The 115,343-nt window shown below is 67.1% G+C and carries 98 protein-coding genes and 2 tRNA genes (2 of these 100 only partly in view); 42 read left to right on the top strand and 58 right to left on the bottom strand.

What is annotated here, in order from left to right:
• Nucleotides 1–431 carry the 5' portion of a MobF family relaxase gene (gene mobF / locus QXK92_RS32355; protein WP_306248640.1) on the bottom strand. The gene continues 2,371 nt to the left of window position 1, outside the view, so the window shows 431 of its 2,802 coding nt (coding positions 1–431); the start codon lies at nt 429–431; its stop codon lies beyond the left edge, outside the window.
• 427 nt (nt 432–858) lie between these two features.
• On the opposite strand from mobF, the gene QXK92_RS32350 reads away from it, so the two are divergent.
• Together QXK92_RS32350 and xerC are read left to right on the top strand one after the other, a co-directional pair.
• Nucleotides 859–1,065 carry an AlpA family transcriptional regulator gene (locus tag QXK92_RS32350; RefSeq protein ID WP_273438125.1) on the top strand — a complete coding sequence of 69 codons (207 nt, stop codon included), beginning with the start codon at nt 859–861 and terminating at the stop codon, nt 1,063–1,065.
• Between the two features lie 177 nt (nt 1,066–1,242).
• Nucleotides 1,243–2,418 carry a tyrosine recombinase XerC gene (xerC, locus tag QXK92_RS32345; protein WP_306248638.1) on the top strand — a complete coding sequence of 392 codons (1,176 nt, stop codon included), beginning with the start codon at nt 1,243–1,245 and terminating at the stop codon, nt 2,416–2,418.
• 43 nt (nt 2,419–2,461) lie between these two features.
• Here xerC and QXK92_RS32340 read toward each other — a convergent pair.
• Nucleotides 2,462–2,535: transfer RNA gene (locus QXK92_RS32340), tRNA-Ile, on the bottom strand.
• A gap of 413 nt (nt 2,536–2,948) precedes the next feature.
• Between QXK92_RS32340 and QXK92_RS32335 the strand changes: the two genes are divergently transcribed.
• Nucleotides 2,949–4,190, top strand: a complete 1,242-nt coding sequence (locus QXK92_RS32335) for a fatty acid desaturase (protein ID WP_306248636.1) — start codon at nt 2,949–2,951, stop codon at nt 4,188–4,190.
• 7 nt (nt 4,191–4,197) lie between these two features.
• Here QXK92_RS32335 and QXK92_RS32330 read toward each other — a convergent pair whose 3' ends face one another.
• Together QXK92_RS32330 and QXK92_RS32325 are read right to left on the bottom strand one after the other, a co-directional pair.
• Nucleotides 4,198–4,704 carry a nitroreductase family deazaflavin-dependent oxidoreductase gene (locus tag QXK92_RS32330; protein ID WP_306248634.1) on the bottom strand — a complete coding sequence of 169 codons (507 nt, stop codon included), beginning with the start codon at nt 4,702–4,704 and terminating at the stop codon, nt 4,198–4,200.
• A 28-nt stretch (nt 4,705–4,732) separates the two neighbouring features.
• The gene (locus QXK92_RS32325; protein WP_306248632.1) at nt 4,733–5,506 is read right to left on the bottom strand and encodes a hypothetical protein; all 774 of its coding nucleotides are present in this window, start codon (nt 5,504–5,506) and stop codon (nt 4,733–4,735) included.
• 150 nt (nt 5,507–5,656) lie between these two features.
• Here QXK92_RS32325 and QXK92_RS32320 point away from each other — a divergent pair, with 150 nt between their 5' ends.
• Entirely contained in the window at nt 5,657–8,230 is a 2,574-nt protein-coding gene (locus QXK92_RS32320) for a cation-transporting P-type ATPase (protein ID WP_306248630.1), read from the top strand.
• Here QXK92_RS32320 and QXK92_RS32315 read toward each other — a convergent pair.
• The 3 genes from QXK92_RS32315 to QXK92_RS32305 are packed head-to-tail and all read right to left on the bottom strand — an operon-like array spanning nt 8,212 to nt 11,949.
• Nucleotides 8,212–9,051 carry a carboxymuconolactone decarboxylase family protein gene (locus QXK92_RS32315; RefSeq protein WP_306248628.1) on the bottom strand — a complete coding sequence of 280 codons (840 nt, stop codon included), beginning with the start codon at nt 9,049–9,051 and terminating at the stop codon, nt 8,212–8,214. The genes QXK92_RS32320 and QXK92_RS32315 overlap by 19 nt on opposite strands.
• Nucleotides 9,052–9,061: 10 nt before the next feature.
• Nucleotides 9,062–10,435 carry a TldD/PmbA family protein gene (locus QXK92_RS32310; protein ID WP_306248626.1) on the bottom strand — a complete coding sequence of 458 codons (1,374 nt, stop codon included), beginning with the start codon at nt 10,433–10,435 and terminating at the stop codon, nt 9,062–9,064.
• Nucleotides 10,432–11,949, bottom strand: a complete 1,518-nt coding sequence (locus QXK92_RS32305) for a TldD/PmbA family protein (protein WP_306248625.1) — start codon at nt 11,947–11,949, stop codon at nt 10,432–10,434. Before QXK92_RS32305 ends, QXK92_RS32310 begins: the two co-directional genes overlap by 4 nt.
• A 33-nt stretch (nt 11,950–11,982) precedes the next feature.
• Between QXK92_RS32305 and QXK92_RS32300 the strand changes: the two genes are divergently transcribed.
• From QXK92_RS32300 to QXK92_RS32275, 6 genes are all read left to right on the top strand, one after another.
• Complete coding sequence (locus QXK92_RS32300) at nt 11,983–12,855, top strand: carbohydrate ABC transporter permease (protein WP_306248623.1); 873 nt, start codon at nt 11,983–11,985, stop codon at nt 12,853–12,855.
• Nucleotides 12,842–13,663 (top strand): carbohydrate ABC transporter permease, encoded by an 822-nt coding sequence (locus QXK92_RS32295; RefSeq protein ID WP_306248621.1) that lies wholly within the window; start codon nt 12,842–12,844, stop codon nt 13,661–13,663. Before QXK92_RS32300 ends, QXK92_RS32295 begins: the two co-directional genes overlap by 14 nt.
• A 96-nt stretch (nt 13,664–13,759) precedes the next feature.
• The gene (locus QXK92_RS32290) at nt 13,760–15,076 is read left to right on the top strand and encodes a sugar ABC transporter substrate-binding protein (RefSeq protein ID WP_306248619.1); all 1,317 of its coding nucleotides are present in this window, start codon (nt 13,760–13,762) and stop codon (nt 15,074–15,076) included.
• A gap of 89 nt (nt 15,077–15,165) precedes the next feature.
• The gene (locus QXK92_RS32285) at nt 15,166–15,900 is read left to right on the top strand and encodes a Crp/Fnr family transcriptional regulator (protein ID WP_306248617.1); all 735 of its coding nucleotides are present in this window, start codon (nt 15,166–15,168) and stop codon (nt 15,898–15,900) included.
• A gap of 97 nt (nt 15,901–15,997) precedes the next feature.
• A complete protein-coding gene (gene hcp / locus QXK92_RS32280) occupies nt 15,998–17,680 on the top strand; it encodes a hydroxylamine reductase (RefSeq protein WP_306248616.1) in 1,683 nt (560 codons plus the stop codon).
• The gene (locus QXK92_RS32275; protein ID WP_306248614.1) at nt 17,680–18,750 is read left to right on the top strand and encodes a 2Fe-2S iron-sulfur cluster binding domain-containing protein; all 1,071 of its coding nucleotides are present in this window, start codon (nt 17,680–17,682) and stop codon (nt 18,748–18,750) included. Before hcp ends, QXK92_RS32275 begins: the two co-directional genes overlap by 1 nt.
• A gap of 40 nt (nt 18,751–18,790) precedes the next feature.
• On the opposite strand, the gene QXK92_RS32270 is transcribed toward QXK92_RS32275, so the two are convergent.
• The 3 genes from QXK92_RS32270 to QXK92_RS32260 are packed head-to-tail and all read right to left on the bottom strand — an operon-like array spanning nt 18,791 to nt 20,839.
• Nucleotides 18,791–19,408 (bottom strand): TetR family transcriptional regulator, encoded by a 618-nt coding sequence (locus QXK92_RS32270; protein WP_306248612.1) that lies wholly within the window; start codon nt 19,406–19,408, stop codon nt 18,791–18,793.
• Nucleotides 19,409–19,418: 10 nt separating this feature from the next.
• Entirely contained in the window at nt 19,419–19,619 is a 201-nt protein-coding gene (locus QXK92_RS32265; RefSeq protein ID WP_306248610.1) for a rubredoxin, read from the bottom strand.
• Nucleotides 19,619–20,839 carry an alkane 1-monooxygenase gene (locus QXK92_RS32260; protein WP_306248608.1) on the bottom strand — a complete coding sequence of 407 codons (1,221 nt, stop codon included), beginning with the start codon at nt 20,837–20,839 and terminating at the stop codon, nt 19,619–19,621. Before QXK92_RS32260 ends, QXK92_RS32265 begins: the two co-directional genes overlap by 1 nt.
• Nucleotides 20,840–20,994: 155 nt before the next feature.
• Between QXK92_RS32260 and QXK92_RS32255 the strand changes: the two genes are divergently transcribed.
• Nucleotides 20,995–22,332 (top strand): adenylate/guanylate cyclase domain-containing protein, encoded by a 1,338-nt coding sequence (locus QXK92_RS32255; RefSeq protein ID WP_306248606.1) that lies wholly within the window; start codon nt 20,995–20,997, stop codon nt 22,330–22,332.
• Between the two features lie 5 nt (nt 22,333–22,337).
• Here QXK92_RS32255 and QXK92_RS32250 read toward each other — a convergent pair whose 3' ends face one another.
• Genes QXK92_RS32250 through ddaH form a run of 4 tightly spaced genes read right to left on the bottom strand, consistent with a single transcriptional unit; the run spans nt 22,338 to nt 26,766 of the window.
• Nucleotides 22,338–23,216: a universal stress protein gene (locus tag QXK92_RS32250; RefSeq protein ID WP_306248605.1), complete on the bottom strand. Its 879-nt coding sequence runs from the start codon at nt 23,214–23,216 to the stop codon at nt 22,338–22,340.
• Nucleotides 23,213–24,658, bottom strand: coding sequence for an amino acid permease (locus QXK92_RS32245; protein WP_306248602.1), 1,446 nt, complete (start codon nt 24,656–24,658; stop codon nt 23,213–23,215). Before QXK92_RS32245 ends, QXK92_RS32250 begins: the two co-directional genes overlap by 4 nt.
• Before the next feature lie 24 nt (nt 24,659–24,682).
• A complete protein-coding gene (rocD, locus tag QXK92_RS32240; RefSeq protein WP_306248601.1) occupies nt 24,683–25,906 on the bottom strand; it encodes an ornithine--oxo-acid transaminase in 1,224 nt (407 codons plus the stop codon).
• Nucleotides 25,903–26,766 carry a dimethylargininase gene (ddaH, locus tag QXK92_RS32235; protein ID WP_306248599.1) on the bottom strand — a complete coding sequence of 288 codons (864 nt, stop codon included), beginning with the start codon at nt 26,764–26,766 and terminating at the stop codon, nt 25,903–25,905. The genes rocD and ddaH overlap by 4 nt, the downstream gene beginning before the upstream one ends.
• Before the next feature lie 127 nt (nt 26,767–26,893).
• Between ddaH and QXK92_RS32230 the strand changes: the two genes are divergently transcribed.
• The gene (locus tag QXK92_RS32230; RefSeq protein ID WP_306248597.1) at nt 26,894–27,340 is read left to right on the top strand and encodes an Lrp/AsnC family transcriptional regulator; all 447 of its coding nucleotides are present in this window, start codon (nt 26,894–26,896) and stop codon (nt 27,338–27,340) included.
• A gap of 4 nt (nt 27,341–27,344) precedes the next feature.
• Here QXK92_RS32230 and QXK92_RS32225 read toward each other — a convergent pair whose 3' ends face one another.
• Nucleotides 27,345–28,193 (bottom strand): energy-coupling factor transporter transmembrane protein EcfT, encoded by an 849-nt coding sequence (locus tag QXK92_RS32225; protein ID WP_306248595.1) that lies wholly within the window; start codon nt 28,191–28,193, stop codon nt 27,345–27,347.
• Complete coding sequence (locus QXK92_RS32220; protein ID WP_371934633.1) at nt 28,190–30,247, bottom strand: ATP-binding cassette domain-containing protein; 2,058 nt, start codon at nt 30,245–30,247, stop codon at nt 28,190–28,192. Before QXK92_RS32220 ends, QXK92_RS32225 begins: the two co-directional genes overlap by 4 nt.
• Nucleotides 30,248–30,365: 118 nt before the next feature.
• On the opposite strand from QXK92_RS32220, the gene QXK92_RS32215 reads away from it, so the two are divergent.
• From QXK92_RS32215 to QXK92_RS32200, 4 genes are all read left to right on the top strand, one after another.
• Complete coding sequence (locus QXK92_RS32215) at nt 30,366–30,842, top strand: MarR family winged helix-turn-helix transcriptional regulator (RefSeq protein ID WP_306248591.1); 477 nt, start codon at nt 30,366–30,368, stop codon at nt 30,840–30,842.
• Nucleotides 30,843–30,910: 68 nt separating this feature from the next.
• A complete protein-coding gene (locus tag QXK92_RS32210) occupies nt 30,911–33,451 on the top strand; it encodes an ABC transporter permease (protein WP_306248589.1) in 2,541 nt (846 codons plus the stop codon).
• A gap of 232 nt (nt 33,452–33,683) precedes the next feature.
• Nucleotides 33,684–34,013, top strand: a complete 330-nt coding sequence (locus QXK92_RS32205; protein ID WP_306248587.1) for a hypothetical protein — start codon at nt 33,684–33,686, stop codon at nt 34,011–34,013.
• Between the two features lie 259 nt (nt 34,014–34,272).
• Nucleotides 34,273–36,213 carry an acyl-CoA dehydrogenase gene (locus QXK92_RS32200; RefSeq protein ID WP_306248585.1) on the top strand — a complete coding sequence of 647 codons (1,941 nt, stop codon included), beginning with the start codon at nt 34,273–34,275 and terminating at the stop codon, nt 36,211–36,213.
• Here the strand turns inward: QXK92_RS32200 and QXK92_RS32195 are convergent.
• Together QXK92_RS32195 and QXK92_RS32190 are read right to left on the bottom strand one after the other, a co-directional pair.
• Nucleotides 36,210–37,664 (bottom strand): NarK/NasA family nitrate transporter, encoded by a 1,455-nt coding sequence (locus tag QXK92_RS32195; RefSeq protein WP_306248583.1) that lies wholly within the window; start codon nt 37,662–37,664, stop codon nt 36,210–36,212. The two genes, QXK92_RS32200 and QXK92_RS32195, sit on opposite strands and share 4 nt — an antisense overlap.
• A gap of 140 nt (nt 37,665–37,804) precedes the next feature.
• Complete coding sequence (locus tag QXK92_RS32190; protein ID WP_306248708.1) at nt 37,805–38,275, bottom strand: LppP/LprE family lipoprotein; 471 nt, start codon at nt 38,273–38,275, stop codon at nt 37,805–37,807.
• A gap of 363 nt (nt 38,276–38,638) precedes the next feature.
• Between QXK92_RS32190 and QXK92_RS32185 the strand changes: the two genes are divergently transcribed.
• The 3 genes from QXK92_RS32185 (at nt 38,639) to QXK92_RS32175 (ending at nt 44,896) form a co-directional block, all read left to right on the top strand.
• The gene (locus QXK92_RS32185; RefSeq protein ID WP_306248581.1) at nt 38,639–42,778 is read left to right on the top strand and encodes a bifunctional nitrate reductase/sulfite reductase flavoprotein subunit alpha; all 4,140 of its coding nucleotides are present in this window, start codon (nt 38,639–38,641) and stop codon (nt 42,776–42,778) included.
• Between the two features lie 150 nt (nt 42,779–42,928).
• Nucleotides 42,929–43,186, top strand: a complete 258-nt coding sequence (locus QXK92_RS32180) for a hypothetical protein (protein WP_306248579.1) — start codon at nt 42,929–42,931, stop codon at nt 43,184–43,186.
• Between the two features lie 63 nt (nt 43,187–43,249).
• Entirely contained in the window at nt 43,250–44,896 is a 1,647-nt protein-coding gene (locus QXK92_RS32175; protein ID WP_306248576.1) for an NAD-dependent malic enzyme, read from the top strand.
• Here the strand turns inward: QXK92_RS32175 and QXK92_RS32170 are convergent.
• From QXK92_RS32170 to QXK92_RS32110, 13 genes are all read right to left on the bottom strand, one after another.
• Nucleotides 44,893–45,381, bottom strand: a complete 489-nt coding sequence (locus tag QXK92_RS32170) for a CAP domain-containing protein (protein WP_306248574.1) — start codon at nt 45,379–45,381, stop codon at nt 44,893–44,895. The genes QXK92_RS32175 and QXK92_RS32170 overlap by 4 nt on opposite strands.
• Nucleotides 45,378–46,049, bottom strand: coding sequence for a hypothetical protein (locus QXK92_RS32165; RefSeq protein ID WP_306248572.1), 672 nt, complete (start codon nt 46,047–46,049; stop codon nt 45,378–45,380). Before QXK92_RS32165 ends, QXK92_RS32170 begins: the two co-directional genes overlap by 4 nt.
• Nucleotides 46,046–46,747: an Mce protein gene (locus QXK92_RS32160; RefSeq protein ID WP_306248570.1), complete on the bottom strand. Its 702-nt coding sequence runs from the start codon at nt 46,745–46,747 to the stop codon at nt 46,046–46,048. Before QXK92_RS32160 ends, QXK92_RS32165 begins: the two co-directional genes overlap by 4 nt.
• Before the next feature lie 12 nt (nt 46,748–46,759).
• Entirely contained in the window at nt 46,760–48,238 is a 1,479-nt protein-coding gene (locus tag QXK92_RS32155) for an MCE family protein (RefSeq protein ID WP_306248568.1), read from the bottom strand.
• Nucleotides 48,238–49,359, bottom strand: coding sequence for an MCE family protein (locus tag QXK92_RS32150; RefSeq protein ID WP_306248566.1), 1,122 nt, complete (start codon nt 49,357–49,359; stop codon nt 48,238–48,240). Before QXK92_RS32150 ends, QXK92_RS32155 begins: the two co-directional genes overlap by 1 nt.
• The gene (locus QXK92_RS32145; protein ID WP_306248564.1) at nt 49,356–50,648 is read right to left on the bottom strand and encodes an MCE family protein; all 1,293 of its coding nucleotides are present in this window, start codon (nt 50,646–50,648) and stop codon (nt 49,356–49,358) included. Before QXK92_RS32145 ends, QXK92_RS32150 begins: the two co-directional genes overlap by 4 nt.
• A complete protein-coding gene (locus QXK92_RS32140) occupies nt 50,645–51,808 on the bottom strand; it encodes a virulence factor Mce family protein (RefSeq protein ID WP_306248562.1) in 1,164 nt (387 codons plus the stop codon). Before QXK92_RS32140 ends, QXK92_RS32145 begins: the two co-directional genes overlap by 4 nt.
• A complete protein-coding gene (locus tag QXK92_RS32135) occupies nt 51,805–52,845 on the bottom strand; it encodes an MCE family protein (protein WP_306248560.1) in 1,041 nt (346 codons plus the stop codon). Before QXK92_RS32135 ends, QXK92_RS32140 begins: the two co-directional genes overlap by 4 nt.
• Nucleotides 52,842–54,110 carry an MCE family protein gene (locus QXK92_RS32130; RefSeq protein WP_306248558.1) on the bottom strand — a complete coding sequence of 423 codons (1,269 nt, stop codon included), beginning with the start codon at nt 54,108–54,110 and terminating at the stop codon, nt 52,842–52,844. Before QXK92_RS32130 ends, QXK92_RS32135 begins: the two co-directional genes overlap by 4 nt.
• Before the next feature lie 4 nt (nt 54,111–54,114).
• On the bottom strand, nt 54,115–55,065 hold the full coding sequence (locus QXK92_RS32125) for an ABC transporter permease (protein ID WP_306248556.1): 951 nt from the start codon (nt 55,063–55,065) through the stop codon (nt 54,115–54,117).
• Nucleotides 55,062–55,802: an ABC transporter permease gene (locus QXK92_RS32120; protein WP_306248706.1), complete on the bottom strand. Its 741-nt coding sequence runs from the start codon at nt 55,800–55,802 to the stop codon at nt 55,062–55,064. Before QXK92_RS32120 ends, QXK92_RS32125 begins: the two co-directional genes overlap by 4 nt.
• 279 nt (nt 55,803–56,081) lie before the next feature.
• The gene (locus tag QXK92_RS32115; protein WP_306248554.1) at nt 56,082–57,953 is read right to left on the bottom strand and encodes a family 2A encapsulin nanocompartment cargo protein cysteine desulfurase; all 1,872 of its coding nucleotides are present in this window, start codon (nt 57,951–57,953) and stop codon (nt 56,082–56,084) included.
• Entirely contained in the window at nt 57,940–58,875 is a 936-nt protein-coding gene (locus tag QXK92_RS32110) for a family 2A encapsulin nanocompartment shell protein (RefSeq protein ID WP_306248704.1), read from the bottom strand. The genes QXK92_RS32115 and QXK92_RS32110 overlap by 14 nt, the downstream gene beginning before the upstream one ends.
• Nucleotides 58,876–59,219: 344 nt before the next feature.
• On the opposite strand from QXK92_RS32110, the gene QXK92_RS32105 reads away from it, so the two are divergent.
• From QXK92_RS32105 to QXK92_RS32080, 6 genes are all read left to right on the top strand, one after another.
• A complete protein-coding gene (locus QXK92_RS32105; RefSeq protein ID WP_306248552.1) occupies nt 59,220–60,497 on the top strand; it encodes a thioester domain-containing protein in 1,278 nt (425 codons plus the stop codon).
• Entirely contained in the window at nt 60,494–61,426 is a 933-nt protein-coding gene (cysK, locus tag QXK92_RS32100; protein WP_306248551.1) for a cysteine synthase A, read from the top strand. Before QXK92_RS32105 ends, cysK begins: the two co-directional genes overlap by 4 nt.
• A gap of 2 nt (nt 61,427–61,428) precedes the next feature.
• Complete coding sequence (gene cysE, locus QXK92_RS32095; protein ID WP_306248549.1) at nt 61,429–62,136, top strand: serine O-acetyltransferase; 708 nt, start codon at nt 61,429–61,431, stop codon at nt 62,134–62,136.
• A gap of 43 nt (nt 62,137–62,179) precedes the next feature.
• Nucleotides 62,180–62,599, top strand: coding sequence for a thioredoxin family protein (locus QXK92_RS32090; RefSeq protein WP_306248547.1), 420 nt, complete (start codon nt 62,180–62,182; stop codon nt 62,597–62,599).
• 22 nt (nt 62,600–62,621) lie between these two features.
• On the top strand, nt 62,622–63,074 hold the full coding sequence (locus QXK92_RS32085) for a DUF4395 domain-containing protein (RefSeq protein WP_306248545.1): 453 nt from the start codon (nt 62,622–62,624) through the stop codon (nt 63,072–63,074).
• Between the two features lie 235 nt (nt 63,075–63,309).
• Nucleotides 63,310–63,615, top strand: a complete 306-nt coding sequence (locus tag QXK92_RS32080) for an ANTAR domain-containing protein (RefSeq protein ID WP_306248543.1) — start codon at nt 63,310–63,312, stop codon at nt 63,613–63,615.
• Between the two features lie 11 nt (nt 63,616–63,626).
• Here the strand turns inward: QXK92_RS32080 and QXK92_RS32075 are convergent.
• Nucleotides 63,627–63,699, bottom strand: a tRNA-Asn gene (locus tag QXK92_RS32075).
• Nucleotides 63,700–63,875: 176 nt separating this feature from the next.
• On the opposite strand from QXK92_RS32075, the gene QXK92_RS32070 reads away from it, so the two are divergent.
• Nucleotides 63,876–64,157 (top strand): hypothetical protein, encoded by a 282-nt coding sequence (locus tag QXK92_RS32070; RefSeq protein ID WP_306248541.1) that lies wholly within the window; start codon nt 63,876–63,878, stop codon nt 64,155–64,157.
• Between the two features lie 3 nt (nt 64,158–64,160).
• Here QXK92_RS32070 and dnaG read toward each other — a convergent pair whose 3' ends face one another.
• Nucleotides 64,161–66,137, bottom strand: a complete 1,977-nt coding sequence (dnaG, locus tag QXK92_RS32065) for a DNA primase (RefSeq protein ID WP_306248539.1) — start codon at nt 66,135–66,137, stop codon at nt 64,161–64,163.
• Nucleotides 66,138–66,146: 9 nt separating this feature from the next.
• The gene (locus tag QXK92_RS32060; RefSeq protein WP_306248537.1) at nt 66,147–67,421 is read right to left on the bottom strand and encodes a deoxyguanosinetriphosphate triphosphohydrolase; all 1,275 of its coding nucleotides are present in this window, start codon (nt 67,419–67,421) and stop codon (nt 66,147–66,149) included.
• A gap of 181 nt (nt 67,422–67,602) precedes the next feature.
• Between QXK92_RS32060 and QXK92_RS32055 the strand changes: the two genes are divergently transcribed.
• Nucleotides 67,603–68,532, top strand: coding sequence for an esterase family protein (locus tag QXK92_RS32055; protein ID WP_306248536.1), 930 nt, complete (start codon nt 67,603–67,605; stop codon nt 68,530–68,532).
• 55 nt (nt 68,533–68,587) lie between these two features.
• Nucleotides 68,588–70,591 carry a TPM domain-containing protein gene (locus QXK92_RS32050; RefSeq protein WP_306248534.1) on the top strand — a complete coding sequence of 668 codons (2,004 nt, stop codon included), beginning with the start codon at nt 68,588–68,590 and terminating at the stop codon, nt 70,589–70,591.
• 152 nt (nt 70,592–70,743) lie between these two features.
• Here the strand turns inward: QXK92_RS32050 and QXK92_RS32045 are convergent, their stop codons facing one another.
• The 7 genes from QXK92_RS32045 to QXK92_RS32015 all read right to left on the bottom strand — a co-directional run bounded on the left by QXK92_RS32045 (nt 70,744) and on the right by QXK92_RS32015 (nt 78,141).
• Nucleotides 70,744–71,028 carry a WXG100 family type VII secretion target gene (locus QXK92_RS32045; protein WP_055579135.1) on the bottom strand — a complete coding sequence of 95 codons (285 nt, stop codon included), beginning with the start codon at nt 71,026–71,028 and terminating at the stop codon, nt 70,744–70,746.
• 61 nt (nt 71,029–71,089) lie between these two features.
• Nucleotides 71,090–71,386, bottom strand: a complete 297-nt coding sequence (gene esxJ / locus QXK92_RS32040; protein ID WP_306248531.1) for a type VII secretion system ESX-5 protein EsxJ — start codon at nt 71,384–71,386, stop codon at nt 71,090–71,092.
• A 129-nt stretch (nt 71,387–71,515) separates the two neighbouring features.
• Nucleotides 71,516–71,845 carry a hypothetical protein gene (locus QXK92_RS32035; protein WP_371934244.1) on the bottom strand — a complete coding sequence of 110 codons (330 nt, stop codon included), beginning with the start codon at nt 71,843–71,845 and terminating at the stop codon, nt 71,516–71,518.
• A gap of 962 nt (nt 71,846–72,807) precedes the next feature.
• Nucleotides 72,808–74,004: a PPE family protein gene (locus tag QXK92_RS32030; RefSeq protein WP_306248528.1), complete on the bottom strand. Its 1,197-nt coding sequence runs from the start codon at nt 74,002–74,004 to the stop codon at nt 72,808–72,810.
• Nucleotides 74,005–74,237: 233 nt separating this feature from the next.
• On the bottom strand, nt 74,238–74,522 hold the full coding sequence (locus QXK92_RS32025) for a WXG100 family type VII secretion target (RefSeq protein WP_055579135.1): 285 nt from the start codon (nt 74,520–74,522) through the stop codon (nt 74,238–74,240).
• A gap of 79 nt (nt 74,523–74,601) precedes the next feature.
• On the bottom strand, nt 74,602–75,783 hold the full coding sequence (locus QXK92_RS32020; RefSeq protein ID WP_306248526.1) for a PPE family protein: 1,182 nt from the start codon (nt 75,781–75,783) through the stop codon (nt 74,602–74,604).
• Between the two features lie 942 nt (nt 75,784–76,725).
• Complete coding sequence (locus QXK92_RS32015) at nt 76,726–78,141, bottom strand: glycine--tRNA ligase (protein WP_306248524.1); 1,416 nt, start codon at nt 78,139–78,141, stop codon at nt 76,726–76,728.
• Nucleotides 78,142–78,317: 176 nt separating this feature from the next.
• Here QXK92_RS32015 and QXK92_RS32010 point away from each other — a divergent pair, with 176 nt between their 5' ends.
• Nucleotides 78,318–78,716, top strand: coding sequence for a metalloregulator ArsR/SmtB family transcription factor (locus tag QXK92_RS32010; protein WP_306248522.1), 399 nt, complete (start codon nt 78,318–78,320; stop codon nt 78,714–78,716).
• On the top strand, nt 78,713–79,111 hold the full coding sequence (locus QXK92_RS32005; protein WP_306248520.1) for a Fur family transcriptional regulator: 399 nt from the start codon (nt 78,713–78,715) through the stop codon (nt 79,109–79,111). The genes QXK92_RS32010 and QXK92_RS32005 overlap by 4 nt, the downstream gene beginning before the upstream one ends.
• A gap of 18 nt (nt 79,112–79,129) precedes the next feature.
• On the opposite strand, the gene QXK92_RS32000 is transcribed toward QXK92_RS32005, so the two are convergent.
• From QXK92_RS32000 to recO, 3 genes are read right to left on the bottom strand one after another with little or no spacing between them, the layout of a single operon-like run.
• Complete coding sequence (locus tag QXK92_RS32000) at nt 79,130–79,540, bottom strand: hypothetical protein (RefSeq protein ID WP_306248518.1); 411 nt, start codon at nt 79,538–79,540, stop codon at nt 79,130–79,132.
• Nucleotides 79,540–80,439 carry a decaprenyl diphosphate synthase gene (locus QXK92_RS31995; protein ID WP_371934243.1) on the bottom strand — a complete coding sequence of 300 codons (900 nt, stop codon included), beginning with the start codon at nt 80,437–80,439 and terminating at the stop codon, nt 79,540–79,542. The genes QXK92_RS32000 and QXK92_RS31995 overlap by 1 nt, the downstream gene beginning before the upstream one ends.
• Nucleotides 80,423–81,220 (bottom strand): DNA repair protein RecO, encoded by a 798-nt coding sequence (recO, locus tag QXK92_RS31990; protein ID WP_306248514.1) that lies wholly within the window; start codon nt 81,218–81,220, stop codon nt 80,423–80,425. Before recO ends, QXK92_RS31995 begins: the two co-directional genes overlap by 17 nt.
• Before the next feature lie 61 nt (nt 81,221–81,281).
• Between recO and QXK92_RS31985 the strand changes: the two genes are divergently transcribed.
• Nucleotides 81,282–82,781 carry an amidase gene (locus QXK92_RS31985; protein ID WP_306248512.1) on the top strand — a complete coding sequence of 500 codons (1,500 nt, stop codon included), beginning with the start codon at nt 81,282–81,284 and terminating at the stop codon, nt 82,779–82,781.
• A gap of 206 nt (nt 82,782–82,987) precedes the next feature.
• Entirely contained in the window at nt 82,988–84,964 is a 1,977-nt protein-coding gene (locus QXK92_RS31980) for a PE domain-containing protein (RefSeq protein WP_306248510.1), read from the top strand.
• 15 nt (nt 84,965–84,979) lie between these two features.
• On the opposite strand, the gene QXK92_RS31975 is transcribed toward QXK92_RS31980, so the two are convergent.
• Nucleotides 84,980–85,924: a GlxA family transcriptional regulator gene (locus QXK92_RS31975; protein WP_306248508.1), complete on the bottom strand. Its 945-nt coding sequence runs from the start codon at nt 85,922–85,924 to the stop codon at nt 84,980–84,982.
• A gap of 76 nt (nt 85,925–86,000) precedes the next feature.
• Here QXK92_RS31975 and QXK92_RS31970 point away from each other — a divergent pair, with 76 nt between their 5' ends.
• Nucleotides 86,001–86,657: a DJ-1/PfpI family protein gene (locus QXK92_RS31970; RefSeq protein ID WP_306248506.1), complete on the top strand. Its 657-nt coding sequence runs from the start codon at nt 86,001–86,003 to the stop codon at nt 86,655–86,657.
• A gap of 1 nt (nt 86,658) precedes the next feature.
• Complete coding sequence (locus QXK92_RS31965) at nt 86,659–86,976, top strand: hypothetical protein (RefSeq protein WP_306248504.1); 318 nt, start codon at nt 86,659–86,661, stop codon at nt 86,974–86,976.
• Here the strand turns inward: QXK92_RS31965 and era are convergent.
• The 5 genes from era to QXK92_RS31940 all read right to left on the bottom strand — a co-directional run bounded on the left by era (nt 86,965) and on the right by QXK92_RS31940 (nt 91,547).
• Nucleotides 86,965–87,864 (bottom strand): GTPase Era, encoded by a 900-nt coding sequence (gene era, locus QXK92_RS31960; protein ID WP_306248502.1) that lies wholly within the window; start codon nt 87,862–87,864, stop codon nt 86,965–86,967. The genes QXK92_RS31965 and era overlap by 12 nt on opposite strands.
• Before the next feature lie 73 nt (nt 87,865–87,937).
• A complete protein-coding gene (locus QXK92_RS31955; RefSeq protein ID WP_306248501.1) occupies nt 87,938–89,224 on the bottom strand; it encodes a hemolysin family protein in 1,287 nt (428 codons plus the stop codon).
• Complete coding sequence (gene ybeY, locus QXK92_RS31950; RefSeq protein ID WP_306248499.1) at nt 89,221–89,757, bottom strand: rRNA maturation RNase YbeY; 537 nt, start codon at nt 89,755–89,757, stop codon at nt 89,221–89,223. Before ybeY ends, QXK92_RS31955 begins: the two co-directional genes overlap by 4 nt.
• An 18-nt stretch (nt 89,758–89,775) precedes the next feature.
• Nucleotides 89,776–90,834: a PhoH family protein gene (locus QXK92_RS31945; protein ID WP_306248496.1), complete on the bottom strand. Its 1,059-nt coding sequence runs from the start codon at nt 90,832–90,834 to the stop codon at nt 89,776–89,778.
• Nucleotides 90,835–90,887: 53 nt separating this feature from the next.
• Nucleotides 90,888–91,547, bottom strand: a complete 660-nt coding sequence (locus QXK92_RS31940) for a TetR/AcrR family transcriptional regulator C-terminal domain-containing protein (protein WP_306248494.1) — start codon at nt 91,545–91,547, stop codon at nt 90,888–90,890.
• A 70-nt stretch (nt 91,548–91,617) separates the two neighbouring features.
• Between QXK92_RS31940 and QXK92_RS31935 the strand changes: the two genes are divergently transcribed.
• Nucleotides 91,618–92,502: an alpha/beta hydrolase gene (locus QXK92_RS31935; protein WP_306248492.1), complete on the top strand. Its 885-nt coding sequence runs from the start codon at nt 91,618–91,620 to the stop codon at nt 92,500–92,502.
• Entirely contained in the window at nt 92,492–93,130 is a 639-nt protein-coding gene (locus tag QXK92_RS31930; protein ID WP_306248490.1) for a maleylpyruvate isomerase family mycothiol-dependent enzyme, read from the top strand. Before QXK92_RS31935 ends, QXK92_RS31930 begins: the two co-directional genes overlap by 11 nt.
• On the opposite strand, the gene QXK92_RS31925 is transcribed toward QXK92_RS31930, so the two are convergent.
• The 4 genes from QXK92_RS31925 to hrcA form a co-directional block, all read right to left on the bottom strand.
• Nucleotides 93,119–93,643, bottom strand: coding sequence for an ester cyclase (locus QXK92_RS31925; RefSeq protein WP_306248488.1), 525 nt, complete (start codon nt 93,641–93,643; stop codon nt 93,119–93,121). The two genes, QXK92_RS31930 and QXK92_RS31925, sit on opposite strands and share 12 nt — an antisense overlap.
• Nucleotides 93,636–94,418, bottom strand: a complete 783-nt coding sequence (locus QXK92_RS31920; RefSeq protein WP_306248486.1) for a 16S rRNA (uracil(1498)-N(3))-methyltransferase — start codon at nt 94,416–94,418, stop codon at nt 93,636–93,638. Before QXK92_RS31920 ends, QXK92_RS31925 begins: the two co-directional genes overlap by 8 nt.
• Before the next feature lie 15 nt (nt 94,419–94,433).
• Nucleotides 94,434–95,585, bottom strand: a complete 1,152-nt coding sequence (dnaJ, locus tag QXK92_RS31915) for a molecular chaperone DnaJ (RefSeq protein WP_306248484.1) — start codon at nt 95,583–95,585, stop codon at nt 94,434–94,436.
• A 71-nt stretch (nt 95,586–95,656) separates the two neighbouring features.
• Nucleotides 95,657–96,688 carry a heat-inducible transcriptional repressor HrcA gene (gene hrcA / locus QXK92_RS31910; protein ID WP_306248483.1) on the bottom strand — a complete coding sequence of 344 codons (1,032 nt, stop codon included), beginning with the start codon at nt 96,686–96,688 and terminating at the stop codon, nt 95,657–95,659.
• Nucleotides 96,689–96,857: 169 nt separating this feature from the next.
• Here hrcA and QXK92_RS31905 point away from each other — a divergent pair, with 169 nt between their 5' ends.
• On the top strand, nt 96,858–97,166 hold the full coding sequence (locus tag QXK92_RS31905; protein ID WP_306248480.1) for a type II toxin-antitoxin system VapB family antitoxin: 309 nt from the start codon (nt 96,858–96,860) through the stop codon (nt 97,164–97,166).
• A 63-nt stretch (nt 97,167–97,229) separates the two neighbouring features.
• Here the strand turns inward: QXK92_RS31905 and QXK92_RS31900 are convergent, their stop codons facing one another.
• Nucleotides 97,230–97,730: a hypothetical protein gene (locus QXK92_RS31900; protein ID WP_306248478.1), complete on the bottom strand. Its 501-nt coding sequence runs from the start codon at nt 97,728–97,730 to the stop codon at nt 97,230–97,232.
• 189 nt (nt 97,731–97,919) lie between these two features.
• On the opposite strand from QXK92_RS31900, the gene QXK92_RS31895 reads away from it, so the two are divergent.
• Nucleotides 97,920–99,299, top strand: a complete 1,380-nt coding sequence (locus QXK92_RS31895) for a SagB family peptide dehydrogenase (protein WP_306248476.1) — start codon at nt 97,920–97,922, stop codon at nt 99,297–99,299.
• On the opposite strand, the gene QXK92_RS31890 is transcribed toward QXK92_RS31895, so the two are convergent.
• The 3 genes from QXK92_RS31890 to QXK92_RS31880 are packed head-to-tail and all read right to left on the bottom strand — an operon-like array spanning nt 99,296 to nt 112,356.
• Nucleotides 99,296–102,811: an amino acid adenylation domain-containing protein gene (locus tag QXK92_RS31890; protein ID WP_306248474.1), complete on the bottom strand. Its 3,516-nt coding sequence runs from the start codon at nt 102,809–102,811 to the stop codon at nt 99,296–99,298. The two genes, QXK92_RS31895 and QXK92_RS31890, sit on opposite strands and share 4 nt — an antisense overlap.
• A complete protein-coding gene (locus QXK92_RS31885; RefSeq protein WP_306248472.1) occupies nt 102,808–107,331 on the bottom strand; it encodes a non-ribosomal peptide synthetase in 4,524 nt (1,507 codons plus the stop codon). The genes QXK92_RS31890 and QXK92_RS31885 overlap by 4 nt, the downstream gene beginning before the upstream one ends.
• A gap of 9 nt (nt 107,332–107,340) precedes the next feature.
• Nucleotides 107,341–112,356: a non-ribosomal peptide synthetase gene (locus QXK92_RS31880; RefSeq protein ID WP_306248703.1), complete on the bottom strand. Its 5,016-nt coding sequence runs from the start codon at nt 112,354–112,356 to the stop codon at nt 107,341–107,343.
• Between the two features lie 236 nt (nt 112,357–112,592).
• On the opposite strand from QXK92_RS31880, the gene QXK92_RS31875 reads away from it, so the two are divergent.
• The 4 genes in view from QXK92_RS31875 to nbtC are tightly spaced (at most 45 nt apart) and all read left to right on the top strand, a layout consistent with a single transcriptional unit that may run on beyond the window.
• Nucleotides 112,593–113,231 carry a GNAT family N-acetyltransferase gene (locus QXK92_RS31875; RefSeq protein ID WP_306248470.1) on the top strand — a complete coding sequence of 213 codons (639 nt, stop codon included), beginning with the start codon at nt 112,593–112,595 and terminating at the stop codon, nt 113,229–113,231.
• A gap of 45 nt (nt 113,232–113,276) precedes the next feature.
• Complete coding sequence (locus tag QXK92_RS31870) at nt 113,277–114,035, top strand: thioesterase II family protein (RefSeq protein WP_306248468.1); 759 nt, start codon at nt 113,277–113,279, stop codon at nt 114,033–114,035.
• Entirely contained in the window at nt 114,032–115,324 is a 1,293-nt protein-coding gene (locus tag QXK92_RS31865; protein ID WP_371934242.1) for a polyketide synthase, read from the top strand. The genes QXK92_RS31870 and QXK92_RS31865 overlap by 4 nt, the downstream gene beginning before the upstream one ends.
• 11 nt (nt 115,325–115,335) lie before the next feature.
• Nucleotides 115,336–115,343: the beginning of a nocobactin polyketide synthase NbtC gene (gene nbtC, locus QXK92_RS31860; RefSeq protein ID WP_306248701.1), read on the top strand. The gene runs 3,016 nt beyond the window's last position; 8 of the gene's 3,024 nt are visible here — the first part of the coding sequence; it begins with the start codon at nt 115,336–115,338; the stop codon falls past the right edge of the window.

Here is a 115,343-nt window from a genome sequence, read left to right as displayed (position 1 = left end):
AGGGCCTCCGAGATCGCGGTTGTGTGCGCGTCAGAGATGGCTTTGTGGGCCACCTCGCCGGCCCGGATCGCCCGGGCCAACGACACACTTTTGGGGGCGCAGAACGTCAGATCGAAGCCGTGCACACCGCGGTTCCCCAACGCCCGTCCGGACGCCCCGTTGGGTGCGGTGCCGTCATCGAGCCAGCGCCCCGCCACGTCGGGATCAGCTGTCCCACCCGCCCGTTGAAGATCGGTGAGACCCACGAGTTTGGCCGCGGTGTGGGCGTCTCCGGCGCACAACCAGACCGGCGTACGGGTGTCGTGTTCGGCGTAGTACTCCCCCAGCCCGCCACCAGTACGACGCACCTCGGCGCCGGCCGCTGCCGCGGCGCGGGCGGTGTCGTTGTAGTAGCTGATCGACCACCGCGAAAGCTTGGCAATCGTCAACACCCGACACCACCCGAGACCTCAAACCGCCTGGCGCACAACCCCGGCGGGAGCACACGCGATGTGTGCTACCGCCAATCTCGCACACCAATGTGCAAATGTGCCATAGCGATTGACAGGTTTCTGAATTATTTTGCTGCGTAACGAAAGTCGACCGGTATCAGTGAGAGTCGACGAGAATCGTTGAGAAAAGCGTTGATTCGCAGTATGACTGACGCAACACCGGCGATCAACGAGCAAGAGCTGAGCCAGCCATGGCGTCGCAGCGCGCCCCCCTCGCAACCAGCGACCGACGCAGCCGCCCTCCCGCTCCAGCCCGCACAGTCGAAGTACAAGCTGATTCGCCGCGGGTGTAGCGGGGAGCGGTAACCGGAGCAGATGATATGTCCATGGGCCAGCCGTCCGGCAGCCGCTGACAGAAAGAGTCGCCATGGAGGACACCGCCGACGACAGGTGGATCACCCGACAGGAGCTGGCCGACCGCTACGGCGTGCCCGTCAAGACACCCGCCGAATGGGCATCGAAGGGAACAGGGCCACCGTATGCGAAATTCGGCCGGCACGTCCGGTATCGGATCAGCGATGTGGTCGCCTGGGAGACAACGCAACTGACTCGACCGAAGCGGAACTCGGCTTAGCAGCCCGTGTGTCGGTGGCGCACGATACAGTGCCCGGAAATGGGTCGTTCGCAACGTCGGGGCACGCACCGACCTGCCACGTCCGGGAGTGAGAAAGTTCTCCCATCCCGCCTTTGCGAACACCCCAGCTGAAGAATTCGTCGGCTCCGGATCGGCAGCCTCGCGGAAGTAGGAACCATGGCAGGACGGCCGCAATTGCGGATCGGTACACACGGGCAGATCAAACGCATCAACAAAGGCGGTGGCGTTTGGCTTGCGCGCTGCCGCTACCGCGACACTGACGGCGTGACCCGTATCGTCCAAAGGCTGGGTCCCGCTGATGAATACGACCAGCACGGCAAGCTGGCCGAGGATGCGTTGGTCGTGGCGCTCGCGGAACGCAAGCGCTCGGCCAACCACGGCGAGATTGGCCCAGCCACCAAAGTGGTTGACCTTGTGGAACAGCACCTTGTACGCCTGGCCGAGGACGGCCGTTCCCCGGTCACCATGTCGACGTACCGCTTCACCACGAAAGATCTCAAGAAGTTCATCGGCGGCCTGCGGGTAAGCGAGGCGACGCCGGCCCGCATGGACGCCACCCTCCGGTCCATGCGGAGCGCGCACGGCACGACGAAGGCCCGCCAATCGAAGTCGATCCTGCGGGGCGCACTGCAGCTCGCGGTGATGGCCAGTGTGCTGAGCGCCAACCCGGTGCGCGACGTGCAACCGCTGCGGTCCAAGACCCAGCCCAAAGGCGCGGTCGCACTCACCGCCGACCAACTCCGCCAACTGCTCACCAAACTCCATGCGTCCGCCTTCTGCGAGAAGCACGACCTGGTCGACCCGATCACCTTGCTCATCGCCACCGGCCTACGACGCTCGGAACTGCTCGGCCTGCGCTGGGTCGACTTTGACGAGAGAGCGAGCATGCTCGCCGTCACAGGAAAGGTCATCCGCGTGCCCGGCGAGGGTCTGCTGCGCGTCGACGAGACCAAGTCGGCCGCCGGTCGACGAAGCATCCCGCTGCCGAAGTTCGCCGTCGAGATGCTCCTGAAGCGCCGGCAGCGGCCCTACCTCGGCGAGCAAGCGGTCATCTTCCCTTCGACGGCCGGGACGCTTCGCGACCCAAACAACTTCGGCAAGGAGTGGCGCACGGCGCGGCAAGAGTTGGGCGTGGCCGAAGTGACCACCCACAGCTTCCGCAAGACCGTCGCGACCCTCATCGACGACGAAGGGCTCTCGGCCCGGATCGGCGCCGACCATCTCGGGCACACCCACGTCAGCATGACCCAGGACCGCTACATGACCCGAGGGCGGATCCACACGCAGGTAGCGGACCTACTTGACCGCACGGTCCGCATAAACGATGAATAAACGATGACTTGGCAGCAGCGAAACGCAAAAATAGCCTCTGACGTGGGGCGGGCGGGGCTCGAACCCGCGACCAACGGATTATGAGTCCGCGGCTCTAACCAACTGAGCTACCGCCCCCGAGACGCCGCAGCGTCGCCGAGCACGACCTAGACCTTAGCTCGCCCGCCGGCTGCCAGTGACAACGCGCTGGTCGGACGCCCTAATCGCGACCCGGCACGCGTGTCCTGGCGCCACATCCCGACGCCACCGCCTAACCTGAAACCTCAGTCCCAAGGGCCCGGTGAAGACGGCACCCGCACATACAAAGCCGCCACTTAAGTTGCACAAACACCCGCCTCATCTCGCGACAGTTAGGCTGGACAGACGAACAACATTGGCGCGCAGAGGCATTGGACGCAGCGCAGCGGTACGTCCTCGACGCGCGAAGAACCCGCACAACGATTAGCCTCATTAGTCGGCCGAGCAAGGGGGGCTCCGCCGACTCTGCCGATCAGCCGCGGGCACTGAACCGAAACCAACAGGGGAAATACATGGCGATCACGGGGGTTGCGGCCTTCGCCCACCTGACCGATGCCGACATCGAGAATCTGGGCACCGAACTCGACGCCATCCGGCGCGACATCGAGGAGTCCCTGGGCGCGCGCGATGCCCGCTACATCCGCCGCACCATCGCCGCCCAGCGCGCCCTGGAACTCACCGCGCGGGTCTTGCTCGCCGGCAGCGCAAAACGCCCGGCCAAATGGGCAGGAACCGCGGCCCTCGCGGTGGCCAAGATCATCGAGAACATGGAGATCGGCCACAACGTCATGCACGGCCAGTGGAACTGGATGAACGATCCGGAGATCCACTCCACCACATGGGAGTGGGACATGAACGCGGCGTCCAAGCACTGGCGCAACGCCCACAACTTCCAGCACCACAAGTACACCAACATCCTCGACATGGATGACGACGTGGGCTATTTCATTCTGCGAGTCACCCGCGACCAGCAGTGGCAGCCCTACAACATCGGAAACCTGCCGTACAACCTCATACTCGCGCTCGCGTTCGAGTGGGCGATCGGCCTGCAGACCGTCGACCTGGAAAAGTACTTCGAGGACGGCCCCGACGGCGACATCGCCCGGCAGCGGACGCGCGAGTTCGTCACCAAGGTCAGCCGGCAGATCGTCAAGGATTACGTCGCGTTCCCCGCCCTCACCGCGCTGTCACCGGCCGCCACCTACACCTCGACGCTGAAAGCCAACGCGGTCGCCAATGTGATCCGCAGCATCTGGGCGCACGCGGTCATCGTGTGCGGCCATTTCCCCGACGGCGCAGAGAAATTCACCAAGACCGACATGGCCGGTGAAACCAGGGGCGAATGGTATCTGCGCCAGATGTTGGGCAGTGCCAACTTCGACGCAGGGCCCGTGTTGCGGTTCTTGAGCGGCAACTTGTGCCACCAGATCGAACACCATCTTTTCCCCGATCTGCCGAGCAACAGGCTGCGCGAGGCCTCGGTACGGGTGCGGGCGCTCTGCGAAAAGTACGACTTGCCCTACACCACAGCGTCTTTCGCGGTTCAGTATGGCAGGACGTGGCGCACCGTCGCGAAGTTGTCGCTGCCGAACAGATTTCTGCGGGCCACCGCGGACAACGCGCCGGAAACCCGGAGCGAGCGAATGTTCGCACACCTCACGCCTGTTGAGGCTGACCTGATAGCCGGACGCCGGCGGGGTCTGAAGACCGCGCTCACCAGGGTGCGCCGCAGGGCCACAGCCAGAACGCTCTGAATCAGCCCTACACCGGCCGCAGCCGGAACACTCTGATCTCCCGCGGCGCGCACCGGGCGCGATAGTTCTCGTACCCGATGAAGAAGTCGACCGCCTTGGCCCACGCGTCGGCGCGCGCCTGCCCGGTCAGTAACTCGGCGCGATACTGCCGCGGCGGCCCCTGGTACTCGACGGTGCATTCGGGGTGCGCCAACAGGTTGGCACTCCACCCCGGGTGCGAGGGCCGCCCGTAGTTGGAGCCGATCGCCAGCAACCCGTCCGAATCCTCAATCAACGTCAGCGGATTCGTGCGCGGCCTGCCGGACTTCGCGCCGGTCGAGGTCACCAGCCCCGTCCGGTTCACGCCGGCGGTGCTCAGCCGCCCGTTGGTCCGCGGAATGAGCACCTTGTCGATCCGGGGAGCCAGATGCATCCCCAGCTGCGAGCCGAGACGGCTCATCGCGATCCGCTCCCCCAGGGCTTCGTGCGGCCTCAGCCGCCGACCGCGAATGGCACTCTCACGCAGAAAAGGCATGCACAGACGGTACCCGTCGACAGACAACTCAATACACGTACACAACGGCGCCGTTGCCGCCGTTGCACACCACCATCGAGCCGTTCGAGGCGCAGGTCATGGAGTAGTGCTGGCCGGTTACCGGACTGTCGGCTTCGACCTGGCGAGGTGTCACGCTGGCCGGACCGCCGGCGCCGTAGGCGAGCCGCACCTGCTCGGCGAACGGGCATGAAGTGTCGGCGGATCCGACCGCGGAGTGTGCGAAGCCGCCAGCCGGCCCGGACGTCGGCGGGCAGGCCTGAGCACCCGCCGGCAGGGCGACCGATGTGGTCGTCGTTGTGGTGGTCGTTGTGGCCGTCGTCGTCGTTGCGCCGTCCGTCACCAGCGTCCACGGAGCACAGCCCTGGGACCGGAACCCGGCGTCGGTCGGGGCGATCGTCACCGTCTGGGGCAGGATGCCCGCCCCGTTGGCGATGATGTCAGCGGTCTGCCCACCGAAGCCCCGCAGCCGCTCCCAGTAGCAGGAGTCGCCGCCTTGCGAACGGTAGGTGCCCGGCACCAGATCCACTCCGGTCCGGAACGTCCCGTCACCCGGGATGGTGCGCGAAACCGGAGCCGACGACGAGGTAGGGCTCGGAGATGACGCCTCAGGCGAGGTGGACGGTGGGAACGACACCGTGGTCCCCGGGTAGATCGGCGGTAGGCGCGATGGGTTGTCATGACCGGTCGGCGTTTGCCGCGCCGGTTTGCCACCGGATCCGGAGCAGCCGGTCAGCGCGAACGTTGCGACTAGCATGATGGCGAAAGCCGCTCTAACCGCCATGACTCCTCGCTGCTGTTGCGATCTTGATTTGTTTGCTCACGATACCGTGAACCGCGCTGAGGGCCACCAGTTTCCGGGCCGCGGTGCCTCGATACCAAAGATAAAGTCATTCGGTACGGCCCCTGCCCACCCGGCGAACGAGGGGAGAACATGGCCGCTGTGACCACAGCAGGGCTGACCACGTCGGAGGCGACCGAGCGCCGGGCGCGCGACGGGGCCAACACCTTGCCCGCGGCGAAGCGGCCGTCCGTATTCCGTCGCATGCTCGGCGAACTGACGCACTTCTTCGCCCTATTGCTGTGGACAGCCGCGGCGCTGGCCTTCTTCGCGAAGCTCCCCCAACTCAGCATCGCGATCATCGCCGTGATCGTCCTCAACGGCGTCTTCGCCCTGATTCAACAGGCCCGGGCCGACCGCGCCGCCGACCGGCTGCAGGAGATGCTGCCCACCCGGGTCACCGTGTGGCGGGACGGGCGCCGACAACTGATCGAAGCCGAGGACGTGGTGGTCGACGACGTGCTGCTGCTGGAAAGCGGCGACCGGGTGCCCGCCGACGCGGTGGTGCTTGCCGAGAATCGGTTGCTCGTCGACTCCTCGATGCTCACCGGCGAGAGCCAGGCCAACTCCGTCGCCGAGGGCGAAGCGCTCTTCGCCGGCACCTTCGTCGTCGAGGGCGACTCGCGCGCCCGGGTCACCGCGATCGGCGAACGGACGCGACTGGCCGGGATCGCCCGCCTGTCGACGTCGACCACGAAACCCGACACCCCGCTGACGCGCGGCCTGAACGGCGTCGTCCGGCTCACCGCAGCGATCTCGGTCAGCGTGGGAGTGCTGTTCCTGCTCGTCTGCCTGCTGATCGGCAACCCGGTGCAGCAGGCCTTCGTGTTCGCGATCGGTGTCACGGTGGCTCTGGTCCCGGAGGCGCTGTTGCCGACGGTGACGCTGTCGCTGGCCTGGGGTTCGGAGCAGATGGCCAAGCGGCAGATCCTGGTGCGCAACCTCGAGGCGGTCGAAACACTCGGCTCGACCACGTTCATCTGCACCGACAAAACCGGCACCCTCACCCGCAACCAGATGACCGTCGTCGAAACGTGGACGCCCGCCGGCACAGTCAGCGTCGACGGAGCAGGTTACGGACCGACGGCCACCCTGACGCCATCCTCACCCGAAGCCCAAATTGCCGCCCGCACGCTGGCGCTGGCCGCCGAACGCTGCTCCACCGGATACGCCGAAGAGGTCGACGGTCAGTGGCGGGCGCACGGCGATCCGATGGAAGCGGCCCTGGACACCCTCGCCCGCCGACTGGGGGTGGACACCGTCGAGGACCGCCGCACCGGGCCGGCCGAGCTACGGTTTCCCTTCGACCCCCGGCTGCGCCGGATGGCCGTGGTGCTGGCCGACGAGATCGTGGTCAAGGGCGCGCCGGACGCCGTGCTCCCGCTCTGCGACGACGATCCGGCGCCCCACCAGGCGATGGAGGCCCTCACCGCGCGCGGGCTGCGGGTGCTCGCCGTCGCCGCCGCCCCACGCAACGGCCGCACACCGCGCGATCAGACCGACTGCGAGCACGGGTTGCGCCTGCTGGGCCTGGTGGCGCTGCAGGACCCGCCTCGTGACGACGTGTCCGCATCCCTGCGCGCCTGTCGCACGGCCGGCGTCAAGGTGGCGATGGTGACCGGTGACCATCCGGCGACCGCGACCGCCATCGGCGACGAGGTGGGCCTGCGGTTTCCCGAGTCGCCGGTGCTCTCGGGATCCGAGCTGCCTGAGGATCAGCAGCAACTGGCGACTCTGCTGGACCACGACGGCGTCGTCATCGCCCGGGTGTCACCGGAAGACAAGCTGCGCATCGCCCGCGCGCTGCGTTCCCGGGGTCACGTGGTGGCGATGACGGGAGACGGCGTCAACGACGCTCCGGCACTGCATGAATCCGATATCGGGGTGGCGATGGGCCGGTCCGGCACCGACGTCGCCCGCGCGGCGGCCGACCTGGTCCTGCTCGACGACTCCTTCGCCGGCATCGTCGCCGGCATCGAGCAGGGCCGCGCGACCTTCGTCAACATCCGCCGCTTCCTGACCTACCACCTCACCGACAACGTCGCCGAGCTGGCGCCGTTCCTGGTCTGGGCGCTCTCCGGCGGGTTCTTCCCCCTGGCGCTCGGAGTCCTGCAGATCATCGCGCTCGACCTCGGCACCGACACCCTGTCCGCGGTCGCACTCGGCGCCGAGCCACCTGCCAGGCACCTGCTCGAAGGGCCCCCGGTGCACGGCCGCCTGATGAACCGCACCGTGTTGCGCCGGGCCTTCGGCCTGCTGGGTCCGCTCGAAGCGGTCCTGTCGCTGGCCGCCTTCGTTGTGTCCCTGTGGGCCCTCGGCTGGCGCCCCGGCAACGCGTTCCCCGCCGGGCACGAGCTGGCGGCGGCATCCGGCGCGACGTTCATCACGGTCGTCCTGGCCCAGACGGCCAACGTCTTCGCCTGCCGATCGTCGTCCCGGTGGCCGGGGGCGCTGGGCTGGTTCACCAACCGGCTGCTGGTACCCGCGGCGCTGACCGGCCTGGCGATCTCCCTGGTCGAGCTGTGGGTGCCGCCGATCGCGCGGTTATTGGGCCAGTGGAATCCGCCGCTGTGGGGCTGGGTCGTGGCACTCGCGTCGATGCCGGTGCTGCTCGCCGTCGACGCGCTCGACAAGCGCCTGCGTAGGGGTCAGCTGAAAACCGTCTGACCGTCGACGTCGATCAGGTACCGCTCGGTCCCGGACTCCACACGCGGCGCATCGGCGCCCAACGACACGGCGATCTTGTTGCTCGCATTGCGCATGATGTCGAACGTCAATTCCACGGCCTCGTCCGGCGAGAACCGGGAGCGCACCTCGGCGGCATCGTCGACGGCGAGGTGCGCAGGGGTCCAAATTAACGCATCTGCATACCGCAGCGCTGACTTCGCGCGTTCATCCAATAGTGCCGACGTCTGGAACTGCGCAATCTCGTCGTACAGCGACTCCGTACCGCCCGCATCCAGGGCGTGTCCCTCGCGCAGCGACTTGCACAGGCGGCAGTTGTGCGCGGTCGCGCCACGCAGTCGCACCAGCTCCGAGGTCACCGGGTCCAGGGCACGCTCGCGGGCGACCCTGGGCAGAAATCGGCTGAACACCTCATCCGAGGGATCCCGCGCGGTGTCCCAGGCGATCGGCCCGTTCACCCATTTCAGGTATTCCGAGCCGACACCCAGGGCCTCGAACCCGGCCCGCACCCGCGGCACGAAGTCGGCGATGAACATCGCGACGACAACGCGAAAAGTGTTGTCGCCCAAGTGTTTGAACAGCAGCGACCGTTGCTCGACGGTGATCGCCGAGACGTCGGCGCTGAACTGCTCGGCGAATTCGGCGACGACCGTTTCGGCGTCGGACTCGGGCGCGTCGACGGCAACCGGGTTGGGCAGGGGCGGCAGCGACATGGTCTGGGCGCACACCTGGCGCACCAAACCCGACAGACGCCCATCGGAGAACGCGACCAGCCTGGTCAGCTGGTCAGCAGGAAGGGACATCTTTCGTACGCTACTGCGCCTGACTGACCGACGACATATGGAAGTCGGGTATCCGCAGTGACGGCATCGCCGCCCGGGTGGCCCAATCGCCCCACTCGCGGGGCAGCGTCTTCTCGCTGACGCCCGCCTCGGTCGCCCGCCGCAACAGATCCAGCGGGCTTTCGTTGAACCGGAAGTTGTTGACCGCGCCGGTCACCTCGCCGTCCTCGATGAGGTACACCCCGTCGCGCGTCAGACCCGTCAGAAGCAGGGTGGTGGGCTCGACCTCGCGGATATACCAGAGCGTGGTCAGCAGCAGTCCCCGCTCGGTGGAGGCGATCATGTCGGCCAGTTCGGCCGATCCGCCGGTCATGATGATGTTGTCGCAGGCAACCGCGACCGGCGCGTCGAAGCGCGCCGCCGTAGCGCGCGGATAGGCCAGTGCGTTGATCACGCCGTTGCGGACCCAGTCGACCTGGTTGATCTCCATCCCGTTGTCGAAGACCGACATGGTCTCTGAGGAGTTGCTCACCGCAACAAAAGGGGTGCACGCCAGGCCCGGAGCCATCGGGTCGGAGAACATGGTGAGCGGCAGATCCGTCAGCCGCTCCCCCACCCGGGTTCCGCCGCCGGGCGCCGAGAGCGCGGTGCGGCCCTCCTGGGCGCCGCGCCCGGCCATCTTCCAGGCCAGGTAGATCATCATGTCGGCGACCGTGGAGGGCGGCATGATCGTCTCGTATCGGCCGGCGGGCAGATCCACCGTGCGCGACGCCCAGCCCAGTCGCGTGGAGAGTTCCGCAAGTAGCGAATCGATAGGAACGTCAAGGAAATCCGCGGTGCCGATGCCCGCCCAGGCGCTGGCGTCACCGCGCTTGGCGTTGAGCTCGATAGACCCCGACGGTTGGGTGTAGCGCCGCCGCAGGCCGGTCGACGACGCCAGGAATGTCGTCGAAACACTGTGGTGCGCATAGCCGAACAACCAGTCGCTGCCCCGGAAACCCGTGCACAGCGGACCGGTGATACCGCTGAACACCCCCGTCCCGGTGCCCGGTACCGGAGCGTCCCAGTCGGCGGGCTCCCCGGAGCCGCCGAGCAGCGGCGCCGCGTCCCCGGCCTCCGGGGCGGTGCGGGCCGCATCCTGCGATGACGCCACCAGCCCGGGCAGCACCGTCGGGTCCGCCTCGCCCGTCACCACCGTCCCGACGAAGGCCCTATCACCTTCGCGCACAATGGAAATCACGGTCACACTGCGGGTGACCGCGACGCCGTTGGTGGTCATCGTGCTGTTCGCCCAACGCAGCGTCGCCTCGACCTTGTCGGTGACCAGCACCATGGTCTCGTCGGCACGCCCGATCTTGGCGGCCTCGTCCAGGACGATGTTGATGACGTGCTGAGGTGTGATCATCGGCCGCCCTCGGTCCGGGTGTTGAGCACGTTGATGCCGCGGAACAACGCCGACGGGCAGCCGTGGCTGACCGGTGCGATCTGACCGGGCTGGGCCTTGCCGCAATTGAGCGCGCCGCCCAGTCGCCACGTCGACCGGCCGCCCACCGCTTCCATCGCATTCCAGAAGTCGGTGGTGGTCGCCTGGTAGGCCACGTCACGCAACTGCCCGTACAGACGACCGTCGCGGATGCGGTAGAACCGCTGCCCGGTGAACTGAAAGTTGTAGCGCTGCATGTCAATCGACCACGACTTGTCGCCGACGATGTAGATGCCGTCGTCGACCCGGCTGATCAGATCCTCGGTACTCAGGTCCTCCGGTCCCGGCTGCAGCGAGACGTTGGCCATTCGCTGGATCGGCACGTGGTGGGCGGAGTCGGCGTAGGAGCACCCGTTCGAGCGTGGCTCCCCCAGTCTCGGAGCGAACACCCGGTCGAGTTGATAGCCGACGAACACGCCGTCGCGCACCAGGTCCCAGCTCTGGGCGGCGACCCCTTCGTCGTCGTAACCTACTGTGGCCAAACCGAAATCGACGGTGCGGTCGGCGGTCACGTTCATCACCGGTGAGCCGTACTGCATGGTGCCGAGTTTGTCCGGAGTCGCGAACGACGTACCCGCATACGCGGCCTCGTAGCCGATGGCTCGGTCGTATTCCGTTGCGTGGCCGATGGATTCGTGGATGGTGAGCCACAGATTGCTGGGGTCGATCACCAGGTCGGTGGGGCCCGGCACGACCGAGGGCGCATGCACCTTCTCGTAGAGCAGGTCGGGCAACTCCGCGAGCTCGGCGGACCAGTTCCAGATGTCGTCGCCGGCCACCAGCTCCCAGCCCCGCGCCATCGGGGGCGCCAGCGTGCGCATCGACTCGAAGTTGCCCGCCTTGGCGTTGACGGTCGTCGCCTCGAGTTGCGGCTGCAGCCGCACCCGTTGCTGGGTGATCGAGGATCCGAAGGTGTCGGCGTAGAAGGTCTGTTCCTTGGCGGCGTTGAAGGTGGCCGACACGTGATCGACGCCGTCGGCGTCCAGCAGCCGCCGGGAGTACTCCTCGAGCACGCTGATCTTCTCGGACGCCGGAACGCCGAACGGGTCGATCTGGTAGTCCGACGCCCACATCGCGTCGGTGTAGACCGGCTCGGCGGCGAGCCTGACCTGTTCGGTGTTCAGCGCCGCCAGGATCGTGGCCACCTGCACGGCGTGCCGCGCGGTGCGGGCCGCCACCTCCGGCGACAACTCGGCGTGGGAGGCGAAACCCCACGTGCCCGCGACGATCACCCGCACTGCCAGCCCGATGTCGCGGGACAGGACGGCGGTCTCGAGTTCGCCGTCGCGCATCTGGACTATCTCGGTGCTGATGCGGTGAATCCGCAGGTCTGCATAACTGGCCCCGGCCGCTCTCGCCGCAGACAACGCGGCGTCCGCCAACTGCTGCCGCGGCAGGTCAAGGAAGTCGGCGTCGATTCCCCGGTTCGGTGTCACGGGTACACCGTAACGACCGGCTTTAATACATTCATGCCCGACGCGCCACGCCGCTCCACCGCGCTGGCCTACGCATTGCTGGCGCCCAGCCTGTTCGGCGTCGTCGCCTTCCTGCTGCTGCCGATCCTGGTGGTGGTGTGGCTCAGCCTCTACCGCTGGGACCTGCTGGGGCCGCTGCACTATGTCGGCTTCGCGAACTGGCGCTCGGTACTGCACGACGGCGACTTCGCCGACTCGCTGGTGGTCACCGCGATCTTCGTCGCGCTCGTCGTGCCGGCGCAGACGGCGTTGGGCCTGCTGGCCGCCCTGCTGCTGGCTCCGCGGCTTCCGGGTAGTGGGTTGTTCCGGACGCTGTACGTGCTGCCGTGGATCTGCGCGCCCCTGGCGATCGCGGTGTTGTGGCGCTGGATTCTGGCGCCCACCGACGGCGCGGTCAGCACCCTGCTCGGACGGCGCATCGAGTGGCTGACCAACCCCGACCTGGCCCTGCCGATGGTGTCGGCCGTCGTCATCTGGACCAACGTCGGCTACGTCTCGCTGTCCTTCCTGGCCGGCCTGCTGGCGATCCCGGAGGACGTGCACAACGCCGCGCGCACCGACGGCGCCGGCGTGTGGCAGCGGTTCTGGCGCATCACCCTGCCCATGCTGCGGCCCACCACGTTCTTCGTCCTGGTCACCGGGATCGTCAGCACCGCAAAGGTTTTCGACACCGTCTACGCGTTGACCGGCGGGGGCCCAGAGGGCAGCACCGACCTGGTGGCCCACCAGATCTACTCCGAGGCGTTCGGTGCGGCGTCGATCGGCCGCGCCGCGGTGATGGCCGTCGTGCTGTTCGTCATCCTGGTCGGCGTCACCTTCGTTCAGCACCTCTACTTCCGCAGACGGATCAGCTATGACCTCGTCTAGGGCGTCGTTGGGGCTGATCTACGCCGGACTGCTCGCCGGTGCGCTGATCACGGTGGCGCCGTTCGCTCTCGGGTTACTCACCTCGTTCACCTCCGAGCACCAGTTCGCCACCGGTTCCCCGCTGCAGTGGCCGCATCCGCCGACCCTGACCAACTACACCGACCTGGTGGGCACCGGGTTCGGCCGCGCGGCGGCGGTCACCGCGCTGATGACCGCGGTGATCCTGCTGGGGCAGATGACCTTCTCGGTGCTGGCCGGTTACGCGTTCGCGCGGCTGCACTTCCCCGGCCGTGACGCCCTGTTCTGGGTCTACGTCGCGACCCTGATGGTGCCGGGCACGGTGACGGTGGTGCCGCTGTATCTGATGATGGCCCAGATGGGACTGCGGAACACCTTCTGGGCGTTGGTGATTCCGTTCATGTTCGGCTCGCCGTATGCGATCTTCCTGCTGCGCGAGCATTTCCGGATCATCCCCGATGACCTGATCAACGCCGCGCACCTGGACGGCGCCAACACACTGGACGTGCTGGTGCATGTGATCCTGCCGTCGAGCAAGCCGGTGCTGGCCGCGCTGACGATGATCACCGTGGTCTCGCAGTGGAACAACTTCATGTGGCCCCTGGTGATCACCAGCGGCCGCAAGTGGCGGGTGCTGACGGTGGCCACCGCCGACCTGCAGTCCCGGTACAACTCGCAGTGGACGCTGGTGATGGCGGCGACGACGGTCGCGATCGTGCCGCTGATCGTGCTGTTCCTGGCGTTCCAGCGGCACATCGTGTCCTCGATTCTGGTCTCGGGACTGAAATGAGCCGGGGTTGCGCCGAGATTGCCGCTGCGGCTGCGAATCGCGCGGGATCACGACCCTCACGGCAATCTCGACGGCAACCCGCGAGCGAGGGCTCACGTGACTAAGCCAAGATTCTCGACCGTGTTCGCGCTGGCGCTCACGCTGACCGCCGCGTTGCTGATGACGACGGCGATTCTGATGGGCCGCGCCGGGGACAACGGCAAGATCGTGGTGACGGTGCGACTGTGGGCGGAACCCATCGCTCGCGTCTACCAGGAGTCCTTCCGGGCTTTCACGCGCACGCACCCCGACATCGAGGTGCGCACCAACATGGTGGCGTTCTCGAACTACTTCGACACGCTGCGCACCGACGTGGCCGGCGGCAGCGCCGACGACATCTTCTGGGTGTCCAACGCCTACCTCGACGCGTACGCCGACAGCGGCCGCCTGATCAAGATCGAGGGCCCGGACCAGGGCTGGGACCCGGCGGTCACCGAGCAGTTCACCCGCAACGGCGTCCTGTGGGGGGTGCCGCAACTCACCGACGCCGGCATCGCGGTGTTCTACAACGCCGACCTCCTGGCCGCGGCCGGCGTCGATCCCGCCATGCTGGACACCCTGCGCTGGAGCCCCGGCAACGACGACACCCTGCGGCCGCTGTTGGCCCGCCTGACCGTCGACGCCGACGGGCACCTCGCCGGCACACCGGGTTTCGAGCCCCGGCGGGTGCGTCAGTGGGGATACAACGCCGCCAACGACCCGCAGGCGATCTACCTCAACTACATCGGCTCGGCCGGCGGAGTGTTCCAGCGCGGCAACGAGTTCGCGTTCGACAATCCCGAGTCGCTGCTGGCTTTCCGCTACCTCGTCGGACTGATCAACACCGACCACGTCGCACCGCCGGCCTCCGACACCAACGACAACGGCGACTTCTCCCGCAACCAGTTCCTGGCCGGCAAGATGGCGCTGTTCCAGTCCGGGACCTACAGCCTGGCCGCGGTGGCGCGCGACGCCACCTTCCACTGGGGGGTGGCGATGATGCCGATCGGCCCCAAGGGCCGCGTCACCGTCACCAACGGGATTGCCGCAGCGGGCAATTCCGCATCAAAGCACCCCGAGGCCGTGCGCCAGGTGCTGGCCTGGATGGGCAGCAGCGAAGGCAACGCCTATCTGGGCCGCGAAGGCGCGGCCATCCCGGCGGTGCTGTCGGCCCAGCCGGGCTACTTCGCGTACTGGAAGGCCAGGGGTGTGGACGTCGGCCCGTTCTTCGCGGTCCTGGGCGGGCCACGGATCCCGGCGCCCGGCGGGGTGGGATTCGCCGCCGGAAACGAGGCCCTGCAGCCCTTTTTCGACGACATGTTCCTGGGCCGAGGCGATATCGCGACGACGCTGCAGCAGGCCCAGGCCGCGGCCAACGCCGCCGCCTCGCGATAAGCCCCCGCGAGCAGACACATACTCACCCTGGAGCATGCGCTCCGGAGTGATTTTGTGTCTGCTCGCGGGGCTGGCTAGCGTCGATCCCGATGAATACCGACCTACACCAGGCCATCGCATCCGCTCCCATGTTCGGCGGACTCGACCCAGAGCACGTGGAGTTTCTGGCCGCGCAGAGCCGGCCCATCTTCCTGCCCGCCGGGCAGGTGCTGTTCCGCCGCGGAACACCGTCGACCGGGTTCTACATGGTGCGCGAGGGCCGCATGCAGCTTTCGGTGTCGAACTCCGAGGGCGTGGTCAAGGTAGTGGAAATCCTCAGTCCTGGAAGTGCTTTCGGCCACGCAGTGATGTTCCTGCACGAGCCGTACCCGGTGGACGCCACTGCGCTGGCCGACACCCAACTGGTCTTCGTCCCCGCCACGGCGGTCGACCGGGTGCTGGACAGCGATCCGGCGATGGCCCGCATCATGCTGGCTTCGATGGCGCGCCGACTGCAGTCGAAAGTCCAGGACATCGCCATGTTGTCGTTGCAGTCGGCCACTCAGCGGATCATCGCCTACATGCTCGGTGCCGCGGGCGCCGGTTCCTACGATTTGGCCGGTGGAGCCGCTTCATCGACTTCCCCGGGAGACGGCTCGGCCAGCGTCGAGTTGCCGGCCCTCAAGCAGGTGCTCGCCTCCCGCCTCGGGATGACACCGGAGACCTTCTCCCGGGCGATCCGCACTTTGTCGGCCGACGGGTTGATTCAGGTGAACGGCTCCGTGGTCGAAATCCCCGACCTCAGCGCGCTCGACGCACACGCGCGCAACCAGTCGATTCTGTGACCGCCGACACAGCAGCCGCTTGATTTAGATCAAAGCCCGCCTCACCGCTCCTCCCTAGCGTGAGCACATCAGCCGCTCACAGCCACAGGAGATCCGCATGTTCTGCTACCAGTGCGAACAGACCGACCGCACCGCATCCTCTGACCGCCCCAATCTGCTGACCTTCGGATGCTCCGCGACGAAGGGCAACTGCGGAAAAGATGCCACCACCGCGGCACTGCAGGACGTGCTGGTCCACGTGAACCTCGGCATCGGCCAGTACGCGCAGAAGGCACGCGAACTCGGCTGCCCCGACCCGCAGTTCGCCGCGCACGCCAGCTTCGACCTTTTCACCACCCTGACCAACGTCAACTTCAACGCGACGCGATTCATGTCACTGATCGCCGAAGCGGTCCGCGTGCGGGAGCAGGCCAAGCTGGCCTACGAAAACGCCGCCCGCGCCGCCGGCATCGAACCCGAGGCTGTACCTGGGGCAGCTCAATTTCTGCCCGCAGCAACGATTTCCGAAGTCGTCACCCAAGCCCTCGGGGTCGGGGTGGACGCCGGACTGGACGTCCTGGGCGCCGACGTCGTAGGCCTGCGCAACCTCAACCTCTACGGACTCAAAGGTGTCTGCGCCTATGCCCATCACGCGCACGCTCTGGGCTATCGCACCGACGAGACGGACGCCGGAATCGAAGCCAGCCTGGCGTTTCTGGCCGGCGGACCGTCCGACCCCGACGCACTGCTGGCGCACGCCATGGAGCTCGGTTCGCTGAACTACGCGGTGATGGCGATGCTCGACGACGCCAATACCGGCAGCTTCGGCAACCCGGCGCCCACCCCCGTGCGGGTCACCCCCGTCGTCGGCAAGGCCATCCTGGTGTCCGGCCACGACCTGCACGATCTGGCCCGAATCCTGGAAGCCACCGCGGGCACGGGCATCAACGTCTACACCCATGGCGAACTGCTGCCCGCCCACGGCTATCCCGAGCTGCACAAGCACACCCATCTCGTCGGAAACTACGGCGGCGCGTGGCAGGACCAGCAGCGCGACTTCACCGCCTTCCCTGGTCCGATCGTGATGACCTCCAACTGCCTCATCGAGCCACGCCCGGCCTACCGCAACCGCATCTTCACCACCGGTCCGGTCGGCTGGCCGGGCATCCGCCACCTCGACACCGCCGACCTGTCGCTCGTGGTGAGGGCGGCGCAGTCACTGCCCGGCTTCACCGACGAGGTACCTGCCGAATCCGTCACCACCGGGTTCGGACGCGACGCGGTGCTCTCCGTCGCCGACGCCGTCATCCAGGCCGTGAAAGACGGTGCCATCAAACGCTTTCTGCTCATCGGCGGCTGCGACGGGGCCGCGCCGGGGCGCAACTACTACACCGAGGTCGCTGACCACGCGCCCGACGACACCGTGCTGATGACGTTGGGCTGCAACAAGTACCGCTTCAACAGCCACGAGTTCGGCGACATCGGCGGCATCCCGCGGCTGCTCGACATCGGGCAGTGCAACGACAGCTACTCCGCGGTGCAGATCGCCCTCGCGCTCGCCGACGCCTTCGGCTGTGGCGTCAATGATTTGCCGCTGAGCCTGTTCGTGTCGTGGTTCGAGCAGAAGGCCGCGGCGGTGCTGCTGACACTGCTGTCGCTGGGAATCCGCAACATCCGGCTCGGTCCGACCCTGCCGGCCTTCCTGACCCCGGCCGTAGTGGATATCCTCGTCGACAAGTTCGCGCTCAAGCCGATCGGCGACCCGGCGCAGGACCTGGCCGACGCGATGGCGGGCGCCTGATGACCGAGATAGCCGACACCCCGACCGACACTGAACTCCGGTGCTACGACGTGGTCCTGACCACCACCGAAGGAAAGCAGTCCACCATCCGATGCGATTCGCGGACAACGGTTCTCGAAGCAGCCGAGGGTTCCGGCCTGGTGCTGAAGTCAGCGTGCCAGGCCGGTGGCTGCGGGGCCTGCTCTGCGGTGCTGTCCGAAGGGCACGTGGAGATGGGCGACCACGATCCGGACGTCATCGAGACCCCCGAGGAGGAAGGCGGAATCCTGCTGTGCCGCAGCTATCCCCGCGCCGACTGCCGAATCGACTTGCCCTACGATCGCGGCCAGGTCGTCACCGCCCCGCCGACGCTGCACCGGGCCTGCATCAGCGGCCTGGACCCGGTAGCCGACACCGTGGTGCGACTGCGACTCACCCTACTGCCCGACAGCGACGGGTCGTGCTCCGCGGACTTCGAATCCGGCCAGTTCGTCCGTATCACGGTGCCCGGCACGGAGGCCCGGCGTGCCTACTCGCCCGCGAACGTCGCCAATTGGGACGGCACGCTTGAGTTTTACATCCGACTGCTTCCGGGCGGACTGATGTCGGAGTATCTGGCCGGAACCGCCGCGGTCGGTGACGATTTGACGGTATCGAGCGCACGCGGCGATTTCGCACTGGCCGAAAACGGTCTTCGGCCACGATGGTTCATCGCGGGGGGCACCGGGCTGTCGCCGTTGTTGTCGATGCTGGGCCGGATGGCCGAGTGGGGAGATGCCCAGCCCGCGCGGCTGTTCTTCGGGGTCACGCGGCACACCGAAGTGTTCGGCCAGGACCAGTTGCGGGCGCTCGCCTCGTCGCTTCCGGACTTCCGGTTCGACACGGTGGTGTGGCAGCCAGACCCCGAATGGGCAGGCGCCACAGGCAATCCGGTCGAGCTGGCGGCGGCGGAAGCGGCGCTGCTCGACGAGTGGCCCGACGTCTACGTGTGCGGGCCGCCGCCCATGGTCGACGCGGCGTATGCGGCCTTGACGGCGGCCGGCATACCGCGCGACCAGATCCACGCCGAGCGGTTCTCCGCCGTGCAGTAGCCCCGCCCGGGTTCGCGAGCGGGGGCTGGCGGACCGGTGGCTAGTCCCGCCGGATCGAGTTGAGGAACGGCGCCAGAACGTGGGCGATGGTCGTCGCCGCGTCCTCGGCACCGACCGGCGGCAGGGCGAGAAAGCTCAGCGCGGAACGGGCGATGGTCCGGCCGAGTACATGGGCATCAAAGGCTTCGGCCCCCACCCAGCTTCGCTGGAAGATCTCGGCCAGGTGTTCCGCGGCGTAATCAACGATGAATTGGCTTTCGACGGTGATCATCCGGAGTAGGTCATTGGGCGCGTCTTCAGTCCGCAACGCCCGCACCAGCGGATCGGTGTCGGCATGGGTGAAGAATTGGCTGAATGCCGAGTGCAGGGTGCCGTAGCCATCGTCGGGATGATCATGGACCGCCGCCTCCATCCCGATGATGATGCTGTCGGTCAGCCGCAGCGCGTAGTTGCGCGCCAGACCTCTCCGCGTACCGAACTCGTTGTAGAGGGTGCCCCGGCTGATGCCCGCCGCCTTGGCGACATCGGCCATGGTGATCGTCGACCACCTGCGTTCGACAAGCAACCGCTGCATCGCGTCCAGCACCCCGTTGCGCATCAAGGCAACGGCGTTGTTCTGGTACGGGCTGCGGTTTCGCGGGGACGTCGGCTCAACCATCCACCCGAGACTATTGCGCATCGGGCTCAGCTCCTGCCGTCGAATGGGCGCGCCGCGGGTTGAAGTCGAACTTCTCTCGGACGCCGCAGTCCGGGCAGCGCCAGCCATCCTCCACGTCGTCCCAGCTGGTTCCCGCCGGATAGCCCAGATGAGGCGCACCCGTAGCTTCGTCGTAGACATAGTCGCAATCAGGGCATTTATAGGCGGCCATCAAGAGGCTCCGTACCTGGCGAGGACCTTGTCACGCTTGCGCGGATCGACGTTCACCCGGCTGATGTCGCCGCCGTAGTGCGCCATGACGCGATGGTCCATCAGCCGGCGCCACAGCGGAGGGAAGTAGGTCAACCCGATCAACGTGGCATATCCACTCGGCAGATTCGGCGCCCCGTCCATGCTGCGCAGGGTCTGGTAACGCCGCACCGGGTTGGCGTGGTGGTCGCTGTGGCGCTGCAGGTGGTACAGGAAGACGTTGGTGACGATGTGATCGGAATTCCAGCTATGCACCGGGGCGCAGCGCTCGTAACGTCCCGACGGCGTCTTCTGCCGCAACAGTCCGTAGTGCTCGAGGAAGTTCACCGATTCCAGCAGCGACGCACCGTAGGCCGCCTGAATGATCAGGAACGGCAACACCTGCCATCCGAAAGCGGCCGTCAGCGCGCCGAACAGCACGAAAGACATCACCCACGCGTTGAGCACGTCGTTGTGAATACTCCACGCGGACTTGCCAAGTCGCTGCATCCGCGTCTTCTCCAGTTCCCATGCCGACTTCAGCGAGCCGAAGACGCTGCGCGGCAGGAACATCCAGAAACTCTCACCGAAGCGTGCGCTGGCCGGGTCCTCCGGGGTGGAGACGCGGACGTGGTGGCCGCGGTTGTGTTCGATGTAGAAGTGCCCGTAGAGGGTCTGGGCGAGCGTCACCTTGGACAGCCAGCGCTCCAGTTCCTCGCGCTTGTGGCCCATTTCGTGCGCGGTGTTGATGCCGACCCCGCCGATCACACCCATCGTCACCATGACCCCGATCTTGGAGATCAGGCCCAGGCCGCCGCTGATTCCCAGCCAGCTCAGGTCGTGCGCCGACCAGAGGTAGCACGCCACGACGAGGCTGGCCATCTGCAGGGGTATGAACGCATAAGTGCAGTACCGGTAGTACTTGTCGTTCTCCAGGTACTCGATCACGTCGTCGGGCGGATTCTGGTCGTCGGCGCCGAAGAAGGTGTCGAGAATCGGCAACAGCACGTAGAGCAGAATCGGTCCGACCCACCACAGCACCGGCGTGGCAGCGGTCCATCCGAACCGGCCGAATAGCCAGGCCATCCCGACGGCCGCCAGCAGGGACGTCGGAAGGATCAGGCCAAGGGGCCATAGGTATCGCTTCCGGTCCCGCCATACCGCGACGTCACCGCCGGTATTCAGCTTCACCATGTTCGCCATCGCGAACCTCCTCCGTCATCGTCTGGCCGCGGACGTCGTCGTCTGCTGCAATGAACATATCAGCTGATTTGTTCAACTGATGCATGAATTTGGTGATCTGTTCAGTCGCGAACCCGTGTTACTCTCCCGGACCCGCGAGGTGCCACCATCTCCGTATGAGTGACGACGGCGTGCGCTACGCCCGCAACGGCGACGTGCGCCTGGCGTACCGGATCTTCGGCGAATCCGGTCCGACGCTCATCTGGGTGCCGGGGTGGGTGGTCGGCAACGTCGACACCATCGACGAACCCGACAGTCCCTACCTGCGCGCCATCGAACTGACGTCGCAGCAGATGCGCCTGGTCGTGTGGGACCGGCGCGGCAGCGGCATCTCCGATCCTGCGACACACTTGCTGTCGCTGAACGAACGCGTCGAGGATCTCGCCGCGATAGTCGAAGCGGTGGGCATCGAGCGGGTCAGCCTGTTCGGTACCAGCGAAGGCGGCGCGGTGAGCATCCTGTACACCGCCACCCACCCCGATCGGGTCAGCCGGCTCGGATTGTTCGGCAGCGCCGCCCGTTTTTCCCAGGATCCGCCCGACTATCCGTGGGGGTTCTCCCCCGCCGAGGTGCAATCCCAGCTCGACGAAGTCGAAAGAGACTGGGGCCGAGGCGCATTGGCCGAGATTTTCTACGGGACGGCTGCCGAGGTCTCCGGTGTCCGGCAACTGTTCGGCAAGCTACAACGTTCGGTGTCCAGTCCTTCGATGGCCAAGCTTTGGTGGCAGGCGTTCATGGAGACCGACGTACGTGCCGTTCTCGGCGCCGTGCAGGTGCCGACCCTTGTTCTGGCTCGTCACGGTGATCGCTTGGTGCCGGTGGAATCCGCGGCGGCACTCGCCGCCGGCATACCCAACGCCCGTTTCGACCTGTTGTCGCCGGGCCCGCACACCCCCTTCGACGTCCTCGATGAGCTGGGTGCAGCGGCCAACGAGTTCTTTACGGAGACCTCAGGCGCTCCGGCCGACGAGCGGGTCCTCAAGACGGTGCTGTTCACCGACATCGTCAGTTCGACGGAGAAACTCAGCGCGGTGGGCGACGCGGCATGGCGCCACCAGCTCAACAGCCACGACAGCGTGGTGGACAGCCTGCTCGCGCGCTACGGCGGAACACGCGTCAGCCACACCGGCGACGGAATTTTCGCGTTGTTCGATGCGCCGACGAAGGCGGCTCGCTGCGCGCTGCAGTTGGTGCCCGCCCTCGCCGCCCGCAATATCCCGATCCGCGCCGGCATCCATATCGGTGAGTGCGAGCGGCGAGGCGAGGAGTGGAGCGGCCTGGCGGTTCACATCGGCGCCCGCATCGGAGCGATGGCCGGGTCCGGTGAGGTGCTCGCCAGCCGCACCGTCCGCGATCTGTCGGCGGGCTCGGGGCTGCTGTTCGAAAGCCTTGGCGCACACCAGCTCAAGGGACTGCCGGAGCCTGTCGACGTCTACCGGGTGGAGACGCGTTAGCGACGTCAGCCGGGCAGCACCAGCACCGGCACCGGGCTGTGGCGAATGATCTTGCCGCTGCGGACGCCGAGGAACACTCGCCGGATATCGCCGCCCGGCGACGTGCCCAGCGTCAGGATCTCGCCGTCGACCCAGTCCGCGCTGTGCAGCGCCTCGACCCAGCTGCGCGCGGTAACCACCTGCAGTGCAACGTCTTTGCCCACGACGCCGTCGGCCTTCAGCGACTCCAGCACGTCGCGCGCCTGCACCGCCCACGCCTCGAGGATGCTGTCCTCGGCGTCCAGTCCCACATCGGGTGGATACATCGTCCGGCCCCGGACGGCGAAGGTCATCACCCGCAGCGGTACTCCCATCCGCTCGGCGTACGCCGCGCACTGGCGCACCACGCTCACCGCCTGCGGGATCGCGGAGTAGGCGCATGTCAGGCGGGTCAATCTGCCTGTCGTCGAGTGGTATCCGGGCGAGCTGATCGCCACCGGCACCGGCGAGGAGTGCAGCAGCCAGTCGGCGGTGGTACCGACCACCATCTGCACGCGCCGCACGCTCGGCAGCGAGCCGAGCACCAGCATCTCCGCGTCCACCTCCTCGGCCACTTCGAGCAATCCCGTCGATACCGAGCGGTGTGCACACTGCCGGTAGTTGACCTTGAGCCCCTCGGTCAACGGGGACAGAAAGGCCCGGGCTTCATTGGCGGAGTTCTCGGCGAGATGCTCGGCCCAGTGCTCGTATTCGGCGTCGACGCGGGCCAGCGACGGCGTGGGCCAGCCCTTGGGCACGATGGTCGCCACCGTCAGCGACGTCTGCAGTGTCCGGGCGATGCCGACCGCCAGGTACAGCCCCGAAAGGCCTACCTTGTCGGCCCGGTATCCGACGACGACGCTCACGGCGGGTTCTCATTCAAGGCGCTGTGATGCCGGCCCCACACGAAGTAGTAGATCAGCGTTACCGCGATCCAGCCGCTGAACGCCAGCCAGGTATACCAGTGCAGGCTTGCCAGGATGTACCCGCAGGCCAGCACCGAAAGCAGCGGTGTCACAGGATATCCCGGCACCCGGAAGGCACGCGGCAGATCGGGTTCGCGCACGCGCAGGATGATCACGCCCAGGGACACCACGATGAACGCCGTCAAGGTACCGATGGACACCATGTCCGCCAGCTTGTCCAGCGGCACGAACGCCGCGAGCAGTCCCGCGGCGACCGCGACGATGACGGTGTTGTTCACCGGGGTCATGGTCGTCGGATTCACCGTCGCGAACCGGGCGGGTAACAAGCCGTCGCGGCCCATCGCGAACAGGATGCGGGTCATGCCGTACATGGTGACCAGCGTGACGGTGAAGATCGAGATGACCGCGCCTGCGGCCAGCACCGTGCCGGCCCATCGACTGTGCGTGACGTTGTCGAGAATGGTGGCCAGCCCGGCATTCTCCTGGGCACCGAAGTCCCGCCACGGCTGAGTGCCGAGCGCGGACAGCGCGACCAGCAGGTAGACGCCGGTGACCACGACCAGCGCCGAGATCAATGCGCGCGGCATGGTCTTCTGCGGGTCCTTCACCTCGTCACCCGCGGTCGAGACGGCGTCCAGGCCGATGTAGGAGAAGAAGATGGTGCCAGCCGCCGTGCCGATGCCGGCGACACCGAACGGCGCGAAGTTCTTGAGGTGGTCGTCGTTGAAGGCGGTGAAGGCGATCACCGCGAACAGACCTAGCACGCCGAGCTTGATCAGCACCATGATCGTGTTCACCTTGGCCGATTCGCTGGCGCCACGGATCAACAACAGCGCGCACAAGACGATCAGGATGACCGCCGGCAGGTTGACCCAACCGTGCGAGACACCCGGTGGCGTCTTGTCCCATGGTGCCGCCGACAAGGCGTGTGGCAGTTCGACTCCCAGCAGGTTGTGCAGCAGCTTGTTGAGGTAACCACTCCATCCGACGGCCACCGCCGCGGTGGCCACTCCGTATTCCAGCAGCAGGCACGCCGCCACGACCATGGCCACCGCCTCGCCCAGGGTGGTGTAGGCGTACGAGTATGACGAGCCGGAAACCGGCACGGCGGAGGCCAATTCGGCGTAGCAGATCGCGGCCAGCCCGGCCGCGATGCCGGCCACCAGAAAGGAGACGAGCACGCCGGGCCCGGCCTCGGGCACCGCTTGGGACAGCACGAAGAAGATTCCGGTGCCGACGGTCGACCCCACGCCGAAGAGGGTGAGCTGGAAGGTGCCGAAGCTGCGTTTGAGCTCAGAAGCGGCCCCCTGTGCGACGGGCGCACCACCTACCGGGCGGCGGCGCAGCATCTGTTCCCGCAGGGGGATCGAAGTAGTCGGCAACTGCGCCTCCCATCGCTGTGTCAGCTAAGTATGGGCCTCCCGCAGCACGGCGGCGAACTGCCCCACCAGCCAGTCGATCTCCGAGGCGGTGATCACCAGCGGCGGAGCGAACCGCAGCGTCCAGTCGTGGGTGTCCTTGACCAGCACTCCGCGATCGGCCAGCCGCAGGCTGATCTGCTTACCGGAACCCAGCTCCGGGTCAATATCGACACCAGCCCACAACCCGAAGCCGCGCACCGCCGTCACGCCATGACCGACCAGCGCACTCAACCCCTCGTGCAGGTGCGCACCCAGTCTGGCCGAGCGGTACTGGAAATCGCCGCGTGCCAGCATGTCCACCACGGTGGTGCCGATCGCAGCCGCCAGCGGGTTGCCCCCGAACGTCGAGCCGTGTTCACCGGGATTGAGCACGCCGAGGACGTCCCGGTCGGCGACCACCGCCGACAGCGGGACGACGCCCCCGCCCAGCGCCTTGCCGAGCAGGTAGACGTCGGGCACCACGCCCCACCGGTCGCAGGCGAAGGTGTAACCGGTACGCGCCAATCCCGATTGGATCTCGTCGGCGATCATCAGCACGTTGTGCTCGCTGCACAGCGCACGCACCGCGGGCAGGTAGTCGTCCGGTGGCACGATGATGCCCGCCTCGCCCTGGATCGGCTCGAGTAGCACCGCGACCGTGTGCTCGTCGATCGCCCGGGCCAGGGCGGCCGCGTCGCCGAACGGCACGGAGCGGAATCCGGGGGTGAACGGGCCGAATCCGCCACGTGCCACCGGATCCGAGGAGAAGCTGACGATGCTGATCGTGCGTCCGTGGAAGTTGTTGTCCGCCACGATAATGTTGGCTTTGCCGGCCGGGACGCCCTTGACATCGGTGCCCCATTTGCGGGCGACCTTCAGGCCGCTCTCGACCGCCTCGGCGCCCGAATTCATCGGCAACACCATGTCCTTTTCGCACAACTCGGCCAGGGCCGCGCAGAAGGGACCGAGGCGGTCGGAGTGGAAGGCGCGGCTGACCAGCGTGACCGTATCGAGCTGGGCGTGGGCCGTCGCGATGATCTCGGGGTGGCGATGGCCGAAGTTGACCGCCGAGTAGGCGGCCAGACAGTCCAGGTAGCGACGGCCGTCCACATCGGTGATCCAGGCCCCTTCGGCGCTGGCAGCCACCACCGGCAACGGTGAATAGTTGTGCGCTGCATGCCTTTCCACCAGCGCGATGGCCGTGTCGGTCGACTCCGCCAGAATGGTCATGAGTGCACCTCCAATGTGCAGCACTTCACCGAGCCGCCGCCCTTGAGCAGTTCGGACAGGTCGACGCCGATCGGCTCGAAGCCGTACGCCCGTAGCTGTTGCGCGAATCCCGTTGCTGCGGAGGGCAGTACAACGTGGTAGCCGTCGGAGACGGCGTTGAGCCCGAAGAGGTATGCGTCGGGGGTGCCGACGGTGATGGCCTCGGGGAACAACGCCCGCAACTGGGTCTGAGCCGATTCGCTGAACGCCGGCGGGTAGTACGCGATGGTGTGCTCGTCGAGCACGGCCAGCGCGGTATCGAGATGGTAGAAGCGCGGATCCACCAGTTCGAGCGACACCACCGGCATTCGCAGCGCAGCGGCGATCTCGGCGTGCGCGCGAGGGTCGGTGCGAAACCCGTAGCCTGCCAGCACCATATCGCCGACCAGCAGCAGATCACCCTGGCCTTCGTTGACGTGACGGGTGGACACGGGCCGGTAGCCGATCGAGGCCATCCAGTTCGCGTAGGCCCGGGACTCGTCGGCACGCTCGGCGAACCGGAACCTGGCCACGACGGCGACCTCCTGGGCGACGAAACCGCCGTTGGCGGCGTACACCATGTCCGGCAGGCCTGCCACGGGCTCGACCACATCGACCCGGTGGCCCAGCCGAACATAGGTTTGGCGCAGCCGTTCCCACTGGGCCGTGGCGCGCCCGACGTCGACCGGCGTACTGGTGTCCATCCACGGGTTGATCGCGTATTCGACGGCGAAGAAGGTCGGCGGTGTCATCGCATAATGCCGGGCGGTCGGAGTGCGGTCGCGCCCCGTGACGTGCCGGGCCCCCGGCGCGAATCGGGCGTCCACATAGTTGTCCGTCATAAATATCAACGCTATGGGGCCGCTATGGCGCAAGCAAACGAACTACATTGCGCACTTACCGTTGATTTATTGCGCTAGGCTTCGCACAGTGACGATCTGTTGCGCACACGACTGACGGAGGTGTGGTATGGACCGACTCGACGACACGGACGAGCGCATCCTGGTCGAACTGGCCGAGCATGCCCGGGCCACCTTCGCCGAGATCAGTCAGAAAGTGAACCTCTCCGCACCGGCGGTCAAGCGCCGCGTCGACCGGATGCTCGACAGCGGGGTGATCCGGGGCTTCACCACCGTCGTCGACCACAACGCGCTCGGCTGGAACACCGAGGCCTATGTCCAGGTGTTCTGCCACGGCCGGATTGCGCCGGAGAAGTTGCGCGAGGCGTGGGTGGACATCCCCGAGGTGGTCAGCGCAGCCACCGTCACCGGCACATCCGACGCGATCCTGCACGTACTAGCCCGGGACATGCGGCACCTGGAGACCGCGCTGGAACGCATCAGATCCAGCGCCGACATCGAGCGCAGTGAAAGCATCGTGGTGCTCTCGAATCTGATCGACCGGATGCGGCCGTGAATGACTAGTGCGCGGAAAGGATCGTCTGAATCGCCACACCCGCGCCGCAGACCAGCGCGGCGGTCGTGATCGTCAGCCAGTCCGCCAGCTTGGGCCGCCGCGGGTGGGCCGACAACTGACCGGTGCCGCCGCGCGCGGTGATGGCATCGCCCATCTCGTCAGCGCGGCGCAGCGTCACGGTGATGGTGGCCGCGAGGAGGTCTATGACCTCCATCCGGCGTTGCTGGCGCTTCTCTCTGCGACTGCGCGGCACCGGTTTCGGCCGCAGCCGCCGCGCCGCGTACAACACCTGGAACTCGTCGATCAACATGGGGAAGGCGCGCAACGCCAACGCCAGTGCCACCGCCCACTCGTCGATCGGCAGCCGCAGCAGCCGCAGCGGCCGGCCCAAAGTGGCCACCGCAGGCCCGATTTCGGCGACGTTGGTGGTGTAGGACACCAGTCCGCCCAGTGCCAGCAGCACCAGTGTCAGCGCGGTGATCCGCAGAAAATTCAGGAAACCGCCGAGTCCTAGCTCAAGCCCGGATACCGAGACCAGCGGATCACCGCCGGCCAGCGCCGCGGTGAAACCACCGATGAAGATCACGATCCACAGCCAGCGGGGTATCGACGGCAGCGCACCGCGCGGGATACGGGCGATCCAGATCGCCGCCAGCACCAGGGCCGCGGCGCACCCGATGGTCACCCAACCCGGGTAGAACGCCAGCAGCACCGAAATGCCGAATACCACCAACAGTTTCGTCCCGGCCCACAGTTCGTGGATGGGCGAGGAGCCGGGAATGGGAACCAGCAACACCACCGGGCGACCGGGTCGGCGGTTCTCTCGCTGCCGCGGATGAGACGTCGTCGTCACGCCACGCCCCCCGGTCGTACGCCGGACGTTGAGGCCGGCTGCAAAGCACCGTCACGCAGGTGCAGGGTGCGCGGACAGAGGCTTTCCATCCCGACGAGGTCGTGCGAGATGACCACCACCGTCAGACCCCGCTCCCGCCGCAGATCCTCCAGCAGGCGCAGGAGGCCGCGCTGACTTTCGGCGTCCAGGCCGGCCAGCGGCTCGTCCAGAATCAGGGCTTTCGGCTTGCAGGCGAGCAGCCCGGCCAGGACCACCCGGCGCATCTGGCCGCCACTGAGCTTGTCAATGCTGCGGCCGGCCAGCGCAGGGTCGAGTCCGACCACGCCGAGTGCCGAGATGACCCGGTCGCGGTCCTTGTGCGAAAAACCGGCCGCGGAAGCCACTTCCAAGTCGACGCGACTGCGCATCAACTGCAGCCGTGCCGCCTGGAACGACAGCGCCACCGCGCCCACCTGCTCGTCGGTGGGGCGGCCGTCGAGCAGGCAGACACCACTCGTCGGGGTCGTCAAACCCGCCATCACCCACGCCAGCGTCGACTTGCCCGAGCCGTTGCCTCCGTGGATGAGCACGCCGTCACCCCGCTCCACGACGAAGTTGATGTCGCGCAACGCCGTCTTGGCCCACGGGGTTCCGATGCCGTATTCGTGCCCGACACCCACGAGTTCGAGCGTCGACCCGCTGCGTGTTCCGCCCACTCCCACGGTCGGCAGCTGCGCGTCTCCGGCGGGCTGCACCATCCCGGAGTTGTCCGGGGAATCACTGAGTTTGATTGTCCGGTCGGCAGATTCGGCCTCGTTGTTGTAGTGCGTGATGTGCACCAACGCCGTCTTGTGCCGTTTCGTCAGGCCGGACAACACATTCAGCAGGCCCTCGCGGCCCTGCTGGTCCACCATGGTGGTGACCTCGTCGGCAATCAGCATGGCGGGCTCGCGGGCCAGCGCGGCCGCGAGCGCCAGGCGCTGCAGTTCACCGCCGGAAAGGCTGCCCGTGTCGCGCTCGGCCAGATCTTCCAGTCCCACCTCGCGCAGCAACTTCTCGACGTCGGTCGTGGTCCCCGGCGGCAGCCCCCAGACCACGTCGTCGGCGACGCGGGTGCCGAGCACCTGACTCTCGGGATGTTGCAGGACGACGGCGGTGCCGCCGAGCTTGCCCAGCCCCACCGCCCCTGGCCGCTGCACCGTGCCCGACGTGGGCTCCCGGCCGGCCAGAATCAGCATCAGCGTGGTCTTGCCGGAGCCATTGGCGCCGGTGATCGCGACGTGTTCGGCCTCGCCGATGTCCAGGCTGATCTCGCGCAGCGCGTCCTGGCCGGCTCCGGGGTAGCGGAATCGCACGTGGTCCAGCCGCACCGGGACCGGGCCGACGGTGGCGTCGGGGACATCGCCCTGCGGAGCGTCCAGCTTGTGCACGTCCGGGATGCCCCGCATCCGTTCCAGCAGGCGGGACAGCGCCCACCACCCGATCAGGGAGATGAAGACGACCCCGAGAGCCACCGCGCCGAGCAGGACCAGCTGCCAGTAGGGCAGAGCGCCGGCGTAGAGCTTCTTGAGCCAGAACCCGGCAGCCTGCAAGCCGACCCGGCCGAAGAACGAGGCCAGCCCGTTCACGTTCGCGCTGATCGCGTCGCGCATCAGGTGCCGCAGGCGCGTCAGCACCATCAATATCCCGACGTTGGCGGCGCCGAACACCAGGCCGGCAATCACCGAAGACACCACGACGGTGGGCGTGCCGCGTCCCCGCCGCTTGATGATTCCGGTGAGCCCTCCGATATAGGCGCTCTGGATGACGCCCATCAATCCCCCGCCGCCGGCGATGATGAAGGCGATGACGCTGGCCGCGACCGTCGCGGTGATCAGCACGCGCAGGCGATAACGGTAGGCCAGCAACCCGGTGGGCACGGTGCCGAGCAGCGCGAGCCCCGCGGCGAACGGCACCACGACGGAGATGATGGCGGTCACCGCGCACAGCGCAGCCATCACCGATGCTTGCGCCAGTTCACTCGGTCGCAGCGGTCCACCCCGAGCGCGCGAAGGGGGTGGCCCGGTCTCGCTCACTCGACCGATTCTGCCAGGTCCGCTCGTCGCAGGGTGACCAGCACACGGGCCGCCGGGCATTTGGGGTGACGCCTTTCACGATTGGTCTCGCATAGCAAAGCTATGCAACGATGGATGTATGACTTCGTCCGCCGCGGCAAAAGACGCTGACGTCGCGCACGGTCTGGGAGCCGACCTGTTGGCAGTGGTCGCGCGGTTGAACCGGCTGGCCACCCAGCGGATCCAGATGCCCTTGCCGTCGGCACAGGCCCGGCTGCTGGCAACCATCGAGGCCCAGGGGGAAGCCCGCATCGGCGACCTGGCCGCGGTGGACCACTGTTCCCAGCCGACGATGACGACTCAGGTGCGCCGGCTCGAGGATGCCGGGCTGGTGTCCCGGACCATCGACCCCGGCGACGCCCGCGCGGTCCGTATCAAGATCACCCCCAATGGTGTTCACACACTCAACGCGGTGCGCAGGGACCGGGCCGCCGCCATCGCACCGCAGCTGGCCCGTCTCGACCCCGGCGACCGTCAGGTGCTGACGGAAGCCGTCGAGGTGCTGCGGCGTCTGCTGGAAAACTCTGCTACCACACCGGGCCGCCACACACTCTGATCCGGTCATTGCGAGTGGAGGGACCGCCTCAGCGGGTAGACACTTGAGTCAGCACTCCACGATGAAAGGTGACGGCCATCCCTGACGTCTCCCCGTTGACCGTGTGGGTCGGATCGATGCGGTACGTCTTCGCGCCGGGCCGCGACGTGATCGTGGGGCACGGCGGACATTGCGACGTCCGACTGGACCCCGGCGGCCCCGACACACGACCCGTCCCCGATGTGGTGCTGCGCTTCGCCGGTACCCACTGGCTGGCCGTCGATCAGAGCCATCAAGGCTTGTTTCTGGATGGGGCGCGGATGTCGACCATCGATATCCGGGACGGTCAGACGATTGCGATCGGCGACCCGCAGCGCGGGCCGCGGCTGCGCTTCGAGGTCACAGCACCCGACGACGCCCCGCCCCCGACCACCGATCCGCTGGGAGTGAAAACTCCGCTGCCGCAACCTGTTCGGGCGCACGACGCCGAACCCGCTACCACCAGCATCCCCGCCGCACCGGCAGATCCACCCACCACCAGCATCCCCGCGCAGCCCGTCGCCGCACCGGCAGACCCACCTACCACCAGCATCCCGGCGCAACCCATCGGGGAACCCGCTACCACCAGCATCCCCGCCGCACCGGCGGACCCACCCACCACCAGCATCCCGGCGCAGCCCGTCGAAGAACCCGCGACGACCAGCATCCCGGCCCAGCCCGCCGCCGTATATGGCCCCGTCGAGCACTCCCCGCTGGAGCGACCCACCAGGCCATTCCGGTACGTGCCGGCGGACGAATCTGCCGCCCCGCCGGCACCGGACGACGCCCCGGCCACGGGCCCGGGCCTGCTCGAGCGGATGACCGAGGCGGGCCGGAAACTGCTGCCCGGCGACAACAGACCCGGCGAGCTCCCGCCCCAGACCAGCCGGTTGCCGCTGCTGCCGGGCGCGCGCACCATCGGCGTCGCCGGGTATCAGCTGGGACTTACTGTGGATGGCCGCGAGGTGCTGTCGAACGTGACGTTCACGGCGCCCCCGGGCTCCCTGATCGCCGTGGTCGGGCCGTCGGCGGCACGCAATTTCGCCTTGACCGGTCTGCTCGCCGGCAGCCGGCCGATGAGTTCGGGTCTGCTGACCGTCGACGGCCACGACGCGCACGCCGAGCCCGACATGATGCGCCTGCGCATCGGGGTAATTCCGCGCGACAACCGGGTGCACCCCCGGCTCACCGTGGAGCGCGCCCTCGCATATGCGGCCGAGCTGCGGCTGCCGCCGGACACCTCGCCGGAGAACCGTGACCGGGTCGTGCACCAGGTCCTCGACGAGCTCGAACTCACGCCGCATCGCACGACCCGGGTCGCCAAGTTGCCGCCCGAAGCGCGCCGGTGCGTGTCGCTGGCGGTCGAACTGCTGACCAGGCCGTCGCTGCTGGTGGTCGAGGGGCCGGGGACCGGGCTTGACCCGGTCCAGGAGAACCACGTGATGGCGCTGCTACGCCGCCAGGCCGACCTCGGCTGCGTGGTGGTGGTGTCCGGCACGTCGCCGGCATACCTCAACATGTGCGACCAGGTGCTGCTGCTCACGCCGGCGGGCCAGTTGGCGTTCGCCGGGCCGCCCTCGCACATCGACTCGGCGCTGGGCACCACCGACTGGCTGGAGATCTTCGGGCGAATCAGCGCGGACCCGCACGGCGCGCACCACGCCTTCCTGATCAGACAACAGGCTGCGGTCTCGCCGACGCCGCCGTCGATCGCCAGACCACAGCGGCTCGCACCCGTGCCCGGCGTCAAACGTCAGTTCCGGCTAGTGGCCCGTCGGCAGTTGCGGCTGCTGGCCGCCAGCCCCGTCTTTTCGCTGTTGTTGCTTGCGCTGCCGTTCGCCCTCGGCGCGCTGACGCTGCTGATCCCCGGGAATTCCGGGTTGAGCCGGTCCGGCCCGGCGTCGGCGAATGCGCACGAAGCGATCGAGATCCTGGCCGCGCTCAACTTCGCCGCGGTGCTCATGGGCACCGTACTGACGATCGGGAGCCTGGTCTCCGAACGCCGGATCTTCCGGCGGGAGCAGACGATCGGTCTGTCGGCATCGGCCTACCTGATGGCCAAACTCGCCGTCTTCGGCCTGATCGCCGCGGCGCAGGCTGCCGTCCTGACCGCCATCGTGATCGTCGGTAAAGGCGGGCCCAAGCATGGCGCGGCGCTGTTCGGCACTTCCCCACTGGCAGCGGGCATCGAGCTGTACGTCACCGTGGCGGCGACGGCCGTCGTGTCGGCGATCGTGGGGCTCGCGTTGTCCTCGCTGGGCAAGTCGATGGCCGAGGTGCTGCCCCTATTGATCCCGGCGTTGCTGGCCTCACTGTTGTTCGCGGGCGGACTCGTCTCGCTGGTGGGTACCTGGGGTTACGACCAGGTCTCCTGGTTCATTCCGGCCCAATGGGGCTTTGCGGCCGCCGCAGCCACCGTGGACTTGCGACGGATCGACAAGCTGGCCGATCACAACGCGATGTGGAGTCACTATTCGGGCTGGTGGGTGTTCGACATGCTCATGCTCGGACTGCTCGCCCTGGTGTGGCTCGGTTTCGTCCGCTACCGGTTGCGTCCGGCGGCCACGTCGCCACGCCGCGACAAGGCCTGACTGCCCGACGTAAACGGCGCGCGGTGCCCGCGCTGCACAGCACAACTGGTAACCCGCACGCCTGCAATTGGCACGTCCGGACGCAAGAATTTCGCAAACCAGCGCCGTTAATCTCCATCCCAACAGAGGTCAAGAGCCATTTGATGACCTGACAATGGCTCGAATGCACTGGCGCGCGAACCCCCTGTGGGGTGGTTCCCGCGCCTGCGTGCGCGAAGAAAGGAGGGCCGTCATGCGACTGGCCAGCACAACCAGGAAAGTCCTCGCGGCCTCAGCGCTGGCCGGGTCCGCGGTACTCACCGGCCTGGGTCTGGGTGTCGCCCACGCGGACACGACGCAGCCGCACCGGTGGTGCCCGGGCAACCCTAAGCAGATGCCCTATGTGACGAACCAGTTCGTCGACTGGGACTGGAGCGTCTGCCACACCTGGTATGCGACCAACTACGGGATGGGCAACCTGACCTCGCAGGGCATGCCGATCTCCATGTGGGACGGCGACAATCCGCCCATCGAGGCGATCACCATCAGGCAGTGCCCGCCGATCAGCTTCATGTGCCCCTAGTCGCACACGCCAGCCCCGCATTCCGCTTTGCCGCACGATAGCGTCGCCATAGTGCGCCAATTATCGGTGCGCTGGCCAATTCCCTTGTGCCGGAATCAGATCAAAATGCCCGGGTACCCTGCCCGACGGTGCTCGGCGTGGTCGTGGCTGACGGCAACGAACACGACGAAGCACGACATCACTGAAAGATTTCTGCGACACACTGTGTTCATAGGGCTGACCTGTTCCGGCAGAGCAGGCGACGGGCTACGGTCGGGTCATGGCATCCGACACCAAAAGCACTGCCGACTACATCCGCGACGCACTCGACGGGCGTTGGCGGGACGTGAAGAACGAGACGCGGGCCAAGCTCTCGCACGAGGCTTTCCGTCCGCACCACACCCCGAACACGGTCATCGCCCGCGCGAAGGTCGCCGAGCAGATGCAGATGATGGCGGCCGCCGGCGTGTCGGACGAAGGGTTCCGCAAGGAGCACGGCGGCACCGGTGACGTCGGAGCGGCGGTCACGATGATCGAGATGCTGGCCATGTCGGATCTTTCCCTGATGGTCAAGGCCGGTGTCCAGTGGGGCCTGTTCGGCGGCGCCGTGGAGAACCTGGGCACCGAACGCCACTCCTCTTATGTGCGGGACATCATCACCCTCGACCTGCTCGGCTGTTTCGCGATGACCGAGACCGGACACGGCAGCGACGTCCAGTCGCTGGAGACGACGGCCACCTACGACGCCGAAACCGAAGAGTTCGTCATCAACTCCCCCACCCCGACGTCGCGCAAGGACTACATCGGCGGCGCGGCCGAGACCGCAACCATCGCAGCGGTTTTCGCGCAACTGATCACCCACAAGGACGGCAAGCCGGTCAATCACGGCGTGCACTGCGTGCTGGTCCCGCTGCGTGACGCCGACGGTAACGACCTGCCGGGGGTCACCACCTCGGACTGCCACTACAAGGGCGGCCTGCCCGGCGTCGACAACGGCCGCATCATGTTCGACAACGTCCGGGTGCCGCGAGTCAACCTGCTCAACAAGTACGGCGAGGTCGAACCGGACGGCACCTACACCTCGCCGATCGACAACGCCAACCGGCGGTTCTTCACGATGATCGGCACGCTGATCCGGGGCCGGGTGACCGTGGGTGGCAGCGCCGGTAACGCGGCGCACGTCGCGCTGGACATCGCCACCCGTTATGCGTTGCAGCGCAGGCAATTCAGCGCGCCCGGCGATGACGACAACGAAGTGCTGATCATGGACTACCTGGTGCACCAGCGGCGGCTGTTCCCGCTGATCGCCCGGTCCTACGCGCTGCAGTTCGCCCAGAACGAGTTGGTGTCCAAATGCCACGACCTGCAGACCTCCGACGTAGTGGACGCCGAAGAACAGCGTGAGCTGGAGGCGCGTGCCGCCGGACTGAAGGCGGCCAACACCTGGCACGCGTCCCGGGCCATCCAGGAGGCCCGGGAGGCATGTGGCGGCGCAGGCTACATGGCCGAGAACCGGCTGATCGCCCTGCGGGCCGACACCGACGTGTTCACCACCTTCGAGGGTGACAACCATGTGCTGACCCAGCTGGTGGCCAAGGAACTGCTCACCGCCTACGCCGACGACATCAAGAGCATGAGCCCGGTCGAGTGGGTGCGTTTCGCGGCGAACACGGTGGGCGACCGGGTGAAGAAACGCACTGCGGCCGAAGCGATCATGCAGCGCATCGTCGACGCCAGACAGGACAACGAGGAAGAAGGCAGCCTGTTCAACCGCGGCACCCAGGTGCAGATGTTCGAAGACCGCGAGGACTACCTGCTGTCGTCGGTGGCGCGCCGCCTGCAAGGCAAATCCAAGGAGATGTCGGCCTTCGACGCTTTCAACACGGTGCAGGACCACGTGTTGCACGCCGCGAAGGCGCACATCGACACGGTGGTGCTGGAGGCCTTCGTCGCCGGCATCGAGTCATGCCCGGACCGGAAGGCGCGCGAGCTGCTGGGGGTGGTGTGCGACCTCTACGCGTTGTCGGTGATCGAAGAGGACAAGGCGTGGTTCATCGAGCACCGGTACCTGTCGACCGAGCGCGCCAAGGCGGTGACCCGGGGCATCAACGACCGGTGCCGGGTGCTGCGCCCGCACGCCCGGACGCTGGTCGACGGGTTCGGCATCCCTGAGCAGCTGCGCTACGCAGAGATGCTGCACCCGGAGAACCTCCCCGACTAAGCCTTGCTCACAACGAGTTCCGCCGACTGCACCACCGGGGTGACGGCGCGGCGGACGTAGGCCTGCCAGGTCAGCGCGGCGGCCGCGGCGTAGCCGCACATGAAGATCCAGAATGCCTCGGTGCCCGCACCGGTGCTCTGGTACGACGCCCGCAGCGCGAGGTCGATTCCGACCCCGCCGAGCGCGCCGACCGATGCCACGAACCCGATGACGACGCCGGAGATGATCCGCGACCATTCCCGGCGATCGGCTTCGGTGATGTCAAGCGAGCGACTGCAGGCCTCGAAGATCGTCGGGATCATTTTGTAGACCGATCCGTTGCCCAGCCCGGACAGCACGAAAAGGGCTATGAAGCAGGCGAAGTAGCCGGCCATGGCGGCGCCGCCGTGCTGGCGGTGCTGGTGGGCGCTGGCGACGATCAGTAGTCCCGCGGTGAACGTCATGCCGGTGAACACCATCAGCGTCAGGCGGCTGCCACCGATGCGGTCGGCCAGCCGGCCGCCGTAAACCCTTGCCACAGCTGCCAACAACGGCCCCAGGAAGGCGAGTTCGGCGGCGTGCAGGCTGGCTTGGGCGACGGTTTCCCCACCGGCCACGAAGTTGTTCTGCAGCACCTGGCCGAACGCGAAGGAGAATCCGATGAACGAGCCGAACGTGCCGAGGTAGAGCAGCGAGAGCAGCCACGTGTCGCGGGTGGCGAACATCGCCGCGATGATCGGCCGCAGCTTTTCCGGCTTGACGTGATGCTGCGCAACGGTATTCATCGATCGGGTCACCCCGATGCATGCGATCACCAGCGACACCGCATACAGCCCGCACACCAGGTAGGGCTTGCGGTCACCCGCGGTGGCGATCACCAGCAGCCCGACCAACTGGATCGCCGGTACCCCGAGATTGCCGACGCCGCCGGCCAATCCGAGGGCGGAGCCCTTGAGACGCTGCGGATAGAAGGCGTTGGCGTTGCTCATCGAGGCCGCGAAGTTGCCGCCGCCCAATCCGGTGAGCGCAGCGCAGATCAGGTACGGCCACAACGGCAGACCGGGATGCATCAGCAACACCATCGTGCCGACCACCGGGACGATCAATGCCGCCGACGAAATGATCGCCCACTTTCGCCCGCCCAGGACCGCAGTGGCCACCGAGTAGGGCATGCGCAGGCACGCACCGACCAGGGCCGCGGTAATGACCAGCAGCAGCTTGTCGCCCGTCGAGAATCCGTACACGTTCTGCGGCATGAACAGTTCCATCACCGGCCACAGCGTCCACACCGAGTAGCCCAGGTGAACGGTGACGACCGACCACAACAGGTTCCGTCGCGCGATGAGTTTGTTCCCGGCCTCCCAGGCCACCACATCCTCGGCGTCCCAGTGTGAGATGTGACGTGGGCCACGACGATTGGCCGCAACGACGTCACACGACTCCGCTCGCCGCGGCAGCGTCTGCAGGTCCATGACCCTCCTTCGTCTTTCGTGCACGATCTCTCGCACGGAAGACCAAGCGTGCCAGCGGAACCTGGGTCAAGCACGCCGTAAGCAGCCTGAAACTGCTGTAGGTGTGCTGTAGAAGTGCTGAAGGGGGCGGCGACCGGCGGTTAGCTGGGCGGCTGGTGCGGGATGGGACCGAGCGCCTTGAGCCTGCCGTCCGGCCCGATCTCGAATTTCACCGTGCCTTTGCCAGTGGGACAGCATTCCTCGTCGCTGCCGTTACGCCACTGGTACTGCACGGTCACGGTGTCGTCGGCCGGCGCCAGCACCGTGATGTAGGGCTTGGGGTTCGGGGTGGGCGAACCCAGCGGGGTGTTGCGGTCGAAGAACAGCAGCTGTTGCGGCGTCGACTCCGAGGCGATGGTCGGGATGATCTGCACCCAGTTCAGCCGGCATTTCCTGGTGTGACCGCGGGCGAACTCCACCCAGGCAGAACCCGGCACCTCGACCGGGACGGCGGCGATGGCCCGGCGCACCGTGTCGGCGGTGGGACTGTCTGACTCCTTGCAGGAGGCCGGCTTCGCCTGCGGCGGCGCCGATGCGTGGTCGTCACACCCTGTGACCGCCATCCCCAGCATGAGCAGGGCAGCACCGAACCGAGAACGCACCTCGCGAGCTTAACGAACGGGGCCCGCAGCTGGACGCGCACTGTGAATGTCCGTCGGGTTTGGTCAAAACCGCAGGTGCAGGGCCTTTCACGGGGCTCGGCGTGGGTAACCTCGGCGAAGATCACCGGTCAACGAAGACCGCGGTCGCCGTGAGGCCGGCGCCGGGCACCACCCCGAATTTCGTGCCGAATTACCGACACCGCACACCACGCCACATCCCGCTGCGAGAAGTCCGTAAAGCCGCTGAAACCTCAGGTGATCCGCACCGAAACATCACTACCGGACGATTTTCCGCAGGTCCGTGTGCGCGAGACGAGAGGTCGGACAACCACCATGCACTCCCCCGACGATGCGGTGCGCACCATGTGCGCCTACTGCGGCGTCGGATGCGGCATGGTGTTGCAGCTCACAACGGATCCCGAAAGCGGCCGCCGTCACATCACCAAAACACTTGGACAAGAAGATCATCCGGCCAACTTCGGGCGGTTGTGCACCAAAGGCGCGACCACCGCTGATTTTCTTGCGGCACCGGGACGAGCCGAGTCGGCATACGCGCGGACCGACCGTGGTCAGCCCTTCGAACCCGTCGACACCGACACCGCGATCATGCGCTCCGCCAAGCGGTTACGGGGCATCATCGACAAGCACGGACCCGACGCCGTTGCCCTGTACGTCTCGGGACAGATGTCACTGGAAGCCCAGTACCTGGCGAACAAGCTGGCCAAGGGTTTTATCGGCACCAACCAGATCGAGTCGAACTCGCGCCTGTGCATGGCCGGCGCCAGTTCGGGCTACAAGCTGTCGCTGGGCGCCGACGGACCGCCCGGGTCCTACCAAGACTTCGACCACGCCGACGTGTTCTTGGTCATCGGCGCCAACATGGCCGACTGTCATCCGATCCTGTTCCTGCGCATGATGGAACGGGTCAAAGCCGGTGCGAAACTGATCGTCGTCGACCCACGCCGCACCGCGACCGCCGCCAAGGCCGATCTGTTCCTGCAGATCGCCCCCGGCTCGGATCTCGCGCTGCTCAACGGCTTACTGCACCTGATCGCGCGCAACGGGCATACCGATCCGGACTTCATCGCCGAATTCACCACCGGCTGGGAGGTGATGCCCAGCTTCCTGGAACAGTTCACCCCGGACCACGTCAGCGACATCACCGGCATTCCCGCCGACGACATCCGCACCGCGGCTCGCTGGATCGGTGAAGCCGCGAATTGGATGAGCTGCTGGACGATGGGCCTCAACCAGAGCACGCACGGCACCTGGAACACCAACGCGATCTGCAACCTGCATCTGGCGACCGGAGCAATCTGCCGGCCCGGCAGCGGCCCGTTCTCGCTCACCGGCCAGCCCAATGCGATGGGCGGACGCGAAATGGGTTACATGGGGCCGGGTTTGCCGGGCCAGCGGGCGGTGACCAGCACCGAAGACCGGGAGTTCACCGAGGACCAGTGGGGCATTGCCCGCGGGTCGTTGCGCACCGACGTCAGCGACGGTGTGATCGACATGTTCACCCGCATGGCCGACGGACAGATCAAGGCGTGCTGGATCATGTGCACCAATCCCGTTGCCACCGTGGCCAACCGGAAGACGGTGCTGGCCGGTCTGGAGCAGGCCGAACTGGTGATCACCCAGGACGCCTATCTGGAGACCGAGACCAACGCATACGCGGATGTGGTGCTGCCGGCCGCACTGTGGACGGAGTCCGACGGAGTGATGGTCAACTCCGAGCGCAACCTGACTCTGTTCCAGAAGGCGGTCGATCCACCGGCTCAGGCGTTGCCCGACTGGCAGATCATCGCCCGGATCGCCTGTGCGATGGGGTTTGCCGACTGGTTCAGCTACAGCTCCAGCGAAGAGGTGTTCGAGGAGATCAAGCGGTTCAGCAACCCCAGAACCGGTTACGACATCCGCGGCATCAGCTACGCACGCTTACGCCAGACACCTGTGCAGTGGCCCTGCCCACCCGACAGCCCCAACGACCGCAACCCGATCCGATACCTCAACGACGGCGTCAGCCAGGCCCTGGTCGTCCGGGAGGACGGGCACGTACCCCGCCTCGCATTCCCGACCCCGCACGGTCGGGCCGTCTTCTTCGCCCGCCCACATCTGTCGCCCGAAGAGATGCCGGACCAGGATTACCCGTTCCTGCTCAACACCGGCCGCCTGCCGCACCAGTGGCACACCATGACAAAGACGGGCAAGGTAGCCAAGCTCAACAAGCTCAATCCCGGCCCGTTCGTGGAGATTCACCCCGAAGATGCGGCCCGCCAACAGATCAGCGACGGGGATCGGGTGGAGATCGCGTCCCGGCGCGGGCGTGCGGTCCTGCCCGCCGTCGTCACCGACCGGGTACGGCCGGGTAACTGCTTCGCGCCGTTTCACTGGAACGACTCGTTCGGCGAATACCTTTCGATCAACGCGGTCACCAATGACGCCGTCGACCCCATCTCGCGCCAGCCGGAATACAAGGCCTGCGCGGTCACTCTGACGAAGGTCGCCGGCCGTGCTCCGGTCGAACCGCAGCGCAGTGGCCGCCCGGAACCCGAACCTGCGCACGTCAGCCTGGCGCAGATCGACGCGATCGCCGAATTCCTGGGCGTGGCAACCGAACCCGCACCGGAGTTCGACCCGCACGGTCGCGCCTACCTGGCGGGGCTGCTGGCCGGGTTGCGGCTCGAGGCCGGGCGGCCGATGACCGGACTGCCCACCTTGCCGGCCAGCGCACCGTTCGATACCCGTACCCGACTGTGGCTGGACGGCGTGATCGCGGGGATATGCTCGCGCACCCCGGTGCCGGCACCGGACGCCGTCCGGGAACCCGAAACCGCCCAGAGCCGGGCACCCGTGGTGCTGCTGTGGGCCTCACAGACCGGCAATGCCGAGGAGCTCGCAAGCGAGCTGGCCGCGCGTCTGACCCACGCCTCACTGCCGGTCGCCGTACATGCGATGGACGATTTCCCGGTCGGCGACCTGCCGCGCGTCAGCGAGTTGCTGCTGGTCACCAGCACCACCGGTGACGGCGATCCCCCTGACAACGGGGCCGGTTTGTGGCAGGCGCTGTCGGACCAGGGCGCACCTGCGCTGGGCGAAACCCGCTATGGCGTGCTGGCCCTCGGCGACTCCAACTACGACGACTTCTGCGGTCATGGGCGCCGGCTCGACGAACGGCTCGCCGCGCTGGGCGCGACCCGCATCACCGACCGTGTCGACTGCGAGCCCGACTACGAGGAGGCCGCGGCGCGCTGGCTCGACAACGTCGTGGCCGCGTTGTCGCAACCGCCGGAATCCGGGAGCCCCGTCACGAAGCCGGCCATCCCCGTGGCCAGCACGAACGCGTACACCAAGACGCGTCCCCTGGTCACCGGTGTGATCCGCAACGTCACCCTGAGCCGGCCCCGCTCGGCCAAAGACGTGCGCCAGCTGGTCTTCGACGTGCCGGAGGCAACGGTGCACTACGAGGCCGGCGACGCGCTCGGCGTGTGGCCGCACAACAACGAGCAGTTCGTCGACGAATGGCTGACCGCCACCGGCCTGGATGGCCGCACCGAGGTGGAGGTCGCCGACCACGGCGCGATGTCGCTGCGCACCGCCCTGACCGACCGGTTCGAGATCGCGCACATCAGCCCCGACCTGCTGCGTTTCGTGCAGCAGCGGACCGGCAACGCCGACGCGGCGGCGCGGCTGAGCGAGTTGATGCGTCCGGAGAACAGGACTGCGCTGGCGGATTGGTCCTGGGGGCGCCAGTCGGTGGACCTGCTCGGGCAGGCGCCGGTGCACGCGTCCGTCGACGAGTGGCTCGCTGTGCTCAAACCGCTTCAGCCGCGGCTCTATTCGATTTCGTCGAGCCCCAAGGTGCACCCCGGTGAGGTCCACCTCACCGTCTCGCCGGTGCGGTACAACTTTCAGGGGGTGCCGCGGCGCGGGGTGTGCTCCACCTATCTGGCCGACCGCTCGCCCAGTGACCGGATCGCGGTCTACGTGCGTACGTCGAAGAACTTCCGGCCCCCCGGTGACCCGCAGACACCCATGATCATGATCGGACCCGGCACCGGGATCGCCCCGTTCCGCGGATTCCTTCAGGAGCGGCGTGCGCTGGGCCACACCGGACCCAACTGGCTGTTCTTCGGCGAGCAGCACGCCGCCACCGACTTCTACTACCGCGACGAGATCCAGGCGATGCACGCCGACGGGTTGCTCACCGAACTCGACCTGGCATTTTCCCGCGACCAGCAGGACAAGGTGTACGTGCAGCACCTGATGCGCAAGCGCGGCGCCGAACTGTGGGCGTGGCTGCAGGACGGCGCTCAGCTATACGTCTGCGGCAGTGCCGACCCGATGGCGAAGGACGTTGAACAGGCACTCTGCGATATCGCGGCCCAGCACGGCAAACTCGATGCGGACGCCGCCAAGGCCTTCGTGCAGACACTGCGTACCGACAAGCGCTACCACCGCGATGTGTACTGAGCCCGGAAGCTGGGTAACCCCGTAATTTGACGGAAACGTCACACGCCTTCAGCTGAAACATGGGCGTCGCACCATTCACCCAAGAGAACGTGCACTCGAGGGAGGGTCGTACGCGTGGCTCGGGAGTCTGATGGTCCATCAGGGACCGGCATGCACACTGTCTGTCCCCGGCACTGCCGGGCCCGCCAGGGTTCCAACACACCCGCTGAACAGGTCGACTGGGCCGGGTTGCCGGTCAACCTGGACTTTGCGTTCTCCCAGAAGCAGCGCGACAAGGTCTACGCCCAGCACCTGAAGTTCGAACGCGCCGGGCGATTCCGCCGCCGGGCCCAGGACGTATGCATCTGCGACATGACGGATCACCCCGACCTCAACCAAGACACGCGCAAATCCGCCTCCGGCTGGTAACCCCCGGTTTCTCCTTCAGCGCTAACGTGACGTGACGCACCCTAGTCACGGATGGAGCTGGAGATGAGCGATGCCTGCGTGCCCCGGTTCCCGGAGGCACTCTCGACACCGAGCCTTAACCGCGGTGTCGGCTTCACCCACGAACAGCGGCGCCGACTCGGGCTGACCGGCAGACTCCCCTCCGCGGTGCTCACCCTAGACCAGCAGGCGGATCGGGTGTGGCACCAATTACAAAGCATGGCAACAGATTTGGGTCGTAATCTACTGCTCGAACAGCTGCACTACCGGCATGAGCTGCTGTACTACAAAGTCCTCACCGATCACCTGCCCGAACTGATGCCGGTGGTGTACACGCCCACGGTCGGCGAGGCGATTCAGCGCTTCTCCGACGAGTATCGCGGTCAGCGCGGACTGTTCCTGAGCATCGACGCTCCCGACGAGATCGCCGAGGCCTTCGCGACGCTCGGGCAGGGCCCCGACGACATCGACCTGATCGTGTGCACCGATGCCGAGGCGATCCTGGGCATCGGCGACTGGGGAGTAGGCGGCATCCAGATCACCGTCGGCAAGCTGGCGCTCTACACCGCCGGTGGTGGCATCGATCCGCGGCGCTGCCTGGCGGTGTCGCTGGACGTCGGCACCGATAACGAGCAACTGCTGCAGGACCCGTTCTACCTGGGCAACCGGCACGCCCGTCGGCGCGGAGACCAGTACGACGACTTCATCAGGCGCTACATCGAGACGGCGCACCGGCTGTACCCGCATGCGATCCTGCACTTCGAGGACTTCGGTCCCGCCAACGCACGCAAGATCCTGCAGACCTACGGCGACGACTACCTGGTGTTCAACGACGACATGCAGGGAACCGGCGCGGTGGTGTTGGCCGCGGTCTACGGCGGATGCCGGGAAGCCGGCGTGCCGCTGCGTGATCAGCGCATCGTCGTCTTCGGCGCCGGCACCGCGGGGCTCGGCGTCGCCGACCAGATCCGCGACGCGATGATCGCCGACGGCGCCGCCCCCGAGCAGGCCACCGCACAGATCTGGCCGATCGACCGCCAGGGTCTGCTGTTCGACGACATGGACGATCTGCGCGACTTCCAGGTCCCCTATGCCAAGAACCGCGAGCAGCTCGGCGTGGCCGCAGACCAGCACGTCGGACTCCTCGACGCGATCAAGCTCGCCGCGCCGACCGTGCTGCTCGGCTGCTCCGCGGTACATGGTGCATTCACCCGTGAAGCCGTGCAGGAGATGGCGGCTCACTGCGAGCGGCCGATGATCTTCCCGCTGTCCAACCCGACGTCGCGGATGGAGGCGATGCCGGCCGACCTGGTGCAGTGGACGGACGGGCGGGCGCTGGTGGCCACCGGCAGCCCGATTGGGCCGGTCGTCCACGAGGGAACGACCTACACCATCGGCCAGGCCAACAACGTGCTGGTGTTCCCCGGCATCGGCCTGGGCATCATCGTCGCCGGCGCGCGGCGGGTCACCCAATCGATGCTCCATGCCTCAGCCAAAGCCGTGGCGCAACAAGCCAACCCGGCTGCGGCCGGCGACTCGCTGCTACCTGACGTGCAGAATCTGCGCGACATCTCGGCGCTGGTGGCCGAGGCCGTGTACCACGCCGCGGTCGACGACGGTGTCGCCACCAGAACCTACGACGACGTGCGGCAGGCTGTGCTCGACCGGATGTGGTCGCCGGTCTACGACTAGCGTCTCGGCGCGGCCGGCTGCCCGTACAGGGCCACCACCACGGTGCGGTCCAGGCTGTTGGCGGACCAGACACCCATCGCGGTATTCGCGCAATCCCGCATGATGGCCAGGTAATCGGGGTTGTTGTACCACTGGTTCATCAGCTCGAAGCTGCTGATCGAGAGCGCCGGGTTGACGGCGACCGTTTCCGTCACGCGTCCCCGGAAGCCGGCGGCATTGGCCCGGTCCTGTGGCGTGGAGCCGTCGGATCCGATGTCATCGTTGATGTTCCGGTTGGCCATCATGTCGTCGGCGTGCCACTGTGCGGCCAGATAGAGCGAGTTGTTCATCACGACGTCGTTGGTGCAGCCGGCCTGATGCTGAATGGTGTAGACACCGGAGACGACGGCGTCGTTGAGTCGCTTGTTATCGGCGTTCGCCGACGGGATCGCCAATACTGCTGCCGCAGTGACGGATACGGCGACCAAAAACCCGCTTCTGCTCATACCGGGTCGAAATGCGAGACCAGCCATCGGCCGTCGACCTTCTCCAATGTCACCCGGATGACCGGTTGGGTATCGGTGGGTGCGCCGCCGTCACCGATGGTGACCGTCTGATCGACGAACAACAGCACGACGGCATGCTCAGCGGTAGCCGAAACCGACGCAGCGGCATTGACTTTCGCCACGGCCGAGATGCGCTTCTCCTTCGCGCCCGGAATGACGACCTGACGCGTCAGCGCGGTGTAGGCGTCCTTGAAATCTCCGGTCAGCCGATCGCGGGCGGCGGTGAGCTGCTTCTCGGCGGTATCCGGGTTGTAGGACAGCATGGCGACCGCGTCTTCGCTGGCCACCCGCATCGACTCGGTGCGGGCACGCGCGACGTCGGTTCCCGACACGGCTACCCACTTGAAGTAGCCGGCCGTCAGCGCCAGCAATAGCGCCAGTGCGGGTAGCAGGCCGTAAGCGACAACGCGCGACCACGCGATCTTCCTGCCCCCGGCCGCGTCGTCGGGCTCGTCATCAGTGATCGGCTCGTCGGCGGATTCGTCGCGGTCCTTGACGTCTTCGAGCTCCTCGATGTCCTGGGGTTGCTGCTGCGTGGTCTCGTCTTCGTCTGTCCGGCCGGGGGTTTCGGTGACGGTGTCCTCAGTCCTTTCGCTCAGTGTCGTCATGGCACGAACACCACGTTGGACATCTTGGCCTCGTCGCCGACGGCCTTCACCTCGATCTTCATCCGCCACTCCCGGGGCGCCTCCTCTCCCCCGGCGGTGCGCGACTTCACCGCCACCGCGACCAGCACCTGCGCCGAGTCGCCGTGCTGGGATTCCAGACCGGCGTCGGTCACCGTTCCCTCGGAGATCGACTGCGCCGCTTTGACAAGCTCCACGAAGGGCTTTGACCGGTGCTCGAAATCGTCGCGGAACGCTCCGGTGGCCATATCGAGGATCCGTTGCACGTCCGAGTCGATCTCGGTGTAGCTGATCGACGTGAGGTTCACCGCGCCCTGGCGCGCGGTCTGTACGAACAGATCGCGCTGCGCCTGGGCCTCACGTTCCTGGTAGGCGCGGTAGCCCAGCCAGCCCGTCAGTCCGGCCAGTGCGGCCACGACGACCGCGCTGGCGATCAGCGCGCGGGTGGGCTGAGCGAGGTGACTGCGCAGCCGGAACCGCCGGCGGGCCTCGTCGGCCCGGTTCTCTTCGTCGGGCGGGGATTCCTCGTCGGCCCCGGACTCATCGCGGGTCTGAATGTCCTCGCCGCCTTGCGATTCCGGGTCGGTTTGTGATTCCGGGTCGGTTTGTGATTCCGGGTCGGTTTGTGACGGGTCGGTATCCACCTCGTCGACGGCGTCGGTGTCAGGCTCGTCGGCCATGTTGCTCCTTACTCACGACGGCGGCACCAGCAGTGACTGCCAGTTCTTGGCACGGGGGTGCGCCAGATCGGCCTCGGTGTAGCGGTGCCCGTCCGGCCCGATGTACTCACCGGAGGACGGGTCGTAGGTTGCCACCGCCACGGGCTGCGGTGGCGGCGGTGGTGGTGGCGCCGGCGCGGTACCGCGCGGTGGTGGTAGCCGCGGGTCCTGTCCCGGTGGGTATTGCGGCACACCCTGGCCGGTGGTGGTGGCGTTGGGATCGCCCTTCCAGTTGTAGCCGTCATTGAGCGGCACGTACTCCTCGTCGCTTTCGCACATCTCGACGGTGGGGGCACGTTTCCAGGGTTTGGTCTCGCACGGAATATTGCGTGCGCCACGGACATTGAGTTCGGAGTCCTGCGGCAACCGGCAATACAGTTCGGCCGCCGGCCGATCGGGAGCATCAACGCTGGCCGGCGAGCGGCGCTGAGTCGGCGGCAGGAAGCCCGTGGTGCAGGGCGGCGGGAGGTTCATGTTCAGATTGAAGTCGAGATAGAAGCCGGTGTAGTCCTGTTTGGTCCCGACGTTGGGCACCAGAGACCCCGCCATGACGGCGATACCCTGCGGCAGCAGCACCAGGATCTGCTCGATGTCGTGGCGGTACACGTAGGCGATGTCGCCGAGGCTGACCAGGTTGGCGAACAACACCGGTACCGCCGGAGCTATCCGGTCCAGCGTGGCGCGGCCTTCTTCCAGACCGGAACTGCCCTGCGTCAACAGATCTCGCAGCGCGGCATCCTGCGCCTGGAACTGCGCGGTGATGGCCGCGGCCCGCTGCGCCCAGGTCGCGATCGCATCCGAGGTCTGCACCTGTGAGTTCAGCACGGGCGGGGCCTGATCGATCAGCGTGGCCAGCGGTTCCACGGTGCGTCCGCCGGCAATGGCCAATGCCGTTGAGCCGTCGACGATTCGAGACAGTTCCGGCCCGAGGCCACCGACCGCCCGGTTGGCCTCATCCGTCACCGTGCGCAGGTTGTCCCGCGGAATGGCCTGCAACGCCCGGTTGGTCATATCCAGCAGGCGTCCGATGTCGACGGGGACATCGACCTGGCCGGCCGGTATGACATCTCCGGAACGCAGCAGGCGGGGACGGCTTCCCGGCTTCGGCGTGAGTTCGATGAACTGCTCCCCGACCGCCGAGCGGCTGTGCACCGACGCCTGCACGTCCGCGGGCACCTCGACCCCGGACCGCATGGCGAGCACCGCACGCACTCCGGTGGCGGTGACATCGACCGACCTGACCTGTCCCACGTCGGTGCCACGGTAGGTCACGACCGAGTTCTCGTAGAGCCCGCCGGACTGCGGCAGGTCGACGGTGACGGTGTACTCGCCGATGCCGAACAGCGTCTCGGGCAGCTTCATGTAGTTGAAAGCCATTGCGCCACAGGAGACGATCGTGACGAGGGACAGCACGGCCAGCTGGATCCAGGTCTTGCGGTTCAGGCGCAGCATCAGTATCCCCCGTCGTGGTAGGGGAAGGTGAGCGGATTGCCCCCGGTCGCGGGGCTGGGCTGCATGCCGATGGTGCGTCCCCACTGCATCTCGAGTTGGGTGAGGTTGCCCTCCCACCGCGAACCGGTGAAGATCCCGGTGTCGATGCGGCTCAACGTCAGATCGACGATCATCGTCAGGTTCGCATAGTCGCCGCGAAACCAGTTGGTGACCGTCGAGGTGGGCCACGGGTAGGTCGCCAGGCCGTCCAGACCCTTGGTCAGCGCGGGCCCGGCATCGGCCAGCCGGCGCAGCACCGGAGCGATCTGGCGCAGGTTGTTCACCAGCGATTCCTTGCTCTGGCGCACGGTATCCGCCGCGAGGGCGCTGAACTTGCCGAGTTGGTCGATCGCGTCCGCGATCTGGCCGCGTTCTCTGGCCAACACCGCCAAGGCTTTCGGCACCGTGGTCAACGCCCGGTCGACGGCCGGGTCCTTGGCAGCGAACTGACCAACGAGCGAGTTGAGATTCTCCGACGCCGCGATGATGTCGTCGGTCTGCTTGTTCGTGCCGGCGATGAACTCGTCAATCTGGTGCAGCAGGCTTCGCATGTCGTTCTCGCGACCGGCGAAAGCCTTGGCGATCGACTGGGTGATCTCCTGCAGCTGGGCCAGGCCCCCGCCGTTCAGCAGCACCGAGACCGAGGCCAGCGTCTGCTCGGTGGTGGGGTACATGCTGGCATGCGACAGCGGGATGACCGAACCGTTCTTCAGTTGCCCCACCGGCGGTTCGTCTTTCGGCGGCGCCAGTTCGATGTGCATAGAACCGAGCAGGCTGGTCTGCCCGATCTTGGCCGTGGCGTTGGCCGGCAGCCGGATGTCGCCGTTGATCCGCATGGTGACCAGCGCGTGCCAATCCTGCACTTCGATCTTCGTGACGTTGCCGACGTTCACGTCATCGACCCGGACCCGGGTGTTCTCCTGGATGTTCACCACATCGGGCAGTTCCGCCTGGATCGTGTAGGCGCCTGGGCCTCCGCCCGAGGTACCCGGCAGCTTCAGGGAATTCAGGCCGTGCCAATCGCATCCCGGAAGCACCGCAAGGCACGCCACGGTGATCGACGCCAGCACGCCGCGCCTCATGAACCGGCGCCTTGCGGAACCATCAGGCCCTGCAGGCCCAGGCTCGGATCGGGAACGGTCGGAGCCTGTGTCGGCTGCTCAGCCGGCAGCGGCTCCGGCGGCGCCGGGGCCTGATAGTCGGGCCGGAGCCGGTCGTCACTGTAGGTGATCTCGTTGGGGCGGGCCTGCGGGCCGACGAACGGGTTCAGCCCGGCGGGTACGTAGTTGTAGATCCGGTTCTTGATGATCGGCTCGACGTACTGCAGGCACAGCTTGGACACCCGGTCCAGACCCTGGCGTGACGCGGCCTCGATGGAACTGCAGATCCATTGCGGGATGTCGGCGAAATTGTTGAGCGCGATGATGCCGGTCATCGCGCCCTGCGCCGGCTGGTAGATGTTGGTGAAGTTCTGGAACACCGTCGGCACCACGTGCAGGATCTGCTTGATGTCGGCGCGACTGTCGTTGAGCGCGGTCGTGATCGAACTGAACCGGTCAAAGGTGACGCCGATCGACTCCCGGTTCTCCGCCAGAAAACCACGCAGGTCGGCCAGCGCGCCATCGAGACCTGCCACCGCGTTGGCGACCTCGTTGGGCGAATTGGACAGCACGGTCGTCACACTGGCCAGGTTCCGGTTGAACGACGCCAACAGGTCACTGCTCGAATACAGCGCGGAGACCAGCAGTTGCAGGTTGCGCACCGTGCTGAAGATGTCGTCGGCGTGATCGCCGAGCGCCGAGATCGCGGCCGACAGCTTGATGATGGTGTCGCGGGCGGTATCGCCCTCGCCGCGCAGGTTGTCGGCTGTCGAGTTGACCAGCTCACCAATCGAATTGACTCCGCCCGGGGTGCTGGGCTGCAGCGATTCGGTCAGTTTCTCCAACTGCCTGCGGAAGTCGTCCCATTCGACCGGCACCGCGGTTCGGTTCAACGGAATAGACGCTCCCGCAGCCAGTTTGGGTCCACCGGAGTAGGCCGGCACGAGTTGAATCGCCCGCGAGGTCACCAGCGACGGCGACAGGATCGCGGCGCGGGCGTCGGCCGGGATCGGATACTGCTTGTCGACGGAGAAGATGACCTTCGAACTGGCCGGCTGCGGTTCGATCCGGTCCACCGTGCCGACACCGACGCCGAGGATGCGGATCTCGTCACCGACGAACAGGCCGTTGGCGTTGGCGAAATAGGCCGAGTACGTGTTCTTCTCGACCTCCTTCCACACATTTCGGCCCACCAGGAGGGAGGAGACGATGAGGGTGACGGCCAGGCTTGCGGCGGTCACCTTGCGCAGAATGCTGCGGTTGATGTTCACCGGCCCCCCGTTTCCGCCGGCTCAGGGGGCGGGCCCGGGGCGGGACCGGGCGACGGTGGTTGCGACCACAGCGGCACCGGCGCGGCCTCCGGCGGCACCGGTGGACTCCCGGTGGGCGGGTCCACCGACTCGGACGGCAGGCCCTGGTTGGGGTCCAGGTAGCGGTCATACATCCGGGAGTCGAGGATGGGCCCACTGAGCTGACCCGGAATCAGGTTGGCGACATAGGCTTTGAAGAACGGTCCGGAACCCAGTACTTCACCGAAGGACATCGCGTACCGCTTGAATTTCGGCAGGGTCTGCTGCAGGTCTTCCTTGCGGTTGTCGAGTATCTCGAGCACGCCGTTGAGCTTGTCGAGTGCCGGTTTGAGTTGAGTCCGATTGTCGGCGACCAGACCCGAGATCTGATGCGACACCGCGGTGAGGTTGTTCATCAGCGCGTCTATCGAATCGCGTTCCTGCAGCAGGGCGACCAGCAGCGCATTCGAATTAGACACCAGGGTGGCGATCTGCTGGCTGCGGCGGCCGAGGACGCCCGAGACGCTGTTGGCATTGGCCAGCAGGCTGCGCAACTGCGCGTCCCGATTGTTCAGGGTGTCGGAGAACCGGGCCACCCCCTCCAGCGCCGGACGCAGATTCGCCGGCGTCTCCTTGAAGGTGTCGGCCAAAGTGGTCAGCGCCGAAGACAATTGGGTGGTGTTCAAGCCGCTTATCTGGGTAGTGAGGTCGCCCAGCGCATCAGGCAGGTCGTACGGCGAGGTGGTGCGTTCCAGCGGGATGGTCTCTGCAAGCCGCTTGTCGCCGCGTGGCGTCAGCTCCAGCATCTTGGATCCGAGAATCGTCTCGGTCTTGATCGCCGCCTCGGTGCGGTCACCCAGCTCGACGCCTTTGCGGACGGTGAAACCGACTCGGACTCTGGTGCCGTCCAGGCGGACGTCGGAGACCCTCCCGACGCCCACCCCCGAAACCCGCACCTGGTTGCCGGGTTTGATGCCGCCGGCCTCGGAGAAGTAGGCGGCGTAGTTGTTGTAGCCGTTGACGAACGGCAGTTTGTCGTACTGGAAGGCGACGATCACCACGCAGGTCAACAGCACGGTGCCCATCACGCCCAGCCACAGCGAGCTGCGGCCCTTTCCCGATGCGCTTTTCGAGCGGCTCATTTCGGCGTGCACCGCCCGGAGGGCTGGTTCAGCAACTTGACGTAGATCGGGTTGCCTCCCTTGCCATTGAGCTTGAGCAGGACTTCGCAGAAGTAGAAGCCGAAGTAGTCGCCGTTGAGCCCCTGCCGGGACAGCACCTGGTAGACGTCGGGAAGGCTCTTGAGCAGGCCGTCCACGTAGGGGCCGTCGGCGAGGATCTGGCCGGAGGTGCGGTCGGTCTCGTGCACGACGTTCGTGATCGGCTCGCGTGCCTGCACCATCAGGTCGGCGATCGACCCGGCGGCGGCGTTGACATAGGCCAGGCCGGTGGAGATGTCAGTCTTCCGTTGTGCCAGACCGTCGACGAATTCGGCGAGTTTGTCCAGCCCGGTGGAGAATTCGCGGTCCCGCGTGGCGAAGGTGTGCAGGACGGTGTTCAGGTTGGTGATCAACTCGGTGATCAACTCGCTGCGTCCGGCCAGCGTGGAGGTGAGTGTCGCTGTCTGCGCCAAAACCGAGGACAAGGTGCCGCCCTGTCCCTGGAAGATACGCAGCAACTGCCCGGACAGCGCGTTGACCTGATCGGGATCCAACGCACGGAACAACGGCCGGAAACCGCCGATCAGCGCGTCGACGTCCAGGGCCGGCGCGGTGCGCGCCAGCGGAATCGTCCCACCCGCAGCCAGGCGACGCGGCGGTCCCGCGCCCTGTTCGAGCGCGAGATACCGGTCGCCGATCAGGTTTTCGTAGCGGACCACGGCCCGGGTGCCCTCGGTGAGTCGCACGCCCTTGTCGATCGCGAAGTCGACAGTCACGGTGCCGTCGCGATGCAGGTCGATGTCGCCGACCTTGCCCACCTCTGCGCCGGCGATGCGCACGAAATTGCCGGACTTCAATCCGGAGATGTTGGTGAAGACCGCGTGATAGCCGGTGCGGTCCTCGAACCGTAGCTGTCCGAATACGGCGATCAAGGCAAACGTGAACACCAGGCACACGACCGTGAACAGCGCGACCCGGGCCCAGATCTTGAAGGTGCCCGGCCTTCCTTCTGCACTCATGGCGGCGGCTGCCCTCCGCGGTAGAAGTAGCGCGGCGGCTCGGGAGGATTCTTGGTGGTCGGGAAGTAGTTGGACCACCAGGGGTTACCGACGGCGAGGTTGGTACGGATCTCATTCGGGGCGGCGCCCCACCCGGTATCGGTGACCAGCGCGCGCACCGGGTAGTTGGCGCTCGGGTCGGGCAGCGAACCGCAGCTGGGCTTTCCGCCGGGACCTCCGGTGGCGTTCACCTTCGGCAGGTGTTTGGGGTAGCGGTACGGGTCGTCACCGAACAGCAGGCCGGCGTCCATGATGAACGAGTAACCGTTGCCGCCCAATGTGTGCCGGCCACCGTGCTCGACGTACCACTGCGCGCCCTGGAACAGGCAGGTGTAGGTCGGCGAGTACATGTCCAGCAGCCGTGTGGTCGGGTCGAGCAGGTTGATCGCCTGCACGATGTTGCTTTCGTTGCGACCGATGACGCCGATGCCGGTCTGGCTGAAGCCGATGGCCGACATCAGCAGCGCGTCCAGTGACTGCTGGTTCTCGGTGATCGTGGTGCTGGTGGTCGCCGCGGAATCGAGGATCGACAGAATATCTTGTGCCGCAGCGGAATACACTGCGGCGGTCTTGCCGAACAGTTTCCAGTCGGTGTGGATGGTGTCCAGCCGCGGGTTGACGGCCAGCAGCAGGTTGTTGGCGTCGGTGATCGCCTGCCCGATCCGATCACCCTTACCGCGCACCGACTGCGCGAACGCCGACAGAATCGCGTTCAGCTTGGCGGGGTCGATGGCGGTCACCAGCGACTGCAGGTTCTCGAAAACCGTGTTCACCTCGACGGTCACGTTGCGGGAGTGCAAGACCGCACCGGGCTTCAGCGCAACCGGGCTCGGATGCTCCGGCACGATCAGGTCGACGTACTTCGACCCGAACGCGGTGGTCGATCTGATCTCGGCCTCGACATTGCTCGGCAGGAATTTGAAGGGATCGGGCTGCATCTTCAGTTGCAGCTGAGCGGATTTCACGTCGGTGCCGATCGTGGCGACCTGGCCGATCTGCACTCCGCGCAACTTGACCTTGGCGCCCTGTTCCATCACCAGCCCCGCCCGGTCCGAGACCAGAGTGAGTGGGATGCTCTGCTGGAATTTGCCGGAGAATGCGCCGGTGGTGAAGGCGATGAGGCCCAGGACGACGATGAACAGAATCGGCGCGAACCAGATCGGATCGATCCTGCTGGTCCTGACCCTGTTCGGGCGCAGCGCGCCGCGAAGGTTGTCGTTACTCATAGCGTCAGCCCGACAGGTTGAAGTTGCCGTGCTGCCCGTAGACGGACAGCGAAATCATCAGGCAGACAATGGCGGTGACGATCATCGATGACCGCACCGAGCGACCGACCGCCTCACCCACGCCGGCCGGGCCACCCGACGCGGTGAACCCGTAGTAGGTGTGCACGACCATCACCCCGGTGGCCATCGTCAGCGCCGACAGGAACGACCACAACAGATCGTTCGGGTGCAGGAACGTGGCGAAGTAGTGCTCGTAGACGCCGCGGGACTGGCCGTACACGGAGATCGTCAGGAATTTCGCGGCGATGAACGACATGAGCACGGCGACCGCATAGAGCGGAATCACCACCAGGACACCGGCGATGATGCGCGTCGACGCCAGGTAGGTAATGGCGCGAATGCCCATCACTTCCAGCGCGTCGATCTCTTCGTTGATTCGCATAGCGCCCAGTTGCGCGGTAGCGCCGGCACCGATGGTGGCCGCCAGCGCGAGGCCGGCCGTGCAGGGTGCGATCATCCGCACGTTCAGGAATGCCGAAAGGAAACCGGTCAGCGCTTCGACGCCGATGTTGGAGAGTGTGTCGTAACCCTGCACCGCGACCAGGGCGCCGGTGGTCAACGTCAAAAAGCCGATGATGCCGACGGTTCCGCCTATCACCGCCAATGCGCCGGTGCCCATACCCATTTCAGCGATCAGGCGCAGGAGTTCGCCCGGATAGCGGCGTACCGCCTCACCGATGTTGAGCAGGGCACGTCCGTAGAAGGCGGTCTGCTCGCCCAACCTGCGGGTCGAATCGGTCAGCCGGGGTCCCAGCGTTGACCACCATGACGGTTCGTCGACGAGTGCGGTCGTCTGCCGGCGCTGGCCGCCGTTGACCGGCGGGCGTGACTCCCACTTCTGGGGCCGTGCCCCCATGGCACCGCTGCGCTCGGCACCGTCGATCGTGGCGCTCATCTGGCGGTCACCTTCACACCGAGCGCCGTGGTCAGAATGTTGATGAAGAACAACGCCATGAACGAGAACACCACCGTCTCGTTGACGGCGCTCCCCACGCCCGCGGGCCCGCCGCCGACCGAGAGGCCTTTGTAGCAGGCGATCAGGCCCGCGGAAATTCCGAACAACGTCGCCTTGATCAACGAGATCACCACCTGAGGCAGCCCGGTGAGCAGCGTCATACCGGCGACGAACGCCCCCGGTGTGACGTGCTGGACGAAGACGACGAAGACATAGCTGCCGGCCAGACCGGTGACCGCGACCACCGAATACAGCAGCACCGCAACGAAGGTGGCGGCGATGACGCGTGGAACCACCAGTGCCTGAATCGGGTTGACGCCGATCACCTTCATCGCGTCGATTTCCTCGCGGATGGTGCGCGCACCCAGGTCGGCACACATCGCCGTGGACCCAGCCCCTGAGACGACCATCGCCGTGACCACCGGCCCCACCTGCGTCACCGACGCAAGCCCCGCCCCGGCACCCGAAAGATCGCCGGCACCGATTTCGACGAGCAGGATGTTCAGCACGAACACGATGAGCACCGTGTAGGGAATCGACAGCATGATGGTCGGGAAAATGGAAACGCGCGCGACGAACCAAATCTGCTCGAGAATCTCGCGCCAAGCCCACGGCCGTCGCACCATGACCACGAACGTTTCGGCGCAGAGCTTGAAGAAATCACCCAGCGCGGTCATCGGCTTTGCGATGACCGATGTCGATGTCGTCACGTTCTGCACCCCCCCGGGTAAATCCACAGCTGCATCAGGCTCATGGCGATCCCGTTACACCGGAATTACGAATAAAATCGCAATGCCTCGTAATCCCCTGCCCCACAACAGCTTTACCGCATTCGAAGCCGGGGCCACGCCGCGCCGCCTGAATGCAGATAGAAACACGACGCCAGCTTACGAACACCGCGAATCGGTTCCCAGCTTTGGAATCAGCCGGAAAACAACTGTGGGGGCGCGTGCGAATCAGCCTACGTTCGCGCCGCCTTCGGCAATGCGGCGCACCGCGCGCAGAAACACGTCGATCTCCGCAAAGGTGTTGTAGAACGCGAATGAAGGGCGAACGGTCGCTTCCAGACCATAGCGTCGCAAGATCGGTTGCGCACAGTGATGCCCGGCCCGCACCGCAATGCCCTCGGCATTGAGCGCCTTGCCGACCTCGAGCGGCTCGTGCCCGGCCAGCACGAAAGACAGCACGCTGGCCTTCTCATCCGCCGTACCCACCAGTCGCACCCCGGGGATGTCCGCCAGCCGCGGCGTCGCGTACTCCAGCAAGGCGTGCTCATAGGCCGCGATGCGCTCGATACCCACCTTTTCGACGTAGCGCAGCGCCTCGCCCAGCCCCACAGCATCGGCGATGTTGCCGGTGCCGGCCTCGAACTTGTTGGGCAGTCCCTGATACAGCGAACGTTCCAGCGTGACGTCGGCGATCATGTTGCCCCCGCCCTGCCATGGCGGCGTCTCGGCCAGCGCCTCTTCACTGCCGTACAGCACACCGATGCCGGTGGGGCCGTAGATCTTGTGTCCGGAGAACACGAAGAAGTCGACACCGAGCCCGGCGACGTCGATCGGCAGGTGCGGAATCGACTGTGCGCCATCGATGAGGACCCGCGCGCCGTAGCGGTGACCCAGCTGCACGATCTTCTCGACCGGGGTCACGGTGCCCAAAGCGTTCGAAACCTGAGTGGCGGCAACGAGTTTGGTCCTCGGACCGAGCAGGTCCTCGAACTCCGACAGCAACAGGTTGCCGGCCTCGTCCACCGGGGCGACCTTCAGGACCGCACCGGTCTGCTGCGAAATCAACTGCCAGGGAACGATGTTCGCGTGGTGCTCCAAGTGGGTGATGACAATCTCGTCACCAAGTTTCAGGTGCTTGCCGCCCCAGGCGTAGGCCACCAGGTTGATCGCCTCAGTGGTGCCCCGCACGAAGATGTTCTGTTCGGACTTCGCCGCCCCGATATACCGCCGGACTGTGTCGCGGGCTTCCTCGTAGGCGTCCGTGGCCCGCGCCGCCAGCTCGTGTGCGGCGCGGTGAATGTTGGAGTTCTCGTGGGTATAGAAATACGCCAGCCGATCGATCACCGCTTGCGGCTTCTGGGTGGTGGCGGCGTTGTCGAACCAGATCAGCGGCTTTCCGTTGACCGTCTCCTTCAGGATCGGGAAGTCGGCCCGAATCGCGTTGACATCGAACACCTCATGGTCGTCGGGCACCCGCGGCACCGGCTCCGATAACAGGAAGTGGTAGTTGGCCTCATCGCCGGTCCGTTCCACGGTGGGCGCATCAGACCAGCCCAGATCGGCGACCGACGGAGCCTCCCCCGGCCACCCCGGCGCCGACCCCCGCGGCGCCACCGGCGTGGTGGGCGGCGCGCCGGCCAGCACCCCGGGAATCGTCGGCACGATCCCCGATGCCGGCACCGCGAAGACGCTGAAATCGGCGGGCAGGAACGGATCTGCCACCGACGCGCCAGCTTGCGCCGCCGCGGGCGCGGCGGTGGTGTCCGGGACGTTCCCGCGCGGTGCCACCGGCACCGTCTCCGGCGGCACGGCCTCCGGACCGGGGGACGACGGTGCGGGGAGATAAATATCGGAGACGCCGATGAAGGGAACCGGGTTCGGCAGCGGATCGGACGTCCCGAAGGCCGCCGCGCCCGCGGACGTCGCGGCTGTGGTGTCCGGTACGTTCCCGCGGGGCGCCACCGGCACCGCCTGCGGCGGGCTGTCCGGGCCCGGCCGGATGCTCGCCGCGTAGAGCTGACTGGCCAGCGCCGCGAGTTCTGCCGCGCTGACTGGCAAGTCGCTCTCGGCGTCTAGCGAACGGTGCTCACTTGTACTCATGGAACTGGTCCACCGCGACGTCGTCGAGCACAGCGAGAGCATCGTCGGTGAGCACGGCCAGAGATGTGTAGAGCGTGACCAGGTAGGTCGCGATCGCCGACTTGTTGATACCGGTGAAGCGCACCGACAGGCCGGGCGCCTGCTCTCCGACCAGGCCCGGCTGGAACAGGCCCACCACGCCCTGGCGCTCCTCCCCGGTGCGCACCAGGATGATCTTCGTCTTGCCGTCTTCTACCGGCACCTTGTCGGACGGGATGATCGGGATGCCCCGCCAGGTGATGAACTGCGCGCCGAACAGGCTGACGACCACCGGGGGAACGCCGCGGTAGGTGGCCTCGCGGCCGAACGCCGCCACACCGAGGGGGTGGGTCAGGAAGAAGCTCGGCGTCTTCCAGACCTTGGTGATCAGCGCGTCGAGGTCATCGGGCGTGGGCGCGCCGCCCAGCGTCTGGATGGTCTGCTCGGGCGCCGCCTGCGCCAACAGCCCGTATTCGGGATTGTTCACCAGTTCGGACTCTTGACGCTCTTTGATGGTCTCGATGGTCAGCCGCAACTGCTGGGCGATCTGGTCGTGCGGGCTGGAGTACAGGTCGGACACCCGGGTATGGACGTCCAGCAAGGTGGAGATGGTGCGCAGGGTGTACTCACGCGGGCTGGTCTCGTAGTCGACGTAGGTCTCGGGCAGCGGCTCGTCGATGCTGGCCCCGGCTTCGGCTTTGACCGCGACCTGCTCGGGATTGATCACGCGGTTCACGCGGTAGATACCGGCCTCCACCGGCACCCAACTCAGCAGGTGCAACAGCCAGCGCGGCGTAATCGTGGAAAGCTGCGGGACGGTCTTGGTGGCGTTGGCGAGCTGGCGGGCCGCCAGGTCACCGAGCGCCTGCGACTCGTTCTGCGACCCTTGAGCTGATGAGGTCATCATCGTCCTTTCCCTGCATGGGCGAACCTGCGACGGGTACCGGGCGAAGCCATCATGCCCCACCGGTTGCGAAAGTGCCCGCCGAGCCTACGCAGGCGATTGCGCACCCGCCAAGAATTAAAAACGGGGCTGAGCAGAACCGTCACATTTCACCGATGCCTTATAGTGGACGGCATGCAACAGGCCGTCCAGCTGCGCTTTGACTCCACGCGCTGTTCCGCCGTGAACTGTTGTTGTTGTTGTTCCTGTTGATTCCTGACGAATTCTGACCGTCCAGTAATCACCGCGCCCCCCATTTTCGGGTGTCGTTGCGCGCTATCTGCCTCCAGGAAGAGCAACCGTCCATGACCGTTTTATCCATACCCAGCCGTACTTCGGCGCCGGTGGCGACCCGCCAGCGCGTGCGGGTGCGGCCGGCCACCGAACCGCCCCGCATGACCCGGTACCGCGGCGGTACCTATTCCCACACGGTCGACAAAGTGGTGTTCACCGACGGCACCTCCGCCCGTACCGACCTCATCAGGCTCAATCCCAACCTGCAGGCGTACTCGCTGGATTTCGCCGGCATCGCGCCGCACCACCCGTCGCCCTACCGGGTGGGCACCTGGGCGGCACTGCCGCATCTGAGCACCCGCGGGTGCGAAGCCGAGGTGGAATGGATCCTGCGGCACTCCTTCCCGATGCGGTCGACGGTGGAGCTCAGCCGGCGACTTCGGCAGGCCGGCTATCCGCTGGGGTCATCGAACATCGCCGAGCACGAAGCCATCGCAGGCACCCAGGCCGCGATCTGGCACTTCACCAATGGCCTGGACCTGGACACCCGCCCCCTGCATGCTCCTGTCGCGGTGCACCGCGGACCCGGCGTACTCACCTTCGAATTCGACGGGCAACCACAACTCGGGGGCTACTCGCTGTGGTCGTCCTCGGACGCGCACGTCAGCGTCCGGCTGCAGAAGTCCTCCGACGGCGTCACCTGGCACGACGTGTCGGGCTCGCACCTCGCCATCGACGCCGGCAAGGGCCGCTACCAGCGCACGCTGGGCGTGGGGAGCACCGTGTCCAGCAGCAGCCACGGCCGCGGAGCCCGCGGCTACCGGTACTACCGACTCATCAGCGCCGAGAACGCACCCGCCATCGATGACGTCGACTTCTGGCTGACCGGCACCGGGCATTACCGCAACGCCGACCGGATCGTGCACCTTTACAACTACCTGCTGGCCGGCGCGTACACCTCCCAGCGCACCTCCAGAGATGCCCTTCTGCACGGCGCGGCGGTGGCCGACTCCGAGCTCGTCGGGCCTTTTCAGGTCCGCGTTCCGCTGACGCTCGGACCGGTCGCGGGCCCTCAGGTGGTCGATGCCGACGGAGGCACGATTACGGGCGCGATCAAGCCGGGCACCGACTTCTACTTACGTTTCACTCCGGGCAGCCCGGGAATAACCCTGACGGCAACCACGTCCCACCTTCTGAGTGGACGAGTCGTGACCGGGGTGGCATTAGCGGGGCCATCCCACCGCCTGACACCGGTTGCTCTCACCACCCCTACGCACGTGACAATTGAGTTCGACATCACCTGGGATGCCGACCAGCCCTGCCCCGACGTCGTTGGAGAATGTGGATGACCATCGCGGAGAACATCACTCAACTGATCGGCAACACGCCGCTGGTCCGGCTGCGCCGGGTCACCGATGGCGCGGTGGCCGACGTGGTCGCCAAGCTCGAATCGTTCAATCCCGGCGGCAGTGTGAAGGACCGCATCGGGGTAGCGATGATCGACGCCGCCGAGAAGGCCGGCCTGATCAAGCCGGACACCATCATCGTCGAACCCACCAGCGGGAACACCGGCATCGCGCTGGCCATGGTGGCTGCCGCACGCGGCTACAAGTGCGTGCTGACCATGCCGGAAACGATGAGCACCGAGCGGCGGATTCTGCTGCGCGCCTACGGCGCCGAACTGGTGCTGACCCCCGGACCCGAAGGCATGGCGGGTGCCATCGCAAAGGCCGAGGAACTGGCCAAGAGCGACGAGCGCTACTTCATGCCGCAGCAGTTCGAGAACCCGGCCAACCCGGCCGTCCACGCGGTGACCACCGCCGAAGAAATCTGGAAGGACACCGACGGCAAGATCGACATCTTCGTGTCGGGGGTCGGAACGGGCGGCACCATCACCGGGGTCGCGCAAACCATCAAGGAACGCAAGCCCTCGGTGCAGTTCGTCGCCGTGGAACCTGCGGCCTCGCCGGTACTGTCCGGCGGCCAGAAGGGACCACACCCCATCCAGGGCATCGGTGCCGGGTTCATTCCGCCGGTGCTGGACTTGGGTCTGGTCGACGAGGTCGTCACCGTCGAGAACGAAGAGGCGCTGGCCCTGGCCCGGAGGCTGGCCGCCGAGGAGGGATTGCTGGTCGGCATCTCGTCAGGAGCTGCCGTGGCGGCCGCTCTGGAAGTGGCCCGGCGGCCCGAGAACGCCGGAAAGCTCGTCGTGGTCATCCTGCCCTCGTCCGGTGAGCGCTATCTGAGCACCGTGCTGTTCTCCGATCTGAGCGACTAGCCATGCTGGATGCCATACGGCGCGACATCCGAGTGGCCCGGGAGCGGGATCCGGCCGAACCCACGGCGTGGGAGGTGATCCTCACCTACCCGGGCGTGCACGCGGTCTGGGGACACCGGATCAGCCACTGGTTGTGGCGGCGCGGCGCCCGGCTGGCCGCCCGGGCGCTGGGCGAGCTCACCCGGATCCTGACCGGCGTCGACATCCACCCGGGAGCCAAGATCGGGCCTGGGTTGTTCATCGACCACGCCACCGGCGTGGTGATCGGGGAAACCGCCGAAGTCGGCGAAGACGTCACTATCTTCCACGGCGTCACCCTCGGGGGCACCGGCCGAGACCGAGGCAAACGGCACCCCACCATCGGGGACCGGGTCACCATCGGCGCGGGCGCCAAGGTGCTGGGCGCGATCAAGATCGGCGACGACAGCCGGATCGGCGCCAACTCCGTTGTGGTCAAGGAGGTGCCGGCCAGCGCGGTGGTGGTCGGTGTTCCCGGGCAGATCGTCAGCCGTCCCGGACCGGCCAGCGAGGACGAGTCAAAGCTGCCTGACCTGGTCGGTGTCAGCCTGAAATCGCTGCTCACCCGGGTGGCCCGGCTGGAGGGCAGCCAGTCCGACACGCCGAACGGTGTGCGGCCGAGCGCCCCCACCGATCGGGTCATTCGGCCGCCCGAAGCGGGCGTCTGGTACGGCGAGGACTTCTCCATCTAGTCCGTCTAGGGAATATCGGTTCGAGAAAAGTGTTGGTGCGCTCGTGAGTTCTGTCGTCATCGCCGGACTGGCCATTGCCGCGGCGCTGGTTGCCGCCTGCCTGATCGGCTGCGTGGTCAACCAGCGCTCCGGCATGCTGCGTGACGCGAAGGCCGGTGCCGAGCAGGACAACTCCGATCTGGGCTTGTCCGAGACCGGTCCGACCGTGCTGCATTTCAGCGCCGACTGGTGTGGGCCGTGTGCCGCGGTGCGCCGCGTGGTCGACCAGGTGTGCGCTGATCTCCCCGACGTTGCCCACATCGAAGTGGACATCGACGCGAACCCGGCGGCCGCCAAGCGCCTCTCGGTGCTGTCGCTGCCCACCACCTTCATTTTCGACGCGCAGGGCCGGCAGCGTTATCGCAGCGCCGGCGTCCCCAAAGCCGCCGACCTGCAGGCGGCGCTGCAACCACTTAGGGTCTGAACTTCAGCGAGAGGAGCAGTTGATGTCATCGGATATCAACCAGGTAGACGTCCGGGGACCACGCTTCGCGGCGTGGGTCACCACCTCCGTGCTGGTGGTGACGCTAGTGGTGTCGGTAGTCAGCTACCGCGCCGCGGCCGTGATCCTGGCCGCTCAGGCCGTGGTCTTCGCGATCAGCGCCGTGCGAGGGCCCCGCAACAGTCCGTACGGGTTGCTGTTCGCCAAGCTGGTGGCTCCGCGGCTGAGCCCGGTCAGCGAGCGCGAGCCGGTGGCGCCGCTGAAGTTCGCCCAGCTGGTCGGGCTGATCTTCGCCGTGGTCGGGGTGTTCGGTTTCGCCGCCGGGCTGCAACTCGTCGGCGCGGTCGCGACCGCTTTCGCCCTGTTCGCCGCCTTCCTCAACGCCGCCTTCGGCATCTGCCTGGGCTGCCAGATGTACCCGCTGGTCGCCCGATTCCGGCGGGCTCCCGCAGCCTGACGGCGCGAATCTCGCAGCGCGAGCACCACAACGGGTTTCGCAAGGGTAAAACCTCTTGCGAGCCAAACACATTGAACGTAGCCGCCGCGTGGGCCCGATGCCTTATGGTGGAATGATGCCGGGGGCCCACCTACCGCTCTGTTGTCTGCCGATCACCTGACGCAATTCAGCGAAACGTCTAACACGTTGCACCGCAACGTATTCGCTGACTCCATCAACGACAGGACATCGAGACATGAGCGAAGCTCTCCCAGACCAGCTTCAGACCACGCGGGTGATCGACACGGCCGTGGGCATCCTAGTGGGCTGGCGCCGCTGCAGCACCCAATCGGCGTTCCGCGAGCTCCTGAGCGCCAGCGAGCGCCAGCAGGTGCCGCTGTTCGCGATGGCCGGGGCACTGGTCAATCTGGCCGGCCGGCACGCCAACGCCCAGACCGCCGGGGTGGCTGCAGAGCGGGGCGCCCAGCGCGAGTGGGGCGAGGAATTTCTGACGGAAGCCGGCGCCGCTGCCAAGCAGCGACCGGTCAACAGGTGGCTGTGAAGCCACGCCGGCTCCCCCGGAAGGACTCGAACCTTCAACCCTTCGGTTAACAGCCGAATGCTCTGCCAGTTGAGCTACAGGGGACTATCAGTCCAGCGAACGCTGGTGCTGACCGCGGGACGACTCTAGCGTACTGGTTGCGCCCGCAGTCAACCGGCACCAGCTGAGCCGTTTCGGGCCCGGAGCCCGGATCGGGCACGCCACTTTCCGGATGGATAGGGCAGGATGGAACGAACGCACTTCTTCTCGGAGGGATCGCTTTGATCGGGTATGTCGCCGTGTTGGGCGTGGGCTACGTGCTGGGCACCAAGGCCGGGCGCCGCCGCTATGAACAGATCGTCGGCACCTACCGCGCGCTCACCGGCAGCCCCGTCGCCAGATCGATGATCGAAGGAGGCCGTCGCAAGATCGCGAACCGGATCTCCCCCGACACGGGCTTTGTGACGCTGACCGAGATCGACAGCCAGACCGCAGTCGTCGAACGCCAAGTGGGCGACCTGGACGTCGATGCGGTCCAGCCGCCGGTGCGGGCCTCGCGCTGAGCCTCAGGCAGTGAGGTCGTTGCCGCTGGCCTGTTCCAGCAGGCTGCGCCGGTAGGCCTCCATCGCGACCAGGTCGCCGAACAACGCGTGGTACTCGTCGCCCTGCTCGATCGGCGACATGCGCTGCAGCTTGGACTTGACCTCGGCGATCTGGCGGCCCATCCACACCTCCTGCAGCCGCGCCAGCACCCCGGAGATATACCGCGGCAGCTGCTCGTCCTCGGCCCGGATCACCTCGACACCCAGCTCGCTCACCAGACCCGCGGTGAGCGCCGAGTTCGTGTGCTGGCGGACGATGTCCAGCCATTGCGCACCGCTGACCCCGGCCGACGTGCCGCCGGCGGCCTCGATGGCCGCCCGCACGGCCGCATAGCCGGGGTGGGTGAAGCTCTCGACCGTCAGGGTGTCGAACACGGGCCCGGCCAGGGCCGGGAACTGCAGAGCCGATTTGAGGGCCTCACGCTGCGGCCACAGCGTCGGGTCACGCGGGTCGGGGCGGGCGGCGGCGGCCGCTGCGGCGACGGCCTCAGGCGCGGCCTGAGCGGGCTGCTGCGCGCCGCGCCGCGGTGTCCTGCCGCCGGAAACCTGCTGCCCGGCGCCCGCCGTCTTCTTCGCCTGGCTGCGCACCCGGTCGACAACCTGCGCGACGTCATCCCAGCCGACCCAGCCGGCCAGCTGACGGGCGTACTCGTCGCGCAGGGTCGAGTCCTTGATCTGACTCACCATCGGCACGCACCGGCGCAAGGCGGCCACCCGGCCCTCGGCGCTGTCCAGGTCGAGTTCCCCGAGCGCGGTGCGAATCGCGAACTCGAACAACGGCGTTCGCCGGGCCACCAGGTCGCGCAGCGCGCCGTCGCCGGACTTCAGGCGCAGGTCGCACGGATCCATCCCGTCGGGCGCCACGGCCACGAACGACTGGCCGGCCAGGTTCTGCTCACCGTCGAATGCCTTGAGCGCGGCAGCCTTGCCCGCTTCGTCGCCGTCGAAAACGTAGATCAGCTCGCCGCGGAAGAAACTGTCGTCCATCATCAACCGGCGCAGCATCGCCAGGTGGTCTTCGCCGAACGCGGTACCGCACGATGCCACCGCGGTGGTCACCCCGGCCATGTGCATCGCCATCACGTCGGTGTAACCCTCGACGACCACCGCCTGGTGGCCCTTGGCGATGTCGCGTTTGGCCAGGTCGATCCCGAACATCACTTGCGACTTCTTGTAGAGCAGCGTCTCGGGGGTGTTGACGTACTTGGCTTCCATCGGGTCGTCGTCGAACAGCCGCCGCGCCCCGAACCCGATCACCTCACCCGACGAGGTGCGGATGGGCCACAGCAGCCGCCGGTGGAAGCGGTCCATCGGGCCCCGGCGGCCCTGCCGGGAAAGGCCGGCGGCTTCCAGTTCTTTGAACTCAAAACCCTTGCGCTGCAGGTGTTTTGTCAGGGTCTCCCAACCCGACGGCGCGAAGCCGCAGCCGAACCGGCGGGCGGCCTCGGCGTCGAAGCTGCGATCGGTCAGATACTTGCGGGCCGGTGCGGCCTCGTCGGACTGCAGCGCCTGCGCGTAGAACTCGGCGGCGGCCGCGTTGGCTGCGATCAGCCGGCTGCGGCTGCCCCGGTCGCGCTGCACGCTGGTGGCCGATCCGGTGTAGCTGATGGTGTGCCCGATCCGGTCGGCCAGCAGTTCGACCGCCTCCACGAAGCTCACATGTTCGATCTTCTGGATGAAGGCGTACACGTCGCCGCCTTCGCCGCAGCCGAAGCAGTGGAAGTGGCCGTGATTGGGCCGGACGTGGAACGAGGGTGACTTCTCGTTGTGAAAAGGGCACAGGCCCTTCATCGAGTCGGCACCGGCACGGCGCAACTGGACGTAGTCACCGACGACGTCTTCGATCCGGGCGCCCTCCCGGATGGCGGCGATGTCGCGATCGGAGATCCTCGACCGGCCCCCGCCACGGCCCGCATCCCTTGCACCCGCCGGACTCGACACGGGCTCAGTCTAGGCCGTGAACCCGCCGAGTTGGCCGGCGTCGATCCGTTCCAGCCGCCCCTCGGTGTAGGACGCGATCTGGTCGACGACGACCCGCAGCCGCGCACCGTCGTCGGTGGCGGCGTTGAACGCCGCCGCGAACACCGGATCGAGGGTGTGCGGGGCGCCGGCGTGCAGCCAGTGCGCCACGCGGTGGATGCGTTCGCGCTGTTCAGCTTGTGTTTCGAGGTGCCGCGGGTCCGACATGATGAACTGCAGTGCCAGGATCTTCAGCAGCGCCACCTCGGCGCGCACCATGTCCGGCACTTGCAGATCGGCCTGGTAGCGGACCAACGGCCCCGGGCCGGATGCCGCGCGAGTGGTGGCGATTGCGGCGGTGGCGAACCGGCCGACCAGCTCGCTGGTCAACCGTTTGAGCGCGACGGCGGCCGTCAGCGTCGCGTCGTACTTACCGACCGAGGCAACCACCGGCAGTCCCGACAGCCGTTGCGCCGCCTGAACGAGATCGTCGGCCTTGAGCCGCGGGAACTCGCTCTCCCCCAGCTTGGCCAGCGCGGCCGCCTCGTTCTCGTCGGCCAGCACGCGCAGGTCGATCCGCTCGGACACGACCCCGTCTTCGACGTCGTGCACCGAGTAGGCGACATCGTCGGCCCAATCCATCACCTGCGCCTCCAGGCAGGTCCGACGCGCGGGGGCACCGTGACGCACCCAGTCGGCGGCCGCGCGGTCGTCGTCGTAGAAACCGAACTTGCGCTCGCCTTCGGTCCGCGGCCACGGATACTTGGTCACCGCATCCAGGGCCGCGCGCGTCAGGTTCAAGCCGGCGCTGCGTCCTTGTGCGTCAAGCACTTTGGGCTCAAGGCTGGTGAGGATGCGGAAGTTCTGCGCATTGCCCTCGAAACCACCGTAGGCGGCGGCGACTTCGTTGAGCGCCCGCTCGCCGTTGTGCCCGTACGGCGGGTGACCGATGTCGTGGGCCAGGCCCGCCAGTTCGACCAGGTCCAGATCGCAACCCAGCGGGATCGCCATGCCGCGCCCGATCTGGGCTACCTCCAGGGAGTGGGTGAGCCGGGTGCGCGGAGTGTCGCCCTCGCGGGGCCCGACGACCTGAGTTTTGTCGGCCAGCCGGCGCAGCGCCGCGCTGTGCAGCACCCGCGCCCGGTCACGCGCGAAGTCGGTGCGGTGTTGACCTTCGGTACCCGGCAGACCCGCGGTTTTCGGCGCTTCGAGTACCCGCCGCGCGCGGTCGAATTCGTCGTAGGGGTCGTGCTGATCGGTGCTCACCGACCCACAGTCTGCCAGGGCGAACCCGGCCGGGTGTGTCCCGCGCCGCCCGCCCGTGTCGGCGGCGGTTAGAGCACCTGGTTGTGGGTATCAACTCGATCACTGGGTCGGATCCAGGCTGGGCGAAAGCCGACGCAGGTGGCGACAGGAGTTACATACGTACACGAGCAAAAGACGCTGGATGCGACGGCTGGCCACGGCCGGCATCGCAGCCGCAGCACTACCAGGGCTACTGGGCATCACCGGCAACGAACCGGCCGCCCGGGCCGCCGCGCCCGAATTCCTGCAGGTCCCGTCGGCGGCGATGGGTCGGGACATCACCGTCGAGTTCCAGCAGGGCGGGGCGCCGGCGGTCTACCTTCTGGACGGCTTACGTGCGCGCGACGACCGCAACGGCTGGGACATCGAAACGAACGCGTTCGACGAGTACCTGGGATCGGGCATGTCGGTGGTCATGCCGGTCGGCGGTCGATCCAGCTTCTACGCCGACTGGTACGGGTCGGCCAATGGCGCGACCTACAAGTGGGAGACATTCCTGACCAGTGAGCTGCCCGGCTACCTGGCGGGCAAGGGCGTCCGCTCGACCCGCAACGCGGTGGTCGGTGTGTCGATGTCGGGGTCCTCGGCGCTGATCCTGGCCGCCTACCATCCCGGGCAGTTCGCCTACGCCAGCGCGCTGTCGGCCTACCTGACCCCGTCCAGCGGCAACGGGCCCACCCTGATCAAGCTGGCAATGAACGACGAAGGCGGCTACAACCCCGAGGACATGTGGGGACCGTCCGGTGGTCCGGGCTGGCAGCGCCACGATCCCACCGTGCAGGCCGGCAGGCTGGCCGGCAACAACACGCGGCTGTGGATCTACAGCGGCAACGGCACCCCGTCGGAGTTGGGCGGCGGAGGCGGCAGCTTGCCGGGCCAGATCATCGAGCAGGTGGTGCTGCAGAGCAACGTCGACTTCAAGAACGCCTACAACGCGGCCGGCGGCCACAATGCGACGTTCAACATCGACGGCAGCGGCCAGCACGGCTGGGGTTACTGGAATGCGCAGTTGGTGGCCATGAAGGGCGACATGCAGCGCACCCTGGGTGCCGGCGGCGGCGGACCGGCCTGACGGTCTTCCACACCGCGGTCACCGCACCGCGCTTCCCCGACGTTTAATTAGCGGTATGCGCATTGCTCGCCTGATCGGCGTGTTCCTGACGATGGTGACGGTCGCGCTCAGCGGGGGAACGCTGTTGGCGCCCCCCGCTGTGGCGCAACCCCCGCTGCGGTTGGCGGACTACCTCACCGACAACGCGGGAGTGCTCGGCGATTCCGATCGCGCCGCCGTCACCGCGGCCGTGGACAAGCTCTACGCCAGTCGGCACATCCGCCTCTGGGTGGTCTATGTCGACAACTTCTCCGGGGCAAGCGCGGAGAACTGGGGTCAGCGCACCTTCCGGACCAGCGAGCTGGGCAACTACGACGCGCTGCTGGCGGTGTCCACCGGCGGGCGGGCGTACTCATTTCTGGTGCCCAACGGGATGCAGGGCGTCACCCCGAGTCAGGTAGACAGCCTGCGGCACAACCAGATCGAACCCGCGCTGCGCAATGCCCAGTGGAGCGCCGCGGCCATCGCCGCGGCACAGGGACTCGATCAGACGCCGAGCTCGACCGGCCGCTATCTGCTGCTGGGGGCGCTGGGCCTCATCGTCCTGGCCGTGGTGATCCTGCTGCTGGTGATGCGCCGTCGCGCACGCCGCCGGCGCGCCAACGCCGTCGCCGCCGCCCGGCGGGTCGACCCCACGGACGCGACGGCGCTGGCCGCGGTCCCGCTGGACATCCTCGACGACTTGTCCCGAAGCAAGGTTGTGGAGGTCGACAACGCGGTGCGCACCAGCTCCAACGAGCTCGCGCTGGCGATCGAGGAATTCGGGGAGGAACGGACCGATGCCTTCACCCAGGCCGTGAACAAAGCGAAAGCCGCCCTGGCGCAGGCCTTCACGGTGCGCCAGCAACTCGACGACAGCATGCCCGAGACACCGGCGCAGCGCCGCGAACTGCTCACCCGGGTGATCGTGTCGGCGGCAAATGCCGACCGCGAACTGGAATCACAGACCGAGGCGTTCGAGCAGCTGCGCGATCTGGTGATCAACGCCCCGTCCCGGCTCGATGCGCTGACCCAGCAGTTCGTCGAACTCACCGCCCGGATCGACCCTGCGGAACGACACCTGGCCCAGCTGCACAACGAATTCGGTGCTACCGCTTTGACGTCCGTCTCGGCGAACGTGAGCACCGCCCGAGAGCGGCTGGAGTTCGCCGACCGCAACATCGGCGCCGCCCGTGAGTTGGCCGGCCAGGCCGTCGCCGGGCAGCAGAGTCGCCTGGTGGACGCGGTCCGCGCCGCCGAATCCGCTCTGGGGCAGGCACGCTCGCTACTCGACGCGGTCGACAGCGCAGCCGACGACATCCAGCACGCCGTGGCGAACCTGCCGTCGGTCCTGACGGACATCCAGGCAGCCATCAAGCGCGCCAACGAGCAGCTACAGAAGACTCAGAGCAACCAATCGGCGCACACCGGTGAGCTGATAGCCGCACGCGACGCCGCCGCGCGTGCTCTGGACAGCTCGGGCGGCGGCCGCAGCGCCGCCGATCCGCTGGGCGCATTCGCCCGGTTGTCCAAGGCCGACGCGGAGCTCAACCAGATGCTGACCACTGTCGCGCAGGAGCAGGCGAACGCCGAACGGCTGAGACGGTCCTTGGAGCAGGCGCTGTTCACCGCCGAGTCGAGGGTCCATGCGGTATCGGAGTACATCGACACCCGCCGCGGCAGTATCGGGCCGGAAGCCCGGACCCGGCTGGCCGAGGCCAAACGGCAGCTCGAGGCCGCTCAAGCCCGGAAGTCGAACAATCTGCCCGAAGCCATCGCATACGCCAACGGCGCTTCGACGCTGGCCGCGCAGGCTCAGTCACTGGCCAATGCCGACGTCCAGGCGGCGCAGCGCGCCTATGCCCATCGCGGCGACGGCGACACCGGCGCCATGCTCGGCGGCATCATCATCGGCGACCTGCTCAGCGGCGGCCTGCGAGGTGGCTTCGGCGGCTGGAGCCCGACATCGTTCGGCGGGTCGTCGGGTTCGTCGGGTGGATCATCCGGCGGCGGCTTCATGGGTGGCGGCGGGCGGTTCTGAGCCCGCACCCCGAGACGGTAGGCCCGCACCCTGAGCACAAAAAAACTGCGCACGCCCACCGCAGGGTAGGCGTGCGCAGTCTTGTTCAGTTCAAGTGGCCCGCGACAGGCGCACCGGCGTACCGATGCGCCGCCGCGAACCGAGAACTTCTCTCAGGCCCAGCTGGACCCGACGGCGCTGTCGGTCTGCGCCATGTTGCTGCCGGCGCTCTGGACCTTCTGGCCGTGAGCGTTGGCCTGCTCGTAGATCACCTGGAAGTTACGGCCCAACTGGGCGATGAACTCCTGGCAAGCCACCGAACCGGCGCCGCCCCAGAAGTCACCGGCAGCCAGCACATCGCGAACGATGGCCTGGTGCTCGGCCTCCAAGTTGGCGGCCTGGGCGCGGATCAGCGCGCCATGCGCGTCGACGTCACCGAACTGGTAGTTAATGGTCATTGAACTGGTCTCCTTAGTTTGTGAAAGTTTTTAAGCTGCAGCGGCTTTCGCCGCTATCTGGCTAGCTGCTGAGGATCTGCTGCGAAGCCTGCTCTTGCTGCTCGTAGTTGTTGGCGTCGCGGACGAGTCCGTCACGCACTCCGTGCAGCATGTTCACAATGTTGCGGAAGGCCTGGTTCATCTGGCCCATCGTGTCCAGCGAGGTCGCCTGAGCCATACCGCTCCAGCCGGCGCCGGCGATGTTCTGCGAGGACGCCCACATGCGACGGGCCTCGTCCTCAACGGTCTGGGCGTGCACTTCGAAGCGGCCCGCCATGTCCCGCATAGCGTGCGGGTCGGTCATAAAGCGTGTTGCCATCTTGGCTATCTCCTTTGGGTTCGTGGATGTGTTGCTAGAAACTCAACCAGTTTGATTGATGTGATCACCGGGCCCGGACTTTCCGGATCCGCTAATCACCCGTAAACATCGACAGTCTTTCCCTTTCTCTCATCCGGCTGCCGGCGAATGCGGGACCACGCTACTTCCGCGTGGCATCTCGAAACGAGGTTCAGCGTTCTCCGCTTCCCACTGTTTCCACTCCGCCCATTCATCCCACTCGTCGTTGGCCGGTTCGATCGGTTCCGGATCGACCGCACCTGGCACCGCGACGACGTCCTCGACACCTGATTCAGACTCCTTCGACCAGTGGTCGTAGTCGTCTGGTGGAACTGCCGTGCCCCAGCTGAGCGGAACGGATAGTCCGCCTAGCATGCCCGACTCGCCCCGTTTCGCCGCCACAGAATCGGGCGGCAAGGGCGGACCAAGAGGCAAAAGCACGCCTGTCCCCTTTCAGTGCCGATCTCAACTTCTTCGTGCTCCATGGTAGATACCCGAGCCCCAGCATCGTAAGACAATCCGGCAACAAAAATCCCCCGAATCCAGGAATTCACCGTCGCTCAGGCGCCGTATCCGCTCTGGTAACGGTTTTCCGCAGGATCCACCCCGAGGTGTGGACACCTGTCAACTTCATATCTGGCTGAGCCGAACACGTGTGCGGCCCGGTTCGGGCCGTCTCCGAGCTCTGCCGGACCGGGCCGAGAGCGCGGATCGGGCACATCGCCGCCGGCGCTCTGACCCAACGGAGCAGGGCCCGATGCCCCCGCTGAGACGGAGCCCCGCGCACCCTCGAAGCGCGCCGCTGCATCGGTGGGACGGTAAGTCACCGGGTGCACCGGGATCAGCCCGGTGCCGACACGGCCCGACGCCGGACGGCGGTATCGCTGCCACGCAGATCGGATCGACAAAGGAAGCCGAAGGAACAATTTAGTCAATGCAGAATTCCTGACCGATCTCTCATTGAAAAGAATTCACGCAACGCCGCCTTTATTGGACGCCGCGCATTGAGCGAGGTCAGCGCCGCCCACGACGGGTTCCGGACACCCTATCCGGCCACGTCACTCTTAGTGCCGCGCCAGAAAACATCCGCGGCGCGGAATATGTCCCCTCACCCGGAAAAACGGCGCTCCGGCACAGGCTCCGCGCTGGTATCAGCCCCGGTACGGATCGGAATGAGCGTCACCTGTCGTCGCGGCCACGGGCCCCGGCGCCTCTGGCCGCGTTCCGGCTCGGCGGCATCGCGGTCGGGTCGGGCTGCTGAGCGTGTTCCTGACGACTCGCGGCATCGGCCACATCTGACCGGCGCGCCACCGCGCTAGACCCCAGCATGCTGAGAAAAGCGCCGCAACGAAAAGCGCGGGCGACGCACCCCCGTACGTCGCCCGCGCCTGAGATCGCCCGGCTTATCCGACGCCGGTCCGCGGGATCACGCTCGGCCGGTTCTGCACCACGTGCGGGCTCGCGCCGCCGCGGCCCATCATGCCGCCGGGCATACCGCCACCTGCACCGGCGCCGCCCATCGGCATCGGCATCATCGGCATACCGCCGCCGGCGCCCATGCCCGCAGCGCCGGCTGCCTGTGCCATCTCCGCGGCGTTGACCCCCAGGCCCGACATCGCCGAGCTGGCCATTCCCTTGGGGACCGAACCCTGCCACGTCGGCGGCACCGACATCGAACCCACCAGCCGCGCGTTACCCAAGCCCGCCGACATGCCGCCACCGAGGCCGGCGCCACCGCCGGCGCCGAGGCCCTTCATCGGGTTGACGTCACCGACGAACTTCGGTGCGTCAACCAGCCCGGCGGCCGTGGACGCACCGGCCAGTCCGGCCGTGCTGGAAGCGGATGTGCCGGCCTGCATCAGCGGGCCGATCAACATGCTGGCCGGCATGGCGCCCATCTGGACGGCCGACATCGCCATATCTACCGGGACCGCTGCAGCAGCGGACTGCACGCCCGCCACTACTCCGGGAGCCGCCGCCATGACTCCTTGCACCGCCGGGCTGACTGCCGCGGACGCCGAGGTGGCCAAGCCGGTGAACTGCGCGCCGACGTTGGCGGCCAAACCGGCCAGATCGACCGGCGGAATGGAGAACGGGGTCAGGCTTTCAGCCACCGCCGTCGCGCCACCGTGGTAGCCGAGCATCGCGGCCACATCCTGCGCCCACATCTCCACGTAATCGAATTCATTGGCGAATATGGCCGGGGTGTTCAACCCGAGGAAGTTCGTCGCGATCAACGTCACCAGCGACACCCGGTTGGCCTCAACCACCGCCGGGTGCACCGTCGCCGTCAAGGCACCCTCAAACGCCGTCGCCGCCGCCCGCGCCTGAGCGGCCGCCGCCGCAGCCTGGGCACCCGCGGTACCCAGCCAATCGACGTATGGCAGCGCCGCAGCCGCCATCGACGCCGACGCCGGACCGGCCCACGGCCCACCGGTCAAACCCGCGATCACCGCATTGAACGACGATGCCGAGGCCGACAGATCCGCCGCGAGACTCTCCCACGCGGCCGCCGCGACGTGCAGCGGAGACGACCCGGCCCCGGCGTAAATCCGCAGCGAGTTGATCTCCGGCGGCAACCAGGCAAAGTCCAAAATCATCGCAACCCCATATCAGCCAGCCGCGCCAACGGCTCCATCACTCCATCATCACTTCTACCCGACCCGCGAGCCTGCCCCTATCGGATCGCAAAACAATCCGATGCAGCAGTCTGGGCTTTCGCCAAACTGGCTACATTTTGGTATTCGCGCGCTGAATCGACTTAGATTCTCGCTCAGTATATTCGGTTTCCGACCGGTCCCGGACGCCAAAAATCGTCCGCCCGGCCGGTGGGTCAGGCCCAGCTGGAACCGACGGCGCTGTCGGTCTGCGCCATGTTGCTGCCGGCGCTCTGGACCTTCTGGCCGTGAGCGTTGGCCTGCTCGTAAATCACCTGGAAATTGCGGCCCAACTGGGCAATGAACTCCTGGCAAGCCACCGAACCGGCGCCGCCCCAGAAGTCACCGGCAGCCAGCACATCGCGAACGATGGCCTGGTGCTCGGCCTCCAAGTTGGCGGCCTGCGCGCGGATCAGCGCACCGTGGGCGTCGACGTCACCGAACTGATAATTGATGGTCATCGGGTGAATCCTTCCCGGCTGCTCAGCATCCACCGAGAAGCCCACATATGAATTTAATTCGAACCCGACAAACTCATGTTTATCCGACGCCGGTCCGCGGAATCACGCTCGGCCGGTTTTGCACCACATGCGGACTGGCACCCCCGCGGCCCATCATGCCGCCAGGCATACCGGCTCCTGCGCCACCACCCATGCCCATCGGCATCGGCATCATTGGCATACCACCCCCGGCCGCCCCGGCCATCGCCGCCGGGTTGGGCATCGCCGCACCCAGGCCGGACATGGCCGAGCTGGCCATTCCCTTGGGGACCGAACCCTGCCAGCTCGGCGGCACGGACATTGCGCCCACCAGGTGCGCTTTGCCCAAGTCCCCCGCCATCCCGGCACCAAGCGCGGCACCACCTAGGCCTTTCGCGGCGGGAGCGATGTCGCCAACGAACTTCGGCACGTCCGCGAGATCGGCGGCAGCCGTTGCGCCGGCCAGTCCAGCCGTGCTGGTGGCAGATTGCCCTGCCTGCATGAGCGGGCCGATCAGCATGCTGGCGGGCATCGCCCCGGCCTGGATGAACGACATCGCCGACTGCACAGGAAACGCCGCCGCAGCCGACTGCACACCTACTGCCAGGCCCGAACCCGCGGCCACGGCGCTCTCCAGCATCGGACTGACAGCAGCCGATGCAGTGGTCGCAAAGCCAGTCACCTGCGTACCAATATTGGCCGCCATACCGGCAAGGTCCAGCGGCGGAACAGAGAACGGGGTCAGGCTCTCGGCCACCGCCGTCGCGCCACCGTGGTAGCCGAGCATCGCCGCCACATCCTGGGCCCACATCTCCACGTAATCGAATTCATTGGCGAATATGGCCGGGGTGTTCAACCCGAGGAAGTTCGTCGCGATCAACGTCAGCAACGAGGTGCGATTGGCCTCGACCACCGCCGGGTGCACCGTCGCCGTCAACGCACCCTCGAACGCCGTCGCCGCCGCCCGCGCCTGAGCGGCCGCCGCAGCAGCCTGCGCACCCGCGGTACCCAGCCAGTCCACGTATGGCAGCGCCGCAGCCGCCATCGACGCCGACGCCGGACCGGCCCACGGCCCACCGGTCAAACCCGCGATCACCGCATTGAACGACGACGCCGAGGCCGACAAGTCGGACGCCAAACCCTCCCATGCCGCAGCCGCGCCGTGCAGCGAAGCCGAGCCCGATCCCGCGAACATCCGCAGCGAGTTGATCTCCGGCGGCAACCACGCAAAGTCCAAAATCATCGCAACCCCAACCCCAGCGAACCGATCCGACCAGTCACGGGCGGCTCGCAACACGAACCAGCCCCTGGGCGGATCGTAAGCCAGATCACAGCAAAAGTCTGTAGTTTCGCCAAAATCACGTCGAAAAATTTGTTAGGGCCGTGCTGACCTGCGCCTCTCCGGACATCTGTCCAGCCGGGTGTCCACCAATTCGACACCGGCACCGCGGAATGCGGGTGCACGGGGACCTGCCGATAAACTCTGAAATGCCATTCCAGAATCCGTCATCTGCGCTTCCCGGAGCATATTCCCGAATTCATCGACAGACCGTTACCAAGATTGCGCGCAGCCGAACTCCTCGTTCCGAACACGGGAAGTCCTGAGCTCGCGTCGCCCGTCACGAGAAGGTCCTTCGCGCTGCTTTGCCGAGGCGTGGATGCCCGGGTGACCCCCGCCCGGGGTCGGGGATGTCGGGTCGCCGCCGATCGCGATGGTGACGTTCGTGCCGACGCAGCACCGGTGACCGAATCCCGCACCCTGCCAACCGGAATTGCCGCTGGCCGCGCGGTCGTCAGCACCGCGGCCGGACTGCAGCGCGATGCCGGGCGATCCCGGCCTGCGCCCAGCCCGGCGTCTGCCTTCAATAGATTCCCGCGCCGCGCAAGCGGTGGTGCACCTCCCGGTGCGGGCGACTTCGGCATTAGAGGAGCCGGTGTTGACGCGGCTCCGGGCCGCTTCAGCAGGAATCGATTAATCCGACGCGAGAAATGACGCCGCACCCGCTCCGATTGGCGCGGCCGCGGCTGGCTCTCAGAAAGGACACCGCCCCGCGCCGCAATACATTCACGAAGAATTGACTCCGGGCGCGAACAGGGAAGAATTCACGCGCGAACGTGATTTCACTGACCCGCAATTTCCCACCGCGGCTTCAGGCGCTCACGAGAACGATGCGGGAGGACTGCGCTAGCTGCCCTTGAGTCGCACAGCCAGGTAGTCGGCCACGTTGTCGATCGTCACGCGCTCCTGCGTCATCGCGTCGCGCTCTCGCACCGTGACCGCGTTGTCTTCGAGCGAGTCGAAATCCAAGGTCACGCAGTAGGGGGTACCGATCTCGTCCTGGCGGCGGTAGCGCCGGCCGATCGCTCCGGCGTCGTCGAAGTCGATGTTCCAGGATTTGCGCAACTCGGCGGCCAGGTCGCGGGCCTTCGGGCTCAGGTCGGCATGCCGGGACAGCGGCAACACCGCCGCCTTGACCGGCGCCAACCGTGGGTCCAGTCGCAGCACCGCACGCTTGTCCACCCCACCCTTGGCGTTGGGCGCCTCGTCCTCGGTGTACGCGTCGATCAGGAACGCCATGAAAGAGCGGGTCAGGCCGGCTGCGGGTTCGATGACATACGGCGTGTAGCGGGTGTCGGTGGCCTGGTCGAAGAACGACAGTTCGGTGCCGGAATGCTTGCTGTGCGTTGACAAGTCGAAGTCCGTACGGTTTGCGACGCCCTCCAGCTCGCCCCACGGGTTGCCCTGGAAACCGAATTTGTACTCGATGTCGACGGTGCGGTCGGAGTAGTGCGACAGCTTCTCTTTGGGGTGCTCGTAGAGTCGCAGGTTCTCCGGATCGATGCCCAGGTCGACGTACCACTGACGGCGGGTGTCGATCCAGTACTGGTGCCACTCCTTGGCAGTGGACGGCTCGACGAAGAACTCCATCTCCATCTGCTCGAACTCGCGGGTCCGGAAAATGAAGTTGCCCGGGGTGATCTCGTTGCGGAAGCTCTTGCCGATCTGCCCGATCCCGAACGGCGGCTTCTTGCGCGCGGTCGTCATGACATTGGCGAAATTGACGAAGATGCCCTGCGCGGTTTCCGGGCGCAGGTAGTGCAGCCCTTCCTCGGTCTCGATCGGCCCCAGGTAGGTCTTGAGCATCATGTTGAATTCGCGGGGCTCGGTCCACTGCCCCTTGGTCCCGCAGTCCGGGCAGACGATCTCCGACATCGGCACCGAATCGGGATCACCGCCCCTTTTGGCGGCATACGCCTCTTGCATGTGGTCCTGGCGATGCCGCTTGTGGCAGTTCAGGCATTCGACCAGCGGGTCGTTGAACACCTCGACGTGACCGGATGCCACCCACACCTCGCGCGGCAGGATGATCGAGGAATCGAGCCCGACGACGTCGTCGCGACCGGTGACGACCGAGCGCCACCATTGCTTCTTGATGTTCTCCTTGAGCTCCACGCCCAGCGGCCCGTAATCCCAGGCCGACTTGGTGCCCCCGTAGATCTCACCCGAGGGGAAGACGAAGCCGCGCCGCTTGGCCAGGTTGACTACGGTTTCGATGACGGACGCCACGAGGGTGTGCGCTCCCTTCGGAGGACTTGGCATAGACGTGCACCACGACCGGTGCCCGCAAATCACCCGTCATGGTAGCGATCGGCGTCCGGTCTTTGACATGCATCATCATGCATGTGACAGTGGAGGGCAGCCGCGGGCTGGTTGTTGACCGACTCCGCCGCAGCAACCCGAATGCCTCGAACCTCCAAAGGTGGTGACTCGACACGGTGACGTCGCCCCGAACGAGTTCCGCCCCTGCCGCCGATGACGAACTGGCCGGTCATCACGAGCACAGCGCTGACGGTGTCGCCTCGCATCCGGCCTACCCGACTCCGCCCCCGCGGGAGATCCTGGACGCCGCCGGCGAGTTGCTGCGCGCGCTGGCCGCGCCGGTGCGGATCGCGATCGTGTTGCAGCTGCGCGAATCCCAGCGCTGTGTGCACGAACTGGTCGACGCGCTGGGTGTCCCGCAGCCGCTGGTGAGTCAGCATCTGAAGATCCTCAAGGCGGCCGGGGTGGTCTCCGGGGAGCGGTCCGGCCGTGAAGTGATGTACCGGCTGGCTGACCACCACCTCGCCCATATCGTGGTCGACGCGGTGGCCCACGCCGGTGAGGACGCACCGTGACGTCCAGTGAAGGAACCACCGTCCGTTCCACCCGCCAGCGAGCGGCCATCTCCACGCTGCTGGAAACGCTCGACGAGTTCCGTTCGGCGCAGGAGCTGCACGACGAGTTGCGTCGTCGCGGCGAGAACATCGGCCTGACCACCGTCTACCGCACGCTGCAGTCGATGGCCGCGGCGGGAATGGTCGACACGCTGCGCACCGACACCGGAGAGTCGGTGTACCGCCGGTGCTCCGAGCATCATCACCACCATCTGGTGTGCCGCAGCTGCGGTTCCACCATCGAAGTGGGCGACCACGAGGTCGAGTCGTGGGCGGCCGAGGTGGCCGCGAAATACGGATACTCCGATGTGAGTCACACCATCGAGATCTTCGGCACCTGTTCAGACTGCCGCTGAACGTTTCCGCGCCGACGGTCAGGCGATGAGTTCGCCGCGTATCCGGGCGCCGGTGTCGAGCACCAGCAGAATCAGGGTGCGCAGCGCGTCGTCGGTGAGGCCGGCGCCGGGAAAGTTGTAGCGCAGCATCACGTCACCGGTTTTCGCGCCACGGGTTCCCTTCTCGGGAGCTTTCTCCAGAAGAGTCAGCGCGCCGAAGTTCACCTCTCGCGCTTCCCTGGCCACCAGGTCGCGGATCTTCTTGGTCAACGGCAAATCCCAGGCCAGCACCTGTGTCAGCGACATCAGGTCGAGGTCGTCGGCGATGCGCACCACCCGCAGAGACGCGAAGGTGCCGTTGTGGCGGACGGTGAGCGCACCGTCGGACTCGACCTCTACGGACAGTATTTCCCCGAGTATCGACGCCAGCCGATCCGGCAGCGCGGCCATCAGGCACTCCCGAAGCGGCGGTTGCGGGACGCGTACTCCTCGCAGGCCGCCCACAGGTCGCGGCGGTCGTAATCCGGCCACAGTTTGTCCTGAAAGACGTACTCGGCGTAGGCCGCCTGCCACAGCATGAAATTGCTGGACCGGTGCTCACCCGACGTCCTCAGAAAGAGGTCCACATCGGGGATGTCGGGTCGCTGCATGTGACGGGAGATCGTCGACTCGTTGACACGATCCGGGTTGAGCCGACCGGCCGCGGCTTCGGCCGCGATTCTTCGGGCGGCCTCCGCGATCTCCGTGCGGCCGCCGTAGTTGACGCAGTAATTGATGGTGATGACGTCGTTGTTCTTGGTCACTTCCTCCGCGACGGCGAGTTCGTTGATGACGCTGCGCCATAACCGTGGTGCGGAGCCGACCCAGCGGATCTTCACGCCCATCTCGTTCAGGATGTCCCGCCGCCGTCGCACCACGTCACGGTTGAAGCCCATGAGGAACTTGACCTCTTCGGGCGACCGCTTCCAATTCTCCGTCGAGAACGCGTAAAGACTGAGCCACTTGATCCCGATTTCGACTGCGCCACAAGCGATGTCGATGACCACCGCTTCGCCCATCTTGTGCCCCTCGGTGCGACGCAGCCCGCGCTGGGTGGCCCAGCGCCCGTTGCCGTCCATCACGATGGCGACATGGTTGGGCAACTGGGCGGCGGGAATGCGGGGTGCGACGGCTTTGGAGGTGTGCTGCGGAGGCCGGCGCGGTCCCCCGCCCGGCGCCGGCGGCAGTTCGGGGAAAACGACGGGCCACGTCGAGGTATCGGGGAAGGTCGGATAGTCCGGTGGGGCGGGGGGAAGTTGCGGGAAGTCGGTGGGATTCCGTCGTTCGGCCTTCTTAGCCACACTCGGCATCCTGCCCGATCAACCCGGCGCGGCGTTCGGCAACCGTGTGATCCACCCGGTAGACCCGCTCCACCAGCGGCAGCGTTTTGAGTTGCCGCTCCAGATGCCATTGCAGATGTGCGGCCACCAGCCCGCTGACATAGCTACGGTGCGACGGCGGTGACTGCTCGGCGGCTTCCCAATCGCCGTCGTGCAATGCCGACATCAGATCCAGCACACCCAGCGGCGGCGTGGTGGCTCCGGCCGGACGACAGTGTGCGCAGACGCTGCCGCCGGCGGCGATGTGGAACGCGCGATGCGGGCCCGGGGTGGCGCAGCGGGCGCACTCGGTCAGGGCCGGCGCCCATCCGGCGGTCCCCATGGCCCGCAGTAGATAGGCATCCAGCAACAGCTCACGGGGGCGGCGCCCGTCTGCGACCGCCCGCAGCGCACTCACCGTGAGCCGGTGCAGCGCCGGCGCGGGCGCCCGCTCCTCTCCGGCCAGCCGTTCGGCGGTTTCCAGCATCGCGCACCCGCAGGTGTAGCGGCCGTAGTCGTTGACGATGTCGGTGGCGAAGGCATCGATCGAGACGACCTGGGTGACGATGTCGAGGTTGCGGCCCGGGTGCAGCTGCGCGTCGATGTGCGCGAACGGCTCCAACCGCGCGCCGAATTTGCTGCGGGTGCGCCGCACACCCTTGGCCACCGCACGGACCAGACCGTGATCACGGGTCAACAGGGTGACGATCCGGTCGGCTTCACCGAGCTTATGCTGCCGCAGCACAACAGCCCGGTCTCGATACAGCCGCATCACAACAGTTTTGCACCCCGCCGCGACATCGCGGGGATCCGCGCCGATAGTCTCGTACCCCGTGGTTGGCGCTTCTGGGTCCGTTTCTGGGGTCGATTCCGGCTCCGGCAACCGGCGCTTGCCCACGTTAACCGACCTGCTCTACCAGCTGGCGACCCGGAAAGTGACGGCCGCCGAACTGGTCCGCCGCTCCCTGCACGCCATCGATGTGAGCCAGTCCACATTGAACGCGTTCCGGGTGGTGCTCACCGAGTCGGCGCTGGCCGATGCGGCGGCGGCCGACCGGCGCCGCGCCGCCGGCGACACTGCACCGCTGCTGGGCATTCCGATCGCGGTGAAGGACGACGTGGACGTTGCCGGCGTCCCAACGGCGTACGGCACCGACGGGTACGTCCCGCCTGCCGCCCAGGACAGCGAGGTGGTGCGTCGCCTCAAAGCGGCCGGCGCGGTGATCGTCGGCAAGACCAACACCTGCGAACTGGGTCAGTGGCCGTTCACCAGCGGGCCGGGTTTCGGGCACACCCGCAACCCCTGGTCGCGCCGGCACACCCCGGGCGGTTCGTCGGGTGGTAGCGCAGCCGCGGTGGCCGCGGGCCTGGTGACCGCGGCAATCGGCTCCGACGGAGCCGGCAGCGTCCGCATCCCGGCCGCATGGACGCATCTGGTGGGCATCAAGCCGCAGCGCGGCCGCATCTCCACCTGGCCGGAGCCGGAGTCCTTCAACGGCATCACCGTCAACGGCGTCCTGGCCCGTACCGTCGCCGACGCGGCACTGGTGCTGGACGCGGCATCCGGCAACGTCGAGGGCGATCTGCACAAGCCTCCCCCACTCACGGCGTCCGACTACGTCGGCATCGCGCCCGGCCCGCTGAGGATCGCGCTGTCGACCGGCATTCCGTACACCTTCTTCCGGGCCAAGTTGCATCCGGAGATCCTGGCCGCCATTCAGAAGGTGGGCGAGCAACTCGAATTGCTCGGCCACACCGTGGTCAAAGGCAACCCGGACTACGGCGTGCGGCTGTCGTGGGATTTTCTGGCCCGATCGATGGCCGGACTGTGGGGCTGGGGCGAACGGCTCGGCGAGAACGTCAACTGGGACCCCCGCACGCTGTCCAATATGCGCACCGGGCACATGCTGTCGCAGGCGACATTGCGCACCGCGCGGCGCCACGAGGCCGCCGATCAGCGCCGGGTCGGGTCGATCTTCAACATCGTCGACGTGGTGCTCGCACCAACCACCGCGCAGCCACCTCCGCTGGCGCGGGCCTTCGACCGGTTGAGTGGCATCGCCACCGACCGCGCCGTCATCGCCGCCTGCCCGTACGCCTGGCCGTGGAACGTGCTGGGCTGGCCGTCGATCAACGTGCCGGCGGGGTTCACCTCAGACGGACTGCCCATCGGTGTGCAGCTGATGGGCCCGGCCAACAGCGAAGGCATGCTGATCTCACTGGCCGCCGAACTCGAGGCGCTCAGCGGCTGGGCATCCAAACAACCCAAGGTCTGGTGGAACACTGGCAACAGCACCCCTCCACTGCACAGCGTGCCGGAGCCGCGGGGCTGAATCCCCCGATACCGCAACGGGTTTGGCGTCTGCCCCGCGGGGTAGGTGAGCGCAGTTGAGCCGGTTCGACCGGCGGTCAGCAGCCGCACCGTTTCAGGTTCTACACAAATCTTTTGTTTCTTCGCGTCCAAAGTATTGGCAGCGTGTAATTATGGGCTGCGCCCCATGTTCCGGTGGCCGTTCAATCAACGGGTTGGAGGACAACGATGTCGTATCTACTCGCCACACCGGATGTGTTGACGTTGGCGGCGGCTGAAGCCGCGGGCATCGGCTCGTCGATCACTGCGGCCAACCTCTCGGCGCTGGCTCCGACCAGCACGGTGCTGGCTGCTGCCGCTGACGAGGTGTCGGCTGCGATTGCGTCGCTGTTCTCCGGCCACGCCCTGGACTACCAGGCACTCAGCAAGCAGGTGGCCGCGTTCCACGAGCAATTCGTGCTTGCGGTGAACTCGGCCGGCGGGGCGTACGCGGCCGCGGAGGTGATCAATGCCGGCCCGTTGCAGCCGGTCGTCGACGGGGTGCTGGGCGCGATCAACGCGCCGACGAACTTGTTACTGGGCCGTCCACTGATCGGCAACGGGTACGACGGCACGCCCGGTACCGGGCAGGCCGGTGGGGACGGTGGCATTCTCTGGGGTAACGGCGGGGCGGGTGGCTCTGCCGGGCTGGCAGGCCAGACCGGTGGACGCGGCGGCAACGCAGGCCTGATCGGTAACGGTGGCGTCGGAGGTACCGGCGGCTTCCGGACCGGGACCGGCGGCGCCGGCGGCACGGGTGGGTTGTTGTGGGGTAACGGCGGAGCAGGTGGCACCGGGGGCTACGGCGGTGTGTTCGTCCCCGCCGGCACCGGTGGGATCGGCGGATATGCCTTGTCCTTCTTCGGCGACCCGGGCGCGCCCGGCAGCCCCGGAACCTACCTGAACATGGTCACCCCCGAAGAAGCCAATATCCTGCAGATGTTGGCGCCGGACCGAAATTTCCTGTTGATCGGCACCGACGGCACGAATCTGAGCAGGGTCCTGGCCGACCCCCTCAACGTGAACTTCCGCGCCTTCATGTCGGATGGCGTCACCTCCGCGTCGACGATCGTCGGGCACACCAGTGTGTCGAACCCCTCGTGGACGACCATTCAGACCGGCGTGTGGAGCGAGACCGCCGGTGTCACCAACAACGTCTTCACGCCGTGGACATACGACGACTGGCCGACGGTGTACAACCAGCTCGAAGCCGCCTACGGCAACAACATCGACACCACGGTGATCGCCAACTGGCCGGTCATCACCGATATCGCGGGCGCCGGTGCATTCCCAGCCGACAAGATCACCTTTGTCGGACACTCGGAGAACGACCCGCTCTGGTTCGCATCGAACGACCAAGTCGGCAATCTGAGCCAGGCCGCCATCACGGCGGCAAACCCAGCCAAGGGCAATTTCATCTTCTCCTACTTTGTCGGCGTTGACGAAGTGGGGCACGCCTATGGCGGCGGCTCCCCCGAGTACGCCGCGGCCCTCCGCAACATGGACACCAACCTGGGCAACTACGGCAACGGCACGCTGGGCAGCGGCAGCGGCTTGCTGGGGTCGGTAGCCGACTGGCAGATCAACAACGGCGAGAATTGGGATGTGCTGATGGTCACCGACCACGGTCACATCGACCCCAACCAGTTCAACCGCGGCCACGGCTTCCAATCACCGTATGAGACCGCGACATTCCTCATCTGGGATCAGGCCGGTTCTGTTCTGCCCAGCCAGAACGGTCTGATCAACAACTCGTGGCAGATCGTCAGCACGACGCCGACGATTCTCGATCAGTTCGGTATCACCCCGCCGGCGTACATGCAGGGTGCGCCTCTGACGTCCCCCGTCTTCGACGGCACCTACGTCAATCCCGGTGCCAACCTGTTCAGTGCGGTCAGCGCCGACTTCGGCGCCCAGGGCTGGCCGGATCCCATCGTGAACTACAACCTGGACGCGCGCACCGTCGCAGCCACCATCCCGTACCTGGTGTTCGACCCGATTCAGGGCATCGTCGATTCGGTGCCGCAGTTCCTGCAGCTACCGGTGTCATGGCTGGGTGCGGGCGTCTATCAGGCGCTGAACATTCCCGCTCAGATCTTCGTCCGGCTCACCGGCGTGACCGGCAACGAGATCATCCCGCCGATCCTCAACCCCTTCTACGCATAGAAACCCGCTGCGCAGTCAGCCCGCACGCTCGCGAAAGGTGCTGCGGTAGCTCAGTGGCGCGACGCCCGACATGCGGCGGAACTGCTCGCGAAAATTCGCGGCCGAAGCGAATCCGACTCGGCGAGCGATGGTTTCGACACTGTCGTCGGTCGCCTCGAGAAGTTCTTGGGCGTGGCGGATCCGCACGCCGTTGACCCACTGCATGGGCGTCTGACCGGTCTCGCGCCGGAAGCTGCGGTTCAGCGTTCGTACGCTGGTGGACGCGTGCCGCGCGAGGTCTGCCAGGGTCAGGGACTGGTGCGCGTTGTTCTCGATCCAGGCCAACACCGCGTCGAGTTCGGTATTGGCTTCGCGCCGGTTGCGGACGATGAACTGCGCCTGGCCGCCGGTACGGTGCAACGGCGCTACCGCCAACCGAGCCGCGTCGGCAGCCACCGCCGACCCGTAGTCGCGGGCCACCATGTGCAGGCAGAGGTCCAGGCCCGCGGATGCGCCGGCGGAGGTGAGAATCTGGCCTTCGTCGACGTACAGCGCGTCGGCGTCGAGCCGGACAGCAGGATGGGCGGCCGCGAAGAACTCGGCCGCCATCCAGTGCGTAGTCGCGCGTCTGCCGTCCAGTATTCCCGCCGCAGCCAGCGTGAAGGCCCCACTGCAGATCGACGCTATCCGAATTCCCTTGCTATAAGCGGTTTTCAGCGCGGTGCTGACGTCGTCGCCGACGGGGGTGCTGACGTCGTTGCGTCCGGGCACGATGATGGTGTCGGCGGTCAAGAGCTCGTCGAGTCCAAAGTCGGTGGTGATCCCGATCGGCCCGGCGGCGACGACCGGTTGCGCACCGCATACGCGCACGCGGTAGCCGGGTCCGCCGTCGGCCAACCGGGCGCGCCCGAACGTCTCTATCGCAATGGCCAGGTCGAACGCGATGACGTCCGGTTCGGCAAGAACGGCGACTGCGTGCATGGATTGGCAATATACCGGCGCATAATGGCTGCTTGGCCACTGGTCCGCGACGCCGACACCGAGCACCATTGCCGGAATGCAGGCGCAAATAGTGCTTTACGACGGCTTCGACCCGCTGGATGTCATCGGCCCCTTTGAAATGCTCGCCGCGGGCAGCGAGTTCGTCGGCGGCGAACTGGACGTGTCGCTGGTCTCCGCGCAGGGTGCCCGCAACGTCACCAGCGGAACCCTCGGCCTGACCCTGCCCGCCACCGCGGCGCTCGATCCGGATCGGGCGGGTTGCGTACTGGTGCCCGGCGCCAGCGGACCGATCGCGGGTGACCCCGACGACGGCGTGGAAACCATTCCGGTGTTGCTGGCACGGGCCGCCGGAACGGAGTTGAATCCGTTGTTGGCCAGAGCTTTTCAGAATCCGGAGATCACCATGGCCGCGGTCTGCGGGGGGTCGGTGATCATGGCGATGGCGGGACTGATCGAGGGCCGCCACGCGGTGACGCATCACCTGGGCCTGGACTTGCTGGACGCGGCCGGGGTCAACGCGGTGGCCGCCCGCGTGGTCGACGACGGCGACCTGGTCTCCTCGGGCGGGGTGACGTCCGGGCTGGACCTGGCGCTGCATCTGCTGGACCGGTGGTACGGCCCACGGATCGCGCACGCCGTCGAAGAGCTCTTCGAGTACGAGCGACGAGGGGTTGTGTGGCGCAATGCCGGCCGGGAACCACGGGAGGTGTGAGTTGAGCGTCGAGGGCGACTGGGACGTCACCATCAAAACTCCGATAGGCACTCTGCAGGTGCACTACGTGTTCACCCAGGAACCGGCGGGCCTCACCGGCACCGCCACCTACAAGGACGAAACCGTTGCACTGCAGGATGTTTCGAGCGCGCCAGGGCAAGACGGCACGCGGCTGACCTGGCGGCAATCGGTGCGCAGGCCGATGCGGCTTAACCTGGATTTCGATGTGCTGCAGGCTGGCGACGTGCTGAGCGGGCATTCCCGCGCCGGCCGGTTACCGCGCTCGGCCGTGGCCGGCAGACGGCGTCTAAAACCCTAGGCGGCCAAGCTGTTTCGGGTCGCGTTGCCAGTTCTTGGCGACCTTGACCCGTAGGTCGAGGTAAACCTTGGTGCCCAGTAGCTTCTCGATCTGGGTGCGGGCCGCGGTGCCCACCTCCCGCAGCCGGGCGCCACCCTTGCCGATCACGATGCCCTTCTGGCTGTCGCGCTCCACGTAGAGCACCGCGTGCACGTCGATCAGGTCGTCCCGGTCCTCGCGTGGCTCCACTTCCTCGATCACCACCGCCAGCGAATGGGGCAGCTCGTCGCGCACACCCTCGAGTGCGGCCTCGCGGATCAGCTCGGCCATCAGCACCTCCTCGGGCTCGTCGGTGAGCTCACCGTCGGGGTAATACGCGGGGCCGGGCGGCAACGCGGCGGCAAGCACATCGATCAGCACGTCAACCTGATCGCCCGAAACCGCGGACACCGGAACGATTTCCGCGGCGTTGGGCAGCAGCTCGCTGACCGCCACCAACTGCGCGGCCACCCGGTCCCTGGGAACCTTGTCGATCTTGGTGACGATGGCCACCACGGTGGTCTTCGGGGCAACCGAGCTGATCTGCTCGACGATCCACCGGTCGCCCGGGCCTATCTGCTCATCAGCCGGTATGCACAGCCCGATGACGTCCACCTCGCTGTAGGTGTCGCGGACCAGGTCGTTGAGCCGCTTACCCAGCAACGTGCGGGGCCGGTGCAGACCGGGGGTGTCGACGAGAATGATCTGGAAGTTCTCGCGGTGCACGATGCCGCGGATGGTGTGCCGCGTGGTCTGCGGGCGCATCGAGGTGATCGCCACTTTCGCGCCCACCAGCGCGTTGGTCAGTGTCGACTTGCCGGTATTGGGGCGGCCGATCAAACACACGAAGCCGGAACGGAACTCACTCACGCCGCGGCCTTCGTCGAACGTGAACACACGGCGTTTTCGGGCGCGCTTTCGCGCCGTGGGTGCACGTTCGGCGTCACTGGATGTCCTCCTCATTTTCCACCGGGCTCAGCAGCACGGTGCCGATCCGCACCCGGCCCCGGTGGTCGCGGCCGCCTTCAGCCTGCAGGCGCAGGCCGTGCGACACTACCTCGGCGCCGGGCAGCGGGACGCGGCCCAGTTCCAGTGCCAGCAACCCGCCCACCGTGTCGACGTCGAGATCGTCGTCGAACTCCACCCCGTACAACTCGCCTACATCCTCGATCGGCAGCCGTGCCGAGACCCGGAAGCGCTTGTCCCCCAACTCTTCTATCGGAGCCGTCTCGGCCTGGTCGTATTCGTCGGCGATCTCGCCGACGATCTCCTCGAGCACGTCCTCGATGCTCACCAGACCGGCGATCGCCCCGTACTCGTCGACCAGCAGCGCCATGTGATTCCGGTCGCGCTGCATCTCCCGCAGCAGCGCGTCCAGCGGCTTGGAGTCCGGCACGAACACCGCCGGGCGCATCACCTGCGCCACGGTGCTCCCCCGGCCCCGGTCGGTCGAGTAGAAGATGTGCCGCACAAGGTCTTTCAGATAGACCACACCGAGAATGTCGTCGACGTTCTCGCCGATCACCGGGATGCGCGAGTATCCGCTGCGGACCGCCAGCGCCATCGCCTGACTCGGCGACTTGTCACCCTCGATCCACACCATCTCGGTGCGCGGCACCATCACCTCCCGCGCCGGGGTGTCGCCGAGTTCGAAAACCGACTCGATCATGCGGCGTTCGTCGGCGGCGACCACGCCGCGTTGCTGAGCCAGGTCGACGACCTCGCGCAGCTCGATCTCCGAGGCGAACGGCCCGTTGCGGAACCCGCGACCGGGGGTGAGTGCGTTACCCAGCAGCACCAGCACCCGGCTGATCGGCATCAGCAGCCAGGAAATCACTTGCAGCGGAAGCGCGGTCGCCAGCGAGATGGAGTACGCGTTCTGCCGGCCGAGGGTGCGCGGGCCGACGCCGATGACGACGAAGCTGACCACCACCATGATGGCCGCGGCCCAGAACAAACCCCAGCCCACGCTGAAGTGCTGCTGGAAATACACCGCGAGCAGTGCGGTCGCGGTGATCTCGCAGACGATCCGGAGCAGCACGACCAGGTTGATGTAGCGCGGCCGGTCGGCCATCACCTTGAGCAGCGACCGCGCGCCGGGCCGCTCGTCGCGGACCAACTCGTGCACACGGGCCAGCGACACCGTGTTGACGGCCGCATCCAGCGCAGCGAACATTCCGCCCAGACCGATCAGCACGATCACGCCGAGCAGCTGATAAAAGCTGGTCACGGCTGGTCGAAGAACCTTGACTTGTCCAGCAGCCGGCGGTCCCGTTCGTTCTGCCGGTCGTTGCGATAGGCCTCGACCTGATCGGCCACCCATTCCTCGAGCAGCCGGTCCTGCAGGGCGAACATCTCCCGCTCTTCGTCGGGTTCGCCGTGGTCGTAGCCGAGCAGATGCAGCACGCCGTGGATGGTCAGCAACGCCAGTTCGTGCCCGAGGCTGTGGCCCGCCGCGGCGGCCTGTTCGGCGGCGAATTCCGGGCACAGCACGATGTCACCCAGCATGGCCGGGCCGGGCTCGGGCGCGTCGGGGCGTCCCCCCGGCTCGAGCTCGTCCATGGGGAAGCTCATCACGTCCGTCGGCCCGGGCAGGTCCATCCAGCGCATGTGCAGATCGGCCATGGCCGCGGTGTCCAGCAGCACCATGGACAGCTCGGCGGCCGGATTGACGTCCATCCGGTTGATGACGAACTTCGCCACGCTGACCAGTTCGGTTTCGGAGACGTCGATGCCCGACTCGTTCGATACCTCGATACTCATAAGACGCTCACGCACACATCATCGACGATTGCGAATGCCGGATGCCCGCCGAGCCGCCCGGTTCAGGCCGGAGGCCGGCTCCTCGTACCGCGCGTAGGCGTCGACGATCTCCGACACCAGGCGGTGACGGACGACGTCCTGGCTGGTCAGCTCGGCGATCTCGATGTCCTCGATGTCGTCGAGGATGTCGACCGCCGCCCGCAGGCCCGACTGGGCGCCGCCGGGCAGATCGATCTGCGTGACGTCGCCGGTGATCACCATCTTCGAGCCGAAGCCCAGCCGGGTGAGGAACATCTTCATCTGTTCGGCGGTGGTGTTCTGCGCCTCGTCGAGCACGATGAACGCGTCGTTCAGCGAGCGGCCACGCATGTACGCCAGCGGCGCCACCTCGATGACCCCGGACGACATCAGCTTCGGGATCAGTTCGGGGTCCATCATGTCGTAGAGCGCGTCATACAACGGGCGCAGATAGGGGTCGATTTTTTCGCTCAGAGTGCCCGGCAGAAAGCCGAGACGCTCACCGGCTTCCACCGCGGGGCGGGTCAGGATGATGCGGGTGACCTGCTTGGTCTGCAGCGCGTGCACGGCCTTGGCCATGGCCAGGTAGGTCTTGCCGGTACCGGCCGGGCCGATCCCGAAGACGATGGTGTTGGCGTCGATCGCATCGACATAGCGCTTCTGATTGAGGGTCTTGGGCCGGATCGTCTTTCCGCGGCGGGACAGGATGTCGAGGGTGAGCACCTCGGCCGGCGACTCGTTTCCGGTGCCGACGAGCATGGCCACGCTGTGCCGCACCACCTCCGGGGTCAGCGCCTGGCCCCGGGACACGATCGCCACCAGTTCCGAGACGGCCCGTTCCGCCAGCGCGACATCGGCCGGCTCGCCGGACATGCTGACCGTGTTGCCGCGGACATGCAGGGTGGACTTCAGCGACCGTTCCAGGGCCCGCAAATTCTCGTCGGCCCTACCGAGCAGGCCCACGACGAGGTCGGGCGGAATATCGATGCTGCTGCGAACTTGGGCGTCTGCCTGCCTGACTACACCAGCATCAGCGGCGCGGGTCTCGCGGGGCGTCACGTGGTTTCTGCTGCCTGCTTTCTGGCGTCTAGGGCTTGGTTGGAACGACCGGCTCAGTCTACCGCCGTCGGGTGACCGCTTCCCAGCGATTTGATGCCCGCCAACACGATGCCAACGCCCCGTTCAAAATCGGCCGTGGCCGTCGATTGCTGGCTGACCTGCGCCAAGGCAGCGATGTGCGGGTGTTCGGCACCGGCCAGACCGCCGATGCGCGCCGCCACCGCGGTGTTCTCCCGGTCTCGTCCATCGCCGGCCAGCGGACCCGCCAATTCCGCTTGGGCACTTCCCATGACCAGTCCCAGCACTGCCCGAAAGCTCGCCAGCAGATCCTCGTCGGCGAGTCCTGCTCGCTTGAGTGCGCCGATCAGCCGGTCTGCGGCCGCATAACTCGACGGCGACACGGTGCGGCGGGTGAGCACCAGCGGGACGGCATTGGGGTGCCGCCGCATTGTCTGCCACATCGCCACGGCGATCGCACGGACGTCTGCACACCAATCGTCGGTGGGCGCCGGAACCCTGACCTCGCTGATCACCGCCTCGGCGACCAGCTCCTCAAGCTCAGCGCGGTCCCTGACGTAGTTGTACAGCGTCATGGGGCCGGTTTCGAGGACGGTTGCCAGCGACCGCATGCTCAGCCCGCCCAGGCCGTCCCGATCGACGATCTGCAATGCGGCCGAGGCGATGTCGGCAACCGTAAAGCGCGCCCGCGCCATCTAGCCCTCCCCGTTGACACGTACATCGTACGTAAGATACAACACGTACATCGTACGTAATGGAGGAATGATGCGCCTCACCACCGAGTTCCAGTCCCATGGCACCCGTTGCGCCGCATGGCTCACCCGCCCGCCCGGTGCTGGTCCGCACCCAGCGGTCGTCCTGGCACACGGACTGGGCGCCAACCACACCATGGCGCTATCCCGCTACGAGCGGCATTTCGCCGACGCGGGGCTGGCCACCCTGGCCTTCGACTACCGCTGCCTGGGAGCCTCGGACGGCACTCCGCGACAAAGGCTCAGTCTGCGCCGTCACCGCGAGGACCTCATCTCTGCGATCGAGTTCGTCCGGGCGCTGCCTGACATTGATGCGGACCGGGTTGCGCTGTGGGGTACGAGTTTGGGAGCGATGCACGTCCTGCGGGTAGCCGCCGAACGCGACGACATCGCCGCCGTGGTGGTGCAGTGCCCGATCGTCGACGGACCGGCGACGCTACGACGGCTGGGCCTCGCGTCGACGCTGCGAATCGGTCCGGCGGTCGTGGCAGACGCCGCGCGGGGCGCGCTGGGACGCCGCCGCCGGTATGTCCCGATCGTCGGCCCACCAGGCAGCATCGCCGCCGTCACCGTTGCCGGAGCCGAGGACGGCTGGAACTCCACCGTCGATCCCGGCGGATCGTTCGACAACCGCATCGCGGCGTCCTGCGTCGTCGGAATCGCCGTCACCAGCGCCAAGCGTGGGGCGCGCCGCATCGGGGCGCCGCTGTTGGTGTGCGTCTCCCAGCGGGAGACGTTGATGGATCCGCGTCATGCCGAGGAGGTGGCCCGGCGGGCGCCGCGTGGCATCGCAAGACACTACGACGGCGACCATTTCCAGATCTACCATCCACCGCTGCTCAGCCGGCTTCTCACCGACCAGACGGCGTTTCTGCAGGAGCACCTCTGTGTCGCGTGACATGTTGGTCCGCAACGATATTCGGTTTGTCGGTGTCGCCCGCAGCCTGTCTGACGCAGAATGGCCGCTGCCGAGCCTGTGCACCGAATGGAGCAACCATGAGGTGCTGGCACACCTGGTCGTCGGCTACCGGGCGTCGTTGCGGGAACTCGCTGTCGGAATGGCAGGCCACCGAGGATCTTTCGACAGCGCCAACGCCGCGCTGGCCGCCGGCCTGGCGCAGCGGCGCAGTCCTGCCGAATTGATCGACGAGTACCTGGCCTTGATCCACCGGCCGCGCGGTGTCGGGCGGGTGTTTCCCCGACGACTGTTGTTGGGAGACCACGTCATCCACGAACTCGATATCGTTCTCGCGCTGGGCAGGCAACCAGGCATTCCGCTCCCGACGCTGGTTGCCGTGCTCGACACTCAGGTGCGGGTGCCCAATCCGTTTGTACCGGCGGCCGCACGGGCCCGGGGTCTGAGGCTGCGAGCGGCCGATGCGGATTGGACCCACGGCGAGGGCACACGGACCGTCAGCGGCACCGCCGCGCATTTGGCGTCGACACTTGCCGGGCGGCCGTGGGCACTGGACCGGCTGAGCGGCGACGGCGTCGACGCATTGAGCGAACGCGTGTCAGCGGGCTAGCAGCGTATTCGACGGCAGATCTTTGTCGAGCACCTTGTGCGCCTGGGCGGCTCCGGTGACCGGCAGCGACGCCGGATCCAGCACGCCGACCTGCACCAGCAGCGAGGCTTGATCCCAGTAGATCCGCTCGTATGCCACGCGCGGTCCCTCGAAGCCCATCACCACGACCAGCGGGAGCAGCACCGGGCGACCGGTCGGCGGCACCCCCGGCAGGAACGTCGGCATCGGGATGTCATGGGTGAACGAGATGACCATCTCTTCGACCACGCGATCTTCGCCGACGGTACGGGAGACCGGCGTGATGGTGGTGTCCTCGGGCCAGTGCCCGATGAAGTACCGGCTGTAGAAGTCGGCCACCGCGGCGGCGCCGACGCCACCCATCATGGTGGGAACGTGGTTGACGAACGGGTCGGCCGTCATGGTGGCCATGGTCGCCTGCACGTCCCTGGTGACGAACTCACTGGCGACGTGCTCGTCGAAGACCACGCTCAAATCGGGTGCGGCGCTACTCATGACCGTTCCTTTCGCCATCGAGTGGTGGTGCGTCCCAGCGCGTTGTCAGCACGCCCAATGCGCCCAAGGCCACCGCGGCCGCGGTCGAGGTGCGCAGCACGGTGGGGCCCAACCGCACCGTCACCGCGCCAGCGCCGGTCAGCGCGGCGATTTCCTCCGGCGCGATGCCGCCCTCCGGGCCGACCAGCAACATCAGCGAGTTCGCTTGCGCCACCGCCACATCGGCGATCCTGTGGGTTGCCGACTCATGCAGCGCCAACACCGTGCCGCCAGCAGCGACCTCGGCCTCGACGCGCACGATCAGCCCTTTGGTGGACAGCACTCCCTCGACCGGCGGGATGTGCGCCCGGCGGGACTGCCGCGCCGCCGAGCGTGCCACTGCCGCCCACCGGCGCAGGCCCTTCTGCACCCGCGCGCCTTCCCAATTCGCGACGCAGCGCGCCGCGCGCCAGGCCACGAAGGCATCGGCACCGGCTTCGGTGGCCAGCTCGACGGCCAGCTCGGAGCGCTCGGATTTCGGCAGCGCCTGCACGACGGTCACCGGCGGCGCGTTGCGCTGCAGCGTCCAGCGCGCGTGCACGCGGGCCCGAAGTCCCTCGCGCCCAGCGTCTTCCACCACACAGCGGGCCACCGCGCCGGCGCCGTCACCGAGTACCAGCTCCTCGCCGGGCCGGATCCGGCGCACGGTGGCCGCGTGAAAACCTTCGTCGCCGTCCACCACGGCCAGCGCGCCGACCTCCGGCAGCGCATCCACGTAGAACAGCGTGGCCACCATGGGAGCCCCGGAAGGTCAGCGGCCGGTGAAGGTTTCGCGCAGTCGGCTGAAGAGCCCACCGTTGTTGGCGTGTGACGAGCGCACCTCGGCGACGTCGCGGTTGCGGCGGTTCTTGAGCTCGCGCAGCAGTTCGGTGTCGTGGTGGTCGAGCCGGGTGGGAACCACCACCTCGACGTGCACGTGCAGGTCGCCGCGGGTACTGGACCGCAGTTGCGGCATCCCGCGGCCGCGCAGGGTGATCACCGCGCCCGGCTGCGTGCCCGGGGGGATGACGATCTCGCTGGTGCCGTCCAGGATGGCGTCCAGGCTGACGCTCACACCCAGCGCCGCGTCGACCATCGGCACCGACACGGTGCAGTGCAGATTGTCGCCCTCCCGGGCGAAGATGTCGTGGGCCTGCTCGTGCACCTCGACGTAGAGGTCGCCGGCCGGTCCACCGCCGGGACCGACTTCACCCTGGGCGGCGAGCCGGACCCGCATCCCCTCGGCGACGCCGGCCGGGATCTTGACGGTGATGTCGCGGCGGGCACGCACCCTGCCGTCGCCCATGCACTGGTAGCACGGGTCGGGAATCACCACCCCCACCCCGCGGCACGTGGGGCACGGCCGCGACGTCAGCATCTGACCCAACAGCGAACGCTGCACGGTCTGCACCTCGCCGCGACCGGCACAGGTGTCGCAGGGAACGGGCGCGGAATCGCCGTTGGTGCCCTTGCCCTGGCATCGGTCGCACAACACCGCGGTGTCGACGGTGACCTGCTTGGTGACCCCGGTCGCGCACTCCTCGAGGTCGAGCCGCATCCGCAGCAGCGAGTCCGAACCCGGCCGCACCCGGCCGATCGGACCGCGGCCCCCACCGCCGCCGAACCCCGCGCCACCGCCGAAGAACGCCTCGAAGACGTCACCGAGACCGCCGAAGCCGCCGAACCCGCCCCCGCCGGCAGCGGCGTTCTCCATCGGGTCGCCGCCCAGGTCGACGATGCGGCGCTTCTCCGGATCGCTGAGCACCTCGTAGGCGACACTGATGTCTTTGAATCGCGCCTGCGCCTCCTCGTCGGGATTGACGTCAGGGTGCAGTTCGCGCGCGAGCTTGCGGTAGGCGCGTTTGATCTCCGCGTCGTTGGCGCCCTTGCTGACGCCGAGTAGCCCGTAGTAATCGCGTGCCACGATTCGCCTTTCTAGGCTGGTTGTGACCGCCAGTCAGGCGGCCATCCAAAATTTTTGTCCCGGGTACGCGCTCATCGAGCACCCAGCACTTCGCCGATATACATAGCAACCGCGGCAACACTGGCCATAGTTCCCGGATAGTCCATCCGGGTAGGCCCCAACACACCCATGCCGCCGTAGACAGTGTCATGGGTGCCGTATGCGGTGGACACCATCGAGGTGCCGGCCATTTGCTCGGCCTCGGTCTCATGCCCGATGCGCACCGTGACCTTGCCGGCCTCCTGCTGGGCTGCCAGCAGCCGCAGCACCACCACCTGTTCTTCCAGCGCCTCCAGGATGGAACGCAGCGACCCGCCGAAATCGGCGGCATTGCGGGTCAGATTGGCGGTACCGCCCAGCAGCAGGCGTTCTTCGGTGTGTTCCACCAACGATTCGAGCAACACCGTCGCGGAGCGACCGACGGCATCGCCCAGGCCGTCGCCGGCGTGCAGCCGGCCGGCGAGGTCGGCGACCGCGACCGAAGCCGCGGACAGCCGCTTGCCGACCAGCGCCTGACCGAGCATCTCCCGAAGTTGGGAGAGCTGGTGGTCTTCGATGACATCGCCGAGCTCGACGATGCGCTGATCCACCCGTCCGGAGTCGGTGATGACCACCATCAGCAGGCGGGCCGGGGTCAGCGCGATCACTTCCAGGTGCCGGACGGTCGAGGTGGACAGCGTCGGGTACTGCACCACGGCCACCTGGCGAGTCAACTGGGCCAGCAGGCGCACCGCGCGTCGCAGCACGTCGTCGAGGTCGACACCGGACTCGAGGAAGCCCTGAATCGCACGCCGCTCTGCCGACGACAGCGGTTTGACGTCGTGGAGGCGGTCGACGAACTCGCGGTAGCCCTTCTCCGTGGGGACCCGCCCGGAGCTGGTGTGCGGCTGGGTGATGTAACCCTCTGCCTCGAGTACCGCCATGTCATTGCGGATGGTTGCGCTGGATACGCCCAGGTTGTGGCGCTCCACCAGCGACTTCGATCCGATCGGTTCGTGCGTGGCGACGAAGTCGGCGACGATGGCGTGCAGAACCTGAAAGCGACGCTCATCAGCGCTACCCATTGCCCATCACCCCCATCTCTAGCCGGCCGCGTTCATTTTACGGTCTCAACCGGATCTGACCTGCCAAAGGCTGATCCGTGGCTGACGCCGCACCTGTTCGGTGCGGCAGATAGCCTTTCCAGGTGGTCCGGTCGAGAAGCACGCGTAACCCAGGCGAAAGCGACTAGCGATGATTTTCAAGGGAGTGCGCGACGGCAAGCCGTATCCCGAACACGGTCTGTCCTATAAAGACTGGTCACAGATTCCACCGCAGCAGATCCGCCTCGACGAACTCGTCACCACCACGACCGTGCTGGCGCTGGACCGCCTGTTGTCGGAGGACTCCACTTTCTACGGGGACCTTTTCCCGCATGCGGTGAAGTGGCGCGGCATCGTCTACCTGGAGGACGGCCTGCACCGCGCGGTGCGTGCGGCACTGCGCAACCGGGTGGTGCTGCACGCCCGGGTTTACGACATGGATATGGGCGCGCCGAACTAGCCCAGCAGACGCAAAAGCCCCCTTTTCGGGCTGGAAAAGGGGGCTTGTGCGTCTGGTCGCGGGTCAGCGCGAGGCGGCCTGCAACAGCTCCATCGCGGAACTGCGCGACAGCACCCAGCTGCCCTGGTTGACAAACGTCACGCTCTGGGTGATTGGCGGCGACAGCTTCGGACCCGAGACGGCCACGTCGGCCGTGGCCGAGTTGGGGGCGGCCGGCTGGATGTTCGCCACGCTGAACGACAACGGCAGGTCGCCGTTCTTCGCGGCCTTCTTCAGCTCGTGGTCGGCAATGTGCGCCTCGGTGCCGCCGATACCGCCCTCGACCAGATCACTCTTGTTCGCGAACGGCACGTTGGGGTCGGCAAGGCTGGTGAGGATGCCGGTCAGCTGCGCCGAGGTGGGCAGGCCGGCCGGCGCCGGTGCCGGGTCCTGCGGCAGCGGCGCACCGAAAACGACGGGCTGCACCTGGTATGCGGCGGGGCTGGTGATCGACGTCACCCCGGCGGCTGCGGCGCCGATTGCAGCTACGGCTGCGGCACCGACTGCCAGTGACTTGATGGTCATGCGGATCCCCCTCGAATTCGCGCGGAGCGTGCGACCTCGCTGTGCCGAACCGCCCGCGTGTGGTGTATTTGCGCATCTTGTGACTGATGTTTCGTTTGGTAGCTTGTTTATGTTACGTCCACGCTGCCGCGGGCCCGATTGCACCGGCTGTGACGTGGCTGTGCGCAAGCTATGAATCCGAGGGGCCGAATGTTCGCCAGCAGGTACCCGGGGCACACCAGATTCGCGTTTCGGTCCGGCGTCACGTGTCTGACGACCGGTGCCGGAGCGGTACTGCTCAAGCCCCCGCACAGCGAAAAGCTGGCACGGTTGACCCCCCAGCAGACGAAGGCGCTGAAATACCTGAACGCCGGACCGGGGTCGGTGACCGAGCTCGCCGAGGGCGCGGCGCCGGCCGACACCCGCGGCATCGAAGCGCTGATCGACCACCTCGCCACCCGCGGCTACCTGACCGTCACGGTGTGCGACGAGGGGACGGATCTCTACTCGATAGTTCCGTTCGGCCAGCCTCCGGCGCGGCCGGCTCCGATGCCGGATGGCTCGGTCATGTCCAAATTTTCGGTGCTGCACAGTGATTCGGACGGCTTGGTGCTGGAGAACCCGCTGGGCTGGTGTGATGTTCGCATCCACCAGCCGCGATTGCTCCCGCTGCTCGGCGGGCGCGCCTCGGATTGTCCCGATCTGCCGGCGACGGTCGCCGCACAGTTCGTCGACGACCTGCGCTGGGCCGGCGTGCTGGTAGGCCCTGAGGAGGAGACCTCCTCTTTCGAGGCGCTGAGCTGGGCCGCACCGGATTTGTGGTTTCACCGTCGCAGCACGCTGGGGCAGCGCACGCTCACCTGGGACGACTTCGGCCCGACGAAATGGGCGAAAGGGCGGTTCGCGCAACCGCCGGGGCGCCGACGGGCCTATCCGGGCGAACCGGTCGCACTGCCGGTTCCCGACCTTGCCGCCCGACGCTCGCAGGACCCACCGCTGGCAGCGGTGATCGAAGACCGGGTCACCACAAGGAGTTTCGACGACGAGCGACCGATCACCGCCGCGCAGCTGGGCGAGCTGCTCTATCGCACCGCACGGACGCGCGCGACCCAGGCGGTGGACGCGGGCGAAGAATTGTTGTCCCGGCCGTATCCCTCCGGCGGGGGGCTCTATGAACTCGAGGTCTATCCGGTGGTGCGCAGTGTCGCCGGACTGGAACCTGGTGTGTATCACTATGATTCGTTCGACCACGCGCTGCACCGGGTCGCTGCGGCTGATGCGCCGGCCACTTCCCAGCTGATCAGGCCGGCGGCGGCGACGCTGTCCGGTGGCGCGGAACCGCAGGTGCTGCTGGTCATCGCGGCCCGCGGCGGCCGGCTGATGTGGACCTACGAGCAGATCGCCTACGCCACCATCCTCAAGAACGTCGGCGTGCTGATGCAGACGATCTATCTGGCGGCGACCGCCATGGGGCTCGGGGTATGCGCGCAGGGGTTCTCCGACACCGCGGCTTTCACCGCAGCCACCGGAGTCGACGAGCGTCAGGAGTGCAGTGTCGGCAGCATCATCGTCGGCTCCCGAATTCCCTAGTCCTGCGCCAAGACCTCCTCGTCGGTGAGCGCCGCGATGTCGAGGTAGTGGCGGGCGATGAGGGCCAGTCGTTGCGGCGTGCCACGGGCGGCTTCGCGGCTGTCCAGCCGGGCGGCGAATCCTGCGACGGTGCGGGTGGCGAACAGGTCGGTCACCACCGCGTGATCGACGTCCAGCCACTCTCGTACGCGGGCGATGACGGCGGTCGCCAGCACCGAATCGCCCCCCAGTGCGAAGAAGTCATCTTGCACCCCAACCGATTTCGGACCGTCCAGGCCCAGTACCTCGGCAAGGATCTCGCTCAGCGCGGCCTCCAGGTCGGTGCGCGGGGCAGTGTCACGTTCGGTGGGTTGCGGCTGCAGGAGCGCGACGACGGCGCGACGGTCCAGTTTGCCGTTGGCCGTCAGCGGAATCCGCTCGAGGACTTCGATGCGGGCCGGAATCATGTAGCTCGGCAACAACTCTGCGACCGCGCCGGCGACATCCCCATCGATCTCACCCTCCGCGCCTCCTGCGACGGCCGCGACCAGCATGGGTGCGTTGGCGCCGACGAGAGCTGCCACGGCATGGCGAACGCCCGGGACGCCACGCAGCGCGTTCTCCACCTCGCCGAGTTCGACACGGTAGCCGCGGATCTGCACCTGATGGTCGGCGCGCCCGAGAAACTCGACGGTTCCGTCGGGCCAGTACCGCGCCAGGTCACCCGTCCTGTACCAGCGGATACCGTCGTGCTCGACGAACCGTTCCGCGGTGCGTCGCGGATCGTGGCGATAGCCTGCCGCGACGTTCGCACCGCCCACCCAGAGTTCACCCGGGACCCAGTCCAGGCAGTCGCGGCCGGAGGGTGAGACCACCCGGCAGCGGACGTTGCGCAGCGGAACACCGAACGGCACCGTGGACCAGTGAGCCGGCGGTTCACCCGGCACCTCGCAGATGGTGCTGTGGATCGCCGTCTCCGTTGCCCCTCCGAGGCCGGCGAACCGGCAGCCCGGAGCCAGCTTCCGCAACCGGCGGGCCAGCTCGGCTCCTACCCAGTCTCCCCCGAGCAGCACCGCCCGCAGCGAGTCGCCGAGGCCGCTTCCGCCGGCCTCCAGGATCATGTCCAGGATGCCGGGAACGCAGTTGAGGATCGAAACCCGATGCCGGCGAATTACTTCCACCCATATATCGGCGGCTCCCGGCTGCCCGGAGTCGACTACCGCGACAGCCCCGCCGGCGGAGAACATGCCGAAGATGTCGTAGACGGACAGATCGAACTCCAGGGCCGAGACACCCAGCGCCCGATCCCCCGGGCCGACGTCAAACCACTCGTTGAGGGCGTCGATGGTGTTCATCGCGGCGCGGTGCGCAACCTCGACTCCTTTGGGGACGCCGGTCGATCCCGAGGTGAACAGCACATAGGCGATCGCCTCGGGGTCCGGTACCACGATGTCGGGCAACGGTTCTTGATGATGTCGTGCGGCATCGATGTCGACACACGCAATGCCCGCACCGAAGTCGGCACCCGGAACACTCAGCGCCGCGACGACATCGGCGCTCTGCAGAATCTTGGCGCGCCTCGCGTCCGGTTGCTCGTAGCCGATCGGCACATAGGTCGCGCCGGCGGCCAGGACGCCGAGCACGGCCAGAACCTGGTCGCGCCCCTTGGGCAGCTGGACCGCGACGGCGTCGCCGACTTGCACCCCGCAGGCGCGCAGCGCACCGGCGACCGCGCGCGAGCTCTGCGACAACTCCGCGTAGCTCCAGGCGCCGGCCGCCTCGCCGAGCCCCCACACCACGGCCGGGTCGTCCGGGTGAGCGTCGGCGTACTCGAAAAAGCCCTGGTGCAAACACCGTCCGGTGACCGGACCGTCAGTGGCGTTGACGGCCGCCCGCACCGTGGCCTGCGCGCAGGGTAGCCGCACTGCGGCCTCGGCCTCCCAGCCTGCGTCGCCCTCGGCCAGGCGTCCGACCGCTGCGATGAACCTGGCGAACATGGCGCCGACCATGCCGGCCGGAAATGCGGACTCCCGGACGTCCCAGTTGATCAACAAACCGCCACGCAGTTCGGTGATCTGGACGTCCAGCAACACCTGGGGGCCCTGCGAGATGATCCACACCGGGTCGCCGAATGTCTCGATGACGGTGTCCCCGAACAGTTCGCCGAGATCGAGCGCGCTGGTGAAGACCACCGGCGCCAACACCGGTTCGCCCCGCCGGCGGCCCAGATCACGCAGCACCTCCAAGCCGGAGTATGAAGCGTGCGAACCACTTTCGTACATGGTGCGCTGTACGGCCCGGGCCCGGTCGGCGACCGACATGTTCTCGCTGACGTCTACCTCGAGCATGATCGACGACGTGAAATCACCGATCACCCGGTCGATGTCGGGGTGCACGGGTTCGCGGTGAAACAGCGGAACGTTGAGGACGAAGCGGTCCTGGGCCGACCACCCGCCGATGGTGTCGGCGAAAACCGCCGCCAGGGCCACGGCAGGGGTGACACCGCGAGTGTGTGCGCCGGAGATCAGCCGGTTCTTGGCGTCCGGCGTCAGCCAGTGGTCGTATCGCGCGGTGCGGTGCGGCGCTTCCCGGTCGCCCGCCGGCGCGTTGGGAAGTTCGGGCGCTCCGGGCATCTCGGGCAGGCGCCGCTGCCACCACTGCCGGTCCCGTTCGCGCGTCGCGTCATTGACTCGGCGTTGTTCGTTCTCGATGCGGTAGCGCTGATAGCTGTAACCGGGAGCCGACGGCGTTTCCCCCCGGTACAGTCCGGCCAGTTCGGAGATCAGCACGCGATAACTCATCGCGTCGCCGGCCAGCATATCGACGTCCAGGTGCAACCGGCTGCGATCCGGATCGTAGCGGGTCAACGTGACGTCGATGACCTGACCATCGTCAATTGCCAACCGCTGATGGGTTTTTCGATCCCGCATCTCCGCCAGTACCGCATCGACGGTCGAGGGCTCCTGACCCCGCAGATCCACCACGGTGAACACCGGGCGACCCGGCCGGGGCAACGTCTGCTGCGTTCCGTCCGGGAGGAATCGGGTGCGCAGCATGGGATGGGTGGCGACGAGGTCGGCGACGGCGCGTTCGAGCCGCACCGCATCGATGGCGCCGCCGTCGAATTCGACATACAGATGGGCCGCGACTCCGCCCAGTTCCTGTTCGTCGGATCGGCCGATCCAGTACGCGTGCTGCATGGGAGCCAGGGGGAACGGCGCCTCGTCGTCGAGCGTGGGTTCTTCCGCTACCGGCGGCATAATCGGTCCTGCCGATTCGCCGCTGAGCAGGGCGTGCCACGCGCCGACCGTGGGGTTCGCCGCCAACTCGGCGAAGGTCACGGCGGCACCGCGCTTGCGCCAGCCACCGGCCATCGCCATCATGCGGATCGAGTTCAGCCCCAGCTGGATGAGATCGTCGTCATCGGCGACTTCGTCGGCGGAGCAGCCGAGTTGGGCCGCGATGGTGGCCTTGATCTCGTCCCTGCTGATCCACTCGTCGCCGAACACCGTCGATGATCCTTCCTGTGTCACGCCGTGGCTTCCAGTCCGGCAGCAAGCGCGGCCAGGGTGCGCTGCCACAGTTGGATCAGACTGTCGATATCTGCCGGTCCGAACAGCGCCTCACTCCACAGGATGGTGTTGACCAGCTCGTGACCGGCCGCGCTACCGCGCACCAGCAGACTCATGTTCAGGGCAAAACGCAGCGGCAGGTCGGGCTCGGGATCGACTGGCAACGCGTCGATTTCGTGTCCGTCGATCAGCGTCCACGGTGCGTCGGTGACCACCCCGAGGTCGAAGCGGCCCAGGTAGTTGAACAACACCTGCGGTTCCAGCGCGTGTTGCAGTTCCGGGACGCGGTTGACATAGCGAAGCAATCCGTAGTCCAGGCCGTCATACGGAACGGCAGCAACGGAGGCGGTCACCGAGTCGAGCAACAGCCGGGCCGATTGGGGATCGGCCTCGAGCCGCTCGATGTCGACCGCGGCCGCACCCACTCCGAGTCGTACGGGGAATGCCGAGGTGAACCACCCGACGGTGTTCGTGGTGTCGGTGTCCAGCAGGGCATCGGCGCGTCCGTGGCTGTCCAGGGCGATGAGCGCTCCCGACCTCGGATCCTGCGCCCGCAGGCGTCGCCAGCTCGCCAGCAGAACCGTCACGGCGCACAACAGGATTTCGCGCATCCGGTCGTCGCGGTTGAGGGTCATCACTAGCCGCTCGCTGACGTCGACCGGTGCCACCACGGTCGTGACGCGCAGTGTGGACCAGGTGTCGCGGGTCGGGTCCGGGTGGCGCTCACCGAGGGCGGGATCGGGCTGGCGCAGCTGCGCACTCCAGTACTCGCGCTGGGCGATCACCTCGGGCGCCGCCGCCCGCTCCCACATCAACTCCGACCACCGGCGGTAGGACGTGAACTCCGGCAACGCCTTCGGGGCGGCACCGACGCGCACCGATCGCCAGCCCTCCGTGATGTCGCTGAGCAGAATGTGCCAGGACACCACGTCCACCACCAGGTGGTGGATGGTCAGCAGCAGCATCTGACGATCGGCACCGTCGAACCACACCGCGCGCATCATCTCGCCGGCGCGGGGGTCGATCTCCTCGATCGCCCGGCGCGCCGACGTTCTCACCACTGCCGCCGCGTCGGTCGTCGCGGACAATGGCACCCGGGAGAGCAGGTCGGCGGCGCGGACCACACCAGGTTCCCGGGTGAGAAGCCGGGGCCCGTCGGGGGTATCGCTCAGGATCGACCGCAGCGATTCGTGCCCATCGAGCACGAGCTGCAGCAACTGCTCTATCGCGGCGTGGTCGACCCCGGTCGGCAGCCGCAGCAGAACCGTGTTGGTGAACCGCCGGTAGTTGCCGTGCTCGTTCACCCAGGACACGATCGGCAGCGGCGGCACTTCACCGTAGCCGGCGTCGGCGGGCGCCGCTTCGGCCTCGTCCGCGGTATCGACGACGGCGGCAAGCTCACGAATCGTCGGTGCGGTGAACAGCATTCGCGGGCTGAGCGGGAGCCCGCGCCGCCTACCCTTGTGCACCAGGCCGATCGCGACGATGCTGTCCAGCCCCAGTTCGAAGAAGTCGTCGTCCAGGTGCGGTGTCACCCCGTTGAACTGTTCGGCGAACAGCTCGCACAGCACGCGTTCGCTTTCGGTGGATGGCGCTTCCGCGCCGCCGGATACCGGAGCGAGCTCGTCGCGCGCCAACTCGTCGAGGGTATGACCGTCAAGCTTGCCGTTGGCATTGACCGGCAGCGTGGGCAGCGCCACGATCCGCGCGGGGACCATGTATGCGGGGAGCCGATCGGCGAGCGCGGCGCGCAGCGCGGCCGGTGGCGGTCCCGTGATGTCCTGCCAAACAACGAAACCGACCAGCGTTGCGCCGCCAGCCCGCCGCACCACGGACACCGCCGCGTCATGCACGCCCGGCTGGGCGCGCAGCGCTCCCTCGATCTCCGCGATCTCCACGCGGTATCCGCGGATCTTGACCTGGGTGTCGCCGCGTCCCAGATAGGCGAGGCCGCCGTGCGGCAGCCGGCGAACCAGGTCGCCGGTCCGGTACATGCGCTGCCCGGGCCGGAACGGATCGGCCACGAAGCGTGCGGCCGTCATCGCCGGCTGGCCGGCGTAGCCGCGGGCCAGCTGGTTACCGGACAGATAGAGCTCGCCCACCACGCCGTGCGGAACGGGGCGCAGGGCCGAATCAAGGACGTAGCAACGGGTTCCGGCGTTTGGCGTGCCGATGGTCGGTGCGGGGTAGTCGCGCACGGCGGCCACCACAGCCTCGACGGTCGTCTCGGTGGGCCCGTAGCAGTTGTACACAGCGCCGGCCGGCAGCGAACACAGTTGCTGCCACAGCACGCTGTTGATCGCTTCGCCGCCCAATGCCAGCACCGCAAGGTGGTGGTCCGGCAGTCCCGCCGCCCGCAACTGCACGAGCATCGAGGGAGTGGTGTCGATCATGTCGATCTGGTATTCGGCCATCGCCTTGACCAGCCGGTCGGCGTCGCGCATCTCCTCCGCGTCGAACAGGTGGATCGCGTGTCCGTCGAGCAGACCCACCATGGGCTGCCACGAGGCGTCGAAGCTCATCGACCAGGCGTGAGCGATGCGCATCGGGCGGCCCAGGCGCTGCATGGCCGGCCGGTAGACGCGGTCGCGGTGGTCGGCGTGGTAGCTCAACAGCGCGGTATGGGTACCGATCACACCTTTCGGCTCCCCGGTGGAGCCGGAGGTGAAAATGACGTAGGCACTGTTCCCGGGTCGGCGTCGCGCCGCCGGAGCGACAGCGCGGCGACCCGAGATGTGTTCGGCCACGGCCGGGTCGTCGATTATCAGGGTCGGTAGTCGCGCAGCGACCAGATCGACACTGCCGGTGTCGGTGATCGCCAGCGCCGGGTGCGCTTGCCGCAGCATGGATTCCACCCGCGCGGCCGGCAGGGTGACATCCACTGGCAGATAGGCGGCACCGGCGCCCAGCACCCCGAAGACCGCCACGATCGACTGGGCGGAGCGCGAGAGCACCAGCGCAACAACAGATTCCGGGCCTATCCCCCGCTCGCCCAGCTCTCCGGCGAGCCGCGCCGCCGCGGCGTGCAGTCCGGCGTAGCTGTAGCTTTCGCCCGCGCCGGTGGTCAACGCGACCGCCTCGGGGGTGGCGCGTGCCTGCCGCTCGAACGCTTCCCACACCGTGCCCTGCGGTGGCCGAACCACCTCGGCGTGGGCTTCCCACCCGGCACGTTCGGCCACGGTCAGAACGTCCAGTGCGTCGGGGGTTCGGTCGCCGATGCCGGGCAGTTGGCGCAGCACCGCGGCCAGGCGCTCGCCGATCTGTGCACCCGAAAGGTGTGGCAGCGCGTCCGGTATCGCCTCCACGACCACGATCAGCTCATCCTCGATCAGGTGTGACACCACGGTCAGCGGATAGTGGGTCAGGCTCTCGCCGGCGACCGGGGCGAAGCGCGCGCCGTCCGGGGTGGTGACCGGGCGGACGGCGTCCTCCAGCGGCGCGTTCTCGAACACGAACAGTGTGTCGAATAGGCTGCCCCGGCCGTGGGCGCGTTGCAGTTCCGACAGGCTCAGGTAGCCGATCCCGCGCAGCACCGACGAATCACGTTGCAGCCGTGCGCATTGCTCGACGACCGGGACGGTGGCGGCCACGGTGTGCACCACCGGAACGGTGTTGATGAACATCCCGACCATCGTCTCGACACCGGACAGCTGCTCGGGGCGGCCGGAGACGACGGTGCCGAAGACCACGTCCCGGCGGTCGGTGAGCCGGCTGAGCACCACGGCCCAGGCGAACAACACCGCCGTATTGAGAGTCAGCCCGTTGCGGCCGGCCCAGTCCCGCAGCGCGGCGGTGTCCTGTGCCGGCAGCCGCAGATCCGACTTCTCCGGGACGCCGGCGGCGACGGTGCTGTCGGCCAGCATCAGCGGACCGGACACCCCCCGCAGATACGTCGTCCACTCACTGGTGGCCGCCGCCCTGTCTTGCGTTGCGAGCCAGGCGATGTAGTCGCGGTACGGGCGCGCCGCGGGCAAGGCGTCCGGACGGCCTCCCGCCTGGTACACCGCGAGCATCTCGGTGAAGAACACACCGAGTGCCCACCCGTCCATCAGAATGTGGTGGGCGGTGACGATCATCCGCCGCCGGGTCTCACCGGGCACCGTGAGCAACAGCACGCGCAGGGCGGGGCCGCGAGTCAGGTCGAAAGATCGGTGCCGCTCCGAACGGGCTATCGCATCGAATTCCGCCGGCGTGGCGACGCGTTCAGACCACGGCAGCTCCGCGTGGGTGGGCACGATCTGAACCGGCCTGGGCACGTCACGGTCCCAGAACGCGGCGCGCAGGTTGGGGTGGCGCACCAACATCGCGGCCGCGCTGCGGCGCAACAGCTCGACATCCAGCGGTCCGTCGATGTCGACCACGGTCTGCATCGTGTAGATGTCTAGGCGGTCCTCGGCGAGCCGGGACAGCGCGAACAGCCCTTCCTGTAATGGGCTGAGCGCCAGCACATCCTCGATCTGTGGCGGGGAGGTCGTCGTCACGGTCCCCCGCTACTGCCGCTGCCAGGAGGCGGTCAGCGCGGCCAGCGCGTCAGCGTCCAGACCCGACGCGCTCATCGGCGCGCTCTGCGACACCGGTTCCCCGGCCCGGGAAACCGTCTGCGCCGCCGCGGCATTCGTGGCGGCGTCCACCGCGCCGGCCACCTCGGCGATGGTCATGTACTCGAAGACCATCGCCGGAGCCAGGGCAAGTCCCGCGGCGTTGGCACGCGCCGACATCTGCACGGCGATGACACTGTCGCCGCCGAGCGCGAAGAAGTTGTCTTCCCGGTCCACACCGGAGATCTCCAGCAGCTCTTCCAGCAGAGCAATCAATGCGCGCTCGGTTTCCGGCGACCCGTTCGCCACATTGGCCCGCTGAATCTCCCGGGGTGCCGGCGGCGCCGACAGCGCGGCCATGACATCGGTGGGCAGCAGTTCCAGCCCCGAAACCGGCCGGTCCGGCGCCGTCACGAACGCATCCAGTACGGCGCCGAAACCGTCGGCGAGGTGCCGAACCGTCTGCGGCTCATACAGATCGGCGCTGGCCAGGATCCGTACCTCGAGTCCCCCGCCGGGCTGCACACTCACGCTGACGTCGAGGTCGAGCAGCGAGACCTCGAACTCCATGGGGATCGGCACGACCGTTGTTCCGGCGGTCGCGAGTTCACGCGGCGACTGGGCCCAGTCCTCGGTGCGGAAGTGCAGCGAGCACTGGAAGAACGGGTGGTTTCGGGCGCTCGAGCGGGGCGGGTTGAGTGCCTCGACCAGCCGGTCGATGGGGAGTTCCTGGTGGGACAACGCATCCAGAACGGTGGTGCGGCAACGCTCGAGTGCGGTGCGCAGACTGGGATCGCCCGACAGGTCGTTGCGCAACGCCAGCACGTTGGCGAACGGTCCGTCCACCCCGGCGACCGCCAGGTCATCACGGGACGCGACCGGTGTGCCGATCGCGATATCAGTTCCTGCGCCGACGCGGTGCAGCAACACCGCGAGTGCGGCTTCGTAGACCATGAACTCGCTGGCGCCCACCCGCTCGGCGAGTTGGGTCAGCTGGGTACGCCGCGCCGCCGGCACCATGAACGTCACGACCTCGGCTTGGCGGCCCACCACGAGCGGACGCGAGCGGTCGGCCGCCATCGGGATTTCGGCGGGCAGTCCGGCCAGCACCTCGCACCAATGGGCCAACTCGGCCGCCGCCCACTCGCCTGGGGCGTCGAAGGTATCCCGTTGCCACAGCGCATAATCGACGAACTGCAAGGGCAGCGGCTCCCACTGCGGCACCCGGCCCGTCGCCCGGGCCTGATAGGCGGTGACGAGGTCTTCGTAGATGACGCCGAGCGACGTGTGGTCGGTGACGATGTGGTGGATGAGCACGACGAGGACGTGCGTCCGGGGATCGATCACCAGCAGGGTGGGCCGGATCAGCGGACCGGACGTCAGATCGAACAGGTAGCCACGCAGCTCCGCGATTCTCGCTTCGACGTGTTCGGCGCCCACCTCGACGGCCGGCAGGTCCAGCCGCAGCGTGGGGTGCACCGACTGATACGGAATGCCCTCGTGCTCAACGAAAACCGTGCGCAACGCCTCATGCCGCGCCACCACGTCGTTGAGCGCATCGGTCAGTGCGGCGACATCCAGCGATCCGGTGAACCGCAGGGTGAGTCCGAGGTTGAAGACGTCGTTGGCGCCTCTCATCCGGTGCTGGAACCACATGGCCAGTTGGGAGTAGGACAACGGTGGCCGTTCCGGCCGAATCGTCGCGACGAGTTCCGGGCGGCCCGACGGGGCTGCCGACAGGTCGAATTCGTCGTCTACGTCGACACTGTCGAGGTCGATGCCGAACGCGGCGCGGAACTGCTCGCCCAGCCGGTTCGCCAGGCCGGCCGGCGTAGGTGCGTCGAAGACGGTGCGAACGCTGCAGTCCACCCCGACCTCGGCACGGATCTGCGCGACGAGGCGGGCCGCCAGCAGCGAGTGGCCGCCCAGATCGAAGAACGAGTCGTCGACGCCGACCCGCTCCAACCCGAAGAGGTGGCCGAAGATCGAGCACACCCGGCGCTCCGTCGCCGTCACCGGTGCCCGGTACCGACGAGCATGCACCGGGGCCGGTGCGGGCAGTGCACGTTTGTCCAGCTTACCGTGCACGGTCAGCGGGATCTCGGGGATCACCGCGGCCGCCGTCGGCACCATGTACTGCGGCAGCATGCCGGCGGCATGGGCGTGAATGTCGTTGATTTCCAGCTCTATCCGACGGCCGTCCGGTCCGGTCGCCGGCACCACGTAGGCAACCAGCCGCGACCCCACTTCGGTCTCCTCGGCGAGAACCAGGCAGTGTCCCACCGCCGGATGCGCGGCGATCACGGATTCGACTTCGCCGAGTTCGATCCGGAAGCCGCGCACCTTGACCTGCTCGTCGGCGCGGCCGACGAACTCCAGGTTCCCGGCCTGGTTGCGCCGGACCAGATCCCCGGTCCGGTACAGCCGCATCCCCGGATTGAACGGGTCGGCGACGAACCGTTGCGCGGTCAGACCGGGACGCCCCAGATACCCGCGGGCCAGCTGGGCACCGCCCAGGTACAGCTCGCCGACCACTTCGGCCGGAACCAGCTGCAATTCGTGGTCCAGCACGTAGGCGTAGACATTCTGGTTCGGCACGCCGATGGGCACCACACCCGCACCCTGGTGTCCCTCGACGGGCATGTGCGTGGCGCAGATGACCGCCTCCGTCGGACCGTAGTGGTTGCGCAGGGTGGCATCGAAGTGACCGGAGAACCTGTCGGCCACCTCACCGGGCAGCGCTTCGCCGCCGACCGGCACATGGCGCAACTGCCGCCATTGGCTCGCTTGCGGCAGCAGCAACAGCGTGCTCAACATCGAGGGCACCATGTGCAGCACGGTGACCCCGTGCCGGCTGATCAGCTCCGCGACATAGGAAACATCGCTGAAGGCATCGGCTTTCGGCACGACGAGCCGGGCGCCGACGGACAACGGCGCGAAGATCTCCATCACCGACGCGTCGAAACTCACCGAGGAGGTCTGCAGCAAGCGGTCGGTGGCGGTCAGGCTCCATTCCTCCAGGAAGCCCGCCATGTGCTCGGCCAGGGCATGATGCGGTACCGCAACGCCTTTGGGTGCTCCGGTGGAACCGGAGGTGTAGATGACATAGGCCAGGTGGCCGGGGCGCAACGGGCGGACCCGGTCGGCGTCGGTCGGCGCGGTGTCCGGCAATGCGGCGGCGGCCTCTTCGGCCGCGGCGAAGTCCTCGTGCCCGATCACCATCGTGGGCGCGGCGTCGGTGAGCAGGTAGTCGATGCGGTCCGGGGGAAATGCCGGGTCGATCGGCAGGTAGGCGGCGCCGGCCTTCAGGACGGCGAGCACGGCGACGACGAAGTCGACCGACGTCGTCATGCGTAGGCCGACGATGTCGTCGGGGCCGATCTCGTTGCCGATCAGCCAGTGCGCCAGGCGATTCGCGCGGGCGTGTACCTGCGCGTAACTGAGCTCGGTGTCCTCGAATACCAGGGCCACGGCGTCCGGAGTGGCGGCGGCAGCCGATTCCAGGGCGGCGACCGCGGTGCTCGCCGACCGTTCGACCAGGATTCCGTGGGACTGATTCAGCAGGACTTGCCGCTCCGCGCCATCCAGCAGATCCAGCGTGTCGACCCGGCGTCCCGGCGCTCCCAGCGCACTGGTGAGCAGCTCCCGATACTGCCGCAGCAGTTGGCCGACAAGCTCGTCACAGAACACGTCGGTCTGGTATTCGATCTCGGCGGACATCCCCAGCGGGTCGGCCACCACCGCCAGTGCGAGCGGGATCGGTGCGGTCACCGCACCCAGTTCCAGCTGTGCGGTGCTGACGCCCCCGAGTTGGAGCCCGGCGACGCTCTTGCGCATGCTGAAGCCCAGCCGGACCAGTCGATCCAGCCCGTCGTGCCCGGCGCTGCGTTCCGGATTCAGCTCGCGCACAACGCGATCGATCCCGACCGATTGACGGGCGAAGGCTTCCAGACAGGTGTCCCGCACGGCCTCGACCAATGCGGCGAACGTGTCCTCGGGGCGCACGCGGATACGCAACAGCAGGGTGTTTCCGAAGTATCCGATCGCCCCTGCGGCGGCGGCCCTACGCTCGGTGACCGGAACGGATACCAGGAAATCCGTGGCACCGGTGTAACGGCGGATCAGTGCGCCGTAGGCGGCCAGCAACACCATGAACGGGGTGGCGGCGCGTTCCCGGGCAAAATTGTCGAGCCGGGACATGAGGTCCGCGGGCAGTGCTGCGGTCCGGTGTCGCGCCCGGGTGGACGGGTTCGGCACCGGGGGGCCGGGCAGCTCCAGCGGATCGGGCAACGGAGACAAGGTGTCACGCCAGAAGCCGACGTCGGTGTCGTCGCACTGCGGTGAGCCGTCCAGCACCTCGACCGCGATGTACTGCGGCGCCGAACCGGTGAGAGACGAGTTGTACGCCACACTGAGCTCAGTGAAGAAGACGGCCCAGCAGTCGTCGTCCCAGCAGATGTGATGCACCACCAGCAGCAGTACGAATTCGTCCACGGCGGTCCGCGCGAGGGTAATCCGCAGCGGCAGTTCCCGCTCGAGATCGAACGGCCGGCCGAACTCGCTGTGCGCCAGCGCCTCGAGGTGCCCGTGGCCCGAGAGATCGGTGCTGTGCCAGGGCACGTCGACGTCGTCCCGGAATACCTGATACGGCTCACCCTCGGCGTCCACACCATAGGTGGTGCGCAAGCTGGCATGCCGAGCAACGACATCAGCGAAAGCCGCCCGCAGACGCGTCTCGTCCACCGGGCCGGTCAGGCGATAGGCGACGCAGATGTTCAGCGTGGCATCGGCGGGGTTCATGGCCTGCACGAACCACATTCGGCGTTGTCCCGGGGACAGAACGTAGCGCTCTCCGGCCGAGATGACCGGCCGGTCGGCCGATTCAGTTGCAGCCAGGCCACTTTCGGCGATCCGCTGCCGCAGCAGCTCGCGTCGGCGTTGCTGCACAGTCTGGGCGTCGGGGGCCATGGTCGGTTTCACTCCTGAGATCGTCTTACGCGGCGCGCGCCCGTGGGCTGCGGTCGGATTCGAGGCGGCTGCCGCGCACGTAAGAGGCGCCATGGCAGCAGGCGACGATGCGCACAGACGTCCTCCTCCGTTCGGGTGTTCCGCCTCGACCCACGTCCAGCAGCTTATGTTAGCCTTCGCTAAGTTGAAGCCTGTATGCGGGCAGTCCCGCGCCAGGTGCCGGTGCAGGAGGGAACGTGCCAGAAGCGGAAGCGCTGAATCTTCTGCACCGTCGCGCGACGCCGGAGCACGACACCACCCCGGGCATCTTCACGCTGCGTGCGCTGGACCTGGACCGCGACCTCGAAGCGCTGCACTCCTGGATGAACGACCCCGAGGTGGCGCGGTACTGGAAGAAGGCATGGCCGCGCGAGCAGGTGGCGGCTTACCTGCGCGAACAGCAACTCAGCACGCATTCGACCCCGTATGTGGGCGAGCTGAACGGCGTCCCGATGAGCTACTGGGAGCTCTACCGCGCCGACCTCGACCCGGTTGCCCAGTACTACGACGCCCGCGAACACGACGCCGGCGTGCACCTGCTGCTCGGTCCGGCCGAGTGCCGGGGACGGCGCCTGGCGGCGGATCTGTTGCGCGTGGTCTCCGGCTGGCAGCTGGATGCGGACCCGCTCGCCACCCGGGTGATCGGTGAACCGGATGCCACCAATGAGCGCCTGATCCGGGTCGCCGCATTGGCGGGCTTCCGCCACGTCATGGACATCGACCTGCCCCAGAAGCGGGCGGCGCTGCTGATACGTCCGCGCGACGAGCCCCGAGGCGCATCTGGACGAGCGAATCCTGAGGTCAGCGGCGGTACCCGAGTCCGCGGCGCCCGATAGGTTATGTTAGCCTTCGCTTAGTTTGAAGAGGAGAGGTAGAGCTGCATGCCGCGCACGCTGGGTTGGATCAGGCAGTTTCACCAACCTGATTCGCCCGAGAGCCCGACACTGCTGATCTTCCCGCATGCCGGCGCCGGCGCCTCGGCCTACCGCTCCTTCTCCAAGGCGCTGAGCAGGCATTTCCGCGTCCTGGTCTTCCAATACCCGGGCCGTCAGGACCGCGCCGCCGAACCGCCGCTGACTTCGCTGCCGGAGATCGCGGCCGGCGCCTTCGAAGAATTCGTGACGTCGGAGCACCGCGGCAGCGGTCCCGTGGTGGCCTTCGGGCACAGCATGGGCGGCTGGGTCGCATTCGAGTTCGTTCGGATCGCCGAATCCCGGGGCATCGACGTGCGAGAACTCTATGTCTCCGCTGCCGTCGCACCGGGTAACGCCGTCACCAAGCCACCGCATCCGACCGACGACGAGTCGATCCTCAACCACCTCACGGCGCTGGAAGGCACCAACTCCGCCGTCTTCGGCAACCGCGATCTGATGCGGCTGGCGCTTCCCGTCATCAAGGCCGACTATCGCGCCTGCGATGCGTACACCTGCTCGGACGACGTCACGATCTCGGCGCAAATCCACGCGCTCGGCGGTGACCAGGACCCCATCGTCACGCTCGGCGATCTCTACGGGTGGGGCAAGCACACCGGCAGTGCCGAAGTGACGATGTTCGACGGCGGACACTTCTTCATCAACGATCACGTCGAGGCCGTCGCCGAACTGCTGGCCGGCTGCGCACAACCGGAGCAGACGCAGTGACCGATCCGGTCGTGGTGGCCGGGCTGGCTGTCGAGACCCCGGGTGGCATCGACACCCCGGCCGCCCTGTGGCAGGCACTGTGCGACCAGCGGGAGTTGCTCTCCCCGTTTCCGCGTGACCGCGGCTGGCCCGTCGACGATCTGCTGTCGCTGTCTGGAACGGACGGCTGGGGCCGGGTCCCCGACTCCGGTGGATTCCTCTCCGGCGCAGCACAATTCGACCCCCCGTTCTTCGGCATCACCCACCGCGAGGCACTGGTGATGCACCCGCAGCAGCGGGTTGCAATGCGGGTCGCGTGGCGGGCGCTGGAGAACGCCGGCATCAACCCCGGCTCGGTCGAAGGGGAGTTCGGCGGATGCTACGTCGGCATGTCCATGACCGAATACGGCACCCGGACCGCCGTCGCCGACGACTACAGCGGGCACCGCGCCGTGGGCATGGGCCAACTCGGTGGGGCCGGCCGCATCTCGCACGGCCTGGGCCTGACCGGGCCGTCCATGTGCATCGACTCCGCCTGCGGATCCTCGCTGACGGCACTGCAGCTGGCCGTCAACGCGATCGCCATGGACGAGTGTGAATGGGCGCTGGCCGGCGCCGTGTGCGTACTCGGTTCGCCAGCAGCGTTTTTCGAGTTCGCCAAGCTGCACGCGCTGTCCGACGACGGCCATTGCCGCGCCTACTCCGAGGACGCCACCGGTACCGTCTGGGGTGAAGGCGCGGGAATGCTGCTGCTGGAACGGGAATCGCGCGCCCGGCAACTCGGCCACCGCATCTACGGACGCATTCTGGCCGCCCGCACCAACCACAACGGCAAAGGCAAACCGATCCTGGTCCCCCGGGTGCACGCCCAGGAGCAGGTGGTGCGCAAGACGCTGGATGCCGCCGGCATCGATCCCGCGGACGTGGGCATGATCGAAGGGCACGGCACCGCAACGCTTGCCGGTGACCCGGTGGAATTGCTCGCGCTGTTCAAGACGTACGGCGCGGCCGGATCCGAGGCGCTGCTGGGCTCGATCAAGTCCAACGCCGGGCACGCCCAAGCGGCAGCGGGAATTCTCGGACTGATCAAAGTCCTGCTCGCCGGACAATATGGCTTCATTCCCCCAACGCTGTTCTCGGACAACCCGTCCAGGAAGGTGGACTGGGACCTGACCGGCATCCGGCTGGCCACCAAGCTGTCCGAATGGCAACCCACAGATGGGGTTCGCTACGGCGCCGTGTCGTCGTTCGGGGCCGGCGGCGCCAACGCGCACGCGATCGTCGCGATGACCGCGGAGAGCGACGCGTGAGCGGCTACCGGCTGCCGAA

Source organism: Mycobacterium sp. TY815 (genome assembly GCF_030755135.1).
Lineage (GTDB): Bacteria > Actinomycetota > Actinomycetes > Mycobacteriales > Mycobacteriaceae > Mycobacterium.
Note: the sequence above shows the minus strand (reverse complement) of the source record. Positions and strands in the feature narration are given on the sequence as shown.

Excerpts from the sequence above, each read along its gene's own strand:
- QXK92_RS32350 (WP_273438125.1), top strand. The coding sequence starts at position 859 with ATGGAGGACACCGCCGACGACAGGTGGATCACCCGACAGGAGCTGGCC.
- xerC (WP_306248638.1), top strand. The coding sequence starts at position 1,243 with ATGGCAGGACGGCCGCAATTGCGGATCGGTACACACGGGCAGATCAAA.
- QXK92_RS32335 (WP_306248636.1), top strand. The coding sequence starts at position 2,949 with ATGGCGATCACGGGGGTTGCGGCCTTCGCCCACCTGACCGATGCCGAC.
- QXK92_RS32330 (WP_306248634.1), bottom strand. The coding sequence starts at position 4,704 with ATGCCTTTTCTGCGTGAGAGTGCCATTCGCGGTCGGCGGCTGAGGCCG.
- QXK92_RS32325 (WP_306248632.1), bottom strand. The coding sequence starts at position 5,506 with ATGGCGGTTAGAGCGGCTTTCGCCATCATGCTAGTCGCAACGTTCGCG.
- QXK92_RS32320 (WP_306248630.1), top strand. The coding sequence starts at position 5,657 with ATGGCCGCTGTGACCACAGCAGGGCTGACCACGTCGGAGGCGACCGAG.
- QXK92_RS32315 (WP_306248628.1), bottom strand. The coding sequence starts at position 9,051 with ATGTCCCTTCCTGCTGACCAGCTGACCAGGCTGGTCGCGTTCTCCGAT.
- QXK92_RS32310 (WP_306248626.1), bottom strand. The coding sequence starts at position 10,435 with ATGATCACACCTCAGCACGTCATCAACATCGTCCTGGACGAGGCCGCC.
- QXK92_RS32300 (WP_306248623.1), top strand. The coding sequence starts at position 11,983 with ATGCCCGACGCGCCACGCCGCTCCACCGCGCTGGCCTACGCATTGCTG.
- QXK92_RS32295 (WP_306248621.1), top strand. The coding sequence starts at position 12,842 with ATGACCTCGTCTAGGGCGTCGTTGGGGCTGATCTACGCCGGACTGCTC.
- QXK92_RS32285 (WP_306248617.1), top strand. The coding sequence starts at position 15,166 with ATGAATACCGACCTACACCAGGCCATCGCATCCGCTCCCATGTTCGGC.
- hcp (WP_306248616.1), top strand. The coding sequence starts at position 15,998 with ATGTTCTGCTACCAGTGCGAACAGACCGACCGCACCGCATCCTCTGAC.
- QXK92_RS32275 (WP_306248614.1), top strand. The coding sequence starts at position 17,680 with ATGACCGAGATAGCCGACACCCCGACCGACACTGAACTCCGGTGCTAC.
- QXK92_RS32270 (WP_306248612.1), bottom strand. The coding sequence starts at position 19,408 with ATGGTTGAGCCGACGTCCCCGCGAAACCGCAGCCCGTACCAGAACAAC.
- QXK92_RS32265 (WP_306248610.1), bottom strand. The coding sequence starts at position 19,619 with ATGGCCGCCTATAAATGCCCTGATTGCGACTATGTCTACGACGAAGCT.
- QXK92_RS32260 (WP_306248608.1), bottom strand. The coding sequence starts at position 20,839 with ATGGCGAACATGGTGAAGCTGAATACCGGCGGTGACGTCGCGGTATGG.
- QXK92_RS32255 (WP_306248606.1), top strand. The coding sequence starts at position 20,995 with ATGAGTGACGACGGCGTGCGCTACGCCCGCAACGGCGACGTGCGCCTG.
- rocD (WP_306248601.1), bottom strand. The coding sequence starts at position 25,906 with ATGACCATTCTGGCGGAGTCGACCGACACGGCCATCGCGCTGGTGGAA.
- ddaH (WP_306248599.1), bottom strand. The coding sequence starts at position 26,766 with ATGACGGACAACTATGTGGACGCCCGATTCGCGCCGGGGGCCCGGCAC.
- QXK92_RS32230 (WP_306248597.1), top strand. The coding sequence starts at position 26,894 with ATGGACCGACTCGACGACACGGACGAGCGCATCCTGGTCGAACTGGCC.
- QXK92_RS32215 (WP_306248591.1), top strand. The coding sequence starts at position 30,366 with ATGACTTCGTCCGCCGCGGCAAAAGACGCTGACGTCGCGCACGGTCTG.
- QXK92_RS32205 (WP_306248587.1), top strand. The coding sequence starts at position 33,684 with ATGCGACTGGCCAGCACAACCAGGAAAGTCCTCGCGGCCTCAGCGCTG.
- QXK92_RS32200 (WP_306248585.1), top strand. The coding sequence starts at position 34,273 with ATGGCATCCGACACCAAAAGCACTGCCGACTACATCCGCGACGCACTC.
- QXK92_RS32195 (WP_306248583.1), bottom strand. The coding sequence starts at position 37,664 with ATGGACCTGCAGACGCTGCCGCGGCGAGCGGAGTCGTGTGACGTCGTT.
- QXK92_RS32190 (WP_306248708.1), bottom strand. The coding sequence starts at position 38,275 with ATGCTGGGGATGGCGGTCACAGGGTGTGACGACCACGCATCGGCGCCG.
- QXK92_RS32185 (WP_306248581.1), top strand. The coding sequence starts at position 38,639 with ATGCACTCCCCCGACGATGCGGTGCGCACCATGTGCGCCTACTGCGGC.
- QXK92_RS32180 (WP_306248579.1), top strand. The coding sequence starts at position 42,929 with ATGCACACTGTCTGTCCCCGGCACTGCCGGGCCCGCCAGGGTTCCAAC.
- QXK92_RS32175 (WP_306248576.1), top strand. The coding sequence starts at position 43,250 with ATGAGCGATGCCTGCGTGCCCCGGTTCCCGGAGGCACTCTCGACACCG.
- QXK92_RS32170 (WP_306248574.1), bottom strand. The coding sequence starts at position 45,381 with ATGAGCAGAAGCGGGTTTTTGGTCGCCGTATCCGTCACTGCGGCAGCA.
- QXK92_RS32165 (WP_306248572.1), bottom strand. The coding sequence starts at position 46,049 with ATGACGACACTGAGCGAAAGGACTGAGGACACCGTCACCGAAACCCCC.
- QXK92_RS32160 (WP_306248570.1), bottom strand. The coding sequence starts at position 46,747 with ATGGCCGACGAGCCTGACACCGACGCCGTCGACGAGGTGGATACCGAC.
- QXK92_RS32155 (WP_306248568.1), bottom strand. The coding sequence starts at position 48,238 with ATGCTGCGCCTGAACCGCAAGACCTGGATCCAGCTGGCCGTGCTGTCC.
- QXK92_RS32150 (WP_306248566.1), bottom strand. The coding sequence starts at position 49,359 with ATGAGGCGCGGCGTGCTGGCGTCGATCACCGTGGCGTGCCTTGCGGTG.
- QXK92_RS32140 (WP_306248562.1), bottom strand. The coding sequence starts at position 51,808 with ATGAGCCGCTCGAAAAGCGCATCGGGAAAGGGCCGCAGCTCGCTGTGG.
- QXK92_RS32135 (WP_306248560.1), bottom strand. The coding sequence starts at position 52,845 with ATGAGTGCAGAAGGAAGGCCGGGCACCTTCAAGATCTGGGCCCGGGTC.
- QXK92_RS32130 (WP_306248558.1), bottom strand. The coding sequence starts at position 54,110 with ATGAGTAACGACAACCTTCGCGGCGCGCTGCGCCCGAACAGGGTCAGG.
- QXK92_RS32125 (WP_306248556.1), bottom strand. The coding sequence starts at position 55,065 with ATGAGCGCCACGATCGACGGTGCCGAGCGCAGCGGTGCCATGGGGGCA.
- QXK92_RS32120 (WP_306248706.1), bottom strand. The coding sequence starts at position 55,802 with ATGACCGCGCTGGGTGATTTCTTCAAGCTCTGCGCCGAAACGTTCGTG.
- QXK92_RS32115 (WP_306248554.1), bottom strand. The coding sequence starts at position 57,953 with ATGAGTACAAGTGAGCACCGTTCGCTAGACGCCGAGAGCGACTTGCCA.
- QXK92_RS32110 (WP_306248704.1), bottom strand. The coding sequence starts at position 58,875 with ATGACCTCATCAGCTCAAGGGTCGCAGAACGAGTCGCAGGCGCTCGGT.
- QXK92_RS32105 (WP_306248552.1), top strand. The coding sequence starts at position 59,220 with ATGACCGTTTTATCCATACCCAGCCGTACTTCGGCGCCGGTGGCGACC.
- cysK (WP_306248551.1), top strand. The coding sequence starts at position 60,494 with ATGACCATCGCGGAGAACATCACTCAACTGATCGGCAACACGCCGCTG.
- cysE (WP_306248549.1), top strand. The coding sequence starts at position 61,429 with ATGCTGGATGCCATACGGCGCGACATCCGAGTGGCCCGGGAGCGGGAT.
- QXK92_RS32085 (WP_306248545.1), top strand. The coding sequence starts at position 62,622 with ATGTCATCGGATATCAACCAGGTAGACGTCCGGGGACCACGCTTCGCG.
- QXK92_RS32080 (WP_306248543.1), top strand. The coding sequence starts at position 63,310 with ATGAGCGAAGCTCTCCCAGACCAGCTTCAGACCACGCGGGTGATCGAC.
- QXK92_RS32055 (WP_306248536.1), top strand. The coding sequence starts at position 67,603 with ATGCGACGGCTGGCCACGGCCGGCATCGCAGCCGCAGCACTACCAGGG.
- QXK92_RS32050 (WP_306248534.1), top strand. The coding sequence starts at position 68,588 with ATGCGCATTGCTCGCCTGATCGGCGTGTTCCTGACGATGGTGACGGTC.
- QXK92_RS32045 (WP_055579135.1), bottom strand. The coding sequence starts at position 71,028 with ATGACCATTAACTACCAGTTCGGTGACGTCGACGCGCATGGCGCGCTG.
- esxJ (WP_306248531.1), bottom strand. The coding sequence starts at position 71,386 with ATGGCAACACGCTTTATGACCGACCCGCACGCTATGCGGGACATGGCG.
- QXK92_RS32030 (WP_306248528.1), bottom strand. The coding sequence starts at position 74,004 with ATGATTTTGGACTTTGCCTGGTTGCCGCCGGAGATCAACTCGCTGCGG.
- QXK92_RS32025 (WP_055579135.1), bottom strand. The coding sequence starts at position 74,522 with ATGACCATCAATTATCAGTTCGGTGACGTCGACGCCCACGGTGCGCTG.
- QXK92_RS32020 (WP_306248526.1), bottom strand. The coding sequence starts at position 75,783 with ATGATTTTGGACTTTGCGTGGTTGCCGCCGGAGATCAACTCGCTGCGG.
- QXK92_RS32015 (WP_306248524.1), bottom strand. The coding sequence starts at position 78,141 with ATGCCAAGTCCTCCGAAGGGAGCGCACACCCTCGTGGCGTCCGTCATC.
- QXK92_RS32000 (WP_306248518.1), bottom strand. The coding sequence starts at position 79,540 with ATGGCCGCGCTGCCGGATCGGCTGGCGTCGATACTCGGGGAAATACTG.
- QXK92_RS31995 (WP_371934243.1), bottom strand. The coding sequence starts at position 80,439 with ATGCCGAGTGTGGCTAAGAAGGCCGAACGACGGAATCCCACCGACTTC.
- recO (WP_306248514.1), bottom strand. The coding sequence starts at position 81,220 with ATGCGGCTGTATCGAGACCGGGCTGTTGTGCTGCGGCAGCATAAGCTC.
- QXK92_RS31980 (WP_306248510.1), top strand. The coding sequence starts at position 82,988 with ATGTCGTATCTACTCGCCACACCGGATGTGTTGACGTTGGCGGCGGCT.
- QXK92_RS31975 (WP_306248508.1), bottom strand. The coding sequence starts at position 85,924 with ATGCACGCAGTCGCCGTTCTTGCCGAACCGGACGTCATCGCGTTCGAC.
- QXK92_RS31970 (WP_306248506.1), top strand. The coding sequence starts at position 86,001 with ATGCAGGCGCAAATAGTGCTTTACGACGGCTTCGACCCGCTGGATGTC.
- ybeY (WP_306248499.1), bottom strand. The coding sequence starts at position 89,757 with ATGAGTATCGAGGTATCGAACGAGTCGGGCATCGACGTCTCCGAAACC.
- QXK92_RS31940 (WP_306248494.1), bottom strand. The coding sequence starts at position 91,547 with ATGGCGCGGGCGCGCTTTACGGTTGCCGACATCGCCTCGGCCGCATTG.
- QXK92_RS31935 (WP_306248492.1), top strand. The coding sequence starts at position 91,618 with ATGCGCCTCACCACCGAGTTCCAGTCCCATGGCACCCGTTGCGCCGCA.
- QXK92_RS31925 (WP_306248488.1), bottom strand. The coding sequence starts at position 93,643 with ATGAGTAGCGCCGCACCCGATTTGAGCGTGGTCTTCGACGAGCACGTC.
- QXK92_RS31920 (WP_306248486.1), bottom strand. The coding sequence starts at position 94,418 with ATGGTGGCCACGCTGTTCTACGTGGATGCGCTGCCGGAGGTCGGCGCG.
- hrcA (WP_306248483.1), bottom strand. The coding sequence starts at position 96,688 with ATGGGTAGCGCTGATGAGCGTCGCTTTCAGGTTCTGCACGCCATCGTC.
- QXK92_RS31905 (WP_306248480.1), top strand. The coding sequence starts at position 96,858 with ATGATTTTCAAGGGAGTGCGCGACGGCAAGCCGTATCCCGAACACGGT.
- QXK92_RS31900 (WP_306248478.1), bottom strand. The coding sequence starts at position 97,730 with ATGACCATCAAGTCACTGGCAGTCGGTGCCGCAGCCGTAGCTGCAATC.
- QXK92_RS31895 (WP_306248476.1), top strand. The coding sequence starts at position 97,920 with ATGTTCGCCAGCAGGTACCCGGGGCACACCAGATTCGCGTTTCGGTCC.
- QXK92_RS31880 (WP_306248703.1), bottom strand. The coding sequence starts at position 112,356 with ATGGCCCCCGACGCCCAGACTGTGCAGCAACGCCGACGCGAGCTGCTG.
- QXK92_RS31870 (WP_306248468.1), top strand. The coding sequence starts at position 113,277 with ATGCCGCGCACGCTGGGTTGGATCAGGCAGTTTCACCAACCTGATTCG.